Source organism: Streptomyces sp. 6N223 (genome assembly GCF_052246635.1).
Classification (GTDB): Bacteria; Actinomycetota; Actinomycetes; order Streptomycetales; family Streptomycetaceae; genus Streptomyces.
The window spans coordinates 1-85,326 of sequence record NZ_JBQQCA010000031.1 but is presented as its reverse complement, the minus strand read 5'-3'; the positions used below and the strand labels follow the sequence as shown (position 1 = coordinate 85,326).

General features: G+C 72.4%; 80 protein-coding genes and 8 pseudogenes. 50 read left to right on the top strand and 38 right to left on the bottom strand.

The window, feature by feature from the left end; all coding sequences use genetic code 11:
- Positions 1–45: 45 nt before the first annotated feature.
- Genes ACTWQH_RS19970 through ACTWQH_RS19945 form a run of 6 tightly spaced genes read left to right on the top strand, consistent with a single transcriptional unit; the run spans position 46 to position 6,417 of the window.
- The gene (locus ACTWQH_RS19970) at positions 46–1,113 is read left to right on the top strand and encodes a glycosyltransferase family 9 protein (RefSeq protein WP_443287993.1); all 1,068 of its coding nucleotides are present in this window, start codon (positions 46–48) and stop codon (positions 1,111–1,113) included.
- Positions 1,110–2,111 (top strand): glycosyltransferase, encoded by a 1,002-nt coding sequence (locus ACTWQH_RS19965; RefSeq protein WP_443287992.1) that lies wholly within the window; start codon positions 1,110–1,112, stop codon positions 2,109–2,111. Before ACTWQH_RS19970 ends, ACTWQH_RS19965 begins: the two co-directional genes overlap by 4 nt.
- Complete coding sequence (locus ACTWQH_RS19960; RefSeq protein WP_443287991.1) at positions 2,111–3,418, top strand: glycosyltransferase; 1,308 nt, start codon at positions 2,111–2,113, stop codon at positions 3,416–3,418. The genes ACTWQH_RS19965 and ACTWQH_RS19960 overlap by 1 nt, the downstream gene beginning before the upstream one ends.
- A complete protein-coding gene (locus tag ACTWQH_RS19955) occupies positions 3,411–4,073 on the top strand; it encodes a D-sedoheptulose-7-phosphate isomerase (protein ID WP_443287990.1) in 663 nt (220 codons plus the stop codon). The genes ACTWQH_RS19960 and ACTWQH_RS19955 overlap by 8 nt, the downstream gene beginning before the upstream one ends.
- Positions 4,070–5,500: a D-glycero-beta-D-manno-heptose 1-phosphate adenylyltransferase gene (gene rfaE2, locus ACTWQH_RS19950; RefSeq protein ID WP_443287989.1), complete on the top strand. Its 1,431-nt coding sequence runs from the start codon at positions 4,070–4,072 to the stop codon at positions 5,498–5,500. The genes ACTWQH_RS19955 and rfaE2 overlap by 4 nt, the downstream gene beginning before the upstream one ends.
- Positions 5,497–6,417 (top strand): glycosyltransferase family 9 protein, encoded by a 921-nt coding sequence (locus ACTWQH_RS19945; protein WP_443287988.1) that lies wholly within the window; start codon positions 5,497–5,499, stop codon positions 6,415–6,417. Before rfaE2 ends, ACTWQH_RS19945 begins: the two co-directional genes overlap by 4 nt.
- Here ACTWQH_RS19945 and ACTWQH_RS19940 read toward each other — a convergent pair.
- From ACTWQH_RS19940 to ACTWQH_RS19920, 5 genes are all read right to left on the bottom strand, one after another.
- The gene (locus ACTWQH_RS19940) at positions 6,374–7,681 is read right to left on the bottom strand and encodes a phthiocerol/phthiodiolone dimycocerosyl transferase family protein (RefSeq protein ID WP_443287987.1); all 1,308 of its coding nucleotides are present in this window, start codon (positions 7,679–7,681) and stop codon (positions 6,374–6,376) included. The genes ACTWQH_RS19945 and ACTWQH_RS19940 overlap by 44 nt on opposite strands.
- Positions 7,682–7,733: 52 nt before the next feature.
- Complete coding sequence (locus ACTWQH_RS19935; RefSeq protein ID WP_443287986.1) at positions 7,734–8,894, bottom strand: terpene synthase family protein; 1,161 nt, start codon at positions 8,892–8,894, stop codon at positions 7,734–7,736.
- An 18-nt stretch (positions 8,895–8,912) separates the two neighbouring features.
- On the bottom strand, positions 8,913–10,310 hold the full coding sequence (locus tag ACTWQH_RS19930) for a cytochrome P450 (RefSeq protein ID WP_443287985.1): 1,398 nt from the start codon (positions 10,308–10,310) through the stop codon (positions 8,913–8,915).
- 180 nt (positions 10,311–10,490) lie between these two features.
- Positions 10,491–11,372, bottom strand: a complete 882-nt coding sequence (locus ACTWQH_RS19925) for a glycosyltransferase family 2 protein (protein ID WP_443287984.1) — start codon at positions 11,370–11,372, stop codon at positions 10,491–10,493.
- Between the two features lie 4 nt (positions 11,373–11,376).
- A complete protein-coding gene (locus ACTWQH_RS19920; RefSeq protein ID WP_443287983.1) occupies positions 11,377–12,228 on the bottom strand; it encodes a glycosyltransferase family 2 protein in 852 nt (283 codons plus the stop codon).
- A 106-nt stretch (positions 12,229–12,334) separates the two neighbouring features.
- On the opposite strand from ACTWQH_RS19920, the gene ACTWQH_RS19915 reads away from it, so the two are divergent.
- Both ACTWQH_RS19915 and ACTWQH_RS19910 read left to right on the top strand, forming a co-directional pair.
- The gene (locus tag ACTWQH_RS19915) at positions 12,335–13,240 is read left to right on the top strand and encodes a polysaccharide pyruvyl transferase family protein (protein WP_443287982.1); all 906 of its coding nucleotides are present in this window, start codon (positions 12,335–12,337) and stop codon (positions 13,238–13,240) included.
- Positions 13,241–13,289: 49 nt separating this feature from the next.
- Positions 13,290–13,694 carry a ChaB family protein gene (locus ACTWQH_RS19910; RefSeq protein WP_443287981.1) on the top strand — a complete coding sequence of 135 codons (405 nt, stop codon included), beginning with the start codon at positions 13,290–13,292 and terminating at the stop codon, positions 13,692–13,694.
- 44 nt (positions 13,695–13,738) lie between these two features.
- On the opposite strand, the gene ACTWQH_RS19905 is transcribed toward ACTWQH_RS19910, so the two are convergent.
- The 4 genes from ACTWQH_RS19905 to ACTWQH_RS19890 are packed head-to-tail and all read right to left on the bottom strand — an operon-like array spanning position 13,739 to position 16,317.
- Positions 13,739–14,770: a YihY/virulence factor BrkB family protein gene (locus ACTWQH_RS19905; protein ID WP_443287980.1), complete on the bottom strand. Its 1,032-nt coding sequence runs from the start codon at positions 14,768–14,770 to the stop codon at positions 13,739–13,741.
- Positions 14,767–15,360 carry a DUF3618 domain-containing protein gene (locus ACTWQH_RS19900; protein ID WP_443287979.1) on the bottom strand — a complete coding sequence of 198 codons (594 nt, stop codon included), beginning with the start codon at positions 15,358–15,360 and terminating at the stop codon, positions 14,767–14,769. Before ACTWQH_RS19900 ends, ACTWQH_RS19905 begins: the two co-directional genes overlap by 4 nt.
- A complete protein-coding gene (locus ACTWQH_RS19895) occupies positions 15,333–15,791 on the bottom strand; it encodes a phage holin family protein (protein ID WP_443287978.1) in 459 nt (152 codons plus the stop codon). The genes ACTWQH_RS19900 and ACTWQH_RS19895 overlap by 28 nt, the downstream gene beginning before the upstream one ends.
- A 1-nt stretch (position 15,792) precedes the next feature.
- Positions 15,793–16,317: a hypothetical protein gene (locus ACTWQH_RS19890; protein ID WP_443287977.1), complete on the bottom strand. Its 525-nt coding sequence runs from the start codon at positions 16,315–16,317 to the stop codon at positions 15,793–15,795.
- Between the two features lie 161 nt (positions 16,318–16,478).
- Here ACTWQH_RS19890 and ACTWQH_RS19885 point away from each other — a divergent pair.
- The 4 genes and pseudogenes from ACTWQH_RS19885 (at position 16,479) to ACTWQH_RS19870 (ending at position 22,717) form a co-directional block, all read left to right on the top strand.
- Positions 16,479–18,618 (top strand): annotated as a pseudogene (locus ACTWQH_RS19885) (catalase).
- 212 nt (positions 18,619–18,830) lie between these two features.
- Positions 18,831–19,793 (top strand): SigB/SigF/SigG family RNA polymerase sigma factor, encoded by a 963-nt coding sequence (locus tag ACTWQH_RS19880; RefSeq protein WP_443287976.1) that lies wholly within the window; start codon positions 18,831–18,833, stop codon positions 19,791–19,793.
- Positions 19,790–20,290, top strand: coding sequence for a DUF6328 family protein (locus ACTWQH_RS19875; RefSeq protein WP_443287975.1), 501 nt, complete (start codon positions 19,790–19,792; stop codon positions 20,288–20,290). The genes ACTWQH_RS19880 and ACTWQH_RS19875 overlap by 4 nt, the downstream gene beginning before the upstream one ends.
- A gap of 36 nt (positions 20,291–20,326) precedes the next feature.
- The gene (locus tag ACTWQH_RS19870) at positions 20,327–22,717 is read left to right on the top strand and encodes a phosphoketolase family protein (RefSeq protein ID WP_443287974.1); all 2,391 of its coding nucleotides are present in this window, start codon (positions 20,327–20,329) and stop codon (positions 22,715–22,717) included.
- A gap of 219 nt (positions 22,718–22,936) precedes the next feature.
- Here ACTWQH_RS19870 and ACTWQH_RS19865 read toward each other — a convergent pair.
- Positions 22,937–23,116, bottom strand: a pseudogene (locus tag ACTWQH_RS19865) (hypothetical protein); the annotation flags it as partial.
- Between the two features lie 16 nt (positions 23,117–23,132).
- On the opposite strand from ACTWQH_RS19865, the gene ACTWQH_RS19860 reads away from it, so the two are divergent.
- Positions 23,133–23,615: a pyridoxamine 5'-phosphate oxidase family protein gene (locus ACTWQH_RS19860; protein WP_443287973.1), complete on the top strand. Its 483-nt coding sequence runs from the start codon at positions 23,133–23,135 to the stop codon at positions 23,613–23,615.
- Positions 23,616–23,720: 105 nt separating this feature from the next.
- Here the strand turns inward: ACTWQH_RS19860 and ACTWQH_RS19855 are convergent.
- Positions 23,721–24,056 (bottom strand): annotated as a pseudogene (locus ACTWQH_RS19855) (transposase); the annotation flags it as partial.
- Positions 24,057–24,494: 438 nt separating this feature from the next.
- Here ACTWQH_RS19855 and ACTWQH_RS19850 point away from each other — a divergent pair.
- Together ACTWQH_RS19850 and ACTWQH_RS19845 are read left to right on the top strand one after the other, a co-directional pair.
- A pseudogene (locus tag ACTWQH_RS19850) lies at positions 24,495–24,905 on the top strand (methyltransferase domain-containing protein); the annotation flags it as partial.
- 98 nt (positions 24,906–25,003) lie between these two features.
- Positions 25,004–25,372 carry a hypothetical protein gene (locus tag ACTWQH_RS19845; protein ID WP_443287995.1) on the top strand — a complete coding sequence of 123 codons (369 nt, stop codon included), beginning with the start codon at positions 25,004–25,006 and terminating at the stop codon, positions 25,370–25,372.
- A 96-nt stretch (positions 25,373–25,468) separates the two neighbouring features.
- Here the strand turns inward: ACTWQH_RS19845 and ACTWQH_RS19840 are convergent, their stop codons facing one another.
- The 3 genes from ACTWQH_RS19840 to ACTWQH_RS19830 form a co-directional block, all read right to left on the bottom strand.
- Entirely contained in the window at positions 25,469–26,032 is a 564-nt protein-coding gene (locus ACTWQH_RS19840) for a dihydrofolate reductase family protein (RefSeq protein WP_443287972.1), read from the bottom strand.
- 594 nt (positions 26,033–26,626) lie between these two features.
- Positions 26,627–27,286, bottom strand: coding sequence for a class I SAM-dependent methyltransferase (locus ACTWQH_RS19835; protein ID WP_443287971.1), 660 nt, complete (start codon positions 27,284–27,286; stop codon positions 26,627–26,629).
- 147 nt (positions 27,287–27,433) lie between these two features.
- Positions 27,434–27,895 (bottom strand): hypothetical protein, encoded by a 462-nt coding sequence (locus tag ACTWQH_RS19830; protein WP_443287970.1) that lies wholly within the window; start codon positions 27,893–27,895, stop codon positions 27,434–27,436.
- A 195-nt stretch (positions 27,896–28,090) separates the two neighbouring features.
- Here ACTWQH_RS19830 and ACTWQH_RS19825 point away from each other — a divergent pair.
- From ACTWQH_RS19825 to hemC, 9 genes and pseudogenes are all read left to right on the top strand, one after another.
- Positions 28,091–28,276 (top strand): annotated as a pseudogene (locus tag ACTWQH_RS19825) (helix-turn-helix domain-containing protein); the annotation flags it as partial.
- Between the two features lie 114 nt (positions 28,277–28,390).
- A complete protein-coding gene (locus ACTWQH_RS19820; protein ID WP_443287994.1) occupies positions 28,391–29,017 on the top strand; it encodes a hypothetical protein in 627 nt (208 codons plus the stop codon).
- Positions 29,017–29,382 carry a hypothetical protein gene (locus ACTWQH_RS19815; protein WP_443287969.1) on the top strand — a complete coding sequence of 122 codons (366 nt, stop codon included), beginning with the start codon at positions 29,017–29,019 and terminating at the stop codon, positions 29,380–29,382. The genes ACTWQH_RS19820 and ACTWQH_RS19815 overlap by 1 nt, the downstream gene beginning before the upstream one ends.
- Before the next feature lie 323 nt (positions 29,383–29,705).
- Positions 29,706–30,947 carry a helix-turn-helix domain-containing protein gene (locus ACTWQH_RS19810; protein ID WP_443287968.1) on the top strand — a complete coding sequence of 414 codons (1,242 nt, stop codon included), beginning with the start codon at positions 29,706–29,708 and terminating at the stop codon, positions 30,945–30,947.
- 95 nt (positions 30,948–31,042) lie between these two features.
- Positions 31,043–31,483, top strand: a complete 441-nt coding sequence (locus tag ACTWQH_RS19805) for a hypothetical protein (protein ID WP_443287967.1) — start codon at positions 31,043–31,045, stop codon at positions 31,481–31,483.
- 214 nt (positions 31,484–31,697) lie between these two features.
- Positions 31,698–31,994, top strand: a complete 297-nt coding sequence (locus ACTWQH_RS19800) for a hypothetical protein (RefSeq protein ID WP_443287966.1) — start codon at positions 31,698–31,700, stop codon at positions 31,992–31,994.
- A complete protein-coding gene (locus tag ACTWQH_RS19795; protein ID WP_443287965.1) occupies positions 31,988–32,209 on the top strand; it encodes a hypothetical protein in 222 nt (73 codons plus the stop codon). The genes ACTWQH_RS19800 and ACTWQH_RS19795 overlap by 7 nt, the downstream gene beginning before the upstream one ends.
- Positions 32,209–32,487, top strand: coding sequence for a hypothetical protein (locus tag ACTWQH_RS19790; protein WP_443287964.1), 279 nt, complete (start codon positions 32,209–32,211; stop codon positions 32,485–32,487). Before ACTWQH_RS19795 ends, ACTWQH_RS19790 begins: the two co-directional genes overlap by 1 nt.
- 328 nt (positions 32,488–32,815) lie before the next feature.
- A pseudogene (gene hemC / locus ACTWQH_RS19785) lies at positions 32,816–33,729 on the top strand (hydroxymethylbilane synthase).
- A 112-nt stretch (positions 33,730–33,841) separates the two neighbouring features.
- Here the strand turns inward: hemC and ACTWQH_RS19780 are convergent.
- Positions 33,842–34,111, bottom strand: coding sequence for a GntR family transcriptional regulator (locus tag ACTWQH_RS19780; protein WP_443287963.1), 270 nt, complete (start codon positions 34,109–34,111; stop codon positions 33,842–33,844).
- A 162-nt stretch (positions 34,112–34,273) separates the two neighbouring features.
- On the opposite strand from ACTWQH_RS19780, the gene ACTWQH_RS19775 reads away from it, so the two are divergent.
- From ACTWQH_RS19775 to ACTWQH_RS19750, 6 genes are all read left to right on the top strand, one after another.
- The gene (locus ACTWQH_RS19775) at positions 34,274–34,648 is read left to right on the top strand and encodes a hypothetical protein (protein ID WP_443287962.1); all 375 of its coding nucleotides are present in this window, start codon (positions 34,274–34,276) and stop codon (positions 34,646–34,648) included.
- Positions 34,649–34,826: 178 nt separating this feature from the next.
- The gene (locus tag ACTWQH_RS19770; protein WP_443287961.1) at positions 34,827–36,902 is read left to right on the top strand and encodes a glycoside hydrolase family 31 protein; all 2,076 of its coding nucleotides are present in this window, start codon (positions 34,827–34,829) and stop codon (positions 36,900–36,902) included.
- Between the two features lie 34 nt (positions 36,903–36,936).
- Positions 36,937–38,763: a thiamine pyrophosphate-requiring protein gene (locus tag ACTWQH_RS19765; RefSeq protein ID WP_443287960.1), complete on the top strand. Its 1,827-nt coding sequence runs from the start codon at positions 36,937–36,939 to the stop codon at positions 38,761–38,763.
- Positions 38,764–38,770: 7 nt separating this feature from the next.
- Positions 38,771–39,325: a type 1 glutamine amidotransferase domain-containing protein gene (locus ACTWQH_RS19760; protein ID WP_443287959.1), complete on the top strand. Its 555-nt coding sequence runs from the start codon at positions 38,771–38,773 to the stop codon at positions 39,323–39,325.
- On the top strand, positions 39,322–40,500 hold the full coding sequence (locus ACTWQH_RS19755; RefSeq protein WP_443287958.1) for a baeRF2 domain-containing protein: 1,179 nt from the start codon (positions 39,322–39,324) through the stop codon (positions 40,498–40,500). The genes ACTWQH_RS19760 and ACTWQH_RS19755 overlap by 4 nt, the downstream gene beginning before the upstream one ends.
- A gap of 51 nt (positions 40,501–40,551) precedes the next feature.
- Positions 40,552–40,764, top strand: coding sequence for a hypothetical protein (locus tag ACTWQH_RS19750; protein WP_443287957.1), 213 nt, complete (start codon positions 40,552–40,554; stop codon positions 40,762–40,764).
- Between the two features lie 428 nt (positions 40,765–41,192).
- On the opposite strand, the pseudogene ACTWQH_RS19745 reads toward ACTWQH_RS19750, so the two are convergent.
- Positions 41,193–42,022, bottom strand: a pseudogene (locus ACTWQH_RS19745) (IS982 family transposase); the annotation flags it as partial.
- A gap of 53 nt (positions 42,023–42,075) precedes the next feature.
- On the opposite strand from ACTWQH_RS19745, the gene ACTWQH_RS19740 reads away from it, so the two are divergent.
- The gene (locus ACTWQH_RS19740; RefSeq protein ID WP_443287956.1) at positions 42,076–42,618 is read left to right on the top strand and encodes a DapH/DapD/GlmU-related protein; all 543 of its coding nucleotides are present in this window, start codon (positions 42,076–42,078) and stop codon (positions 42,616–42,618) included.
- Positions 42,619–42,901: 283 nt separating this feature from the next.
- Here the strand turns inward: ACTWQH_RS19740 and ACTWQH_RS19735 are convergent, their stop codons facing one another.
- A complete protein-coding gene (locus ACTWQH_RS19735) occupies positions 42,902–43,282 on the bottom strand; it encodes a hypothetical protein (protein ID WP_443287955.1) in 381 nt (126 codons plus the stop codon).
- Between the two features lie 449 nt (positions 43,283–43,731).
- On the opposite strand from ACTWQH_RS19735, the gene ACTWQH_RS19730 reads away from it, so the two are divergent.
- Entirely contained in the window at positions 43,732–45,039 is a 1,308-nt protein-coding gene (locus ACTWQH_RS19730) for a serine hydrolase domain-containing protein (RefSeq protein WP_443287954.1), read from the top strand.
- 198 nt (positions 45,040–45,237) lie between these two features.
- Here ACTWQH_RS19730 and ACTWQH_RS19725 read toward each other — a convergent pair whose 3' ends face one another.
- From ACTWQH_RS19725 to ACTWQH_RS19680, 10 genes and pseudogenes are all read right to left on the bottom strand, one after another.
- On the bottom strand, positions 45,238–45,429 hold the full coding sequence (locus ACTWQH_RS19725; RefSeq protein WP_443287953.1) for a helix-turn-helix transcriptional regulator: 192 nt from the start codon (positions 45,427–45,429) through the stop codon (positions 45,238–45,240).
- The gene (locus ACTWQH_RS19720; protein WP_443287952.1) at positions 45,429–45,824 is read right to left on the bottom strand and encodes a hypothetical protein; all 396 of its coding nucleotides are present in this window, start codon (positions 45,822–45,824) and stop codon (positions 45,429–45,431) included. The genes ACTWQH_RS19725 and ACTWQH_RS19720 overlap by 1 nt, the downstream gene beginning before the upstream one ends.
- Positions 45,825–45,948: 124 nt before the next feature.
- Positions 45,949–46,287 carry a transposase gene (locus tag ACTWQH_RS19715; protein ID WP_443287951.1) on the bottom strand — a complete coding sequence of 113 codons (339 nt, stop codon included), beginning with the start codon at positions 46,285–46,287 and terminating at the stop codon, positions 45,949–45,951.
- A gap of 196 nt (positions 46,288–46,483) precedes the next feature.
- Positions 46,484–46,804: pseudogene (locus tag ACTWQH_RS19710) on the bottom strand (RICIN domain-containing protein); the annotation flags it as partial.
- A gap of 16 nt (positions 46,805–46,820) precedes the next feature.
- Positions 46,821–47,639, bottom strand: a complete 819-nt coding sequence (locus tag ACTWQH_RS19705; RefSeq protein ID WP_443287950.1) for a hypothetical protein — start codon at positions 47,637–47,639, stop codon at positions 46,821–46,823.
- Between the two features lie 763 nt (positions 47,640–48,402).
- Positions 48,403–49,086, bottom strand: a complete 684-nt coding sequence (locus ACTWQH_RS19700; protein ID WP_443287949.1) for a DUF6766 family protein — start codon at positions 49,084–49,086, stop codon at positions 48,403–48,405.
- Between the two features lie 9 nt (positions 49,087–49,095).
- A complete protein-coding gene (locus ACTWQH_RS19695; protein ID WP_443287948.1) occupies positions 49,096–49,536 on the bottom strand; it encodes a hypothetical protein in 441 nt (146 codons plus the stop codon).
- A gap of 66 nt (positions 49,537–49,602) precedes the next feature.
- The gene (locus tag ACTWQH_RS19690) at positions 49,603–50,148 is read right to left on the bottom strand and encodes a hemerythrin domain-containing protein (protein ID WP_443287947.1); all 546 of its coding nucleotides are present in this window, start codon (positions 50,146–50,148) and stop codon (positions 49,603–49,605) included.
- Positions 50,149–50,180: 32 nt separating this feature from the next.
- Complete coding sequence (locus ACTWQH_RS19685) at positions 50,181–50,351, bottom strand: hydrophobic protein (RefSeq protein WP_443287946.1); 171 nt, start codon at positions 50,349–50,351, stop codon at positions 50,181–50,183.
- The gene (locus ACTWQH_RS19680) at positions 50,351–50,941 is read right to left on the bottom strand and encodes a hemerythrin domain-containing protein (protein WP_443287945.1); all 591 of its coding nucleotides are present in this window, start codon (positions 50,939–50,941) and stop codon (positions 50,351–50,353) included. Before ACTWQH_RS19680 ends, ACTWQH_RS19685 begins: the two co-directional genes overlap by 1 nt.
- Before the next feature lie 298 nt (positions 50,942–51,239).
- Here ACTWQH_RS19680 and ACTWQH_RS19675 point away from each other — a divergent pair, with 298 nt between their 5' ends.
- Positions 51,240–51,431, top strand: coding sequence for a DUF2795 domain-containing protein (locus tag ACTWQH_RS19675; RefSeq protein ID WP_443287944.1), 192 nt, complete (start codon positions 51,240–51,242; stop codon positions 51,429–51,431).
- 57 nt (positions 51,432–51,488) lie between these two features.
- Here ACTWQH_RS19675 and ACTWQH_RS19670 read toward each other — a convergent pair whose 3' ends face one another.
- From ACTWQH_RS19670 to ACTWQH_RS19655, 4 genes are read right to left on the bottom strand one after another with little or no spacing between them, the layout of a single operon-like run.
- On the bottom strand, positions 51,489–52,664 hold the full coding sequence (locus ACTWQH_RS19670) for an alcohol dehydrogenase catalytic domain-containing protein (protein ID WP_443287943.1): 1,176 nt from the start codon (positions 52,662–52,664) through the stop codon (positions 51,489–51,491).
- Positions 52,661–53,275 (bottom strand): DUF3618 domain-containing protein, encoded by a 615-nt coding sequence (locus ACTWQH_RS19665; protein WP_443287942.1) that lies wholly within the window; start codon positions 53,273–53,275, stop codon positions 52,661–52,663. Before ACTWQH_RS19665 ends, ACTWQH_RS19670 begins: the two co-directional genes overlap by 4 nt.
- Entirely contained in the window at positions 53,248–53,733 is a 486-nt protein-coding gene (locus ACTWQH_RS19660; RefSeq protein ID WP_443287941.1) for a phage holin family protein, read from the bottom strand. Before ACTWQH_RS19660 ends, ACTWQH_RS19665 begins: the two co-directional genes overlap by 28 nt.
- 6 nt (positions 53,734–53,739) lie before the next feature.
- On the bottom strand, positions 53,740–53,976 hold the full coding sequence (locus ACTWQH_RS19655) for a hypothetical protein (protein WP_443287940.1): 237 nt from the start codon (positions 53,974–53,976) through the stop codon (positions 53,740–53,742).
- Positions 53,977–54,274: 298 nt separating this feature from the next.
- Between ACTWQH_RS19655 and ACTWQH_RS19650 the strand changes: the two genes are divergently transcribed.
- Positions 54,275–55,468, top strand: coding sequence for a damage-control phosphatase ARMT1 family protein (locus tag ACTWQH_RS19650; protein WP_443287939.1), 1,194 nt, complete (start codon positions 54,275–54,277; stop codon positions 55,466–55,468).
- 55 nt (positions 55,469–55,523) lie between these two features.
- Here the strand turns inward: ACTWQH_RS19650 and ACTWQH_RS19645 are convergent, their stop codons facing one another.
- A complete protein-coding gene (locus ACTWQH_RS19645) occupies positions 55,524–57,038 on the bottom strand; it encodes a beta-N-acetylhexosaminidase (RefSeq protein WP_443287938.1) in 1,515 nt (504 codons plus the stop codon).
- Between the two features lie 204 nt (positions 57,039–57,242).
- Between ACTWQH_RS19645 and ACTWQH_RS19640 the strand changes: the two genes are divergently transcribed.
- From ACTWQH_RS19640 to ACTWQH_RS19600, 9 genes are all read left to right on the top strand, one after another.
- Positions 57,243–59,030, top strand: coding sequence for an MBL fold metallo-hydrolase (locus ACTWQH_RS19640; protein ID WP_443287937.1), 1,788 nt, complete (start codon positions 57,243–57,245; stop codon positions 59,028–59,030).
- A complete protein-coding gene (locus tag ACTWQH_RS19635; protein WP_443287936.1) occupies positions 59,027–60,970 on the top strand; it encodes a hypothetical protein in 1,944 nt (647 codons plus the stop codon). Before ACTWQH_RS19640 ends, ACTWQH_RS19635 begins: the two co-directional genes overlap by 4 nt.
- Before the next feature lie 10 nt (positions 60,971–60,980).
- Entirely contained in the window at positions 60,981–62,114 is a 1,134-nt protein-coding gene (locus ACTWQH_RS19630) for a LacI family DNA-binding transcriptional regulator (RefSeq protein ID WP_443287935.1), read from the top strand.
- Positions 62,115–62,334: 220 nt separating this feature from the next.
- A complete protein-coding gene (locus ACTWQH_RS19625) occupies positions 62,335–63,366 on the top strand; it encodes an ROK family protein (RefSeq protein ID WP_443287934.1) in 1,032 nt (343 codons plus the stop codon).
- A 119-nt stretch (positions 63,367–63,485) separates the two neighbouring features.
- Positions 63,486–64,142, top strand: a complete 657-nt coding sequence (locus tag ACTWQH_RS19620) for a D-sedoheptulose-7-phosphate isomerase (RefSeq protein WP_443287933.1) — start codon at positions 63,486–63,488, stop codon at positions 64,140–64,142.
- Positions 64,139–66,706, top strand: a complete 2,568-nt coding sequence (locus tag ACTWQH_RS19615) for an alpha-mannosidase (RefSeq protein WP_443287932.1) — start codon at positions 64,139–64,141, stop codon at positions 66,704–66,706. Before ACTWQH_RS19620 ends, ACTWQH_RS19615 begins: the two co-directional genes overlap by 4 nt.
- Positions 66,687–68,810 (top strand): hypothetical protein, encoded by a 2,124-nt coding sequence (locus ACTWQH_RS19610; protein ID WP_443287931.1) that lies wholly within the window; start codon positions 66,687–66,689, stop codon positions 68,808–68,810. Before ACTWQH_RS19615 ends, ACTWQH_RS19610 begins: the two co-directional genes overlap by 20 nt.
- Positions 68,807–70,189, top strand: coding sequence for a GH1 family beta-glucosidase (locus ACTWQH_RS19605; protein WP_443287930.1), 1,383 nt, complete (start codon positions 68,807–68,809; stop codon positions 70,187–70,189). Before ACTWQH_RS19610 ends, ACTWQH_RS19605 begins: the two co-directional genes overlap by 4 nt.
- On the top strand, positions 70,126–73,419 hold the full coding sequence (locus ACTWQH_RS19600; RefSeq protein ID WP_443287929.1) for an FAD-dependent oxidoreductase: 3,294 nt from the start codon (positions 70,126–70,128) through the stop codon (positions 73,417–73,419). The genes ACTWQH_RS19605 and ACTWQH_RS19600 overlap by 64 nt, the downstream gene beginning before the upstream one ends.
- Here the strand turns inward: ACTWQH_RS19600 and ACTWQH_RS19595 are convergent.
- Complete coding sequence (locus ACTWQH_RS19595) at positions 73,398–75,104, bottom strand: hypothetical protein (protein WP_443287928.1); 1,707 nt, start codon at positions 75,102–75,104, stop codon at positions 73,398–73,400. The genes ACTWQH_RS19600 and ACTWQH_RS19595 overlap by 22 nt on opposite strands.
- Positions 75,105–75,331: 227 nt before the next feature.
- Between ACTWQH_RS19595 and ACTWQH_RS19590 the strand changes: the two genes are divergently transcribed.
- The 7 genes from ACTWQH_RS19590 to ACTWQH_RS19560 all read left to right on the top strand — a co-directional run bounded on the left by ACTWQH_RS19590 (position 75,332) and on the right by ACTWQH_RS19560 (position 82,181).
- Positions 75,332–76,018, top strand: coding sequence for an alpha/beta fold hydrolase (locus tag ACTWQH_RS19590; protein WP_443287927.1), 687 nt, complete (start codon positions 75,332–75,334; stop codon positions 76,016–76,018).
- 124 nt (positions 76,019–76,142) lie between these two features.
- Positions 76,143–77,087 (top strand): arginase family protein, encoded by a 945-nt coding sequence (locus ACTWQH_RS19585; RefSeq protein WP_443287926.1) that lies wholly within the window; start codon positions 76,143–76,145, stop codon positions 77,085–77,087.
- Positions 77,088–77,282: 195 nt separating this feature from the next.
- Positions 77,283–79,220 carry a S41 family peptidase gene (locus tag ACTWQH_RS19580; RefSeq protein ID WP_443287925.1) on the top strand — a complete coding sequence of 646 codons (1,938 nt, stop codon included), beginning with the start codon at positions 77,283–77,285 and terminating at the stop codon, positions 79,218–79,220.
- 274 nt (positions 79,221–79,494) lie between these two features.
- Positions 79,495–80,343, top strand: a complete 849-nt coding sequence (locus tag ACTWQH_RS19575) for a thermonuclease family protein (RefSeq protein WP_443287924.1) — start codon at positions 79,495–79,497, stop codon at positions 80,341–80,343.
- A 412-nt stretch (positions 80,344–80,755) separates the two neighbouring features.
- Positions 80,756–81,319, top strand: a complete 564-nt coding sequence (locus ACTWQH_RS19570; RefSeq protein ID WP_443287923.1) for a dihydrofolate reductase family protein — start codon at positions 80,756–80,758, stop codon at positions 81,317–81,319.
- A 149-nt stretch (positions 81,320–81,468) separates the two neighbouring features.
- Entirely contained in the window at positions 81,469–81,960 is a 492-nt protein-coding gene (locus tag ACTWQH_RS19565; protein ID WP_443287922.1) for a DUF2975 domain-containing protein, read from the top strand.
- Entirely contained in the window at positions 81,960–82,181 is a 222-nt protein-coding gene (locus ACTWQH_RS19560) for a helix-turn-helix domain-containing protein (RefSeq protein WP_443287921.1), read from the top strand. The genes ACTWQH_RS19565 and ACTWQH_RS19560 overlap by 1 nt, the downstream gene beginning before the upstream one ends.
- 18 nt (positions 82,182–82,199) lie before the next feature.
- Here ACTWQH_RS19560 and ACTWQH_RS19555 read toward each other — a convergent pair whose 3' ends face one another.
- The 5 genes from ACTWQH_RS19555 to ACTWQH_RS19535 all read right to left on the bottom strand — a co-directional run.
- The gene (locus tag ACTWQH_RS19555) at positions 82,200–82,427 is read right to left on the bottom strand and encodes a hypothetical protein (RefSeq protein ID WP_443287920.1); all 228 of its coding nucleotides are present in this window, start codon (positions 82,425–82,427) and stop codon (positions 82,200–82,202) included.
- Positions 82,428–82,740: 313 nt separating this feature from the next.
- A complete protein-coding gene (locus ACTWQH_RS19550) occupies positions 82,741–83,052 on the bottom strand; it encodes a hypothetical protein (protein WP_443287919.1) in 312 nt (103 codons plus the stop codon).
- Positions 83,053–83,333: 281 nt separating this feature from the next.
- On the bottom strand, positions 83,334–83,813 hold the full coding sequence (locus tag ACTWQH_RS19545; protein ID WP_443287918.1) for a hypothetical protein: 480 nt from the start codon (positions 83,811–83,813) through the stop codon (positions 83,334–83,336).
- A gap of 19 nt (positions 83,814–83,832) precedes the next feature.
- Positions 83,833–84,372, bottom strand: a complete 540-nt coding sequence (locus ACTWQH_RS19540; RefSeq protein WP_443287917.1) for a hypothetical protein — start codon at positions 84,370–84,372, stop codon at positions 83,833–83,835.
- 137 nt (positions 84,373–84,509) lie between these two features.
- The coding region (locus ACTWQH_RS19535) for an RHS repeat-associated core domain-containing protein (RefSeq protein ID WP_443287916.1) at positions 84,510–85,326 on the bottom strand (817 nt) is incomplete at its 5' end.

Genomic DNA, 85,326 nt, shown 5'->3' with positions numbered 1-85,326 from the left:
GGCCGAAACCCCCGACGCCGGACGAGTGAAAGGAGCGGGACGCCCATGAGCGACGCGCCCAACACCCTCGTCGTGCGCCTCGACAGCGCCGGAGACGTGCTGCTCGCCGGCCCCGCCATCCGCGCCGTCGCCGGCGGATCCGCCGGCACCACCCTGCTGTGCGGCCCGCGCGGCGAGGCCGCCGGCCGCCTGCTGCCCGGCGTCGACCGGATCCTGGTCTACGACGCGCCGTGGGTGAGCCTCTCCCCGCCCGCCGTCCAGCCCGAGGGCGTGCACGGCTTGATAGAACGCATCGCCGCCGCCCGTTTCGACCGGGCCCTGATCTTCGCCTCCCACCACCAGAGCCCCCTCCCGGCAGCCCTGCTGCTCAAGCTCGCCGGCGTTCCGTGGGTCGCCGCCGACAGCGAGCACTACCCCGGGTCGCTGCTCCAGCTGCGCCACCAGCGCGCGCCGTACCGTCACGAGGCCGCCGCCGCCCTGGAGCTGGCCGAGGCGGCCGGGTTCGCGCTCCCGCCCGGCGACGGCGGCGCGCTGCGCATCGCCTCCTACCCCGACACCACCCACCTCACCGGCGACGACCCCTACCTCGTCGTCCACCCCGGCGCCGCCGTGCCCGCCCGCATGTGGACCCCCGCCCGCGCCGCGCAGGCCGTCGCGGCGCTGGCGAACGCCGGCCACCGGATCGTCGTCACCGGCGGGCCGGGCGAGGAGGGCCTGACGCGCCGGGTCGCGGGCGGCCACGCGCTGGACCTGGGCGGGCGCACCGGGCTGCCCGAACTCGCCGGCGTGCTGGCCCGCGCACGCGTCGTCATCGCCGGGAACACCGGCCCCGCGCACCTCGCGGCGGCCGTCCGTACGCCGATCATCAGCCTGTTCTCGCCCGTCGTCAGCGCCGACCGCTGGCTGCCCTACCGCGTTCCCCACCTGCGGCTCGGCCGGCAGGACACCGCCTGCGCCGGCACCCGCGCCCGCCTGTGCCCGGTGGCGGGCCACCCCTGCCTGGACTCCATCACCGACGACGAGGTCCTCGACGCGGTCGCCGCCCTGACGCCCGAGGGCCGGCGCGAACCCGCCCGGACCCGGGCCGGGACCCCGAGGAGGTCGGCCGCGTGAACATCCTCCTGTGGCACGTCCACGGCTCCTGGACCACGGCGTTCGTCCAGGGCGGCCACACCTACCTCGTGCCCGTCCTGCCCGACCGGGGCCCGGACGGCCGCGGCCGGGCCCGCACCTACGACTGGCCCGACTCCGTCGTCGAACTCCCGCCCGCCGCCCTCCGCGACGCCCCCGTGGACCTCGTCCTGCTCCAGCGCCCCCACGAGGCCGCGCTCGCCGAGCGGTGGCTCGGCGGCCGCCGCCCCGGCCGCGACGTGCCCGCCGTCTACGTCGAGCACAACGCCCCCGACGGCGGGGCCCACGGCGCCGGCCCCGTGCCCGACACCCGCCACCCCTGCGCCGACCGCGACGACCTGAAGGACGTGCTCCTGGTGCACGTCACCCACTTCAACCGGCTGTTCTGGGACAGCGGCACCACGCCCACGGCCGTCGTCGAGCACGGCGTCGTCGACCCCGGCCACCGCTACACCGGCGAGCTGGCGCGGGCCGCCGTCGTCGTCAACGACCCGCTGCGGCGCGGCCGCACCACCGGCACCGACCTGCTGCCGGGTCTGGCGGGCGCCGTGCCGCTGGACGTCTTCGGCATGGGCACGGCGGACCTGGCCGCGCGCCTCGGCCTGCCCCCGGAACGCCGCGACCGCTGCCGCGACCACGAGCTGCCGCAGCGGGAGCTGCACGCCGAGATGGCGCGGCGCCGCGTCTACCTGCACCCGGTGCGCTGGACGTCCCTCGGGCTGTCGCTGATCGAGGCCATGCACCTGGGGATGCCCGTCGTCGGCCTGGCCAGCACCGAGGCGGTGGCCGCCGTGCCGCCTCAGGCCGGCGTACTCACCACGCGGCCCGAGGAGATGGCCCGCGCCGCGGCCCGCTTCGTGCGCGACCCCGGGGCGGCCGAGGCCGCCGGGCGGGCCGCGCGCCAGGCCGCGCTGGAGCGCTACGGGCTGAAGCGATTCCTGCACGACTGGGACCTGTTGACGGAGGAGGTGACCCGCTGATGACGCGAACCAGCCAGAGCCCCGGCCCGAGTCCCGGCCCGAGCCCCGGCCCGAGCACGGGCCTCGCCATCGCCCTGGTCTCCGAGCACGCCAGCCCGCTCGCGGCGCTGGGCGGCGAGGACGCCGGAGGCCAGAACGTTCACGTGGCGCAGCTCGCCGGCGCCCTCGCCGACCGGGGCCACGCCGTCACCGTCTACACCCGCCGCGACTCCGCCGCGCTGCCCGCCACCGTCCGGCTGCGGCCCGGCGTCACGGTGCGCCAGGTGCCCGCCGGGCCGCCCGAGCCGGTGCCCAAGGACCGGCTCCTGCCCTTCATGCCCGCCTTCGGCGCCTGGCTGGAGCGGGAGTGGGCCGCGGCTCCGCCCGACGTCGTGCACTCGCACTTCTGGATGTCCGGCGTTGCCACCCTCCGGGCCGCCATGCCGCTCGGCATCCCCTTCGCGCACACCTACCACGCGCTCGGCACCGTCAAGCGCCGCCACCAGGGCGCGGCCGACACCAGCCCGCCCGGCAGGATCGCGTGGGAGAGGTACGTGGGGCTGAGCTGCGACCGCACCGTGGCGACCTGCCGCGACGAGGTGGCCGAGCTGACCGCCATGGGCCTGGCCGCCGAGCGCGTCAGCGTCGTGCCCTGCGGCGTCGACCCGGACCTCTTCACGCCCGCCGGGCCCGCCGCCACCGGCGCGCGGAGCCACCGGCTGCTGCAACTGGGCCGCCTCGTGCCCCGCAAGGGCGCCGAGACCTCCATCGCGGCGCTGGCCCGGCTCCCCGACGCCTACGCCGACACCGAGCTGGTGGTGGCGGGCGGCCCGCCGGCGGACCGGCCGGACCTGCTGGCGGCCGACCCGGAGATCCGCCGGCTGCGGTCGGTCGCCCGGCAGCTGGGCGTGTCCGACCGCGTCCGCTTCACCGGCGGCGTTCCGCGCGAGGAGGTGCCGCCGCTGCTGCGCGGCGCCGACGTGGTGCTGTGCCCGGCGGAGTACGAGCCGTTCGGCATCGTGCCGCTGGAGGCCATGGCGTGCGGCGTTCCGGTGGTGGCCAGCGCGGTCGGCGGGCACCGGGACACCGTGGCCGACCCCGGCACCGGGCGGCTGGTGCCGCCCGGCGACCCGGCCGCGCTGGCCGAGGCCGCCGCCGGGCTGCTGGCCGACCCGGCCGCGCGGGCCGCGTGCGGCGCGGCCGGGCGGCGCCGGGTCCTCAGCCGCTACCGCTGGGCCTCGGTCGCCGCCGCCACCGAGCGCGTCTACCACGCGATCCGCGCGGGCGCGTACGCCCCCGACGGCAGGAAGGAGAACGCCCATGTCTGAGGTCATGCCTGACGACACGGCGGCAGCATGCGCTGCATCCATCGGCCGCGAGCACTGCCAGTCGCTGCTCGACGCGCTGCGCCGCCTGCGCGACGGCGACGGACCCGGCGGCAGCAGCATGGGGGAGGCCGTGGCCTGGGGCCGCCACCTCGCCCAGGTGCTTCCCGCCGGCGGCCGGCTGCTGGCCGCGGGCAACGGCGGCAGCGCCGCGCAGGCCCAGCACCTCACCGCCGAACTCGTCGGCCGGTACGCCACCGACCGGCGCCCGTTCTCCGCGATCTCCCTCCACGCGGAGACCTCCTCCGTCACCGCCATCGGCAACGACTACGGCTTCGACGAGGTCTTCGCCCGCCAGGTCGCCGCCCACGGCCGCCCGGGCGACGTGCTCGTGCTGCTCTCCACCTCCGGCCGCAGCGACAACCTCCTCGGCGCCGCGACCGCCGGCCGCGCCGCGGGCGCGCGCGTGTGGGCGATGACCGGCCCGGCGCCGAACCCGCTGGCCGCGCAGGCGGACCGGGTCCTCAGCGTCCACGCCGACACCCCGGCCACCGTGCAGGAGGCCCACCTGGTCGCGCTCCACGTGGTGTGCGAGGCGTTCGACGCGGCGCTGGCCGCCGCCACCGTGAACCCCTACGCGCGGGCGGAGGCGACATGAGCCGCATGACGCGCCGTCAGAACGGGCCGATCGTGGTCGTCGGCGACGTGCTGCTCGACCAGGACGTGGAGGGGGACGCCACGCGCCTGGCCCCGGACGCGCCCGTCCCCGTCGTCGAGGTGAACGCCGAGCGCTGCCGCCCCGGCGGCGCCGGGCTCGCCGCCGCCCTCGCGGCCCGCGACGGCCGCGAGGTGGTGCTGGTCGCCGCGCTCGGCGGGGACCGGGCCAGCGAGATGGTGCGCGCGCTGCTGCCGTCCGGGGTGCGGCTGGCCGAGGTGCCGTGGGAGGGAACGCTGCCGGTCAAGTCGCGGGTGATGGTCGACGGCCGGCCCCTGCTGCGTTTCGACCGGGGCGGCGGCACCCCCGGGCCGGCGGGCGCGGGCGTACGCGAGGCGCTGGCCGAGGCGGGCGCGGTCCTCGTCGCCGACTACGGGCAGGGCACGGCGGCGGCGGTGCGGGCCCCGCTCGGCGAGGCGGCCCGGCGCGTCCCGATGGTGTGGGACCCGCACCCGCGCGGCGGCCGGCCGGTCGCCGGGGCGCGGCTGGTGACGCCCAACGAGCGGGAGGCGCGCGGCTTCGTGGGCCGCGCCGTGCCGGAGGGCGACGACACGCTGCGCGCCCACAGCCGCCGCGGTGCCCTGCTGGCGGAACGCTGGCAGGCGGCCTCGGTCGCCGTCACGCTCGGCGAGCGCGGCGCGGTGCTCACCCCCGCCCACTGCGACGACCCGCTCTACGTCCCGGTCACCACGCACAGCGACGGCGACCCATGCGGCGCGGGCGACTGCTTCGCCGCCACGGCGATGGCGGTGCTGGCCGACGGCGGCCTGCCGTCGGAGGCGGTGGGGCGGGCGACGGAGGCGGCGTCGGCGTTCGTCGCCGCGGGCGGCATCGCGGGCGCGGCCTGGCGCTCTCCGGAGGCCGTCGGCCCTCCGGAGCCGTGGCACGACCCCGCCGACTCCGGGGTGCCGCGCGGCCTCACCGAGATCCACGCCCTGATCGACCGGGTGCGGTCGCGCGGCGGCACGGTGGTGGCGGCCGGCGGCTGCTTCGACCTGCTGCACGCCGGGCACGTGCAGTTCCTGGAGAACGCCCGCCGGACGGGCGACTGCCTCATCGTCTGCCTCAACTCCGACGCCTCGGTACGCCGCCTGAAGGGCGCCGGCCGCCCGCTGAACCCGGCCGCCGACCGGATCCGCGTGCTGGCCGGGCTCGGCTGCGTGGACGCGGTGGCCGAGTTCGACGAGGACACGCCGGAGCGGCTGCTGCGCGAGCTGCGGCCGGAGGTGTGGGTCAAGGGCGGCGACTACAGCGTCCGCGACCTGCCGGAGGCGGCGGCGCTGCGGGAGTGGGGCGGCCAGACGCTGGTCCTGCCCTACCTCGACGGCCGCTCCACGACCGAGCTGGCGCGCCGCGCGGCGGGGCTGTGACCGTCGTCGTCCTGCGGGCCCTCGGGCTTGGCGACCTGCTGACGGGCGTCCCGGCCCTCCGCGCGCTGCGGCGCGCGCACCCCGGCGAACGCCTGCTGCTGGCCGCCCCCTCCTGGCTCGCCCCGGCGGCCGCGCTGACCGGCGCGGTCGACGGCGTACTCCCCGCCTCGGCCCCGGGCCGCGCCGTCCCCTCCCGCATCCCGTGGACCGACCCGCCCCCAGCCCTCGCCGTCGACCTCCACGGCCGCGGGCCCGAGAGCGTCGCCCCCCTCCGGGCCCTGACGCCTCGTCAGCTCTACGCCTACGCGCTCGAATCCGGGCCGCGCTGGGACCCGGAGGAGCACGAACGCCTCCGCTGGTGCCGCCTGCTGTCCCACCACGGCACCCCCGCCGACCCCTCCGACTTCCGGGTCGTGGCACCTCCCCTCGCCTCCCCCGCCCCCGGCGCGACCGTCCTCCACCCGGGCGCGGACGCGGGCGCCCGCCGCTGGCCCGCCGAACGCTTCGCCGCCGTGGCCCGCGCCCTCCACCGCTCGGGCCACCAGGTCATCGTCACCGCCAGCCCGTCCGAGGCGCCGCTCGCCCACCGCGTCACCACCCTCGCGGGCCTGCCGCCCGAGGCGGCCCTCGTGGCCCTTCCCTTCCCGCGCCTGGCCGCCCTGATCGCCGCCGCGAAGGCGGTGGTGGTCGGCGACACCGGCGTCTCCCACCTCGCCACGGCCCTCGGCACCCCCTCCGTCACCCTCTTCGGCCCCGTCCCCCCGACCCGGTGGGGCCCGCCCCCTTCCCCCCACCACCGCGTCCTCCACCACCCGTCCCCTCACCCGCATCCCGACCCCCACGCCTCCGACCCGGACCCCCGCCTCCTCCGCATCACCCCGGCCGAGGTGCTGCGCGCCCTCGCTGCCCTCCCGTAGGCCGGGAACGCGACCGCGGGCGTGCTCCCTCCTCGCCCATGGCCGCGGTGAGGTGGCGCGTCAGGGACCGGGCGAGACCGGTGGCTTGTTCCACGTGGAACCACGCCCGGGGAGTGGCCAGGTGCAGGCCGAGGGCCTGACGGGTGCGGGTGACGAAGACGGTGGGGACCGGGCCGGGCGGTGGGGCGTAGGCGAACAGCTCCGTGGCGCTCGTTCCCGGTGGCAGGGTCAGGCGGAGCGGGAACGCCGCGAGGTTGCTGAGCATCGCGGTGAACGGCAGAGCGACCGGCCCGTCGGGCAGCCGGCTCATGGCCACCACCTGCCGCTCGGCGTAGGCGTCGGCCCTCGCGGAGGCGAGTTGCCTGTCCACCGCGCGTCCGAGCGCGGCCGGGTCGTCGGCGGCGCTGACCTGGGCCGTGACGGGCACGAATGAGGACGCCTGCACCACGCGGTGCGCGGGGATGGGCGGGGCCGTCCGGGAACGCAGGTCGACCATCGAGCCCAGGGCCAGGGGCAGCGGCCCTTGGACCGGGCGGAGCTGGGTGCGGGCCGCCAGCAGGACGAGTGCGGAGAGCATGCCGGCCGGCGTGGTTCCCTTCCGCCGGGCGGCCCGGTAGAGGCGGACGACCTGCGCGCCGGGCAGCTCGACGGTGTGCAGGTGCGCCCCGTGGCCGGCTGCGGGTGCGCGGGCGGGCAGCAGCCGGGCGGGCGGTGGCTGACCGGCCGCCGCGGCGGCCTGGTCGGCGAGCCAGGCGGCGATGTCCTCGGGAGGGTGGCGTTCGGCCAGCAGCTCCTCGGCGGGGCGCGGCAGTCGCGGCTCGACCGGCGGGGCGGGCGGGCGTTTCCCGGCGACGAGCGCGGTGTACGTCTGCCACAGGCGGGACAGCAGCGCCAGGCCGGATACGCCGTCGGCGACGGCGTGGTGGACGGCGAGGGCCACCCGGTGGCAGGCGTCGGCCGGACGGCGGATCACGGCGGCGCGGAGCAGCGGCTCGCCGGGCGCGAAAGGGGAGTCGATGTCCTCGCACCGCTCCGTCTCGCGCAGGCGCGGCGGCGGCTCGTGGGGTGCCGCGGCCAGCCGGTAGCCGTCCGCCTCCGCGGTGATGCGGCATCTGAGGACCGGATGCCAGGCGCAGACCTGGTCCGCGGCCCGTGCCAGGGCATCGACGTCCAGCGGGCCGTGGACGGTGACTCCGCTGACCGCGGGGGTGCCCGTGCGGGCCATGGCCGCCTCGCCGGCGACGAGAGGGCGGCTCGATTCCATCGGCTTGCCTCTTTCCTATGTCCTTCTCAGATGTCCTTCTCGGATGTCCTTCTCAGAGATCGAGTGGGTCCCACCACCAGGCGATGGAGGAGACCGGCAGCGGTGAGGCGTCGGTGGGCGGGGTCGTCGTCCAGGAGGCCAGGGTGGTGACGGCGCCGGGGCTGCGGCCGTCGGGGTTGCGGTAGCGGTCGGCGCTCAGACCCCATTCGAGGTTGCCGCGCAGCAGGTGGGCGAGGTGGTCGAGGTAGGCGCGCAGGGGTCCGCTGGCGCGGGGTGAGACCCGCTCGCGCAGTTCGACGAAGCGGTGGGTGAGCCGGTTGCACAGCTCCACCGCCCGGTGCAGAGCCTCCTTCCGGGTGCACCGGTGCTCGCGGCGGAGGATCTCCACGAGGCTGAGGCCCGACGGCGGGGTCCCTTCGTGGCGGGCGACCCACAGCTCCTTGCCGTAGGAGAAGAGGTCGTCGTCGAAGGCGGCGGTGGTGAGGGCCAGTTCGGTCAGGGCACGCACGGCCGGCGAGGACAGTTCCCGGTCGGGGATCTCCTCACCGTCGATGATTTCCGCCCAGGCCAGGGTGGCGCCGCCCGCCGCGGTGTGCTGGCGCATGTGGGCGTAGTCGTTGAGCGTCGGCGTCGTGCGCGCGGTGCGGTGGCCGAACTCCCACAGCACGGCGAGGAACCACGCGCGGTGCGCCTCGGCGCAGCGCCGCACCTGGGTGGCGGCGGCCCACCGCCGCGCCCGCTGCGCCAGGTCCCGCACCGGCGGCAGCAGGCGCTCCCCGGGTGCGTCCAGCCGTGCGTCCGGCGCCTCAAGAACCCGCACGATCCTCGCGGCCAGGCTCGCGAACCGGCCGGCGCGCCTGGCGGCCGGGCCTTCGTCGCAGTACACGTCGTCGAAGTGGAACATCAGGGTGCACCAGTCCACCGCGAGCTGCACTCGGTCGGCGGGCGCGCGGGGCATGATCCTGCCGTAGAAGTGAGGGCAGTCGTTGCCGCGCATGCGGGCTCGCTGTTGTGCTGACAACGCCAGGTCGAAGCGGTCGATCCAGTCGGCGGTGCGCGTGGCCAGTACGGCCTCGTCGGGGTGCCGGGCGGTGGGCAGCGGGCAGTAGCGGGGCGGGAGTTCCACCGAGACCTCGCCGGTGACCTCGCCGGTGACCTCGCCGGTGACCTCGTCAGGGGTCTGCATGATCGTCTCGCGTCTGGGCGGCCTCACCTCGACTTCACCTCGGCCTCACCCGTTGGCGGCCGCGCCGGGCCCGTCGCGGGTGGACAGCTCGACCAGCAGGCGGCGCGGGCGCAGGGCGGTCGACAGGGCCACCGGGCGGAGGTCGCTGCCGGGGGCGCGGCGCAGCCGCCAGCGGCTGGTCATGGTGGCCAGCAGCAGGATGCTCTCGGTCAGCCCGTAGACGTCGCCCGCGCACTTGCGGGCGCCGCCGCCGAACGGCGCGAAGGCCCCCCGCGGCAGGGAGCGGGCGCGCTCCGGCAGCCACCGGTCGGGGTCGAACGCACGCGGGCGGTCGTACACCCCGGGCCGCCGGTGCACCGCGGGGGCGCAGAAGGCGACGGTGGTGCCGGGCGGCAGCCGGTGCCCGCCCAACTCGGTCTCCTCGGTGGTGACCCGGGTGAACAGCCAGCCCGGCGGGTAGAGGCGCAGCGCCTCGGCGAGCACGCGGCCGGTGTACGGCAGGCCCGGCAGGTCGGTGCCGCGGGCGGGCCTGCCGCCGAGCGCCGCGTCGACCTCCCGGTGCAGCGTCGCCAGCGCCTCGGGGTGGGCGTCCAGCAGGTGCAGCGCCCAGGACACCGTCGCGGCGACGCTGTCGGAACCGGCGGCCAGCAGGGTCAGGACCTGGTCGTGGATCTCCGTGTCGTCCAGGCCGTCCAGGTGCCCTCGCGCGCCGCCGACCGCGCTCTCGTCGTGCACGGCGCTCTCGTCGTGCGCGGCGATGAGGGAGGACAGCAGGTCCCCGCGGTCCGCACCGCCACGGCGGTAGTCGGCGACCAGGGCGTCGATGCGGCGCCGCAGGTCGGCGACGGCCCGTTCGAAGCAGCGGTTGACCGGCAGGGGCAGGCGCCGCAGCGGCCGGGGCAGGAACATCCGGGCGGTGAGCTGGTTGAGCACCGTCTCCACCGACTCCCCGAACCGGGCCACCGCCTCGTCACCGACCCGGGTGGCGAAGAGGCTGCGCAGCACCGTGCGCAGCGCGGCCCCGTACAGTGCGCGGTAGGCGTCGATCACCTGCCCGGCCTCCCAGCGCTCCGTCAGCGCCGCGGCTTCCTCCTCCATGACCGGCGCGTACCGCTCCAGCCGCGCGGGATGGAAGGCGGGCTGGATGAGCCGGCGCTGCCGGCGGTGCTCGGCGTGGGGGCAGCTGCCGACTCCGTTGCCGATCGTGGCCCGCACGCGGTCGTAGAAGGGGCCGCCCTTGTCGAAGACCCGGTCGTCGGTCAGCACCTGCCACAGCAGCTCGGGATGGCAGGGCACCAGGGCCCGCACCGGGCCGAGGCGCACCTCCACCAGATCGCCATGGGCGGACAGCGACTCGGCGAACCGCAGCGGGCGGCGCATCATCGGCCAGGCATGGCCGATCAACGGGAACGCCCCTGGTGCCGCCGCTGCCGTGTAGGTCACACCGGGCCTCCCCTCACGCGCCGCACGCCGCAGGAGACCGCGTCCACGGCCATCCCCACGGCCATCCCCACGGCCATCCCGTCGCTCTCCAGAGCTTGGCGAGAATCGTGGCATCCAAGTCAAAGATGGCAATTGACCCCGCGTGTGGGTGAACGCATTCATCCCTGTGGGGGACGCCGGTCAGCCGACGTAGCGGCGGGCCCGGGAGGCGCGTTGGGTGGCGTCCAGCAGGCGCAGGCGCTGCTCGACCTCCGGGGGGACCACGCGGCGTTCGCGGAGGATCCGGGGGAGGGCGGCCGTCGCGCGCAGCACCGCCCGCGCGGAGGCGGCGTCGCGGGGGACCGAGGCCAGGAGCGACGCCGTGCGGCGGGCCGCCGCGCCCGCCGGGCGGCGCAGCCAGGTGGTCCACAGGGTGTTGCGGATGCCGTCCGCGCGGCGGCGGGTCGGGTCGCGGGCGGCGGACGGGGCGTGGTGGACGGTCAGGCGGTCGTCGAAGACCAGCCACCAGCCCGCCGCCATCAGGTCGGCGGCCAGCAGCTCCTCCTCGCCGCCCAGCCACAGGCGGGGGGAGAAGCCGCCCGCGCCGCGGAAGGCGTCGGTGCGGAGCACGGTGGCCCCGGCCAGGAAGGAGCCGAGGGCCGGGCCGGGCAGTCCCGCGGGGCGGGGGAGGGGTGAGGCGCGCAGCTCGGCGACGATGGGGTCCTCGGTGCCGCCGGGCTCGACCACGATGCGGGCGGTGACGGTGGCCACGGCCGGCTGGTCGTCCAGCAGGTCGGCGGCGCGCGACAGGCTGCCCGGCTCCCACCAGGTGTCGTCGTCGCAGAACGCCGTGTAGGGCGTGGTGACGTGACGGACGGCGAGGTTGCGGCCGATGGCGCCGAGGTTGGTGCCCGGGCGCAGTACGCGGACCTCCGGATGGCCCCGCGCGACGGCCTCGGGCGTGCCGTCGGTGCTGGCGTTGTCCGTGACGATCACGGGCGGGCGCTCGGGCAACGCCGCCAGCCGGCCGAGGGTGCGGAGCAGCTCCTCGCGGCGGTTGTGGGTGATGATCACGACCGACACCCGGCTATCCACCGCTCGCCTCCAGCAGGCGGGCGGCGCGCTCCACCGCCGCGGGCAGGGGCCGACGGTGGCGCAGCGCCCCGGGCAGGCGGGACGCCACCTCGCCGAGGGCGCGCAGCGCGGCCGGGTCCGAGGGGGCGCGGCGCGCCAGGCGCCAGGTGTCGCGCAGCGCGACGGGCAGCGGGCGGCGCAGCCAGGCGGTGAGGAGCTGGTTGCGGCGCAGCAGCGCCGCGCGGCCTGGGCGGGAGCCGGGGGCGGGGTGGTGGACGGCCGTGACCTGCGGCGCGTAGCAGGCGAGCCAGCCGGCGGCGGTGAGGTCGTAGGCGAGGAGGGTTTCCTCGGCGCCGAAGAAGAGGAGGGGGTGATAGCCGCCGGCCGCGAGGAACGCGGAGCGGCGCGCGATGGCGGCGCAGCCGAGGAAGCCGAGGACCGGCGGCCCCGGCAGGCCCGGGAGGCGGGGGAGCGGCGAGCCGGCCAGCGCGGCGTTGACGGGGTCGGGGGTCCCGTCGGGGGCCACCAGCGTCCGGGCGGCCAGGAGGCCGAGGCGCGGGTCGGCGTCCAGCAGGCCGGCGGCGCGGGCCAGCGAGCCCGGTTGCCACCAGGAGTCGTCGTCGCTGAAGGCGACGTAGCGGACGCCCAGCGCCCGGACGCCGTCGTTGCGGGCCAGGGCGCCCCGGTTGGCGGGCAGGCGCAGGAGGCCGACGCCGGGGAAGCGGTCGGCGACCATGCGGGCGGTACCGTCGGCCGAGGCGTTGTCGACGACCAGGATCGGCGGGCGTTCGGGCAGCGCCGTCAGCCGCTCCAGCGTGACGGCCAGGCGGTCGGCGCGGTCGCGGGTGGCGATGACCACCCCCACGGATCCCGCGGACCCTGCGGCAGAGGGGTCGGACACGCCGCCGCGAGTGCCCCGGGTGGGGCGGGAGGAAACGTTTGGTGCCCCGGTGCCGGGTAACCCGCATGAGATGACGGCAGCGTCGCAAGGGCGGGCCCTGGTGTCCGGCTGGTTCAGCTTCCTGGAAGGGGAGGCCACGGCCGGGGACGTGCTGGCGCTGCGGCGGGTCGAGCAGGTGCTGAGCGAGCTGGGCGTCGCATACGACGTGGCGTTCAGTCCGCGTTTCCTCCCCGGCGGGCTGACGCTCGACGAGGCCGAGCCGGGTGATTACGCGCTGTTGCTCTTCGTCTGCGGCCCGCTTCACGGCGCGCAGCTGGCCCGCCTCCACCGGCGTTTCGCGCGCTGCCGCCGCATCGCCGTGGGAACCTCGGTGATCGACCCGGCCGACCCGGCGGTCACCGGCTTCCACGCGGTGCTGGCCCGCGACGGGCCGGACGGGCGCCCGCCGGGCAGGGACCTGGCGCTGCGCGGGCCCGGCGCGGGCCGCCGCCCGGTGGTCGGGTTGCTCCTCACCCACGGACAGCGGGAGTACGGCGAACGCCGCCTGCACGAGGCGGTCGCCGAGACCGTCACGGCGTGGCTGGCACGCGCCCCCTGCGCGCCGGTGGTGCTGGAGACGCGGCTGGACGAGCGGGACGGGCGGCTGTGCCGCACCGCCGACGAGCTGCTGTCGGCGCTGTCGCGGCTGGACGCGGTCGTCACCGACCGGCTGCACGGGCTGGTGCTGGCGCTGCGGGTCGGAGTGCCGCCGATCGCGGTGGATCCGGTGCGCGGCGGCGCCAAGGTCACGGCGCAGGCGCGCGCCTGCGGCTGGCCCGCGCTGGTGCCGGGCGAGCGGGCGGACGGGCGGGTGCTCGACGACTGGCTGGCGTGGTGCCTGGCGCACGGCCGCGGGGCGGCGCGGGAGCGGCTCGCCGCGCTGGCCGGGGCGCCGGACGCGGCCGACGGGCTGCCCGCGGCACTACGCGGAGAATAGGCGAAATAGGCTGTATGTTCCTACGCTGGACCACAGGAGGTGATTGAGGATGCCAGGACGCAAGGAACTGCCCTCAACACTGGAGCGCTCGCCCGCCGAGGCGCAGCGCACCTGGATCAAGGCGCACGACTCCGCCGTGAAGCAGTACGGCGAGGGCGAGCGGGCCCACCGGGTGGCGTACGGCGCGCTCAAGCACACCTACGAGAAGGTGGGCGACCGCTGGGAGCGCAAGGAGAAGGGCCGCAAGGCGCCCTCCGACCCGCAGTCCGCGCGGCCCCGCCAGCAGGGCGGGCGCAGCGGGCAGGGCGTTGACGAGAAGGCGTCCAAGCAGCACCTGTACGCGGTCGCCAAGGAGCTGGACATCGGAGGCCGTTCGCAGATGGACAAGGGCCAGCTGCTGGAGGCCATCCGAAAGGAGAACCGCGCACGGACGCGCAAGGCCCGGAGCCGCTGACGGGCCGTTGACGCCGCAGCCTCGGGACGCCCGTCGGCTACTGACTACAGCTTGCGGGTGTCCCGGGGCTCGGCGTAGGGCTCCTCGCCCGGCGGGTGGCCCGTCTCCAGCGCCCGGGAGCGCTCCAGTTCGGCGTCGAACTCCAGGCCCAGCAGGGCGGCGATGTTGGAGATCCACAGCCAGATCAGGAAGACGATGATCGCGGCGAAGCTGCCGTAGGTCTTGTTGTAGCTGCCGAAGTTGGCCACGTAGAACCCGAACGCCGCCGAGGCCGCCAGCCAGATGAGTACGGCCAGCAGGCTGCCGGGCGTCACCCAGCGGAAGGGGTGCCGGATGTTCGGGGCGCCCCAGTAGAGCACGGCGATGACCAGGCTGACCAGGATGATCAGCACCGGCCACTTGGCCCAGTTCCAGACGGTGACGGCGGTGTCGCTCAGCCCCAGCACCTCGCCCGCCCGGCGCGCGAGGGTGCCGGTGAAGACCACGCCGACGGCGACGGCCGCCGTCAGGATCAACACGGCGGCGGTGATCGCCAGCCGGGTCGGCAGCGTCTTCCACGCCGGGCGGCCCTCGCCGATGTCGTAGACGGCGTTGGACGCCCGCATGAAGGCGGCCACGTAGCCGGAGGCGGACCACAGGGCGAGGGCGACGCCGACGACCAGCGCGATCCCGGCCTGGCTCCGCTTGCCCTTCAGCTCCTCCAGCATGGTCGTGAGGATGTCCTGGGCCGCGCCGGGAGCCAGGGTCGCGACGTTGTCGATCAGCGAGTCGATGGCGGAGCCGCCGATCAGGCCGGCGATCGACACCAGCGCCAGCAGCCCGGGGAAGACCGCCAGGACGCCGTAGTAGGTCAGCGCCGCCGCCCAGTCGGAGAGGCCGTCGGCCTTGTACTCCTTGGGCGTGCGCTTGAGCACGGCCCACCAGGAGGCCGCGGGCAGATCGGTCGGCCCCTTGGCGGGCGGCTTCGCCTCGGCCCTCGGCTCCTCGGACGTCGGCTCCTCGGAGGTCGGCTCGCCGCCGCTCGGCCCGCCGGGCGGCCGCTCCTCGGGCGGCCGCCCCTCGGCGTTCTCACTCATTCCGTCGACCCGCCCTCCTGGCCGGGGCCCTGCTGGCCGGAACCCTGCCGCCTGGTCCGCTCCCGGACCTCGCGGGCGGCCTCCTTGGCGGTCTTCTTGGCGTCCTCGCCGAGCCGCTGCGCGGACTCGCGGGCCGTCTCCTTCACCGGCCCCGCGAACTCCCCGGCCCGGTCCGCCAGCCGGCCGGCGGCCCGCTCCTCGGCCGTGGACTTCGGGATCATCGAGGCGGCCAGCATGCCGGCGCCGAACGCCACCAGCCCGGCCGCCAGCGGATTGCCCTCGGCCCGCCGCGCGACCTGCTCCGGCGCCTGCCTGGCCATCTCGCCCGCCGATTCGGCGGACTCCCGCATCGACTCGCGCGCCGACTCGGCGGCCTGCTGGGTGCGTTCCCTGGCCTGCCCGGTGCCCTCGGCGGCGCTGCCCATCACCCGCTCGCGCACCCCCGTCGCGGCGCCGCGCACGCGCCGGCCCTGGCGGCCGGCCGCCCGGCGCGGGCTGACGTGGTCGGCCAGGCGGTCCAGATCGGCGGTCAACCTGGCGCGGGTGTCCTCGATCTCGGCCCTCAGCTTCTCCGGGGATGCCGTGCCCATTGTGCGTTCTCCTTCAGCGATGTCATGGTCTGGTCGGGTGTGGCCGACACGCTCCGCATCCGGGAGCGGGCCAGCAGGAAGAGGACGGCGCCGATCAGCGCCCACGCGCCGGTGACGATCAGCCCGGCCCAGGCGGCGTCCATCACGTTGGCCAGGGCGAGGAGGGCCGTCAGCGAGCCGAAGACGATCACCAGGACGCCGGCGAACCCGGCGCCGCCGAACATGCCGGCGGCTTTGCCCGCCTTCGTCGCCTCCTGACGCACCTCGGCCTTGGCCAGCTCCACCTCCTGGCGGAAGAGGGTCTGGGCGTCCGAGGTCACCGCCGACAGCAGCTCGCCCACCGAGCCGTCGGCGTCGGAGGGTTCGTGGGCCCGCGCCTCGGCGAGCCGCTCGGCCCGCCGCTCGGTGCCCTGCCGTTCGGTCGTCGTCATCTCACTCCTCCCCTCGCTGTCCTCGCTGTCCTCGCTGCCCTTCCTGTCCTCCCTGGCCAGGGCTCGGCTCCCCCGCCCGCGCCTGGAGGCGGCCGGCCTGGGAGCTGCCCGCCCTGGCCAGCCGTCCGACGGCGAAGCCGGCCAGCGCCGCTCCGCCGAGGAACGCCGCCGGCCGCTGGCGGGCGAATCCCTGCACGTCGTCGACGACCCCGCGGGGGCCGCGATCCTCCAGGTAGTCGGCGGCACGGCGTCCGCCGTCGGCGGCGCGGGCCACGATCTCGCGCGTCGGCGAGTCGTCCGGCGCCCGCTCCGCCATACGGGCCAGGTCGTCCGCCCACTGGCGCACGGTGCCGGCGGTCCGCTGCGTCTGGCGTTCGGCCTGCTGCTGCGCCTGCCGCTGCGCCTGATCCTTGGCCTGTACGGCCCGGCCCTGGATCTCGTCCGGGACCTTCTCCTGGACTTTCTCCTGGGCCGCGCGCCCGGCCTCGGTGGCGGCCGGTGTCCGCCGCTCGGGGTTCTCGGTCATGGGATGTGTGCCCCTCTGTCGACTTCCTCTGCTCGTCTGCTCGGGCTCGCGAGGGCGAGTAGCCACCGTTAGCCGGGAGCAAAACGGCATAGCGGATGTTTGTGTCGCATGCTTCGGGAAAACCGAACAATCCGTGCACTGTGCCAGCGGAAGGACCCGCCATGCCCGACCCCCACGACCCCCATCACCCCCACGACGCGAACGCAAAGCACGAGCAACTCGAACCGCTCCGCGACCGGGCCGAGGGCACCCGCCTGACGACGAACTCCGGCACCCGCCTGCACGACACCGGCAACTCCCTCAGCGCGGGCGAGCGCGGGCCGACCCTCCTGGAGGACTTCCACTTCCGCGAGAAGCTCACCCACTTCGACCACGAACGCATTCCCGAGCGCGTCGTCCACGCCCGGGGCGCGGGCGCGTACGGGCACTTCCGCCCCTACGCCTCGCTCGCCGAGTTCACGAAGGCCGACTTCCTCCAGGCCCCCGAGCGCAGCACGCCCGTCTTCGTCCGCTTCTCCACGGTCGCGGGCTCGCGCGGCTCCGCCGACACCGTGTGCGACGTGCGCGGCTTCGCGACGAAGTTCTACACCCGCGAGGGCAACTACGACCTCGTCGGCAACAACTTCCCGGTCTTCTTCATCCAGGACGCCATCAAGTTCCCCGACTTCGTGCACGCCGTGAAGCCCGAGCCGCCCAGCGAGATCCCGCAGGCCGCCTCCGCCCACGACACCTTCTGGGACTTCGTCTCCCTCCAGCCGGAGTCGATGCACATGGTGATGTGGCTGATGTCCGACCGGGCGCTGCCGCGCAGCTACCGCATGATGCAGGGCTTCGGCGTCCACACCTTCCGCTTCGTCAACGCCCACGGGCAGGGCACGTTCGTGAAGTTCCACTGGAAGCCGCTGCTGGGCACCCACTCCCTGGTGTGGGACGAGGCCCAGGCCATCGCCGGGAAGAACCCGGACTTCACCCGCCGCGACCTGTGGGAGGCGATCGAGCGCGGCGACTGCCCGGAGTACGAGCTGGGCGTCCAACTCGTGCCGCAGGAGGACGAGTTCCGCTTCGACTTCGACCTGCTGGACCCGACGAAGATCATCCCCGAGGAGGTCGTGCCGGTCCGCCCGGTCGGGCGGATGGTGCTGGACCGCAACCCGGACAACTTCTTCGCCGAGACCGAGCAGGTCGCCTTCCACACCGCCCACATCGTGCCCGGCATCGACTTCACCAACGACCCCTCCTCCAGGGCCGCAACTTCTCCTATCTCGACACCCAGCTCATACGCCTGGGCGGCCCCAACGTCGAGCAGCTGCCCGTCAACCGTCCCGTCGCCGAGGTCCGCAACAACCAGCGCGACGCCACGGCCAGCACCGCATCCAGCCCGGCCAGGCCTCCTATGCCCCCAACTCCCTCGGCGCGGGCTGCCCCATGATGGCCGACCCCGACGCCGCGGACGGCCCGGCGTACCGGCACTTCACCGAGCGGGTGGACGGCGCGAAGATCCGCAAGCGCAGCGCGAGCTTCGCCGACCACCACAGCCAGGCCACGCTGTTCTGGAACAGCATGGCCGACTGGGAGCGGCGGCACATCGTCGCGGCGTTCCGCTTCGAGCTGGGCAAGGTCGCCAGCCACCAGGTGCGCCGCCGCACCGCCGAGCAGCTGGGCCACGTCGACCACGAGCTGGCCACCGCCGTCGCCGAGGGCATCGGCGTGCCCCGGCCCGAGGGCGCGGCCGTCAGCAACCACGGCCGCAGCTCCCCGGCGTTGAGCCTCTCGCGCAGCCGCACCGACACCATCGCCACGCGGCGCGTCGCGCTGCTGGCGGCCGACGGCGTGTCGGAGGAGGACCTCATCGCGCTGCGGGCCGCGCTCGCCGAGGGCGACGCGACCGCCGAGGTGCTGGCGCCGCGCGACGGGGAGCTGATTTGCGACACCGGCAGGCGGCTGCGGGCGGACCGGGCCCTGAACACCATGGCGTCCGTCCTCTACGACGCGGTGATGGTGCCGGGCGGCGCGGAGGGCGTGAACGCCCTGATGGCGGACGGCCTGGCGCTGCACTACGTGGCGGAGGCGTTCAAGCATGGCAAGTGCGTGGCCGCGCTCGGCAGCGGCGTCGCCCTGCTGCGCGACGTGCGCCTGGCCGGGGTGCGGCTGGCGGAGCCGGGCGACGGCGTGGTCTCCGACCGGGGCGTGGTCACCAGCGCGGAGGTCGCCATCGCCTCCACGGGCTTCGTCACGGCCCTCACCGACGCCATCGCCGCCCACCGTCACTGGGGCCGCGACAGCGACCGCGTGCCGGCCTGAGGGAAGGGAACGGAGAAGAAGGCGGAGAAAGCGGTGACGGAGCGCAGGGTTTGGGCCACTTCTTCCGGGGCACCCGGGGCGAGTGCCTCTCGCCACGGGCGAAGGCACGGCAGCGGGAGCGCGGCCTCAACCGCCCCTCGCAGGCGGGGAGTCCGGCTCCTGTTGGTTCTCGCATGTTCGCTCATGGACACCGAGAAGGGAGCTTCAGTCCCATGCCCACCTCGACCGCACAGGTCACGACGCACGGCCGGCAGCGTCGCCGGCACCGCCACCACGACAGGCCCGACACCGCCGCCGCCTTCGAGCGAGCCGCCCGGCTTCCCGACGGGCCTGAGCGGGAGGAACTGCGCCAGGAGATCATCTGTGCCTGGATGCCCATGGCCGGACGCCTGGCCCGGCAGTTCCGCAACCGGGGCGAGAGCCTTGAGGACCTGGAGCAGGTGGCGCGGCTCGGCCTGGTGAAGGCGGTCAAGCGCTACGACCCGACCAAGAGCACGGCGTTCGAGAGCTACGCGGTGCCCACCATCGTCGGCGAGGTCAAGCGGCACTTCCGCGACCACCTGTGGGGGGTGCATGTGCCCCGGCACGTCCAGGAGTTGCGCAACCGGGTGCGGACAGCCCAGCACGAGCTGTCCCACGGACTCGACGAACCCCCCACCGACATCGAGAAGCTCGCCGAGCGGAGCAGCCTGACGCCCGACGAGGTGCGTACCGGGATGTCGGCCCTGGAGTGCTTCTCCGTGCTGTCGCTCGACGCCGAGCTGACCGGCACCGGCGGTGGTGGCGGCGGCGACGGCGGCCCCTCGCTCGCGGACACCCTCGGCAACAACGAGCCCGGCTTCGAGCGGGTCGTGGAGCGCGAGTCCGTCAAGGACCGGCTGCGCGAGCTGCCCGAGCGCGAGAAGCGCATCCTGTACCTGCGCTTCTTCCAGAATATGACGCAACGTCAGATAGCCGAACGCATAGGCATCTCCCAGATGCACGTCTCCCGGCTGCTGACCCGCACCTGCTCCCACCTGCGCCAGGAGATCGAGAAGCAGGTGGAGCACCCCCCGCGCCCCGAGCGGGCCGCTGAGACCCAGCAGACGGAGCAGACGGAGCAGACGGGGCAGACCGGGCACGCCAGGCACGCCGGTCAGGCCGGGCGGGCGGAACGCGCGGAGCCCGGTCCGTGACGGTTCCCCCCCGAGACGGGCCGCTGCGCGGGGAGCCCCTGCGCAGGGAGACGCCGCGTGAGCGCGACGACCGCAACTTCCAGGAGCTGCTCCAGGAGTTGCGGGTGACGCAGACCGGCGTGCAGATCCTGTTCGCCTTCCTGCTCACCCTCGCCTTCACGCCGCGGTTCGAGTCGCTCGACACGGTGCAGCGCGGCACGTACCTGGTGACGCTGCTGCTCGCGGTGACCTCCACCGTGTTGTTCACCGCCCCGGCCGCGCTGCACCGCGCACTCTTCCGGCGCGGCGCCAAGCGGGAGATCGTCAACGCCTCCTCCCGGCTGGCGAGCCTGGGTCTCGGCGTGCTCGCCCTGGCGTTCGCCGGCTCGCTGCTGCTCGTCGTCGACGTTGTCGTGGGCCGCGCGGCCGGGATCGCCGCCGCCGGCGGCGCGCTGCTGCTGTGCGGCGGGCTGTGGGGCGTACTGCCCCGCATCCTTCGCCGCCGCATCACCCCCTGAACCCGAGGGTCGCACGAGACCGATTGGAGGACCGGCATGCTCGACGCCCCGCCCCGCCCCCATCACGCGCTCGCCGACGAGGAGCTCGCCGCACTGGACGCCCACTGGCGGGCCGCCAACTACCTGGCCGCCGGCCAGATCTACCTCATGGGCAACCCGCTGCTGGCCGAGCCGCTGCGGCCCGAGCACGTCAAGCCCCGGCTGCTGGGCCACTGGGGCACCTCGCCGGGCCTCAACCTCGTCCACACCCACCTCAACCGGGTCATCGCCGAGCGCGACCTGGACTGCCTGTGCGTGTGGGGGCCGGGCCACGGCGCCCCGGCCGTGCTGGCCAACTCCTGGCTGGAGGGCACCTACACCGAGATCTACCCCGACGTCACGCGCGACGCCGACGGCATGGACCGGCTGTTCCGGCGGTTCTCCTTCCCCGGCGGCGTCCCCAGCCACGTCGCGCCCGAGACGCCCGGCTCCATCCACGAGGGCGGCGAGCTCGGCTACAGCCTCGCCCACGCCTACGGCGCGGCGTTCGACAACCCCGGCCTGCTGGTGGCCTGCGTCGTCGGCGACGGCGAGGCCGAGACCGGGCCGCTGGCCACGGCCTGGCACTCTGCGGCGTTCCTCGACCCGGTGCGCGACGGCGCCGTGCTGCCCATCCTCCACCTCAACGGCTACAAGATCTCCAACCCCACGCTGCTGGCCCGCCTCCCCCGGCAGGACCTCGACGACCTGCTGCGCGGCCACGGCCACCAGCCCATCCACGTCACCGGCCGCGACCCCATGGCGATGCACCGCGCCATGGCGGAGGCCCTGGACACCGCGCTCGACACGATCGCGGGCATCCGCCGCGCCCGCGCCGAGGGCGTCAACGGCAAACGCCCCCGCTGGCCGGTGATCGTGCTGCGCACCCCCAAGGGCTGGACCGGCCCGCGCGAGGTCGACGGCCTGCCGGTCGAGGACACCTGGCGCTCCCACCAGATCCCCATCCCCAACGCCCGCACCAACGCCGAGCACCTGCGCCTGCTGGAGGCGTGGCTGCGCTCCTACCGGCCCGAGGAACTCTTCGACGCCGCCGGCCGCCCCCGCCCCCGGGTGCTGGCCCACGTCCCGCCCGGGGCCAGGCGCCTGGGCGCCAGCCCGCACGCCAACGGCGGCCTGCGGCTGCGCGAGCTGCCGCTGCCGCCGCTGGAGCGCTACGCCGTGCCCGTGAACGCCGACACCCGCGGCGCCGCGCGGCACGAGCCCACCGCCGTCCTCGGGCACCTGCTGGCGAAGGTGATGGCCGACACCGCCGAACGCCGCGACTTCCGCGTCGTCGGCCCCGACGAGACCGAGTCCAACCGCCTCCACGCCATCTACGCCGCCACGGACAAGGCGTGGGAGGCGAAGCTGCTGCCGACGGACGAGCACCTGGCGCGCGGCGGCCGGGTGATGGAGATCCTCTCCGAACACACCTGCCAGGGCTGGCTGGAGGGCTACCTCCTCACCGGCCGTCACGGGCTGTTCTCCTGCTACGAGGCGTTCGTCCACATCGTCAGCTCCATGGCCAACCAGCACATCAAGTGGCTGCACACCGCCCGCCGCCTGCCCTGGCGCGCGCCGGTCGCCTCGCTGAACTACTTGCTGACCTCGCACGTGTGGCGCCAGGACCACAACGGCTTCTCCCACCAGGACCCCGGGTTCGTCGACCACGTCCTGAACAAGTCGCCCGAGGTCGTCCGCGTCTACCTGCCGCCCGACACCAACACGCTGCTGGCCGTCACCGATCACGTGCTGCGCACCCGCGACCTGGTGAACGTCGTGGTCGCGGGCAAGCACCCCTGCTTCGACTGGCTGGACATCGACGAGGCGCGGGCGCACTGCGCGCGCGGCGCCGGGATCTGGCGGTGGGCGGGCACGGAGGACGGCAGCCGCGAGCCCGATGTGGTGCTGGCGTGCGCCGGGGACGTGCCGACGCAGGAGGCGCTGGCGGCGGCGGGTCTGCTGCGGCGGCACCTGCCGGAGCTGGCGGTCAGGGTCGTGAACGTCGTCGACCTCGCGCGGCTGCTGCCGCGCGGGGAGCACCCGCACGGGATGACCGACCGCGACTTCGACTCCCTCTTCACCCGGGACCGGCCGGTGATCTTCGCCTACCACGGCTACCCGTGGCTCCTCCACCGGCTCGCCTACCGGCGGGCGGTCCATCCGCACCTGCACGTGCGGGGCTACAAGGAGCAGGGCACCACCACCACGCCGTTCGACATGGTCGTCCGCAACGACCTCGACCGCTACCGCCTGGTGATGGACGTCATCGACCGCGTGCCGGGACTGGCGGTGCCGGCCGCGCCGCTGCGTCAGGCGATGGCGGACGTGCGGCAGCGGCATCGGACGTGGATCCGCGAGCACGGGACGGATCTCCCGGAGGTGGCGGAGTGGACCTGGCTGGGCTGAGGGGCGCCTGCCCCGCCGCGTCAACCTCCTGGGCGCAGTCCCTCGACCCGGATGCGTGAGGCGACCGAGGTCGAGCGAGCGCACCCGGGCGCAGAAGGTGTGCGAGTCAGAGCGCCCGCGAGCCCACGAGGAGGCACTCAACCCCCGTGACGCTGGCGCGCGGTGGTGTTCATCCGCATGCTGCGCGAGCTGAGCCTATGGTCGGATGAGCCTGAATGATCACGGGCCTTCCCCCGTGAAGGTGGACATGGGTTCGCCGTGTCGTGCGGCCAGCGTTAGCTTGGTTGATCTCTGGTGGTGCTGGTGTTCGTAGGCGAGGGGGCTGGGCTGCCCGTTCGCTGAGTGTCGTCGTCGGGTGTTGTAGCGGGCCAGCCACCGGAAGATGGTGCGGCACGTCAGATGTACGGTCTACGCCATGGACACCGGGGAGCTTGAAGTCGAGGGCCGGTCAATTATCGACGGCAACCGTTTCATGACGCTGGCGACCGCGAACACGGACGGCGAGCCCTGGGCGTCGCCAGTCTTCTATGTGGCCGACGGGTACTCGACGTTCTACTGGATCTCCTCACCCGAGGCGACGCAGGTCCGCAACATCGCGGTGCGGCCCCGGATCGGCATCGTGGTGTTCAACTCGCAGCAGGAGCCGGGCTCGGACGAAGCGGTGTACATGGCCGCCACAGCGTGCGAGCTGACCGGAGCCGAACTGGACCAGGGCCTGGAGATCTACCTGGGCGCGGCGCCGTTCAGCCAGGGACCGGAGGCTTTCCGGCCTCCCGGCCGATACCGGGCGTACCGGGCAACGGTGACCGAGCACTTCATGCTCTGTCCGCAAGCGTCCAGTCAGCCGTGCCCCGTGCACGGCCGCACATCCGACCACCGCGTGGCAGTGCCCCTCTAACACAGCCGTTCAACCAGCGCCGCGATCAGCTGGGAGTGGGTCGTGGCGTCCCTTCGACGCCGGGGAGTCTTCCCTCGTGAAGGTGGACATGCGTTCGTTGTGTCGTGCGGCCAGTGTCAGCTTGGTTGATCTCTGGTGGTGCTGGTGTTCGTAGGCGAGGGGGCTGAGCTGCCCGTTCGCTGAGTGTCGTCGTCGGGTGTTGTAGCGGGTCAGCCTCCGGAAGACGGTGCGGCGGCAGGTGGCGGCGTCGACGTTGTAGCGGGTGCCGCGCAGGGTCTCGCGCTTGAGCGAGGCGTGGAAGCTTTCGCAGGCGGCGTTGCCGGCGGAGGTGCCCACGGCCCCGCGGGAGCGGGTCACGCCCAGCTCGTGGCACAGCTCGGCGAAGTCCTTCGAGCAGTACTGGGCCCCGTTGTCGGTGTGGAAGATCGCGCCGGTAAGGCCGCCGTGCACCCGTGGCGGTCTACCAGCGACGGTGGTCGCGCCGTTACGGCCAGCTCTGACGAGGGGGAGCGACATGGCAGGCCAGCATGGTGACGAAAGCGGCGGCAAGGGAGAGGATGGGCTGCCTGGCCAGCCGTGGCAGCCGCAGGCCCCGGGACCGGACAGCCCCTCACCCCCTGGAGATGGGGATCACCGTAAGGACGACAAGAAGTGACGGTTCCCGTCACCGCGACACCTGAGTGGGAGGCCGCGTTTCGTGGCCTCCCCCGTTCGCTGTTCCTGCCCGACCTGATCTGGCCGCACGATGTGCGCTCGGGTGTCTCGACCCCCGTGCACCGCGGAGACGACCCGGCGGCGTGGCAGCAGGCGGCGGAGTCGGACGCCCCGATCGTCACCCAGTGGGACGACGGGCGGCACACCGGCCGGGAGCCGGGCCGTATGGCCACCAGCTCCGGGTCAGCGCCCTCGCTGGTCGCCTCCATGCTCGCCGCGCTGGACGTCGAGCCGGGGAAGCGCGTGCTGGAGATCGGCACGGGCACCGGGTGGAACGCCGCGCTCCTCGCACACCGCCTCGGGGACGAGGCCGTGGTGACGGTGGAGGTGGACCCCTATGTCGCCGAGCAGGCGCGGACAGCGCTGAAGCGGGCCGGGCGCAGCCCAAGGGTCGTGACGGCGGATGGCGCCGGTGGCTGGCCCGAGGGCGCGCCGTATGACCGGATCATCGCCACGTGCGGGCTGCGCCGCATCCCCGTCGCGTGGCTGAAGCAGGCGCAGCTCGGCGGCGTCATCCTGGCCCCGTGGGGCACGAACTTCACGACCCGGGATGCCGTGGCACGGCTGGACGTTCATGGCGACGGCACCGCCTCCGGCTCGTTCATGCAGTTCGTCGAGTTCATGAAGCTGCGCTCGCAACGCTTCCAGACCCCACCTACCCCCCGGGCCTCCCGGTGGAGGACACCACGACAACGGAGTGGCCCTCCTGCGGCGATGGTGGCGACTGGCACCCGTTCCCCTTCCTGGCCGGGCTGCGGATGCGGCAGGCGTCCCACGCCCTTCAGGAGCACGACGACGGCCACACGCAGTGGCTCTACAGCCTGTCCGACGACTCATGGACGGCCGCTGTGCGGCGGGAGCGCACGGGCCCCGACATCGTGGTGCGGCGCGTCGGCCATCGGCGCCTGTGGGACGAGTACATGGCCGCCCACGCCTGGTGGCGCGCTCACGGAGAGCCCGGCGTGGACCGGTTCGGCCTGACCGTCACCCCGGAGGGCGAGCAGGTGTGGCTCGACCACCCGGGGCAGCCGGTCGGCGCCTGATGCAGGGTCTCGCGGCTGATGTCGTCATCTCACGGGCCGTGTCGTACCGATGTCGTACACGACATCACCGTGAGACTGGCGCGTGGGTGCTGCTGCTCAGTGCCTCGTCTCGTACCTGGTGAGGACCACGCCGCCGGGAAACGTCCGTGTCTCCACCAGGTTCAGGTTCACCCAGCTGTCCAGCGCGGTGAAGAACGGTGTGCCGCTACCCACCAGGACCGGATGGGTGACGATCGTGTACTCGTCGATCAGCCCCGCCCGCATCGCCGCCCCGGCGAGCGCTGCGCCACCGACCCTCATCGGCCCACCGTCCTCGGCCTTGAGCCGAGTGATCTCCGCGACCGCGTCGCCGGTGACCAGGCGAGTGTTCCAGTCGACCTTGTCGAGCGTCGAGGAGAACACCACCTTCGGCGTGTCCCGCCAGTTCCGCGCGAACTCGATCTGCGCTGGGGTGGCGCCCGGCTGCTGGTCGCCGGTCGGCCAGTAGGCGCTCATGGTCTCCCACAGCTTGCGCCCATACAGCAACAGGCTGATCGCCCGCTCCTCGTCGAGCCACCACTGGAACAGCTCGTCGCTCGGCCCGCTCCAGCTGAGGTCGTCGCCGGGCGCGGCGATATAGCCGTCCAGGGACAGGTTCATGCCGTAGATCAGTTTCCGCATGGCTCAGCCTTCCGTCCGTGGGTGTCCGGCGTGTAGACCAGCGCGGCGCGGGAAACTCATCGGTGCGCGATCTGGGCTCGCCGGTAGCCCTCGTGCTCGGGGCTCGGCGTGGCGTACTCGGCCGACTCGGACCAGCCGCCTGATCTCGCCCTCGCCCTCGCGAGGAAAGGCCACGGAGTTGAGACTGATCATGGGTGACAAGGCCGTGAGACAGCCAAGAACGCCCAGGTCACGCAAGATCGACATGTCACGAGCGGCGAGACCCTGCATCCTGACGAACTCCTGCGCGGCGGGCGCTCCCGGGCGCGTGCGGCGGTACGGTCGGGTCACCCCCACCGGCCCTCGTCCGCGCCAACCCCTCCCTCTTGCGGGCGGGGGCCGTCGGCTCGGATGGAGCTAGTCGCGTCGCGCTGCTCCATCAGGCCAGATGACATCCACCGGCAGACCGGCCTCGCGAGCCTCGATAACGACGTCGGCCGTACCGCCCCGAGGCAGGGGACGGATCTCCCCGAGGTGGCCGACTGGGCCTGGCCCGCCCGAGGGCGTGCGGCGTCCTCGGCCGCCCGTTGCTCGACCGTCGAGCAGCGGCAGGGGTCACGGCCGGGCCGATGCGATGAGCGTGCCGACGTTCCGAGGGTCGGGAGCGGGCTCGGTCCACACGCGAACGTCCCGGAATCCGTGACGGTTCAGGATCTCCGTCCAGCCTGCCGGCTCGAATGCCCATCGGTACACCCACACCGCCCGTCCGGCGAAGCCGTTGCCGTACATCCCCTGGCGGCCGTAGCTGCCTGGGACCGCGGCTGCGTGGGAGAACACCAGCCGGCCGCCGGGCGTCAGCCTGTCATGGACGAGGGGCAGGAGAACGTCGGGGTCGGTGAACCAGGCAGCCCCCCAGATGGAGTAGACGGCCTGCCACCGCTGCGGGCGGGACGCGAGCCAGTCCACGGTGTCCGCCTGGACGAAGCGCGCGTTCGGTAGGTGGCCCCACCGCTCGCGGGCGCGGGCGCACTGTTCGCCCGAGAGGTCGATCCCGGTCGCCTCGATGCCCTTGGATGCGAGCGCCGCGACCGCCGCGCCGGTGCCGCTGCCGAGTTCCAGCGCCGTGCTGGGATCGCCGAGCAGTTCCTCGCCGGGGCCGTGCCCGTCGTACTGCGTCCAGCCGAACGCCCGCTTGAGCGCGTCCTGCGCAGGCTGCAGGGTGACGCCGCAGGCGTAGTGGTCCCAGTATTCGGCCTCGTTCTCGATGATGTGCACGGCAACCCCGGTGAGTGGCGTGGGACGAGTGGCGCGCCACGCTACCGAGACTCACGGGTGATCGCTGCCGTTCTCGCGATTCCCCCCTCAGGTGCGCAAGGGGAACGGCCGTGCGGGGGTCCCACACGGCCGTTCAGTAGGGCCGATTCAGTGGCAGTTGCTGCCCGGGTGACACGGGGTGCACTTGGCGAAATCGTGCTCCCACAGGGACCAATCCACGGGGAAACCGTTCTCGGCGATCACCGTTGCAGTGCGTTCTACGGACCCGTCGTACTTGAATCCGATCTCGGGCACGTGCTCCAGGAACTTGCCACGGAAATGCATGTGGCAGAACTCCCGGTAGTTCACGGTGTCGAGAATGAACGCGTGGACGGCCATATCCACGAGGCGGCCACAGCCGATCTCCAGGCCCTGGCCCCACTTCTCCATGGCGGTGATCAGGTAGGTGACGGCCTGCCCGAACAGCCGCTCGGCCATCACGGTGTCGAACGGGTGGTCCCGGGTGAGCAGCTTGATCTGCCGCTCCCACACATCGGGGGTCACATACTCCCGGGGGTCCCGCCAGGGCGTTACCTCCCTGGGGGCGTGGATCTCTGGTGCTGTCGCCATGATGTCTCCCTTCAGGCCGGGGATGGGTGCCCTCCCATGGCACCGCCGATCCGGGATGGAGAGAAGCGCCAAGGGGGCGCACGCACACGCTATGCCGACTACGCACACCGTGTGCCAGTACGCCTTTCACGACCTACCAAAAGCGCTAGCGCCCTGTATACCGTCGAAAGGTTCCGCATGTGAGGAGGGGTCACAGTGCGATGCCACACTGATGACGTGGGAACCGTTTTACGGCTGGCGCGCCTCGCCGCTCGCCTGACGCAGGCCGAGGTGGGCGCCCACGTTGGCTATTCCGCCTCCGCGATAAGCCGACTGGAGACCGGGGCGCGTGCTCCGGATTGGCGAACAGTTCGGCGCCTCATGCACGTATTGGGTATCCCGCCTGACGCGCTCGGGATCGAATGGGTGGGTTCTGGCCACGGTCAGCCGCGCGGTGGAGGACTCGCCACTAGAGTGCCGGGGCATACGCCCGACGAGGCCACGGAGGACGCTGCTATGCGACGCAGGCACCTACTGACGCTGACCGGACAGGCAGCCACCGGACTCGCCCTCGCGCCCATGGCGGGCGCGGACCGAGGACTCCTCACGGAGTCGGACACCAGCCGGCTGGGCGACGCCCTCGTTCACGGGCTGCCAGTTGCCCGCGGCGACGTGGACCGTCCCACGCTGGGCCGGGCCGTGGCCGCCGCTCGCAGCGAGCTTGCCGCCGGGCGGTACTCCGAACTGGTGGACACGTTGCCCCATCGGCTCGCGCTCGCGGACCCCATCGGGGGGAAGGCCTCTCATCGGGCCCTCGCGGTGCTCTACGGCGTCGCCGCCCGCACAACCACCAAGCTCGGCGAGGACACGCTCGTGATGGTCACGGCCGACCGGGCACTGACGCACGCCCGTCAGGCAGGGGACGCCCTGACCATCGCCGACGCCCAGCGAATGGCTGCGCTGGCGTACCGCCGCAACGGGCAGCCGGGGCGGGCGCTGTCCATCGCCGTCCGGGCCGCCGACGAACTAGAGGCGACTCGCGGCGCCCCTGCTCAGCCACGCCTGTCAGCCCTGGAATCCTCTACGCGACCGCGGCCTACACCGCGGCCAAGGCCGGAGACGCGCAGGCGGCGCAGGAGCTGATGGCAGCGGCCCGCTCCCACGCCGCACAGGTCCGGGACCAGGATGGGTTCACCACGCGCCACGCCGCGCTGTACGAGGTGTCAGTGCATCAGCGGCTCGGCGATCCGGCCGCCGCCGTTGGCGCCGCGCGGGGGATCGATACCAAGGGGCTGGGCGGCGAGCGGACCGCGCGCCTGTACATCGACGTGGCTCGGTCGTATGCCGACTGGGGTCGTCCCCGGCAGTGCTACGCGGCGCTGCTCGCGGCGGAGCAGGCCGCGCCGCAGGAGGTGCAGCGCGGTGTTGTTCGTGAGCTCAAGCGGGACCTAGTCGGCCACCGCATCGCGGGAGTGACGGAGTTCGCCCGGCGTACAAGAGCCATCTAGTTCGACCTGACCTTCACTCCGGAGGGGGAGCAGGTGTGGCTCGACGACCCGGGGCAGCCGGTCGGCACCTGACGCACTCCTGCGCGGCGGGCGCTCGCGGGCATGTTCGGCGGTACGGTCGGGTCACCCCCACCGGCCCTCGTCCGCGCCAACCCCTCCCTCTTGCGGGCGGGGGCCGTCGCGCAACCGGCCAGCCTGCCACGACAGCGCGGAGCAGTAGGGGGCAAGTTCACCATTTTGAGCAGGGGTTGCCGGGCGCCTCACGGGAAAGGGCCCTGCCCCATACCCTGACAGTGTCCAGCTGTACAGGAAGGGGCAAGGCCATGTCCTCTGATGCGACCCCGGGGCCCGTCGCCTTCGGTCAGCGAGTCCAGATTCTCCGCAACCGGCGAGGCATGTCCCGCCCTGTGCTGGCTGGTCTGGTGGGGATGTCGGTGAGTTGGCTGAAGCAAGTCGAAACCGGCAAGATCCAGACGCCCAAGCTGTCGATTATCCTGCGCTTCGCCGAGGCCCTGCGCGTCCGGGACCTCTCCGAACTAACAGGCCAGGAGTCCATGCCTGTCGACCTCTTCATCGGCCCGGGGCACGCGCGGCTGCCCGCCGTGGCGGCCGTCATCAATGCCTTCCCGCTCTCTGCGACGTCGCGCCAGGCGCCGCCCGCCGCTCATCTTCGCGCGCGGCTCGCTCGAGCGTGGTCCGCTCGGCACTCGTCGCCGGACCACCGCGAGGTCATCGGGGCGCTTCTGCCGGACCTGATCCGGGACGCGCAGCTTGTGGTGCGACAGGCCGAGGGTGCGGCAGAGCGCCGCGCCGCGCAGGCCGCGCTCGCCGAGGTGTACAGCCTCAGCCAGTTCTTCCTTGCCTACCAGCCGGATTCGGCGCTGCTGTGGCGGGTGGCTGAGCGGGGCATGGTCGCCGCGCAGGAGTCCGAAGACCCGCACGCGATCGGCGTCGCGGCGTGGCTGCTGGCCAACGCTCACAGGGACGGCGGGCCGCCTCATCTGGACGCGGCCGACGCTGTGACGCGGGAGACGCTGAGCTATCTGGAACCGCTGTTGCCTGACGCCATTGACGATGTACGGGCCATCGCAGGCGCGTTGCAGTTCGAAGCCGGGTATACGGCCGCGCGTCGTGGCGATACCGGTGTTGCGTGGTGGCACTGGGATAAGGCCCGGAAGATCGCCAGGAAGCTCCGCGGCGACTACTACCATCCGATCACCTCGTTCTCGCAGGCGATCATGGGAGCCCACGCGGTCACCGTGGCGGTGGAGTTGCGGGCAGGCGGTGAGTCGGTGAGGCAGGCGGCGGCGGCGGATGCCATGACGATTCCGTCCCGGCCACGCCGGGCAAGGCACCGCATCGAGGAAGCGCGCGGCTACCAACTCGACGGGCAGGCGGATACCGCCCTGGCGATGTTGGACCGGGCGCACGAGGCGGCGCCGGAGACGATCCGCTACAACGGCTACGCGCGCAGGATCGTGCTCGAGGAGACCGAATCGAAGTCGCCGGAGCGGCGGCGGCGTGCGTCCGAACTGGCGGTCAAGATCGGCATCTTGGCGGCCTGAACGCTTGTGCGGGGGCAGGATTCCTGCCCCTTCTCCCGTCTGGCCAGTCCTACGGTCGGTCATCACCTGATCACGATGACCGTGAGGGCCGACCGATGGACCAGATCGCGAGAGAGGCGGACACCCCGCCACAGCCCGCCCCCGACCTGCCTGCGTGGCTGCCACCCGCTGACGTTGGCGTGCGCAGCACGCGGTGTGGCGAGGCGTTCGACGCGGTGCGCGTCGCGCAGTGGATCGGGGCCTACGCGCTGGAGTTACTGGCCGGGCGCTCCCGGGGCGTGATCGCCGACCGCCGCGACGGCGTTCTGTACTGGCTCATCCCGCCGGGCTCGGCCGTGGATTGGGAGCTGCCGGTCACGGTCTACGGGTCCGCGTGCTACGTGCCGGTGCCCTCCCTCGTCCCGCGCGGCGCTCGCGGCGTGCAGTGGCTCGTGCCCTTGGAGGGCGACGGCCTCACCGACCCCGCCGAACTGCACGACGCACTCGCGGCGGCGGTCGCCGCCCTGTGCGGCCCGCGTCCGGGGGCTGCGCGGTGAACGCCGTGGCGACGTGCTGTGGGTGGTGCGAGCGCGCCACGACCGAGCTGCCGCACGGTGTGGTCCCGGTCCTCGTCGGCGTCATCGAGGTGGCGTCGGGTCCAGGGTGGTCGGTGTACGCCTGCGGGCTGTGTGTGGACCGTCACGGAATCGTGCCGGCCGTCGAGCAACCGGACACCTGGCGCGGTGAGGTCACGTACCGGTCGGCGGCGGCATGATGACCGAGCCCGAGCCCCGGCACGACTACGCCACCCTCACAGCCAGTCAGGTTGCCCGGATCGCCGCCGAGATACGGCCGACCGTGGAGGCGCTGCTGAGGGTCCACGGCTACCTGCGCCGTGACGAGCCACTGTGCATCGTCGACGGGCGACTCGCCATGCCCGAGGGAACCCCGGAGGACCTCCTCGCGTGGCCGGTCGACTACCTCATCAAGGCCGCCGCCGACCGCCTGCTCGCCGAGAACGCATGCGAGGACCAGACCGCCGCCGACGCGGGAGGGGCCCGATGCTGACCCCGGCCGGGTACGACTCGCTGATGGTCACGCCGGCGACCGTGCGCGTCGGCGACGTGCTCACCATTGACGGCCAGCAGATCGCCGTCGTGGACATGCGGGCCGTGGGCGGTACTCGGGATGCGGTGGTGCTGGGCCTCGCCTCGGGCGCGCGGATGGTCATGCGGCAGGGCATGAGCTGCAACGCCCTCCGGGCCAGAGGACGGGCGCGGTGATGGCGATGGCGGTCGAGCAGGCCGACGACATCGAGGAGTCCGCACCTCCGCCGGCGTGGGACGACGAACTGCGCGGCCTGGTGTGCGCGTTGTGCCGCCGTCCCCTGCTGCCGACCTGGCGCGCCGTCCAGCTGCTCGATGTCGTCGAGCACAACGGCCGTGCCTACGGCCTGTACGCCTGCGCCCCGGAGTGCTCGACCTTCGACGACAGACCGGAGGTGATGAAGCGCATCCTCACCGCCCTCCGCGCCCCGGCCGACCCCCAGCCGCCGCCGTGACGGCCCCAAGCTGCCTGCCGCCCGGCGCCCGGCTCTCCCCAACTCCCCGCTCCGGCCCCGCGCGGGCCATGGGCGCGGCCCGCACCGGTGTGTCGGGGCCGGAGCGGTGGACGACGCCCGCCTGCGGCGTTCACCGGGCGGGCAAGGACCCCGGCCGCCAAGGGGGCGGCGGCCGGGGCACCGACGCCCGCGGCCGCCCGCGTCGCGCCCGCGCTCTGCGGCGCCGGTCGCCCCTCTACCGTGAGACCCGTATTCCTGGAAGGAAACTGACGACGTGACCAACTTCCCCGCCGGCCGCACGCTGCGGATCGGCAGCCGCAGCTCACCCATGGCTCTCGCCCAGGTCGATCAGGTCTCCGCGTTGCTGCGCAAGCACGTTCCCGACCTGGCCATCGAGGTCGTGCCGGTGACCACGGAGGCCGACCGGTGGCAGGGGGATCTCGCCCGCCTGGGCGGAAGGGCCTGTTCACCCGGCAGATCGACCAGATGCTTCAGCGCGGCGAGGTGGACGCGGCCGTGCACTGCGTCAAGGATGTGCCGGGCGATGTGCCCCTGCCCGAAGGGCTGATCTTCGCCGCGTACCTCGAACGCGACGACGTGCGGGACGTCCTCGTCTTCCCCGAAGGCTCCACAGCCCAGAGGCTCGATGACCTTCCGCCGGGGGCGACGGTCGCCACCTCCGCCGTGCGGCGTAAGGCCCAGATCCTGCGCGTGAGGCCCGACCTCAACGTGGTCAGGGTGCGTGGCCTGGTCGGCACCCGCCTGGCCAAGCTCGACGGCACGAAGGGGAACCTCGCGGCCGACGCCATGGTGCTGGCCGCCTCCGGCTTGGGCCGCCTCGACCTCGTCCACCGCGCTCGGCAGTGGTTCACCCCCCACGAGATGCTGCCCGCCGTCGGCGCCGGAGTCATCGGCGTCGAGTGCCGCCGCGACGACACTGACGTGGCCATGCTGCTGGACCGCATCAACCACGAGCAGACCATGACGGAGGTGACGGCCGAGCGCGTGATGCTGCACGGCCTGCGCGGCCACTGCAACAGCCCGATCGCCGGGCACTGCGTCACCGAACCGGACGGGCAGCTCTCCCTGCGCGGGATGGTGTTCTCACGCGACGGCAGCAAGTTCGTCCACGCCCACCTCTGGGGCGAGGAGTCCAACGACCCGGCCGTGCTCGGCGCCCGCGTCGCCGCCGAGCTGCTGCGCCAGGGCGCCCGCGACATCATCGACGGCATCCCGCACTGACGCGGCTCCATCAGCAGATCGGGGTCGAACAGGCCAGCGACATTGGTCCGTTCGACCCCACACTCACGTCACGGCGGGGGCACCGACTTGCGCGTCCGCAGATCCGGGCCCCTCACTCGTCCGGGGCGGTCTCATCTGGCCTCTGCTCGGCCACGTATGTTCCGCGCTGCGGCACCGTGAAGACGTAGCCCTGCTCGCGCAGGTACCGCACGGCGTTCCGCGCGGTATCACGGGCCACGCCGAAACGCTTCACGAGATCTGATTCCGAAGGAATCTTGCGATTCACCTCAAGGGCGCCGCGCTCGATGTCGGCGATGAGCAGCGCCGCGATCTGCCGGTAGACCGGCGTCGGCGACTCGTGATCGATCTCTCCCGCAGCCATGGCACAAACGTAGACGTGCGCAGGCGTAGGCCACCTGAGCCGTATGTAGGTAGACGAGGGCAGACAAGTTCGTTTATGGTCGAGCCAACAGGAAAGCCCCGACGACGGCGGGCAGGCCGTCGGCCGGGGCATAGCCCATCAGCCAACAGGGAGCTGACGAACGTGCCCGACCTTATCGCGCGCGCCCTCATGTGGCTGTTCTCGCTGCTGCCCGCAGGCCGCGGGACGCACCGCCGGGAGCGTCCCCTGCCGACCGGGGAGAGCCCCGTCATTCCCGCCTCGGAGCCTGAACCGACGGACGAGGCGGAGCACTCCGGCGTGATCCTGATGGACGACGAGTCGCTTCTCGTCCCCTGGTATGTCGTGCTGGCCGAGTCCGCCGTGTGGCTCGAACGACGGCAGGCTGAGCTGCGAGAACGCGACGACAAGCGCCGCGCGCAGCGTGCGCGGCGAGTTCAGGCGCTCATCGACGGGGCCGGGATCGAGGTTCATGGGCGCGTGTACCGCTGGCCGGAAGCGCTGGCGGCTGCCGGGTAGCCACCTGACCCGCCGCCGTGGCTGGGGTCCGCCGCCCACACCCCGGCACCCCACCCGGGGTTGAGCGGGGCGGGGGTGGGCGGGCAAGCGCGGGTGGTTGAGCGCCCACCGCAACCACCGACGGCCTGGGTGGGGTGCCGGGGTGTGGGCGGCGTCAGATGCGGGGTACTCGCCGCGCGTGGACGGACGCATCGACCCGTACGTCGCGGCGGAGCCCGACCCGGACGGGGACGGTCGGCTGCTGGTCACCCTCGCCTCCGGCCGCACCGTGCGCGTCAGATGCGAGGTGCCGGCGGAGGGCGTGCTGCGGCTGAGCGCCACCGGCCCGCCGGAGGTTCCCGCGCCGGAACGGCGCTCGCGCCTGCCGGACCCCATCCTCCTCGACCTGCCGCACCGCCCGGCGCGGCTGACCCGCGTCCCCGGCGGCACCCTCATCAGCGGGCCGGGCGTCGAGGCGGTCTGGGAGACCGGCGGCCACGACCAGCTCGACCACGCCGAGGGCGCGCCGCAGGACCTGTGCTTCGGCGCCTTCCAGCGCTTCTCCGAGCCGGAGGGCGACACCGTCCCCTTCCACGCCGGCTACCGCCCCGCCACCTCCGGCACCCCGGCCGGGTGGGTCGAGACGATCCACCTCGCCCCCGAGGCGGCGGTCTACGGCGGCGGCGAGAGCTACCAGGGCATCAACCTGCGGGGCCGCCGCCGCAGGCTCCGCAACGTCGAGGAGCACCGCGCGGCCGGGCGCGACTCGGCGTACCTCAACGTGCCGCTGCTGTGGTCCGACGCCGGCTGGGGCCTGTTCGTGCACGGCGGCGGCCCGGTGGACGCCGACCTCGGGGCCACCCACTCCGAGGCCGCCCTCGTCGAGTCCACCGGCGAGGAGATGGACCTCTTCCTCATCGCGGGCGACGCCCCCACCATCCTCCGCCGCTACCTCGCCCTCACCGGCCGCCCGCGCGAGCTGCCGGAGTGGGCGTTCGGCGTGTGGATGAGCCGCTGCTCGTACTTCACCGCCGAGGAGGTGCTGCGGACCGTCGACACCCTCAACGGCGCCGGCTGCCCGGTGGACGTCGTGCACGTCGACGAGTGGCTGGAGGAGAGCGTGCTGGAGGACGCCTCCTGGAGCGCGGGACCCGACCGCGCCCGCTTCCCCGCCGGCTGGGCCCGCCCGCTCGCCGAGACCGGCGTGCGGACCAGCCTGTGGATCAACCCCTACGTCAAGCGCGGCACCCCGCTCGCCGACGCGCTCGCCGCCCGCGGCTTCCTGCTGAAGGACGCCGACGGTGACCCGGCCGCCACCTCCGACAACCCCGACACCTACCTGGTGGACTTCCTCAACGCCCCGGCCCGCGAGTGGTGGTGCGAGCGGCTGGCCGCAACCCTCCGCGAGGAGGGCAATGCCGCCGTCATGTCGGACTTCGGCGAGGAGATCCCCGGCCACGCCGTCTTCGCCGACGGCAGCACGGGCGTCGATCGCCGCAACAGCTACGGCCTCTTCTACCAGGAGACGGTCCGCGAGGCGGGCGAGCGGGCCCGCGGCGAGGACGGCGAGGACTTCGTGCCGCTGTCCCGCTCCGGCACCGCCGGCTCGCAGCGCGACCCCGCCCACTGGGCCGGCGACCTGCCCTCCACCTGGAGCGGCCTGGTCTCCACGCTGCGCGCCGTGCTGTCGATGTCGCTCAGCGGCTTCTCCGTCGTCACCTTCGACGCCGGCGGCTACTGGACGCCCGCCTCCTACCGCCAGGCCGCCAAGCTGCGCGCCACCATGACGCCGGACGCCGTCACCGCCGACGTGGAGCCGGAGCTGTACGGGCGATGGGCCCAGTGGGCGGCGTTCTCGCCGATCACCCGCTTCCACGGCACCGGGCGGCGCGAGCCGACGGCGTACCCCGAGCCGGCCCGGAGCGCCGCCGTCGCCGCCTGCCGGCTGCGGCGCCGCCTCCGCCGTCACATCGCGGAGGCCGCCGCCGGGCCGCTGCCGCTGATGCGGGCGATGCCGCTGGCGTACCCCGGGGACCGGCAGGCCCGCGACGCCGAGCTGCAGTACCTCCTCGGGCCCGACATCCTCGTCGCGCCGATCCTCCAGCCCGGCGGCCACCGCGCCTTCTACGCTCCGCCCGGGGAGTGGACGCCGCTGCTGGGCTGCCCGCCCGTGACCGGGCCGGGCTGGCGGGAGGTGCGGTGCGCCCCCGACCAGTTCCCGGCGTACGTGCGCGCCGAGCGCGGTGTAGCGGGCGTACTGGACGAAGAGGAATGATTAGCCACCCGCGGGGGCGGTTACTCGTGGCGCCATGACGCAGACCCAGAACATCGCAGACTTCGTTCTCTCCCGGCTGCGCGAGTGGGGCGTGGAGCACGTCTTCGGGTACCCGGGCGACGGCATCAACGGGCTGCTCGCCGCCTGGGAGCGCGCCGGGAACCGGCCGCGCTTCGTGCAGGCGCGGCACGAGGAGATGTCCGCGTTCGCGGCGGTCGGGTACGCGAAGTTCTCCGGCCGGGTCGGGGTGTGCGCGGCCACCTCGGGGCCCGGCGCGATCCACCTGCTCAACGGCCTGTACGACGCGAAGCTCGACCACGTGCCCGTCGTGGCGCTGGTCGGGCAGACGGCGCGCAGCGCCATGGGCGGCTCCTACCAGCAGGAGGTGGACCTGCACGGCCTGTTCAAGGACGTGGCCTCCGACTTCCTGGAGACCGTCACCGTGCCGCAGCAGCTGCCCAACGTCCTGGACCGGGCGCTGCGCACCGCCTACGCCCGCCGCTGCCCCACCGCCGTGATCATCCCGGCCGACGTGCAGGAGCTGGACTACGAGCCGCCCGGCCACGAGTTCAAGATGGTGCCCTCCAGCCTCGACCGCAGCGACTACTCCGAGGTGCCCACGGACGACGCGCTGCGCCGCGCCGCCGAGGTCCTCAACGCCGGCGAGCGCGTCGCCATGCTGGTCGGCCAGGGCGCGGCCGGCGCGCGGGCGGAGGTGGAGCAGACCGCCGAGATGCTGGGCGCCGGCGTCGCCAAGGCGCTGCTGGGCCTGGACGTGCTGCCCGACGAGCTGCCGTACGTCACCGGCGCGATCGGGCTGCTGGGCACCCGCCCCTCCTACGAGATGATGCGGGACTGCGACACGCTGCTGACGATCGGCTCCAACTTCCCCTACAGCCAGTACCTGCCGGACTTCGACCACGCGCGCGGCGTGCAGATCGACATCGACCCGCACATGGTGGGGCTGCGCTACCCCTACGAGGTCAACCTCGTCGGGGACGCCGCCGAGACGCTGCGCCGGCTGATGCCGCTGCTCAGCCGCAAGGTGCGGCGGGATTGGCAGGAGGACATCACCGCGTCGATGCGGCACTGGCGCGAGGTGCTGGAGCGCCGCGCGGAGGTGGACGCCGACCCGGTCAATCCGGAGTACGTGGCGCGGGCGCTGGACCCGCTGCTGCCCGGCGACGCGATGCTGACCGCCGACTCGGGGTCGGTCGCCAACTGGTACGCCCGCCACCTGCGGATGCGCGGCTCCATGCGCGCCTCGATCTCCGGCACCCTGGCGACGATGGGCTGCGGCGTGCCGTACGCCATCGGCGCGAAGTTCGCCCACCCCGACCGGCCGGCGATCGCCCTCGTCGGCGACGGTGCCATGCAGATGAACGGCCTGGCCGAGCTGATCACGGTCGCCAAGTACGCCGGCGAGTGGTCCGATCCCCGGTTCGTGGTCGCGGTGTGGAACAACCAGGACCTGAACCAGGTGACCTGGGAGATGCGGGCCATGAGCGGCTCCCCGCAGTTCCTGCCCTCGCAGCGCATCCCCGACGTGCGGTACGCCGACTTCGCCCGCACGCTGGGCATGACCGGCATCCGGGTGGAGAAGCCCGAGCAGGTGGAGCCGGCCTGGCGGGAGGCGATGGCGGCCGAGGAGCCGGTGGTGGTGGAGTTCCTCACCGACCCGTCGGTGCCGCCGATTCCGCCGCACGCGACCTGGCAGCAGATGGAGTCCACGGCCGCCGCGATCCTCAAGGGCGACGCCGAGGCGGGCGCGGTGGTGAAGCAGGGGTTCAGGGCCAAGGTGCAGGACATCCTGCCCGGCCGGAAGCACAAGCCGACGAGGCATGAGAAGGATGAGAGGTGACATCGCGATGCGCGTCGCGTTTCTCGTCGCGCCCGAGGGCGTCGAGCAGATCGAGATGACCGACCCCTGGGAGGCCCTGACCGCCACCGGGGAGACCCCGCAGCTCATCAGCACCCGCCCCGGGAGCGTCCAGGCGTTCCACCACCTGGACAAGGCCGACACCTTCCCGGTCGACCAGACCGTCGCCGAGGCGTCCGTGGACGAGTTCGACGCCCTCGTGCTGCCCGGCGGCGTCGCCAACCCCGACTTCCTGCGCCTGAACCGCGACGCCGTCGCCTTCGCCAGGGCGTTCTTCGACGCGGGCAAGCCGGTCGCGGCCATCTGCCACGCGCTGTGGACCCTGGTCGAGGCCGACGTCGTGCGCGGCAGGCGGCTGACGTCGTGGCCCAGCCTGCGCACGGACATCCGCAACGCCGGCGGGGAGTGGGTCGACGAGCCGGTCGTGGTCGACCAGGGCCGGGACCGGCCCAACAGCCTCGTCACCAGCCGCAAGCCGGACGACCTGAAGTTCTTCGACGAGGCGATGCTTGAGGCGTTCGCCGGGGCACCGGGGACGTCATGATCGAGCTGGCGTTTCTCAGTCCGCTGTTCAGCCGTCCGGGCCCGTGGGCCTCGGCGTACTTCGACACCACGCGCGCCACGGAGGACGCCGCCCGCCAGCAGGAGCTGCGGGCGCGCGGCATCCGCGACCGGCTGGCGGCGCAGGGCGCTGACGAGGCGACCTGCGACGCGCTGTACCTGGCGCTGGCCGCGCTGCCGCCCGAGCCGGGGCATCCGGGGCGGGCGCTGTTCGCGACGGAGGGCGAGGTCGTGCTCGACGTGCCGCTGGCCGCGCCCCCGCCGCCGTCGCCGTCGCTGAGCTGCTGGGCCGCCCTGCCGCGCATCGCCCCGATGGTCGAGTTCGGCAGGCAGGAGCCGACGTGCCTCGTGGCGTACGTCGACCGCAAGGGCGCCGACCTCCAGCTCCGCCGCGAACGCGCCACGACCGCCGCCGGGCAGGTGACGGGCCGGGACTGGCCGACGCACCGCACCGCCTCGTCCGACTGGTCGGAACGCCACTTCCAGCTCGCCGTCGAGAACACCTGGGAGGAGAACGCCGCCCGCATCGCCGACACGCTCGCCAGCGACATGGCGCGCACCGGCGCCGAGGTGCTGGTGCTGGCGGGCGACGCGCGGGAGCGGCGTTCGGTGCACGACCGGCTGCCCTCGCCGCTGCGGGAGGCCGCGACCGAGACCGGGCACGGCGGGCGGGCGGAGGGCGCGAAGAGCCAGCCGCTGGAGGAGGACATCGCCGCGGCGCGGGAGGAGTACCTGCACTCGCGGGAGTCCGAGACGCTCGACCGCTTCCGCGCCGGGCTGGCCCCGGCGGGCGGGGCGATCGAGTCGGTGCAGGGGCTGCCGGCGCTGGTGGGCGCGGCGCAGGAGCACCGCATCGCCGAGCTGCTGTTCCGGCCCGGCGGCGAGGGCCTGGAGCGCGAGGTGTGGGTGGGGCGGGAGCCGGACCAGCTCGCCCTGCGGCGTGCGGACGCCGAGGCCCTGGGCGGCCGGGACGCCGAGCCCGAGCCCGTCAAGGCGCGGGCGGACGACGCGCTGCTGCGCGCGGCGGTCGCCACCGGCGCCGAGGTGGTGCCGGTGCCGCCCGGCGAGGACATCCCGGCGGGGGGTCTGGGCGCGCTGCTGCGCTGGGGATACGAGCCGCGGGAGCGGGAGCGGAACGAGGGATCGGGCGGTGGCTGATGACGGCATGGCCGACGACGTGACCGCGGACGAGGAGGACACCGACGCGCTGTGGCGGAGTTCCACGACGCGGTGAACATGTCGAGTCCGGAGCTGTCGGAGTGGCTGGCGATGGAGGGCGTCGTTCGTGGGGCGAAACCTGAAGGTTCTTCCACCGCCGACAACGCCAACCCCACGTCATCCGCTACACCCTCGACGAGTGAACTCAAGACGCTTCTGATCAGTATGACCGACCAGACGGCGCTCGATGTCAAGCAAACTTGACATCGAGGCGCGGCGCCTCGTAGCGTGTCAAGTGTCCTTGACGCCGCACCGGAGGATGGCACCCGTGCAACCGCATAACGAGATCAAGGCGAGCGCTCGGCTCGTGCGAGGTCGGTGACGGCTCGGCCCTTCCCGCCGTCGATCACCTGGCCGCCTACGCCGGTCTGGCACCCACCACCCGGACCTGCGGCTCCTCCTTCCTCCATCCGCGGTGAACACCGCCATGCTCCACGACGGCGCCCTCTGCCAGCCCTCCAAACCAGCAGCTTGACGAAGAACATGGAGCGCTTTTAGCGCTCGGATGTGGGAGTCGTCTACCGCCGCGGTGATGGAGCGGGTACCAGGAGGCGTTACTTCGAAAGGGGCGGTGATGCCTGCTTCGCCGGAGGAAGGGCGAGCCGACGCCGGTCTTCCGCCGGTCGACCGGCGGCGATCACGCCGCCTGGCGTGCGGCCTCGGTGCTGTTCGAGGTTGAGTTGGTCCTTAAATGTCTCGTTGACCGACTCGATGACCTGCCGCAATGGTTTGAACAGCGGGGCGCCGGGCCGTTCCGGCTCGCCCTTGCGGGCTGGCCGCAGCAGCCGGATGTCCCGTTCGGCAAGCTGGTCTTCGAAGGTGCGGCCGAAGTAGTTGTTGTCGCCGATCAGCGTCTGTCCAGGGCGGGCGGAGGTCAGGCCCGGTTCGGCGGCGAGCAGGTCCAGCAGGGTTTCGCGTTCGTCGGCCTTGGCTCCGGTCAGGGCAAACGCGACGGGTAGGCCCTGGAGGGTACACACCAGGTGCAGGCGCATGCCCCAAAAGAAGCGGTTGTGACTGGCGCAGTACCCGTACTCGGCCATCCGGCCAGGTCCGAGGGTTTGACGGTCTCGCGGGAGCGGCCGCATTAAAACGGGGTGGAGTCCACGATCCACACGTCGTCGCTCCACACCGAGGTGTCGGCGGCCAGCAGCCGGGTGACCCGCCGCAGCAGCGCGGCGGCCTTGCGCGGGCGCTTGTTGTAGCCGGGCTGTTGGGGCAGGTACGGGAAGAGGTGCCGCAGGTGAACGCGGGCGTGGCGCAGCCACCTGGCCTCGGAGGTGAAGCCGGGCATGGCCTGCATCATCGCCAGCGTGACGAGTTCGGCGTCGGTGAGCTGTGGTGTGATCCCCACGGTCGGACGCCACGGCGCCAGATGCGGAGCCGCCTTCAGCAGGCTGTCGGTCTTCACATAGAGTGCCGTCGCGAGGTGTCCTGGTTGTTTGTCACAAAACGATCTTGAAATTGATCATCCGGTGAGTCTTATCCAGTCACCGATGCACCAGAAAGGATCGTGGCATGTCCAGCGGCCGTCTCATGCGCATCCACAGCGCCGCATTCCAGGCCATGGCCGAGAGGGTCCTGAGGGTCACCGAGCTCACCTCCCGCCTGAACGTCCTGCCTTTTGAGGATGAAGCGGGCAAGGCGGAACTGTTCGAACAGATCCTCGGCAAGCCGCTGCCGCCGAAAGTCACGGTCTATCCGCCCTTCTACACGGACCACGGCCTGAACCTCGACCTCGCCGAGCGTGTCTTCATCAACCAGAACTGCACGTTCCTGGACTATGCCGGCATCCGGCTCGGCGAGCGCGTGATGATCGGACCGAAGGTCACGTTCATCACCAGCGGCCACCCGGTTGATCCCGAGGAGCGGCGGCTGTACCTCACCGGCGCACCCATCGACGTGGCGGAGAATGTGTGGATCGGTGCCGGTGCCACGATCCTGCCCGGCGTCAGCATCGGCCGAGACGCCGTGGTCGCCGCTGGCGCGGTCGTGGCCGATGACGTTCCGCCGGCAAGCCTGGTGACCGGTAGTAAGGCAACCGTGCACCGAAAGTGGTGACGACCTCTTCGGAGCCACGGCGAGCCCCGGCTACGGGCAGTCATAACCACATCGGAAGCCTGGCGCCTCTCCCCGAAGCAAGCTGGCTCCAGTCCAGGGGGCAAGAGACCCTGCGCTCGCTCACCGACCCTTGGAATTGATCGTCTAGCAGCAAAACACCACCTGATCTGCGACGGGCGCGGCACCCCCCGTCGCCGGGCGTCTCTGCCGGCCACGCCGCCGTCCCGAGGCCCTGCTCGGCGACAAGGGCCACGACTCCAACCCCACGATGAGAAGGCGGTCTTCAGACGGCGAGTGGCAGTATGGCGCTATTTCTCACCTTGCTGGGTTCGTTGGCGTTTCGACGAAAGTGAACCTGCGCGTAGATCTCCTCACCACCCAACTCTGTATCGAGTTTGCTTCGCTCGACCTTGAAGATGAAGGTGCGAGTCTGGATGGCTGCCGATGGCCTGTAGGTTCTGATCGGCTGATTGATGATGTGGTCGTCGGAGAAACCGCCGCCGACGCTGCCCTTATCCGATTCAAACAGGGCCACACTCTCCGCGAAACCATCCTGAAAGGCCAAATCATCTGGGGTGAAACTTGCCGTATATTTGACGGTGAACACAAAGTCATTTCCTTCTGGTTCGACGCTGATCGTCGGAGCGTCTGTATAATCCGCCATCTCTATTCTCCTCTCGCGGCCGGGCTTACTGCCCTTTGATCGGCAGTACGAACCTCGCCTTCTCACGATCACGCGCGACTACCATCACTGCAACCCCAAAACCGTGTCGTTGGCGATGCCGGTTTCACGAGGACAGTCTCTGGCTCCCACAGCGGCTGCAAGCACCCCCAGCGCGATCTGGGCCGAGGGACACCACGGAGGGGCAGGAGTTACCGTCAGGGGCATGACGGAGCAGGCCGACGACCCGCCGACCCCGACACGGCCATCGACGTTGTGGGCGGCCTGCCTCATCGGTGGCGGTCTGGTGGTCGATATCGGCGCACGTGAGGCCCCGGGGGAGATGGTGCCGCTGCCGCGAGAGGAAGTGGCGGTGGTTGGACAGCCAAGGCCTAATCCAGCCCCGGTTGCCACAACAGGCAGGCATGAACCAGCCGTGCCACGCTTGATCCGTGACCCTGTTCGACAAGTGGGGTGGCGCGACGCCCCAGAACGTGGTCTGCTGGTGGAACAAGGGCCAGCAGGCCGCCGCCATGCTCGGAGAGAAAGAGATCGGCATCGATCTCCGCGTCATGGACTACATGAAGCGCTACGACATCCCGGGGCTGTCCCTGGGCATAACGCGGGACGAGCGCCTCATTCTGGCCAAGGGGTACGGTTGCAAGGAAGAACAGCTGCTTCCCGGCCGCCCGAATCCAAGCTTTTTCCGCCTGCCGGTGCAGCCCGAGACCCCGTTCCGCATCGCCAGCATCTCCAAACCCATCACCGCCGTAGCCGTCATGACCCTGATTGCAGCGGGCCGGCTGGGACTGAACGACAGGGTATTCGGCCCCGGCCGGGTGCTTAACCGGTTCCATACCCCCGACCCGCCTGCGCCACCGCCACCGCCCCACGTGCGGGACATCACCGTCCGCCACTTGCTTGAGCACACCAGCGGCTTGGGCTTCATCGGCAATGACGACGTCATGTTCCTCGACTCTGGCGGTCCCCAGCTCAGTATGACCCGGGACCAGCTGATCCAATGGGTGGTGAGCAACACGGAACCTGCGACCCAGCCTGGCAGCACGTACAGGTACTCCAACTTCGGGTATTGCGTGCTGGGAAGAATCATCGAAGAGGTTAACCAGGACAGGCAGTCCTACGAGGAGTACGTCCTGAACAACGTGCTCCGTCCCTGCGGAATTACCGATATGCGCATCGGATCCAGCACCCCGGCCGGACGGGTACCCGGCGAGGCGAAATACTTCCCCACCGAGACTGGCACGCAACAGCCATGCACCCCGCTCATGCTGAACGATCCTTATCGCCTGAACATGCTCCGCATGGACGCACACGGCGGCTGGGTGGCTTCCGTCATCGATCTGCTGCGCTTCGCCGTCAAAACCGACGGTCTGACCGCGGTCGCCGATCTGCTCACTCGCACTGACCTGGACACCATGACTACCCCATCGAGCACCGCTCCGGACTACGGTCTCGGCTGGGCAATTCGGCGGGAGTACGAGGTCGGGTTGAAGCCATTCCTGAAAATGCGCATCCGGTGGTCCTGGGGACACCTCGGGACGCTCCCCGGTACCATCGGCTACCTTCTGATCCAGGATGACGGCGTCTCCGTAGCCGCATTGGCGAACAAACGCCCGGGAAGCAATGTGTCCGATCTCGAGTGCTACGGCGGGGAATTCGCCTCCATGCTGCGAGGGATCGCCCAAGCCGTATCGAAATGGAAGAAGTGGCCGGCCTACGACTTGTTCGCCTGCTACTGACGAGCACCGGGATGGCAAGGGTTGCCAGGCGAGGTACGGCGTTTTCGGGCAGGGCCCCGTGCAGGCATCGGACCCCGACCGCCGCGACCGGAATCTGCGGTGTCGGTCGGGGAGCGGAATCTCCTTAGATCCCGCCTTGAGATCCTGCCGATCTGGTCTGCCGCGATCTCGACGATATTGATCAGAAACGCATTGGGTTCATTCGTAGAGGAAGAGCTCTTCGATCCTCAGGTCGAAGAGCTTGGCGAGACGGAAGGCGAGGGGAAGGCTTGGGTCGAACTTCCCTGTCTCGATGGCGTTGATCGTCTGCCTGGACACGCCCGTACGCTGAGCCAGTTCGGCCTGCGTCCAGCCCCGTTCGGCGCGAAGGTCCGTGATGCGGTTCCTCATCAGTATCGGATCTTGCCGACGACGAAGGCGACCATAAAGACGACTCCCATGAGCGCGGGGAGGACGGCGATATCGACGTCGGGGGCGACGAGGCTGGCGGCGTCGGCAACGACATAGGAGAATCCGAGGATCCATCCCACGCCGAGGGTGACCGCCAGCGCATCCTGCATGATTTTCCGTTGCAGCTCATCGAGCGCGCGGAGAAAACCCGTGAAGGCGACGATCCAGCCGATGCCGACGGCGAGATTGACGGCAACGGCGGCCCAGCTCGCCGCCCGCTGTGGCGTATCCCATAGAAGTTGCGGGCCGAACTTGGCCAGGGCAAGGGTCGCCGCCCAGCCGAGTGTCCAGAGCACGAGCCGAGCGCTCGCCTTGATCTCGTTATGCGGTTGCACGGGCGCCATCCATCGATGCGGTGTCAAGGACACTTGACACGCTACGAGGCGCCACGCCTCGATGTCAAGTTTGCTTGACATCAGCGCCGTCTCGTCAGTCACACTGATCAGAAGCGTCCTGAGTTCACTCGTCGAGGGTGTAGCGGACGTGCAGGGCTTTGAAGTAGCCGGTGATGACGTGGGGTTGGCGTTGTCGGCGGTGGAAGAACCTTCGGGTTTCGGCGGCGAGTTCGGCCTGGTTTCTGGCCCGGTGAGCGTGGGGCAGGCTCCGCTTGAGGTCGGAGTTGACCAGCTCGTCCGGGTTCAGTTCGGGCGAGTACGAAGGCAGGAAGTGCAGCTCGATCTCGTCCTCGTGGTCGGCAAGCAGGCCCGGACGGTCTTGGAGCGGTGGGCCGAGTGCCGGTCGACGATCAGGTGGACCTTCCGGTCGACGTGCCCGACGAGCCGGGCGAGGAACCGGCACACGACCTTCGCGTCGAACGACTCGGTGAAGACCATGAAGTGCATCCGGCCGCGCGTGCTGATCGCGGACATCGCGTTCACCCAGAACCGGTTCCCGCTGCGACGGACGACCGGAGACTTTCCCTGCTCACCCCAGGTGCGGCCGGTGACCTGGTCCGAGCCGACCCCGACCTGGTCGGCGAACAGGACTTCGCCGTTCAACGAGCCTGAACCCAAAGCGTTTGGGGATCAATAGCTCTGGCAGTTGCCCCACCGGTCCCTGGGCGATGTCTCGCTGGATTCGGTTGCGGTCGAAAGAGTTCCGGAATAGCTGCCTGGCACCAGATCGGTGCCGACCGGTTCGAAGAACTCGGCCGACCGGATGAGGCGGCGATGGGGGGCCCGGCGATCCGGGCCCCCCATGAAAGCGGATCAGGATAGGTGGGCTGTCTGAGCGTCCATTGCTGGTTGGCGCCGCCGTGGCGGTCCCACAGCTGCACCTGCGTGCCCGCCGTCGTGGAGGCGTTCGGACCCTCGGGACACCGGCCCGAGCAGCTAGCCGATGCTCGACCCGCCGCCGGACGTGTTGCTCCACTCGGCGCTGTAGTTGTTCAACGAGTACCGCTTCCACTCATTGCTGGTCGAGGTGATCTCGATGCCGAACTGCATCGTGTCGAAGTCGGTGTTGCGCAGGAGGCCCTGCTCCGCGGCCCATCGCCAGACCGCCAGGGCATCCACGGTGCCGGTATCGCTTTCCGTGGCAGGGATGAACTGCAAGACGTTCCAGCCCGGGTCGGCCTGCCAGACACTCTCGTAGAGGATGCCGCCGATCGTCACGTTGGACGCGATCTGCGTTCCCCAGCCGCCTGCCGGTCCCGGGTGCCAGCTGGTGAAGATCATGACCTCGTCCTGGCTGTCGGTGGACCAGAGGTCGGCCGTCCAGTTCCACCAGTCTTCGCCGGAGGCAGGGGCCGACGAAGTCTCGTACGTGAACGTCGCCGATTGCATCTGGTCCAAGGGGGTCTGCGGCCTGACCCCGATATTCGGGTAAGACTTGATGCCGCCGCCGGACTGGATCGAATCGACGTACCACGAGTTCATGCTGTTGACGGTGATGCACTGCGTGTCGGTAGCCTCGTTGCCCCAGACGTTGTTGTAGATCGTCCAGTCGCCTTCGGTGTACTCCCCCCACCTATCGCACGAGGTGTAGACCTGGGCTTGCGCCGGAGACGCGAGAACACCCAGGAGCCCGGCGATCGCGAGGACGATCAGGGCCAGCCGGCGGAGAACAGCCGACTTGCCGCTGACGGAATTCGTCTGACCTTGCCTTCCTGCGCGGGGGGCGATCAGAAGTTTGTGCTTACGAGGTTTCACAAGCCGTCCCTTTCGTGGGGGGTGGGGGTGGCTCCCGCGGGCGGAGCCGATCGGGCTGCTCTCACCGTGGTTGGCTGGGTCAGCGCGAAGCGGCATCAGGAAGCGCGGACCGCGAGGGTGGGGGCGGAGTCGCCGTCCACCATCACGTGTGTCTCACGACGGAACTGGCGGACGATCCGGTCCGAGAAGGCGGCTCATCGTTTGGTGGTGAACTGTCCGGTGAACCCCATGAATTCCGTGCGCTTTTTATGATGTGTGACCCGATACGTGATCGGGCCCGGCGAGCTGACCCGGCCCGCGCTGTTGCGATGGTCGCGCGCGGTACGGAGGTCCGCGAATCCTGCTCCGTGACATGGAGCGCTCCTTGCTGTCCGTGACAGCTCCGGTTCGGGCGGGGGAAGGGCGGCCCGGACGGAGCGCCGCGTGTGGGGGTGGGGGAGTGCGGCGGGGCAGGCGGCGTTCGGGTTGTCCTCGGCGGCCAACAACCCTTCTCTTCCGCCCGCCTTGTTCCTTTGCGTCATACGTAAGACGAGTGGTCGAAGCGCTTCGATGTTCGGTGAGGCTAGGACCCAACAGCGGGTCGCACAAGCCCTGCGGCAGAAGTTCGATGAACGAGTCTGAGTGCTCCTTGGGCAGGGGATGCAAGGCATTCCCGGTTGTTGACGCACAGTCTCACGGAAGAAGCGGGTTTCAAGCCAGTGTCGAAGCGCTTCGAATAGTGGTGATCAACTAGTGGGTCGCCACCTCTTCCTACTCGTAGCGCTCAGCCTTCGACGCCGGTCGCGGTGTGCGCGGCGCCCACCGGCTTGGACTCGGGTGAGCCGCGCTGGCGCAGGTAGACGGAGAGGATGGCCATGGAGGCCATCGCCAGCAGCTCGGACTGCCAGTTCTGGAGCGTGCGGCTCCAGAAGTCGGCCGTGGTCAGGTAGTCGCCCCAGCCGATGGGGTCCTGGTAGTCCCGCAGGCGCCGCTCGTTGAACGCCGCCACGCCGCTGACCGACTGCGCGAGCCACGTCAGCACGAACAGCCCGCCCATGACCAGGCCGAGGGAGTTGGAGTACAGCGTCCGGCGCCAGCCGGAGGCGCGGGCCCAGGCGGGGGAGCTCCGCCGCGCGTGGGGCCCGATCATCTGGTACTCCTCGGACTCGCGGCCCGGCCGGTCCAGCGGCTTGGACTCCGGCGAGCCGCGTTGCAGCAGCCAGACGGTGCCCATGACGTAGAGGAAGAACTGCAGGTACTCCGACTGCCAGTTCTCGGTGACGTCCACGGCGAAGTCCGAGGAGGTCAGGTACGCGCCGAAGGAGAGGGACGCCAGCCCGTCGGCCTCGAGTTCGTTGTTCATTTCGGCGTGTCCGGCCACGCCCTGGGCGAAGAGCGTCAGCAGGAAGGCCCCGCCGAACGCCAGGGTCAGCCCGTTGTCACGCACCCAGCGCACCCAGCGCTTCATGCCCGCTCCTCACCCCTGGATCTCGCAGTCGTAGGGCTGCCCCTCGCCGGGCCGTGGCCGGCAGAGCGCGGCGGTCACCCGCCATCCGGCCGCGAAGTGGGCCAGGAAGAGCGTGTCGCCCGGGAACGCCACGCGGGCCTGCTGGCCGTACACGTCCGTGTGCCGCTCGTCCGGCGTTCCGCCCGTCGGAGGGAGCGGCAGCCCGGCCACGGCCTCGGGACAGGGCGCTTTGGCGGAGCTCGTCAGCTCCTGGCGCGCACGCGGCGCCAGCAGCTCGCAGGCGCGCGCGCCGTCCCCGGCGTGGAGGGCGCGCAGGAACGCCGTGCCCGCCCGCGAGGCGTCCGAGGCGCGCGCACCCGGCGTCGCGCACCCGGCCGTCACCAGCGCCGCCAGGGCCGCGAGGACGGTCACCGCCGCCAGCGCGGCGCGGGGGCATCGTTGCCTGCTCACGGCCACCACATTACGGATCTAAGGGGTGAAAAGGGTGAAAGGGTGAAGGGGCGTATGACTGCGCGGTCAGGGCATGGTGTCCCACCGGGAGGCGGTGAACCGGACCCGGTCCACCATGCCCTTGCCGGGGCTGAGCTGGCGCCGGTCGTGGGGATACGGGTGCGCGGGCGCCAGCGTCTTCACCCGCCGGGCCTTGGCGCCCAGCTCCGTCAGGGTCCGCTTCGGCACGCCCTCCCGGACGCGGAAGAACAGGTCGTCGTTCTCCCGCTTGATGAGCGTGCGAACTCTGCGCAGCAGCCGCCCGGTGAGCCGGTCGAAACGGGCGCTGCCGGGCTCGGCCTCCTCCAGCTTCCGCAGCAGGTGCTCGGTGCGCGCGTGGTCCCGGGCCGACTGATCGGCCAGATCGTGCCCGTCGTCCATGCACTTACGCATCGCCGGGTGGAGGAGCTCCTCCTTCGTGACGAAGTGGCGCACCAGCTCGATCGTGGCCTGGTTGGCGTGGATCTTCCGCTGCCCGTCCCCCGTGGGCAGCATCTCCAGCTCGTCGAGGATCTCCTCGACCTCCCACTGATCCTCGATCAGCTCCACGATGATGTCGTCCCCGTATCCCATCGCGATATCCCCTCACACATGCCGCCCCGTGCCTACCAGCGATACCAGCGGGACCTCGTTCCTGCGGCGGTCGTGCTGCGCACGAGGAAGCCGAGCAGCCAGATGATCAGTACGGCGACGGCGAACACCCACAGGATCTTCAGCGCGAAGCCCGCGCCGAACAGGATCAGGGCGAGCAGCAGCACGAGCAGGACGGCGGCCATCACCGGCCTCCGCCGGCCCTGTTGATCGCGTCCCTCGTGCGGTCCACCAGGGAGACGAAGGGCCCCACGGTCCACTGGGCGGCCGGCTTGCCCGCCGCCGTGGGATGCGGGTGGGTGGGCGCGATCTTCTCGGCGGCGCGCAGCCTGGTGCCCATGCGCCGGAGCTGGTCCTCGCTGCGCCCGGCGCGCACGTACGGGAACTCCTCCCGCTCCTCGCGCTCGGCGTGGGCGATCACGGCCGCCTCGAACTCCACGAACCGCGCGTCGAACTCGGCGCTCTCGGTGGTCAGCTTCTCCAGCTCCAGCAGGACCTCGTTGGCCCGCTGCTCCTCGTGGTTGCGGGCGTCGGCCTCCTCGCCGCCGGCGGTGTCCTTCGCCACCGGGCGCAGGATCATCTCCTCGGCGGTCTCGTGCACCGCGAGGAGCGCGCGGAGTTCGTCGAACGCCTGCTTCTTGTGTTCGCCCTCCGCGCTACGCACGTCCGCGAAGAGCTCCCGTATGCGGGCGTGCTGCTCCATGAGGATGCGGATGACGTCCCCTTCGGGAAGCTGCGCCGCTCGCCGCCGCTCATCGTTGGCCTCGTCGCTCATCGGGTGATCCCTTCCGCTCGGCTCGATCGAACCTGAGCCCCGAGTCCCCCGGACCAATCCCCCGAAACACGAACATCTCCCCACCCAACCCCGCCCCCTCAATCCGGGCGAGGGCGTGGCGCCGGCGTCGAGCTCCGTCAGGCTCACCCGCCGGACCGCCGCCACGACCGGCGCCTCGCCGGCGTGCGCCCCACCTGCGCGCATTGGTCTGCTCTGTTCTGATTTCTCCGGGGTGTCGTCGGGTACGCGGCACGAGACGGGAGAGACAGACGAGAGATGCGAGATCAAGGGAGGCATCATGGCTCACACCAACCCCATCGAGGTCCAGAAGGCGCTCAAGGGCGCTGACTATCCGGCGAGCAAGGACGACCTGATCAAGCTGGCGCAGCGGAACCACGCCAAGAAGGACGTCGTGGAGGACCTCTCCCACATGCGGCGGGACCGCTTCGACGGACCGAACGAGGTCGAGAAGGAGATGTTCGGCTCCTGACCGTCCTGACCGTCCTGACCGTTCGCCCAGGCCCTGAGGCCCTCATTCAGGGGGCCCTCAGGGCCGCATGACGACCTTCGCCGCCTCCTTGTGCTGGAACATCCGGTACGCCTCCGGCGCCTCGGCCAACGGCACATGGTGGGTGGCGAAGTCGTCCACGCCAAGGGGATCGTCCGCCGACAGCAGCGGCAGGATCTCCGGGATCCAGCGCTTCACGTTGGCCTGCCCCATCCGCACCTGGATCTGCTTGTCGAAGAGCGTGACCATCGGCAACGGGTCCGCCGCGCCGCCGTAGACGCCGCTCAGCGAGAGCGTGCCGCCCCGCCGCACCATGTCGATGGCCAGGTAGAGGGCGGCCAGCCGGTCCACCCCGGCCTTCGAGGCGATCTTCTCTCCCACCCGGCCCGGCAGCCTCCCGCCCAGGCTCTGCATCAGCTTGCCAGCCGCGCTGCCGTGCGCCTCCATGCCGACCGAGTCGATCACGGCGTCCGGCCCGCGCCCCCCGGTGCGCTCGCGCACCTCCCCGACGATGTCCTTGTACGCCGTGAGGTCCAGCGCCGTCACCCCGCGCTCACGGGCCCGCTCCAGCCGCTCCGGGACCAGGTCGATCCCGAAGACCTGCCCGACGCCCCGGTGCAGCGCGATGCGGCAGGCCATGTCGCCGATCGGCCCCAGGCCCAGCACCGCGAGGCTGCCGCCCTCCGGCACGTCGGCGTACACCACCGCCTGCCAGGCCGTGGGCAGCACGTCCGAGAGGTACAGGTAGCGGTCGTCGGGCACGTCAGGCGGCACCGGCACCGGGCCGTACTGCGCCTGCGGCACCCGCAGGTACTCGGCCTGCGCGCCCGGCACCCGCCCGTACAGCTTGGTGTAGCCGAACAGCGCCGCGCCCGTGCCCTGCCCGCGCACCTGCGTCGTCTCGCACTGGGTCTGCAGGCCCTGCTCGCACATGAAGCAGTTGCCGCAGGCGATCTGGAAGGGCACGACCACGCGGTCGCCGGGCTTCAGCGTCGTGACCTCGGCGCCGACCTCCTCCACCACGCCCATCGGCTCGTGGCCCAGGATGTCGCCGGGGGTCATGAACGGCGTCAGCACCTCGTACAGGTGCAGGTCGGAGCCGCACAGCCCGCTGGAGGTGATCCGCACCACCGCGTCGGTGGGCTCCTGGATCGTGGGTTCTGGCACCTCGTCGATGCGCACATCGCGCTTGCCGTGCCACACGGCGGCCTTCATGCGCCCCACCCGCCCATCCGGCGGCGGTACCCGGCCCGGTGGGCCGCGTGCCGGGCGAGCCGTCGGGCGTCGCGCCGCAGGCGCCTGAGCCGACTCGGCCGGCGCAGCGGGCGAAGGCCGTGCATGCCGTGCGCCCTGTGCATTCCGTGCATGCCGTTCGCCCTGTGCATGCCGGGCACGCCATGCATGCCGCGTATGCCGTGCCGCCCGCCCAGCCCAGGCCGCCGGCGCATCCGGCGCATCCGGCGCATCGCGCGTACGCCGCGCATCCCGCGCATCCCGCGCAGGACACGCAGGCCGCGCATCCCAGGCATCGCGTACGCGGACACGCGCATCGCGCGCCCCATCGGCCCGGCGTGCCGCCTGCCGGCGTAGTGCCCGGCCTGGCCCGCGAGGCGGGCGGCGGCCCGCTGCTCGGTCGGGGACTCCGGGATCATCGAGGCCGCCAGCAGGCCCGCGCCGAAGGCGACCAGGCCGACGGCCTTCGGGCCGTTCTCCTCCGCCACCCGGCGCGGGCTGACCCGCTCGGCCAGGCGGTCGAGGTCCTCAGTGAGTTGCTCTCGCGTCTTCTCGATCTCGGCCCTCAGCTGCCGCGGTGACGTGCCGCCCATCGTGTGTCCTCCTTCAGCGACTGCAGCGACTGCATGGTCTGGTTCGGCCTCGGCGACACGCTCTGCATCCGGTAGCGGGCCAGCGGAAACAGGATGAGGCCGATGAACGCCCACCCGCCGGTGACGATCAGCGCGGCCCAGGCGGCGTTCATCACGTTGGCCAGGCCGAAGACACCGGCCAGGGAGCCGAAGACGGCGACCATGTACCCGGCGAACCCGGCCGCGCCGAACATGCCGGCCGCCTGGCCCGCCTTCGCCGCCTCCTGCCGGATCTCCACCTTGGCCAGCTCCACCTCCTGGCGGAACAGCGTCTGCGCGTCCGCGGTGACCGCCGACACCAGCTCGCCGACCGAGCCGTCCCGGTGCCGCTGCTCGGCCCGCCGCTCGGTACGGGGCTCGGTACGGGGCTCGGCCCGCTGCGCGGGCCGCCGTGCGACCCGATGTTCGGTCGAGGTCATCTCACCTCACCGCCTCTCCGCCCACTGCCTCCGGCCCGCCTTGGCGAGCCGCCCGACGGCGAAGCCCGCCAGCGCCGCCCCGCCGACGAGCGCCACCGGCCGCTGCCGCATCGCTCTCGCCGGGCCCGGCGTGCGCCGCTCCGCCCCTTCTCGCTGTTCGAGCTGTTCGAGCTGTTCTCGCTCTTCGAGCTGTTCTCGCTCTTCGAGCTGTTCTCGCTCTTCTCTTTCGAGGGTTTCGCTCATGCCCCTCCGAGTAACCCACGCCGCGCGGTCAAAACAGACAAAGCGCTCGGGTTGCCTCGGTGTGGCGCTCGCGCGGCGTCAGCTCCACCGTCACCACCTCCGTGAGCCTGCGCGCCGGATACAACACATGCGGCTGGCCAAGGGCGCGCCCTCTTTCCAGGGAGCGACCGGCCAGGTGGAGCTGTGCCGCATCGAGCTAACCTGACGCCTCATGAGAGGGGCAAGGTCGTCCGGCGACTCGCGGCGACGGCGAACGCGCGCACGCGCGCACGGCCCGGAGAGCAGCGAAGGAGTCAACGTGACGGACGCCGCCGCCCCGGTGATCGTGAGCAGTGATCCGGGCAGCTTCGCGTGGAGCGTCCTGGCCAAGCGCCACCCGGCCCTGATCGAGCGGGTCCGCGACGCCCACCCGTACGCCCCCGCGCAGCGCCGCGCGCTCGACGCGCTGCTGGCGGAGACCGGCGACGGCACGATCCGGCCGCTGTCGCCGGACGCGGACGCCCGCGACCGGGCCGCCTGGGCGCGGTGGGGCCTGGCCGACCACGTCGGCCGCTCCTGGTTCGACGTGCCCTTCCTGTGGGCGGAGAGCTACTTCTACCGCCGCCTCCTGGACGCCGTGGACTTCTTCACGCCCGGCAGCCCCTGGCAGGGCATCGACCCCTTCGGCCCCGCCAAGGGGGCCGAGCTCGACGGCCCGGCGGTCGACGACGAGCTCCGCGCCCTCGACGCCCTGGCCGCCCGCCCCGCCCACGACCAGGCGGCGGCGCTGCTGCACGCCGCCCTGTGGGGCAACCGCGCCGACCTCGGCTTCCGCACCACCCACCCCGAGGCGGCCGACCCCGCCCACGACCTGGTCGCCGACGACACCGCCACGCTCTGGTCCCTCCTGTCGGCCGGCACCCCCGGCACCCCCGGCGTCCCCGGCACCGTCGCCCTGATCGCCGACAACGCCGGGCCCGAGCTGATTCCCGACCTGCTCCTCGTCGACCACCTGCTGCGCCACGGCCACGCCCGCGCGGTCGACCTCCACCTCAAGCCCCACCCGTACTACGTCTCCGACGCCACCATGGCCGACCTCATCGCGGCGCTGGACCGCCTCACCCGCGCCCGGGGCCGCGCGGCCGGGGCCGGCGCCCGCCTGCGCGATGCCCTGCGCACCGGCCGCCTCCGGGTCCGCGCCCACCCCTTCTTCTGCGCGCCGCTGCCCTACGCCGACATGCCCGCCGACCTGCGCCGCGACCTCGGCGCGGCCACGCTGACCGTGCTGAAGGGCGACCTGAACTACCGCCGCCTCGTCGGCGACCGGCTGTGGCCGCCCACCACCCCCTTCGCGGAGCGGACGGCGTACTTCCCCACGCCCGTGGTGGCCCTGCGCACTCTCAAGTCCGACGTCATCACCGGCCTGACCCCGGACCGCGCCGCCGCGCTCGACGCCACCGGCGAGCCCTGGCGTACCAGCGGCACCCACGCCCTCGTCCAGGCCCGGCCGTAAAGGGCTTCGCAGAGGCGGAGCCCGCCCGCGTCCACGGACGGCCCGGGCGAGGGCGTCAGGGGTGCGGGAGGGGCAGCGGGTCGAGGGGGCGGTAGGCGACGTCGAGGGCGTCGAGGTGGGGGAGGTGGCCGGTGAGGCGGCCGTGGAAGCCGGGGAAGTCGCGCTCCTCGGAGGACCAGCCGACCTCGGCCAGGGCAGCCAGGCGGGGGAACGCCCGCCGCTCGACCAGGCGGGTCGTGGGCAGGTACTCGCTCCACAGCTGCCCCTGGACGCCGAGGGCGGTGACCGGCGGCCGGTAGCCGTAGACCTGGGACAGCGGCAGCAGGCCGCGGATGGCGAGCGGCTCGTCGGGGGCCTCGCTCTCCGCCCAGTCCAGGTAGGTGTACTCCTGCGGCGCCGCGACCGTGTCGAGACCGGCGCGCACGGCGCGTTGGACGTGGTGCTCGGCGCGCCAGGCGAAGACCGCGGCGCCGTCCGGCACGCCCGCGTCGATCAGCTCGTCCCAGACCGCGGCCCGCCGTCCCAGCCCGGCCAGGTGGTCGGTCAGCTGCCGGGCCCACCAGCCCAGCAGGCCCGTCGGGCCCGGCAGGCCCTCGTCGGCGACCCGCCGCAGCGCGTCGGGGCTGGCCGCCCACTCGTGCGCCGGCACCTCGTCGCCGCCGATGTGCACGTAGTCGGACGGAAAGACGTCGGCCACCTCGTCCAGCACGTCGCGGACGAACGCCACCGCCCGGTCCGAGGTGTTGAGCACGTGCCGGGAGATGCCCCAGGCGACGCGGACCGGCAGCTGCCGGGTCGGGTCGTTGCCGAGCCAGGGGTAGGCCGCGATCGCCGCCTGCATGTGCCCCGGCGCGTCGATCTCCGGCATGATCCTCACGCCCCGGCGGGCGGCGTAGGCGACCAGGTCGCGCAGCTCGCGCTGGGTGTAGAAGCCGCCGTGCGCCACGGTGTCGGTCCGGTTGTCGTCGAGGTGGCCGACGCTGGAGCCGGTGCGGTGGGCGCCGACCTCGGTGAGCCGCGGGTACCGGCTCACCTCGAACCGCCAGCCCTGGTCGTCGGTGAGGTGCAGGTGCAGCGTGTTCAGCTTGTACAGGGCCAGCAGGTCGACGTACCGGTAGAGGAACGGCAGCGGGTGGCACCAGCGGGCGACGTCGAGCAGGGAGCCGCGCCAGCCGTACCGCGGCCGGTCGGTGATCTCCACGCACGGCACCCGGCCGTCCGGGCCGCGCAGCTGCCTGAGGGTCTGCACCGCCCACCGCAGGCCGGCGGTGGTGGCGGCGGTGCCGCGTATCCCGTCCTCGGTGACCAGCAGCCGGTAGCCCTCGTCGCCCAGGGCCGGGTCGTCGACGACGGACAGCCACAGCGTCCGCGCCTCCCCCTCCGCCTCCGCCACCGGGCCGGTGGGGCCCAGCGTGCCCAGCACTTCTCGGGCCAACTCCGCGACGTCGGGCGGGGCCTGCACCCCGGTGCCGGGGCCGAGGCTGACGTGGCCCTCCCGGACCCGCATCGTGTGCGGCCGGGGTATGAGGGGCGGCACGGAGGCGGAGGGCCGGCTCGGGTGGTCGTGCATGGCGGTGCGTACTCCGGGATCGGGCGGCGCGGTGAGGTGGGCGAACGCAAGGCATCCTAGGCACGAGGATCGGCCGCGTACCCCTTGTTGACGCGTTCCGGAAGGGATGACATCGTTCCCAGCTGGGATCGATCCCATACATCTTGGAGGGGGGCGGCCGTGCGCTTCGGTGACGATGTCTTCCTGTTCCGTGACACATGTCACGTGTACGTCATCAGGTACGGCCGCCAGGCGGTGCTCGTCGACTTCGGCAGCGGCGACGTGCTGGACCACCTCGCGGACTTCGACGTGGACGAGGTCACCGACGTGCTGGTCACCCACCACCACCGCGACCAGGTGCAGGGCCTGGCACGCGCCGGGGCGGCCGGGATACGCATCTGGGTGCCGCCCGTCGAACGCGATCTGATCGACCGGGTGGACGAGCACTGGCGCACCCGGCCGCTGGACAACGACTACTCCGTGCGCGAGGACCGGTTCTCGCTGCTGCGCCAGGTGGCGGTGACCGGGACGGTCGCCGAGTACCGCACCGCCCGGTACGGCCCGGCCCTGGTCCACACCCTGCCGCTGCCCGGGCACACCACCGGCTCGGTCGGGTACCTGGTGGAGTCCGGCGGCCGGCGCCTGGCGTTCACCGGCGACCTGATCCACGGCGAGGGCCGGGTCTGGTCGATGGCCGCCACGCAGTGGGCGTACACCGGCCACCACGAGCACGCCGGTCTCGAGGGCGCCGCGGCCACGGTGCTGTCGTGCATGCAGCTCCTCGACCACCGCCCCGACGTGCTGCTGCCCTCGCACGGCGAGCCGGTCACCGACCCGCCCCGGGCGGTGGCGCGGCTGAGCGCCCGCCTGAAGGAGCTGATGGACAGCCGGAGCCGCACGCCGTGGGACCCGGAGTCGATGCTGCGCCGGCCCTGGCGGGAGGTCACCCCGCACCTGCTGCGCAACACCACCAGCATGGCGTACTCCTACGCCCTGCTGTCCGACCACGGCACCGCGCTGCTGCTCGACTTCGGCTACGACCTGTGCACCGGGCTGGCCAGCGGGCAGGACCGCGCCTCCCGCCGGCCGCTGCTCGCCTCCATCGAGGCGTTGCGCCGCGACCACGGCATCGAACGGGTCGAGGTCGCGGTCCCGACCCACTACCACGACGACCACGTCGCGGGCTTCAACCTGCTCCGCGAGGTGCACGGCACGGATGTCTGGGCGCCGTCCCACATCGCTCCGGTGCTGCGCGAGCCGGAGCGCTGGGACCTGCCGTGCCTGTGGTACGACCCGATCCCGGTGCAGCGGGAACTCCCTCTCAACGCGCCGGTGCGCTGGCGCGAGTACGAGATCGGGGTGCACGACCTGCCGGGCCACACCCTCTACGCCGCGGCGTACTCCTTCGTCGCCGACGGCCGCCGGGTGATCGCCACCGGCGACCAGCAGAGCACGGCGTGGGAGCCGGGGATCCAGCCCGACCTGCTGAACTTCCAGTACCGCAACCGCTTCCGCATCGACGACTTCACCCGCAGCGCGGAGCTGTACCGGGAGCTGCGGCCTGAGCTGATGATCAGCGGGCACTGGCGGCCGCGCGAGGTCACCGACGCCTACCTCGACATGCTGCTGGAGGAGGGGCAGCGGCTGGCCCGGCTGCACCGCGAACTGCTGCCGCGCGACGTCGACTTCGGAGCGGAGGGCGTGGGCGCGCGGATCGCGCCCTACCGGGCCGTGGTCGCGGCCGGCGGCAAGCTGCGCCTGGAGGTCGAGATACGCAACCCGTTCCCCCGGAGGGAGGCCGCCGAGGTGCGGCTGGCGCTGCCGGAGGGCTGGATCGCCGAGCCGGACGTCGTCCGCACGGAGGTGGGCGGGCACCGGGAGGCGGTGGTCGGGTTCGTGGTGCGGGTGCCCGGCGGGGTGGCGCGGGCGGAGCGGCAGCGGGTGGCGGCCGATCTGACGGTGGGGCCGATGCGGTTCGGGCAGCAGGCCGAGGCGCTGGTCAGCGTGCGATGACGCGGCGCCACGGCCCGGAGACGCCGACGGCGGGAAGCGGGGCGTTCGAGGGCGCCGACCGCGCCGCCTCCGGCGCCGTCCGCGCCGTCCGCGCCGTCCGGGCCGTCCGGGCCGTCCGGGCCGTCCGCACCGCCTCCGGCGCCGTCGAGGTCACGGCCGACGCGTACCGGATGACCGTGGCGGCGGACGGCACCACCGCCCGGATCACCGCCCGGATCCCCGCCGGCGGCCACCCCGTTCTCCTCCAGCTGCCCGGAGCCCTGGACCGGGTCGGCGCCCGCGACGAGACGCTGGCCGCGTCGCCCCCCGAACTGGACGCCGGCGGACCGCACCCGGTCGTGACGGTGGCGCGCCGCAGCACGGCGTGGCGCCGGGCCGGCACCCGGCTGCGGTGCACCCCGCAGGGCCCCGAGATCAGCTGGTGGGTCGAGGGCGACGGACGGCTCGACGAGGTCACGCTGCTGGGCACCCGGGCGGCGTTCGGCGGCCGGGGCGGCGGCACCCGGCCCAGCGGCCACGCCTGGCGCACCCTGTTCTCGCCCAACCCCGGGGCCCCGCGACGGCTGCTGCGGGGCGCGGGCGAGAGCGCCGTCGTCGGGGTCTGCGGGGACGCCGGTCCCGGCCGGGGGCACTGGTTCTTCACCCCCGCCCCGCTGTGCCTCGCGCTGACCGAGGCGGCGCTCGCGGACGACACCGACCCCGGGGACGCCGCGGTGCCCGCCGGGTGGTGGACGCTGGGCGTCGGCGGGCCCGTGGACGAACTGACGTTCACGCAGGTCGAGTACGTGCCGGGCGACCACGGCTGCCAGCTGCGGCTGGCCTACGAGGGGCACACCCGCGTCGCGGGCCGTTTCCGCACCCCTGCGGTGCTGCTCTCCCCGGGCCACCGCGACCCCTACCGAGGGCTCGCCGCCCACCGCGCGTGGCTCGCGGACCGGGGCTGGGCCGCCCCCGCGCGCACCCGACGCGCCGCCCCCGCGTGGTGGTCGGAGCCGATGTTCTGCGGCTGGGGGGCGCAGATGGCCCGCGCCCGTGACCTCGGCCGGCCCGCCCCCGACCTCTGCACCCGCGAGGAGTACGACGCGCACCTGGCCCACCTGGAGCGCCACGGCCTGGTGCCGGGCACGGTCGTCATCGACGACAAGTGGCAGCGCTCCTACGGCTCCTGGGAACCCGACCCGGCCAAGTGGCCCGACCTGCGCGGCTGGATCGCCGAGCGGCATGCCCGGGGCCAGCGCGTCCTGCTGTGGTGGCGCGCGTGGGCCACCGAGTCGGTGCCGCCGGAGCTGTGCGTGCGCACCCCCGACGGCACCCCCGTCGCCCTGGACCCCAGCCATCCGGCGGCGCGCGCGCTGCTGACCCGCACCGTCCACCGGATGCTCTCCCGCGAGGGGTTGAACGCGGACGGCCTCAAGATCGACTTCACGGCCGACACCCCGTCCGGCCACTCCCTCACCTGGCACGGCCCGGGCTGGGGAATCGCGCTGCTGTACCATCAGCTCGCCGCGATCTACCAGGCGGCGAAGGGGGCGAACCGGGAGGCGCTGGTGGTCACGCACACGCCGCATCCGGCGTTCGCCGACGTGACCGACATGATCCGGCTCAACGACATGCTCCGTCTCGACGACCCCGAGCCCGACGCTCCCGTCGTGCCGCAGATGCGCTACCGCGCCGCCGTGGTCCGGACCGCCTGCCCGGGGCTGCCCGTCGACACCGACGACTGGTGCGCCCCGGACCTCCGGCAGTGGCGCGCCTACGCCGCCGCCAAGGCCGCGTTGGGCGTCCCGGCCCTCTACGTCTCCTCGCACCTGGACCGCACCGGCGAGCCCCTGCTGGAGCGCGACTACGCCGCGCTGCGCGCCCAGTGGGCCGCGTGGCGGGCGGTACGCCGGCCGGCCACCGGTCCGGACCGGGACGCCGGCGGTGGCGTCAGCACGTGAGGACGTCCCGATGAGCAGCGACGCCGCGAGGGAACGTGGCAAGGGCAAGGGCAAGGGCAACGGCCGGGGCAACGGCAACGGCAACGGCAACGGCAACGGCCGGGGCAATGGCAACGGCAACGGGCGCGGGAAGCGGCCCCGCGTCACGCTGCGGGAGGTCGCGGAGGCGGCCGGCACCTCGCAGTCCACGGCCTCGCGGGCCCTGGCGGAACGCGGATACGTCGCCGAGGAGATCAAGGCCAAGGTCAGAGCCGCGGCGGACCGCCTGGGATACGTCCCCGACATCACCGCCCGCACGCTGAAGGGGCGCTCAAGCGGCCTGGTGGGCCTGCTGGTGTCCGATCTGCGCAACCAGTTCTACGCCCAGCTCGCCGCCGGCGTGGGACAGACCCTCACCGCGGCGGGCCACCAGGTGGTCCTCGTGGACGACCACGGCGACGAGGAGCGGGCCGCGAACGGGGCCCGCGCGTTCCTGTCGATGCGCGCGGACGGGGTGCTGCTCGCCCCCGTCGGCCGGGCGGCCACCGCGCTGCTGGTGGAGCACGGCACGCCGGTGGTGGAGGTGGACCGCCGGTCGGGGGTGCGCGGCTGCGACGCGGTGATCATAGACAGCGAGCGCGGCGCCCATGACGCCGTGGCCCACCTGCTCGCCCTGGGCCACCGCCGGATCGCCGTGGTGGTCGACGAGACGATGTGGGACACCGGCCGGGGACGGCTCAAGGGGTACCGGGCCGCCCACCGCGCCGCCGGCGTTCCGCTCAGCCGGCGGCTCGTGCTGGACCTGGGGCTGCGGCTCGCCGACCCGCAGCGCGAGGTGGGAGAGTTCCTGGCGGCCCACCCGGACGCCACGGCGGTCTTCGCCGCGAACAACGTGGTCGCCGAGGCGGTGTGGCAGGAGCTCAAGCGGCTCGGGAGGGCCGTGCCGGGGGACTGCTCCGTGGTGTCGTTCGACGACCTGACCTGGATGCGGATGGTCGAGCCCGGCCTGACGGCCGTGCGCCAGCCGGTGTACGAGATGGGGGCGCGGGCGGCGTCGCTGCTGCTGGAGCGGGCCGGCGGCGGCCAGGGCCGCAGCCGCACGCACACCCTCGACCCCGAACTCCTCGCGCGCGGGTCCACCGCCGCGCCCCCGCCGGGGTCCTGAGGCCCCGGGTCCTGATTCCGGTCGCCAGCGCGTATTGACCGCCCTTCACCGATGTGACTACGTTGCCATGTGGCAACGATGTCACATGAGAGAGTGACCATGACCCTCCCACCCCGTCGCCGGCCACGCCGCCGCGCGACCCCGGCCCCTTCGCCGTGCCCCGCTGCCTGAGGGCCGTGCTCACGACAGGCACGACAGGCACGACAGGACGGAAGGGCTGATGACGCACCACGACCAGCACGGCCACCGCCACCGCGACCGCACGGAGCCGGCACCGGTGCTCGCCCTGGACATCGGCGGCACGAAGCTGGCCGCCGGAGTGGTCCGGGCGGACGGCGAGGCGCTGGCCTTCGCGGTCGCCCCCACCCTCGTCCAGGACGGCCCGGACGCCGCGCTGAAGCGGCTCCTCGACCTCGGCCGGGTGGTGCTGTCCCGGACCGGGACCGCGCCCGGGGAGCTGCTCGGCGTCGGCGTCGGCTGCGGCGGGCCGCTGAACGCCCAGTCCGGCGTGCTCATCGCCCCGCCGCACCTTCCGGGCTGGGTGAACGTGCCCATCGTCGAGCTGGTCCGGGACACCTTCGGCCGCCCCGCCGTGCTGGACAACGACGGCACCGCGGGCGCGGCCGGGGAGTGGCGTTTCGGCGCGGGCCACGGCAGCCGCTCCCTGCTGTACCTGACGGTCTCCACCGGCATCGGCGGCGGCGCCGTGCTGGACGGCCGCACCTTCCGGGGCGCGGCCGGCAACGGCGGCGAGCCGGGGCACGTCCTGGTCCGCTCCGGCGGCCGGCCGTGCGTCAGCTGCGGGCGGCGCGGCTGCCTGGAGGCGTACGCCTCGGGCACCTCGATCGCCGAACGCGCCCGGGAGGCGGTCGCGGACGCCCGGGCCGCGGGCAGGGACACCGTGCTGGGCGGATGCGACCCGCTGACCGCCGCCGACGTGTCGGCCGCCGCGCGGCGCGGCGACCCGGTCGCGGTGGCCGTGTGGGAGGAGACGGTGGCGGCCCTCGGCAGCGGCCTGACCACGCTCGTCAACGTCTTCGAGCCCGAGGTGGTGGTCCTCGGCGGCGGCGTCACCCGGGCCGGCGAGCAGCTGCTCGGGCCGGTCCGCCGGATGGTTGCCGAGCAGGCCATGGGCCCGGCCGCCGCCGCGGCGCGGCTGACCCTGGCCTCCGGCGGGGACCGGGCCGGGGTGCTGGGCGCCGCGGCCGTGGCCTTCGAACGCCTGGGTCCGACCACCGGGCTCGCCCCATGACCCGCCCCATGACCCGCCCGATGCCCCGTCCGATGCCCCGTCCGATCACCCGGCCCATGTCCCGCCCGACGCCCGACCACGCGGACCGACCAGCGCCACCTGACCCGTACTGGAGCACCATGCCTGTCCCGCCCCCCGCCGCCGGCCAGCTCGCCGACCACCTCCGGATCGCCGAGCGCACCCGGGAGCTGCTGCCCGAGCTGGAGCGGGTCGCCCGCCGGCTCATCGACGTCTACCGGGGCGACGGGCGGCTGTACACCTTCGGCAACGGCGGCAGCGCCGCGGACGCCCAGCATCTGGCCGCCGAGCTCATCGGCCGCTACCTCCGCGAACGCCGGCCGCTGGCGGCCGTCGCGCTGACCTGCGACCCGTCCGTCAGCAGCTGCATCGGGAACGACTACTCCTTCGACGAGCTGTTCGCCCGCCAGGTGCGGGCGCTGGCCCGCCCCGGCGACATGGTCATCGGCTTCAGCACCTCCGGCCGCTCGCCCAACGTCGTCCGCGGCCTGGCCGCCGCCCGCGAGGCCGGGGCCGTGACCGTGCTGTTCGGCGGCGGCCACCACGGGGGCCCCGGGGGCATACCGGCCGCCGAGCACGCCGACCACGTGCTGGCCGTGCCGGCCACGGCCACCGCCCGGGTGCAGGAGATGCACCTGACGCTGCTCCACCTGCTCAGCGAGCAGGTCGACGCCTGGGCCGCCGATACCGAGCCACCCGCCCGGCACACCCCTGAGGCTCCCGACCCCGCCTACGCCAAGCTGGAGACCCGCGCATGACCACCCCCCACCCCGCCAGCCGCCCCCCCAGCCGACGGCGCACCGTTCACCTGGTGGGCAACGCGCACATCGACCCCGTCTGGCTGTGGCGCTGGCCCGAGGGCCTCCAGGAGATACGCGCCACCTTCCGGTCCGCCGCCGACCGCATGGAGGAGTACCCCGACTTCGTCTTCACCTGCGACTCCGTCATGTACCTGGAGTGGATCGAACGCCACGACCCCGAGCTGTTCGGCACCATTCGCAAGCGCGTCGCCGAGGGCCGCTGGCAGGTGATCGGCGGCTGGTGGGTCGAGCCGGACTGCAACATACCCTGCGGCGAGTCCTTCGTCCGCCAGGCGCTGTACGGGCAGCGCTACCTGCTGGAGAAGTTCGGCGTGGCCGCCACCACCGGCGCCAACCTCGACCCGTTCGGGCACAACGCCATGCTGCCGCAGCTGCTGCGCAAGTCCGGCATGGACGGCTACGTCTTCCTGCGCCCGGGACCGCACGAGCAGGCGCTGCCCGGCCAGTTCTTCCACTGGGAGGCCCCGGACGGCTCCCGCGTGCTGGCCTACCGGCTGCCCAACGAGTACGGCTCGCCGGGCATGGACATCGGCGGCCACCTCGACAAGGCGCTGTCCATGGCGCCCGCCGACCTGCCCGAGCTGATGGTCTTCTACGGCGTCGGCAACCACGGCGGCGGCCCGACCCGGGCCAACCTCGACAGCATCCAGCGCCTGGACGCCCTCGGCGGCCTGCCCCGGCTGAGGCTCAGCCACCCCGAGGCGTACCTGCGGCGCGTCCGCGACCAGGCCGAGGCCGAGGCCGGGGCCGGGGCCGGCATCCCGGTGCACGCCGGCGAGCTGCAACACCACGGCCCCGGCTGCTACTCGGCCCACTCCGGCGTGAAGTCCTGGAACCGCCGCGCCGAGCACGACCTGATGCGCGCCGAGAAGTGGGCCGCGGTGGCCCGGGCCCTCGCGGGCGAGGAGTACCCGATCGGACAGCTTACCGAGGCGTGGAAGCTGGTGCTGTTCAACCAGTTCCACGACATCCTGGCCGGCACCTCCATCCGGTCCGCCTACGAGGACGCCCGCGACGACTACGGGCGGGCGCGTTCGCTGGCCGCGGAGGTCTTCAACCGGGCCGTGCAGGCGGTGGCCCGCCGCATCGACATCCCGCTGACCGAGGAGCGCGCCGACACCGTTCCGCTGGTCGTCTTCAACCCGCACCCCTGGGAGCTGCACGCCGACGTCGAGGCCGAGTACGGCAAGGCCGCCACCACCGGCCTGGAGGACGAGACCGGCGCGCCGGTGCCGGTGCAGCTCACCCGATCCGAGACCACCCTGAACGGCCCCCGCGGCCGGATCGCGTTCCGGGCCTGCGTGCCGCCGCTCGGCCACCGCGTCTACCACCTGCGCCCGGACCGCCCGGACCGCCCGGACCGCCCCGCGCCCTCCGGCGACGGGCCCGTCACGGCGACCGGCACCACGCTGGAGAACGAGCACCTGCGGCTGACCGTTGACCCGCGCACCGGCTGGCTCAGCTCCCTGGTCCACAAGGCGAGCGGCGCGGAGCTGGCGCCCGAGCGCCCCGGCCCGCACGCCGTGGTGGTCGACGACCCGTCCGACACCTGGGGCCACCGGGTGCGCGCCTACGACCGCGCCACCGGCGCGTTCCGCTGCACCCGCGTGCGTCTGGTGGAGCACGGGCCGGTGCGCGCGGTGCTGCGCGTCGAGAGCCGGTACGCCGACTCCCGGCTGGTCGAGGAACTGGTGCTGTCCGCCGGCTCGGCCCACGTCGAGGTGCGCACCACGGTCGAGTGGCACGAGCGGCTCCGGCTGCTCAAGCTGCGCTTCCCCACCGCGCTGTCGGACGTCACCGCCACCCACGAGATCCCCTACGGCCACATCGAGCGCGTGCCCGACGGCACCGAGGAGCCCACCCAGGCGTGGGTGGACGTCACCGGCACCCTGCCCGGCGGGCTGCGCGCCGGGCTCGTCGTGGTCAACGACAGCAAGCACGGCCACGACGTGACGGGCGGCGAGATCGGCATGACCGCGCTGCGCAGCCCGGTCTACGCCTGGCACGAGCCGAAGCAGCTCGATCCGGACGGCATCTACGACCACCTCGACCAGGGGCGGCAGGAGTTCCGCAGCCTCCTCGTCCCGCACGCCGGCGACTGGCGGACCGTCGACCCGCCGCGCCGCGCGGCCGAGCTCAACCAGCCGGCGTTCGCGCTGCTGGAGACGTTCCACGCCGGGCCGCTGCCGCAGCGCGCGGCGCACCTGGACGACGGCGCGGGCCCGGTGCTGGTCAGCGTCGTCAAGGCCGACGAGGACGGCGACGGCGATCTGGTGGTGCGCGCCCGCGAGTCGACCGGCCTGGCCGCCACGGCGCGGATCGCGGTGCCGATGCTCGGCGGGCGGGTGATCGAGGCGGACTTCGGGGCGTTCGAGATCAAGACCTTCCGGGTGCCGAGAGACCCCGGGCAGCCCGTCGTGGAGACCGACCTGCTGGAGCGGCCGGAACGGCGGGAACGGCGGGAACGAGGGGAGGCGCCCCGTGACCGGGACGATCGCTGACCCGCCGCGCCTCCCGGCCGCGCGGCAAGCCCTCGCGGCCGGGCCCGTGCCGCTGCGGGCGGCGGCCGACGGCGAGGCCGCGCTGCCCTACCTGGTCGGGCTGCTCACCGAGGACGGCGTCTGCCTGCCCGTGCCCGCCCACCGGATCGACCGCCACCCGGACGGCTCCCTGGAGGCGGAGGGCGCGGCGCACGGCTTCGCGGCCCGGCTGCGCCTCGGCCCGCCTTCCCCCGGGGGCGGCGGGCGCGCCGCGCGGCTCACGGTACGCCGCGAGGCGGCGGGCCCGGCCCGCGCGGGGCTGCGCGTCGAACTCCGCCTCGGCGCGGGCGTCGACGACCCCGGCTGGCTGATCCCCGGCGTGTTCTACGGGCCCAACCGGCTGCCCGAGTGCACCCGCCCCTACCCGCGCTACGCCCCCGATGCCGCCACTGATCCCGCGGGGATGACCGCCGACGCCTGGTCGTTCCGCGCCGACCGCTGCGCCACCCCGGCCGTCTTCGCCCGCGACGGCCGCGGCGGCGCCGCCCTCGCCCTCGCCGAGGAGGGCGAACTCGGCCAGCAGGGCGTCGGCTTCGCGCTCCTGGACGGCGCCCGGCCGGCCCTGCGGCTGCACGCCCCCTACCGCGAGGAACCCCTCACCTACTACGGGTCCGGCACCCCGCTGCCGCCGCAGACGCCCACGCACGACTGGGCGCCCGGCCAGGAGCACACCCTCCACTTCTCGCTGCACCTCCTCGACGCCGACCCGCACGCCTACGCCCCCGTGCTGCGCGCCCTGCACCGCGCCACGCCCGCCCCGCCCACCGCCGCCGCCTGGGTCACCATCCCGCACGCCGCCGAGCTCACCGCGTACGGGCTGCACCGCTGGCACTTCCGCCCCGACCCGCCGGTGCTGCTGGAGACCGCGGCGTTCGACCGCGAGGCGCTGGGCCCGGCCGGCGACCGGCAGGCCATGCACGTGTCCTGGGTCAGCGGCACCCCGTACGCGCACGCCCTGCTGCTGCACGCCCGGCGCACCGGCGACGCGGTCATGGCCCGGGACGCGATCGCCGTCCTCGACCACATCGCGGGCAACCTCACCCCGGCCGGCACGTTCTGGGGCCAGTGGAGCGCCGGCGCCGGCTGGAACGCCGGCTGGACGCCCGACCCGCACCGGCTGCACGCCCGCACCCTCGGCGACGCCACCCTCTTCCTGCTGCGCGCGCTGCGCGTCGAGCGCGCCCGCGGCCACGACCACCCGTCCTGGGAGCGGGCCGTGCGCGCCAACCTGGCCGTCGCCCGCTCCGGCCAGGACCCGGCGACGGGCCGGCTCGCCGCCGCCCACCACAGCGACACCGGCGCCCCGCTGTCGTACGCCGGCACCGCCGGGCTCGCCTGGATCGCGCCGCTCGCCGAGGCCGCCGCCGCGTTCGACGACCCCGGCGCGCTGGCCGCCGCCCGCCGCGCCGGCGCGCACTACGCGGCGGACGTGCGCCGCGAGTTCCTGTGCGGCGCGCCCGAGGACGTGTCCCTGGCGCCGTCCTCGGAGGACGGCTACAACGCCGTCATCGCCTACACCCTCCTCCACGAGGCCGACCTCGACCCCGACCCCGACCCCGACCCCGACGCCGACTCGCCTTGGCTCGACCTGGCCCGCCGCGCCGCCGACTGGACGCTCACCTTCCGCTACACCTACGACGTGGCGTTCGGCCCGCGGACCCTGCTCGGCCGCTACGGCTTCCGCACCCGCGGCGGCGACCAGGCGTCCCCCTCCAACCAGCACCTGCACGCGTTCGGCCTCATCGCGCTCCCCGAGACGGTGCGGCTGGCCCGGCACCTCGGCGACCCGCACTACCGGCACTCGGCGCGGGAGAACCTCGACTGCTTCCGGCAGTTCGTGGCCCGCGCGGACGGCGACTTCAACGCCTACCGCGGCATGGTCAGCGAGCGCTTCTACCAGACCGACTGCTTCCAGGCGAAGGGCATGCTGCTCACCCTCTCGCACGCCTGGTCCGCCGGCGTGCTGCTGTACGCCTGCGAGGCCGCGCGCGACCTGCCCGAGTACGAGCTGCTGGAAACCCGCCAGGAGCCGGAGCAGGAGCGGGATCCGGAGCCGGGGCCGTGACCGCAGAGCTGCGCTTCCCGCCCCGCTTCCGGTGGGGCACCGCCACCTCCGCGTACCAGGTCGAAGGCGCCACCCGGGCCGACGGGCGCGGCGAGAGCGTCTGGGACCGGTTCTGCCGGGTGCCGGGGGCGATCGAGAACGGCGACACCGGCGACGACGCCTGCGACCACTACGCCCGCGCCGGCGAGGACGTCGCGCTGATGGCGTCGCTCGGCCTGACCGCGTACCGCCTCTCGCTGGCCTGGCCCCGCCTCTTCCCCGCCGGCGACGGCCGGATCGAGCCGCGCGGCCTTGCCCACTACGACCGGCTCATCGACCGGCTCCTCGCGCACGGCATCACCCCGCTCGTCACGCTCTACCACTGGGACCTGCCGCAGGCCCTCCAGGACCGCGGCGGCTGGCGCGACCGCGCCACCGCGCGGCGCTTCGCCGACTACGCCGCCGCCTGCTTCGACGCCTTCGGCGACCGGGTGCGGGACTGGGTGACCGTCAACGAGCCGTGGATCGTCGGCGTCCTCGGGCACCAGCTCGGCCTGCACGCCCCCGGCGAGCGGGACCTCGCCGGCAGCGTCCGCGCCATGCACCACCTGCTGCTCGGGCACGGACTCGCCGCCAGCGCGCTCCGCGCCACCGGCCGCCCCGGGGCGCGCGCGGGCGTGGCGTACAGCCTCTACCCGCACACCCCCGCCGGCGACACCGCGGCCGACCGGGCCGCCGCCCACGCCTCGGACGGCTACGTCAACCGCTGGTTCCTGGACCCCGTGCACGGCCGCGGCTACCCCGCCGACATGCGGGAGCACTGGGAACGCGCCGTCGGGCCGCTGGACTTCGTGGCCGACGGCGACGAGCGCGCCATCGCGGCGGGCAGCGACTTCATCGGCGTGAACTACTACACGCGGCGCATCGTCGCCGCCGGCCGCGGCGACGGGCCGTGGCCCTGGCGGGTCGAACGGGGCCGCCCCGGCGTGCCGCGCACCGACCTGAACTGGGAGATCGTCCCCGACGACCTCACCGCCCTGCTGCTGCGGCTGCACCGCGCCCACCCGGGCGTGCCGCTGCTGGTCACCGAGAACGGCGCGGCGTTCGACGACGCCCCGGGCCCGGACGGCGGAGTGCGCGACGCGCGGCGGGTGGCGTTCCTGCACGGACACCTGGCCGCCGTGCACCGCGCCATCGCGGCGGGCGCGCCCGTCGAGGGCTACTACCACTGGTCGTTCCTGGACAACTTCGAGTGGGCCATGGGCTACCGCCCCCGCTTCGGCCTGGTCCACGTCGACCGGGACACCCGGCGCCGCACCGTGAAGGAGAGCGGGCGGTGGTACGGGGCGGTGGCGCGGGCCGGGGCGATCCCGGCACGGCCGCCGGGCGGGGCGGGATGAGCGCCGCCGGCGGGCGGGTGCGGTTTCCGGCGGGCGAGCTGCCCGTGCTGTACGAGGTGGACGCGGCGGTGATCGGCGGCACGCTCGCCGGCACCGCCGCCGCGGCGGCGCTGGCGCGGGCCGGCCGGCGGGTGCTGCTGGTGGAGCCCGGCATGGCCCTGGGCACCGAGCTGACCGCCGCCAACCGCCCCTGGCTGACGAGCGCCTCGCTGGGCGGCCCCGATGTGCTGGCGCCGCTGATCCCGCCCGGCACCGCGCCGGGCGCCCGGGTGCCGCTGCGCCCGGCGGCGCTCAAGCTGCGCCTGGAGGACGCCGTGCTGGCGGCGGGCGGGCAGCTGCTGTACGGCGTCCGGCCGCTCGCCGCGCACGCCGCGAACGCCGCGCACGGCGAGTCGGCCGTGCGCGGGCTGGTCCTGGCGGGCAAGTCGGGGCGGCGGGTGGTCCGTTGCCCGCTGCTGCTGGACACGGCCGCGGCCGTCTCGCCGACGGGCTGGGGCGCGGCGGGGGACCACCACCGTCTCCCGGCGCCGCTCGCAGGGGAAGGCGGCTCGGCGGGAGGCGCGTGCACCGTGTGGAGCGTGGAGTTCGACGGCGTGGCGGAGAGGGCCGAGGCGGCCGGCGCCCATCCCGCCGCGGCGGGGGTCCCGCTGATCGACGGATACCGCGACACCGGGCACCTGTACGCCCTGCTCGCGGTGCCCGCCGACGGGAGCCGGCGCGACGCGGTGCGGGCCGCCTGCCGACTGCTGCGCGCCCACCCGGCGTTCAGCCGGGCCGAGCTGGGCGCGGTGGGCACCGCGCCGCTGGCCGGCCCGGCGGCGTTCGCGCTCCGCGCCGACCCGGAGACCGCCGGCCTCTGGCACCTGGACCCCCCGCCACCGGCGGCGGGCCCGTACGCGCCGCTGCTCGATCCGGCCGACGCCCTCCGCGCCGGCACCGACGCGGCCACGGCCCTGGCCACCCGCCCACCACCGCCGCCGCCCGCCGCGATCCCCGTCTCCACAACCGCCGCCCCTGGCACGGCCGGCCACTGTCCGTTTGGCCATGGCCTGACCGGCGACGGATCGTCCGGCCACGGCCAGGCCGACCACGCCCGGTCCGACCACGCCCCGATCGCCCGGCGGGCCGCGCCGGTCGACGACGTCGCGCCGCGGAGCGACGCCGTGCGTCCGGCGCCGGACGGTCCCCCGCGTACCGGGCCCCGACCGGCGGAGCCGGGCGTCGCGCCGCACCGCGACTGGCGGGGGCCCGCCGGTCGCGAGTTCGTGGCCGCCATGGACGTCGCGTGCCTGCCGCCCGTGGACGTGCTGGTCGTCGGCGGCGGCACCAGCGGCGCCTCCGCCGCCATCGCGGCCGCGAGTGCGGGGGCCCGCACCCCCCTTGTCCAGGCCGGCCCCGGCCCCGGCGGCACGGGAACGTACGGCGGGGTGCACAGCTACTGGTTCGGCCGGCGCGCCGGCCACGCCGCCGAGATCCAGCGCGCCACCCGCCTGACGCACCGCGAACTGGGCCTGCGCGGCGGCGTCGGCGCCTGGAACATCGAGGCCAAGGCGCTGGCCCTGCACCGGGAGCTGAGCCGTGCAGGCGCCGACGTGTGCTACGGCGCGTGCGCCTTCGCCGCCCTGCGGGACGGCGACCGCGTGACCGGGGCGGTGTTCGCGGGCCCCCGAGGGGCGTTCGCCGCCACCGCCTCCGTCGTCGTCGACGCCACCGGCGACGCCGACCTGGCCGCCTGGTGCGGCGCGCCCTGCACCTACGGCGCCGCGGGCGTGCACACGGTGATGTGGTACTCGCTCGCCCAGTTCGACACGCCCGCCGCCACCCGCAACACCTTCGGCGGCCTGTGCGACGTCACCGACGTCGTCGACGTCACCCGCGCCGTGCTCGCCGCCCGCCGGCGCGGCGCGGAACGCCACGACCACGGCATCCAGCCCGCCGCCCGCGAGACCCGCCACCTCCTGGGCGAGACGGTGCTGACCCTCACCGACCAGCTCACCGGGCGACGCTGGCCGGACACGGTCGCCGTGCACTTCTCCAACCACGACCTGAAGGGCAAGGGCGAGGCCCTGTGGCCCCAGGTGGGGCTCATCCCGCCCAACCTGGAGATCGAGCTGCCCTACCGGGCGCTGCTGCCCCGAGGGCTCGACGGCCTGCTGGTCACCGGCAAGGCGATCTCCGCCACCCACGACGCGCTCCCCGCCCTGCGCATGCAGGCCGACATGGAGAACCTCGGCGAGGTCACCGGCATCGCCGCCGCCCGCTGCGCCGCCACCGGGACCGCCCCCAGGGACCTGGACGTCGCCGCGCTCCAGGACCTGCTGGTCCGGCGCGGCCGGCTGCCGGCGTACGCGCGGCACGCCACCGCGCCCGAACGCCCGCCCCCACCACCCCCGTTGGAAGACCTGCTCGAAGGCCTCGCGGCGCACCTGCCGCTGCACGGCTACTCCGACATGGGCCGGCGCGAGGTGTTCCGGGGGACCATCCCCTTCGTCCACCTCGCCCTCGACCGGCGCCCGGAGACCACCCCCGCCCTGCTGCGGGCGCTGCCCGCCGCCACCGGACAGCACCGGCTCGTCCTGGCCCAGCTCCTGGTGCTGCGCGGCCACCCCGAGGGCGTCGCGGTCCTGCTGGAGCACCTCACCGAGCGTCTCTCCGGCGCCCGCCTGCCGCCCCGCGACTCCTCGATCCGGGAGGCGCAGCTGCCGCCCGACCAGTCCGCGATGCCCGACGAGGCGTACCTCCTGCACACCCTCGCCGTCGCCCGCGACCCCCGCACGATCCCCCTCTGGGAACGGGTCGCGCTCCTCGCCGACGCCCGCGAGGACGCCTTCCGGGACCCGTACGCCTCCCCGTTCTCCTGGATCGACGCGGTGTGCTCCGGCGCCGAACGCCTCGGGGACCCGGCCGCCGTCCCGGCCCTGGAACGGCTCCACGACCGGCCCGCGCTACGCCACCAGTGGCGCACCGCCGGCATCGAACCCGACGACGTGCAGGAGCGGCGCGCCCTGCTCGAACTCGCCCTCGGCAGGGCCCTGGCGGCCTGCGGCAGCCCGCGCGGCTACCGCGTCCTCGCCCACTACCTCGCCGACAACCGGTCGCTGCTCGCCGCCCAGGCCCACAGCCGGCTGACCGCCCTGACCGCCCTGACCGCCCTCCCCGCCCACGACGACCCTCACACCGCGGACCTTCCCGGCCTCCGGGTCGGCCGTCAGTCGAGGCCGATGACGTAGTAGCAGTCCTCGTCGTAGTCACCGGGTTCGAGCTCGGTGGTGAAGGTGTAGGGGTTGCCGCCGTAGTCGATCATCACGATGTACTCGCCCGGCGGCACGGTCAGGGTCGCGCTGGGCCGGTCGCTGGTGTAGCAGGCGCTGTGCTCGGAGGAAGAGGCGTCGCTGGGGCAGCCGGCGCAGGCGTCCACCGTGGCGCGGCCGGTCTCCGGGCCGGTGTAGAGGACGTCCATCGACGTCGGTGAGTCGTTGAGGAACACCATGGTCGCCGGGCCGCCGGGCGGGCCGCCGGTGCCCGGCGGCTCCGGGACGTACTCCTCGCCGTCGCTGTCCCCGTAGTCGTAGTTGGCCCGGGCGATCTCCGTGATGACCAGCATGTCGGCGGCGCGCCCGGCCACGGCGGTGCCGGGGTAGTCCTCCTCGATCGCCTGGAACTGCACCGTGGCCTCGTAGAAGTCGCGGTCCTCGTAGTGCTCGATCCCGCACCGGTACCGGGTGTCCGGCAGGGCGCTGTCCGCCTGCCGCACCGTCTCGGCCGGGGCGTCGTCCGTCCGCAGCACGCGGTTGAACAACCTGACCGCCATGCAGTGCTCGCCGCTGTCCTGGTTCGCCTGGCCGCAGCCGAACCACGCCTGAGCGAGGGCGTTCTCCGCACGCGCCACGGTCCGGGCCGGGGCGCCCTCCACCTCCAGCACCTCCTCGAACGTCTCGGCCGCCGAGCAGTCCCGGTCGCCCTCCACGCGTGCCTGGCCGCAGCCGAACAGCGCCCGGGTCAGGGAGCCCTCGGCCCGGTCGGCCAGGTCGCGTGCCTCGGGCTCGTCGAAGGACGACGGAAGCCGCGTGAGATGCCGCAGGTCGGTGATCGCCTGACAGTCCAGGCCCTCGTCGAGCGGAGCGGTCACCGCCTCGTAGACCTCCTCCACGCGCCCGGGCACCGCATCGGCCCCCGCCGATCCGGGATAGTCCTCGCGCACGGCGAAGTACGCCCCGAACACGTCGAGATAGCCGCCGCTCTCCGACCAGCCGGTGTCGCCGGCCCGGTCGGCCAGGGCGTCCGCCGCCGCCAGCCGGAGGCCGATCAGCCGGTCCTCGCCGCCGCCCCAGGGCGGGTGACCGCCGTAGCGGTGCAGGTACCTCTCGTAGTCGGCGATCGCGTCCTCGAAGTCACCGCGGGCGGCGTCCCCTTCGGCGTCCACCACCAGGCCGCAGGACTCCTCGCCCCGCCGGGCCTCGTCCCCCTCCGGGCTGAGGAGGACGTCCCAGGCGCGCTCGCCGGCCCGCTCGTAGTGGGCCAGCGCTTCGCCGCACTCGCCCGCGCGGTGCGCCTCCTCGGCCGCCGCCAATTCGTCGCGGGGCACCGAGCGCAGGTACACGATCCCGGCCGCCACGAGGCAGACGGCCACCAGCCCGGCCACGACCGCCCGCCGCGAGCCGGACGCCTCCGCTCCCGCGGCGCGGCCCAGCCGCCAGCCGTCGAAGGCGGCGGCGGCCAGCCACACCCCGTACACCGCGCTCCACGGGCCGGGGTTGTCGCTGGCGTCCAGCACGGTGGCGGCGATGACCAGCAGGAGCGTGGCCGCCCCGTACCACCTCGCCCGCCGCCACCGCCGCAGGTACACCCACCCGGCCCCCAGCCCACTGGCGTTGAGCAACGCGGCGGCCCACGCCCTCTCGCCGGTCCCTGCCATACCCGTCTCCCTCCGGTTCCCGCCAGGCAGCCACCTGGATACCCCGGCGCGACGGGGAGGGTTCCCGGGGGTTGCCGGGGGTTCCCGCTAGGGTGACGTCGGTGGCCGGTTCCGCGTCACGAGCGGCTCGTCGCATCCCCACGCACCGCGCTTCGGCACCGCACCGGCGCATCCGGCAAGCGGGTGGGGACGCGCAACTGACGGCGGTGGAGACAAGGGAGTTGACCATGGACATCCTGCTCATCGGCGGCCTGTGGCTCGCCGGACCGGTCTGGGACGACGTCGCGTCGGCGCTCCGGGCGTTCGGCCACCGCCCCGTGCCGCTCACGCTCCCGGGGCAGGGGGACGGCTCCGCGTCCGCGACGCTCGATGACCAGCTGGAGGCGGTGCTCGCAGCGGTGGACGCAGCGCCGGAGAAACCCCTGGTGGTGGGGCATTCCGCGGCCTGCACCCTGGCCTGGCTGGCGGCTGACCGCCGGCCGGAGCGCCTTGCCGGGGTCGCCCTCGTCGGCGGCTTCCCGTCCGCCGACGGGGAGACGTATGCCGACTTCTTCGAGCTGGTGGACGGCGTCATGCCGTTCCCGGGCTGGGGCCCCTTCGAGGGACCGGACTCCGCCGACCTCGACGCGGAGGCCAGGCGGATGTTCGAGGCTGCCGCGGTCCCCGTTCCCGCAGGCGTGGCCAAGGGCGTAGTGCGGCTGGCGGACGTGCGCCGGTTCGACGTCCCGGTCCTGCTCGTGTGCCCCGAGTACACGCCCGCCCAGGCCAGGGAGTGGATCGACGCCGGTGACGTGCCGGAGCTCGCCCAGGCCAAGCACGTGGAATACGCCGACATCCCCTCGGGCCACTGGCCCATGGTGACCCAGCCCGACGAGCTCGCCCGGCTCCTTGCGGCAGCGGCTGCCGGGGCGTGACGGGCAAGCCGCACACGATCCGGCCCGCGGGCCGGCCGGCTCGGTCGTCCTCGGGAGCGCCACGGCGGCCCCAAAGCCGGGCCGGATCACCGGGCGGGCCCGCTCAGCCCGTTACCGTGTGACGGTGCTTACGGAATCCGGTTCGGACCGGGGGCCGGTCCCTCCTCGGTACGCCATCGTCGAAGCACCATCGCCGCTCGGCCTGCAGACCGACGGCGTCGCGTACCTTCCCGAGGCCCTGCTCGCCGCCGGGCTTGCCGAGCGGCTCTCGGCCCGGCATGCCGGCCGCGTCGAACCGCCGCCGCGTGAGACGCGCATCGATCCCCGAACGGGCGTACGCAATGCCCGCGGCATCGCCGCGTACACGCCTCAGCTGGCGCACGCGGTCGGCGGCGTGCTGGATCGCGGCGAGTTCCCCGTGCTCCTGGGCGGAGACTGCTCGATCCTGCTGGGAAGCATGCTGGCTCTGCGTGACCGCGGACGGTATGGCCTGCTGTTCATCGACGGCCACGCCGACTTCTACCAGCCGCAGGCCGACCCGGAAGCCGAGGCGGCGTCGATGGAGCTCGCGTTCGCCACTGGCCGTGGCCCCCGGCTCCTGACCGACATCAACGGCGGCGGTCCGCTGGTCCGGGACGAGGACGTGGCGCTGGTCGGCTTTCGGGACGGCCGGCAACAGGCCGAGGACGGCTCCCAGCCGATTCCGCCCCGGCTGCGGGCGTGGGACCTGGCCGAGCTGCGGCGCCTGGGCATCGACTCCGCCGCCCGCCAGGCCACCGATCATCTCGTCCGGCCCGAGCTGGACGGCTTCTGGATCCATCTCGACGCCGATGTTCTCGACGACGCCGTGATGCCGGCCGTTGACTACCGGCTGCCCGGCGGCCTGGCCTGGAATGAGCTGGCCACGGTGCTGACCACCGCGATGGGGTCGGGCCGGGCCGTCGGCTTCGAGGTCACCATCTACAACCCCCTGCTCGACCCGGACGGCATCGCGGGGCGCGAGCTCGCCCGCGTGATCGGGCAGGCGCTCCAGCCGGCGTCCGGGGACAGGCATCCGCCCCCGGGATGATCCCGCGCGGTCCCTCGGGTCCCTCGCGTCCCTAGGGCGGGGCCGGGCTCCTCCCCGCCGCGCGTGTGCTCCATCCAGATGAGATGGCCACGGGCGGCGCGAGTCCGCGCGCGGTACGGCCGCGTCGCGTGCGCTACTACGCGGGATTCAACGCAGGACTCAATCGCCTGCCGCCGCGCGAGGAGACACGCATCCATGGGCCATCCGGTTGACGAGATCGCACCCGAGTTCATCCAGAATGCGGCCGAACCGGTCCGTGACCAGCTGATCGGATCGACTCCGTTGAACGTTTTCCTTCAGGGGGCCGGCACGCTGACCCTGAAGGACCGCCGCACCATCGTGGACCAGGCTCTGGTCCTGCTGGAGCAGAACTACGTCCACCTGCCGCTGAAGACCGCGATGCACGCCGCCAACCCGGTCCAGCGGCTGCGGTTGCTGCGCCGGCGCCTGGAACGGCAGACGGAGCAGACCATGCCCCGGGAGTGGCTCTTCCACGCCGAGCTGTCGGAGATCTTCCACTCGGTGCGGGACCTGCACACCAACTACCTGCTGCCCGCCCCCTTCGCCGGCAAGATCGCGTTCCTGCCATTCCTGGTCGAGCCCTGCACGGAGCAGGAGAGGACCCGCTTCCTGGTCACCCATGTCGCGCAGGGCTTCTCCGCTCCCGGATTCAAGCCGGGCGTCGAGATCACCCACTGGAGCGGCATCCCCATCGTGGACGCCGTTCACCTGAACGCGGCCCGGTTCGCCGGAAGCAACCCGTCAGCCCGCCGCAGCCGCGGCGTGCAGTCGCTGACCGTGCGGCCGCTCGTCATCCACCTGCCCCCGCTTGAGGAGTGGGTCACCGTCAGCTACATCGACGACACCGGCAGGCCACGGGAGCTGCGCGAGAGCTGGCGGATCGTGCAGAACCTGCCGCCGTTCGTCGCCGCTGACCCCGCCACCGCCGCGTTCCAGGGGCTGGACCTCGACGGGGACGAGACCAACAGGGCCAAGGTGCTGCTCTTCGCGCCCCAGGTGGTGGCCCAGCGCAACGCCGCCGAGGCGGACGAGCCCATTCCGCACCTGGGCGAGGGCGAGATCGCCACCACGATGCCCGAGGTGTTCAGGGCCCGGTCCATCCACACGTCGTCCGGCAGGTTCGGCCACATCCGCATCTTCACGTTCTCCGTGAGGAACCCCCGGCAGTTCGTCGCGGAGTTCGTCAGCCTCATCCGCCAGCTGCCGCAGGACGGGCTCATCGTGGACGTCCGCGACAACGGCGGCGGGCACATCCACGCGGCAGAGTTCGCGCTGCAGACGCTGACTCCGCGCCGGATCACTCCCGAACCGGTGCAGTTCGTCAACACCCCGCTGAACCTGCGGATCTGCAGCAGGCACCAGGACGATCCCTCGCTGGATCTGGGAGCCTGGCTCCCCTCCATGGAGCAGGCTCTCGAAACCGGCGCGGCCTTCTCCGGTGCCTTCCCGATCACCCCGGAAGACGGCGCCAACGCGCTCGGGCAGCAGTACTCCGGGCCCGTCGTGCTCATCACCAACGCCCGCTGCTACTCGGCCACCGACATCTTCGCGGCCGGCTTCCAGGACCACCGGATCGGACCCGTGCTCGGCACCGACGAGAACACCGGCGCGGGAGGCGCCAACGTCTGGACGCACGAGTTGCTGTCCGAACTGCTGCAGGACGACAGGGCCACGCCGTACACGCCGCTGCCGAAGGGAGCCGGGATGCGGGTGTCGATCCGCCGCACACTGCGCGTGGGCCCTCAGTCCGGCACGCCGGTGGAGGACCTCGGCGTCGTTCCGGACAAGCTGCACCGCATGACCCGCCGCGATCTGCTGGAGGGCAACATCGACCTCCTCGACCACGCCGGCCGACTGTTGAAGGGCCTGTCCCCGCACGCCGTGTCCCTCGCGGAGGCCATGGCTGCCGACGGCGCGCTGCACCTGAAGGTCAAGGTGAAGAACGTTGATCGGGTCGACGTCTATCTCGACCAGCGCCCCCGCGCTTCGGTCGACATGACCGACGGCCAGGCCGACGTCACGGTGACGGGTGCCGCCTCCGCGCGCTCCGCGCGGCTCGAGGGATTCGCGGGTGGCCAGCTCGTCGCCAGCACGACAGAGCGGCTCCCCTAGCCACCGTGGGTGCCGTCCGCGTGTCGGCGGTATACCGCCCCGCACGCTGGGGTGGGCCGATCGGCGGCCTGGAAGGGTTCCCTCCGCGCGCCGTGAGACGAAATCATCACCGGATCGCTAATTTGAACCCTAAGGGACATTAGTCGCATATTCGAATTCTGTCTGCACTTGTCTGCACTTGCCTGCACATGGAGATGTACACGTGCCTGTACATGAACATGAACAGGCAGGAGGCTCCCATCCCCCTCGCCACCCATCCAATGTAGGAGTCGCCATGCCCATGCTGCTGATTCAGGGCTCATTCCACCTGAAGGACACTCAGCCCGACGGAGACACGGTCCACTTCGCCGCGGACAACCCGGACGACTGGAAGCTCGTCGCGGGCAAGACGCCGCTGGATCTCACCGCCACAGGCCGCGCAAAGCTGCGACTGGAGGGCATCGACGCCCTGGAAACCCACTACCACGGAAAGCACCAGCCAATGCAGCACGCCCGTGCCGCCGCGGCGGAACTCCTCAAGTGGCTCGGCTTCACCAACGTCCAGCGCAAGCCCAACGAGACCGTCACCGCCTCGACACCCGAGAGCACGCCGGGCTACATCCTCAGCAAGGGAACCGACATCCACGGTCGCATCGTCGCCCTCGTCGGCCGCGGCAGCCCTCCCGCGGCAAGCGGCTCGGACATCAGCGTCGGCGTACCCATCTTGCGGCAGACGGCCAACCACCACCTGGCCTCCGCAGGGCTGGCCTACCCCACGTTCTACCGAAGCCTGTTCAAGGACCTGCGGGAGGAACTCGCCGCCGTCGCACAACAGGCTCAGGCAGCCGGCAAAGGACTGTGGCCCCAGGATGTGACGATGTCCGGGGTGAAGATCACCGGCATGTCCTCCATCACCGAGGAGGCGGTGATCCTGCCCAAGCTGTTCCGGCGGCTGGTGGACTACCTCAGGCTCGGTATGCCGGTCACATGGTTCCCGGCATACCTCGCCGGTAAGGCGGATCTCTTTACGGTCCTGTCCACCAATGAGCGCTTCGTGGGCCTGAACAACGTCGTCCAGGTCAGCAACGGCAACACGCTCCGCATGACGCACCCGGCCAACGACCTGCTCTTCGACGACGCGTGAGACGTCGCCGACGGGGGTGCGGAGCCTCAAGGCAACGACGAAGTTGAAGTTGTCCCAGCGGCCGTCCCGCTCCCGAGCAGGCGATCGAGAAAGGACAGTGCCCGACCCGCGCCCGCCCCGCCCCGGCGCCCGAAGCGCTTCGGGTTCGGCCGCGCGTACGCCGACGGACGGTACCGGCACGATGAACCGCATGCCGTCGACCGAGGCCGCCAGGCAGGGCGAGTCGCGCCACGATGTCGTGTCCTACGTGTGCGAGTCCGACGGTGGCTCAGCGCCGCCGCGACCAGGAGAGAGGTTTTCCCAACGAAATGTTCTCGTGAGGTGACTCGGCCCAGGAGATCCCGCGAGCCGCGATGAGTCCTGCGGCGTCCGGCGGTCGTACTGTCGAACCCGTTACCGAGGAGGTCTTCGGATGCGCAGTGTGACCTATTCGATGAGTGTCTCACTTGACGGCTACATCGTCGGGCCGGACGGCCGCTTCGACTGGACGGCGCCCGACGAGGAGGTCTTTCGCTTCGCCACCGACGAGATCCGAGAGGTCGGCGTCCACCTGATGGGACGACGGCTGTACGAGACGATGCTGTACTGGGAGACCGTCGACCAGGTTCCATCCCTCGACTTCTCAACGCTCGAGTTTGCCGCGATCTGGAGGCGGCTCCCGAAGGTGGTGTTCTCCACCACGCTTCCGGCGGTGCAGGGTAACGCCCGCCTGGCCTCCGGCGGCCTGGCGGAGGAGATCGAGCGGTTGCGGGCCGAGCCGGGGGCGGGCAACATCGCGATCGGCGGCGCGACTCTCGCCGCCGAGGCGGCCGCGTTGGGCCTGATCGACGAGTACCGGGCCAGGGCCTACCCGGTGCTGGTTGGCGGTGGCATTCCCTTCTTTCCCCAGCGCGAGCGCCGAGTGGATCTCGAGCTCGTCGAGACCCGGACCTTCAACTCGCGAGTCGTCTACCTCCGCTACCGCGTGGCGCGCTAGGCGGCACAGGGCCGGCCAGTGACGTCTCCTCAGCGGTGATCACTTCCAGATTCCGTCGAGGACGGCGCCGCCCCACCCTCCGTTCCCGCTCTTGTTTCATCTATCGATATTCGATAGATTTCCATCGCAACTCGATGGAAGGAAGAGTCATGGGAAAGCTGACCGTGGGTGCGCTGCGCGCCGTGCTCGTGGTGGTGCTCGTCGGCACCGTGTTCGTACAGGCAGGGATGGTGTGGGCGTTGGTCAGCGGGAGCGACCCGGAGGACGGGTCGCTCCCGCTGACCCCGCTGCGCGTGATCACGATCCTGGGCATGGTGTCGGTCCAGGTCGCCCTGGTCTGCGTATGGCGACTGGTGGCGATGGCGCGACGCGGAACCGTCTTCTCCCACGCCGCCTTCCGCTACGTGGACGGCGTGATTGGCGCGATCGTGGCGGCTGCCCTCGCGTGGTTCGCGGTCACGGCCATCAATGCGCCAGGCCAGCGGGACGACCCGGGCGTCACCGTCATCATGGGCGGGGTTGGCGTGGGGATCCTGGGGGTCGCGCTCATCGTGCTCGTGCTGCGGACGCTGCTCGCCCAGGCCGTCACACGCGACGTCGAAGCGGCGCAGATGCAGGCCGAGTTGGACGAGGTGATCTGATGCCGATCGCCGTCGACATCGACGTGATGCTGGCCAGGCGGAAGATGTCCGTGGGTGACCTCGCGGACCGCGTAGGGATCACGCCCGCAAACCTGGCAGTACTCAAGAACGGCCGCGCCAAGGCGGTGCGCTTCGCGACGCTCGCCGCGCTCTGTGAGGTGCTCAACTGCCAGCCCGGCGACCTGCTGCGCTGGGAGCCCGAGGACACCGCGGGTGAATGAACCGAGCCTGCCGACGCGTCATCGCCGATCCCGCTTGCTTTTGGCCAACTCCGCGAGGTAGTCCCACAGGAACTGGGCCAGAAGCGGGTTCTCGTCGGTCCGGTGAAGAGACTCCCAGCCTTCTACGAGGAACCTCTCCGGGGACTCCAGCATCCAGCCGGCCAAGCCCCTCCCGAGGAAGAGCAGGTCGAAGCCTTCCGCGACGTGCAGCCGGATAAGAGGTCCGTCCGCATTGTCCTGGTTCACTTCGTTCCAGCACACCAGGTACCCCAGGGAAGCGCCCAGCGTGTCACCGTCTGAGGCAGGGAGAAATCCTGCGGCGGACCCATCGCCAATCCTCCAACTAACGGAGGAACATGAGCCGACTCTCGTGAGATCCCGCATCCTGTGGAACTTGTTCCGCCACGGGGAGGTAGACGCTCGATAGCGCTCCAGCGCTTTCCCGGAATCGGAACTCGTCGATGCCAGACCACAGCTGGTTCAACTTCTACATACTTCCATGCATCGGGCCGACATAATTTCCTTGGCTGGGAACCGGCACCCTCCTGATCGACGCTGATCATCGCGGCTCCGGTCCCTCTATCAACAGAGCACGCGCCGACGCCAGTGACTCTGCCATCTCGGCTTCGTCCATATATGGCATGCCAGCACCAGGCTGATACAGAGAAACCGCGTCAGCGAGGACCTCAAAGATCTCTGTTTCCAAGAAGTCCGTCGTGAGGACATGTTCAATATCGTTGACGACTTGCAGGGATCGATCGCGATCCGACAGGCATTTATCAATCATTTCTCGAAGTCTCTGTCGGGAATTCGCGGCAGATTCACCTCCCTGGGAATCCGTGACGAGATGATTCGGATTGCTGCCACTCACTACCACAATGGATTTTCTACGCGGGTCCATGTATCGGTCCGAAGCGGGATGGGGTCCTATAGTCGCCTTCGTCCTCATGCAACACACACTTGGCGGCGCAGACGTAGTCCTCGCCATCGTTGATGAGATAAAGTGAGCGTCGGGTTTTTGGGGTCGTGGAGAATCGCAGTGGAGTCGCAGGTTGCGATGAAGCCATTAGCATGACCTTGATCACAATAATCTCATCTGCAGATGAGATTCCCTTGCTGCATCGATGGGCGACGATGTCAGGTGAATTCTTCCTAATCTTGCCAAGAGATCTCCATCAACGCCTCATGCTCATAGTCGTTCAGGCTTGTGATGTACGGCGAGGAGTCACTGCGATTGCCGCAAAAGGTAACACTTGCCGTGAAGGATTCGTCTCCTCCGAGAGAGTTAGACATCGTGATGTAAGAAAGGACCTCGCGGGTATCAAGCAGGCTCAGTGAGCTATGGATTCCCAAGCGGGCGTAAGCAATGCATCGGCGCAGAAGCTTCGCCTCTCTCTGGCCTCCATCCGTTGGCAGGTCATAGTCAATCATTCCCCTGTTATTGACAGCGGCTTCTTTGTGACATGTTTCATACGACTCCACATTTCCACTGTAGCCATACCTCAGAGACCGGAGGAAAATCGCTCCGGATTGATCAATGATCCACCCCTCTTCGATGATGTGTCTGAAGGGCTCTGGCACCTCTTCGCGGCCGATCGCTTCGAGATCGACACGATTCACCAGTTCCGACATCGCCCCGTTCATCCTCATGTTATTCCCCAAAAAATCTCAGACCCTTGAGAATTCCCGCTTGAAACCCCCCGTCCCCGGCGAGCTCTCGTTCGATACTCGGCGGCATTCCTTCGAACCGTCCCGTCTCAAAATTGAAATGAGATTTGACGGATGGATTGTTCTGATCTTGGAAATACATGTCTCCAAGGCGCACTCCGGGATTGGAGTTTTCCACGTCAATCCGGTAGGGCCCACGGTTCCACATGGTCTGACTGGTAACCTTCGTGCGCAACATGGAATCAAGCCCTGGATGATTATTCCCTGATTCAGTCAGGTCGTGTTGATGGGCGTGCGAAGCCGCTAGGATCTTCCGTTTCTCAGACGCGTAGCTCGCAACAGCCCATGGTTCCCGGTCGTAGAAAGCCTCCCAGAATCCAGGGACATTCCAAGATTCTGGACGGAGCGAGAAAGATCCGTCCTCCATCTGGAAAAATCTCCATGAAGACGGCATCCTTGCCGAGGTGACGGTGAATAGTCGGCTGTCAAACAGTGCAGAATCTTCGCGTGGAGAGAACTCCATGCGAAGCAACGTATCCTTGCCCTGTTGAGAGATTACTTCGAGGACGACATATTCTCTTCCGAGCCTCAGTGCACTTGTTCCAAGCGGTCCACGAGCCCCAGGGATCGTACTTCGAGTAAATTTTACTTTCAATCCTCTTACCTTCTGTTCATGACCACTTTGTAGTCATAATCATACGCCACTTGCCCAGTTTCTGGATTGTAGTAAAAATGAACCCGGAAGTCCCCGTAAGGGCTCTGATGCGTTGTTGTCGAGTATTTACCCCAGTCGGCAATGCTGCTGCCATCAGCGGTGAGATGCGCCCGGAGGTGCGCGTTGCCGAGGTTATTGCCGTCGATTATCCGCACTGATTCGGCAATGGCCTGTGGGGTCATCCTTCCGTCTGGGGTGAAAATAGATTCGGCTGACTCACGGCGCAGCTGCTCGGCAAATCTTTGCCCGTCCATGGAGCCGGAAATGAGGTTATGATTTCCGTCCTTCCCGTCCCTTCCGAGCTCATTGAGGCACGGCGCCAGCCCAAGCGGGTCGGTCCAGGTGTGGGGGTTGTGGACGTAGGTGTGGGGGTTGGGGGCTGGTGCGAGGCCGAGGGGGTCGGGGGTGGTGTAGCGGGCGGTTTCGGGGTCGTAGTGGCGGTGGTGGTTGTAGTGGAGGGCGGTTTCGGGGTCGTAGTACTGGCCGGGGAAGCGGAGGGGGGTGTAGGCAGTGCTGTCGGTGTGCCAGGCGGTGGTGCCCCAGAGGGTGGTGCGGGTGTGCCAGGCGGTGGTGCCGGTTTCGTCGATGAGGTCGGTGGGGGTGCCGACGAGGTCGGTGATGACGGCGAAGAAGCGGGAGTTGATTTCTTCCTGGGTGGCGTGGTTGATGATGCGTTCGGTCTGGGCGATGGGGTGGAGGCCGTCGTGGTCCCAGGTGAGGGTGCCTGGGTGGGGGAGGGTGGGGGCGGTGGTGGTCTGTTCT

Excerpts from the sequence above, each read along its gene's own strand:
- ACTWQH_RS19970 (WP_443287993.1), top strand. The coding sequence starts at position 46 with ATGAGCGACGCGCCCAACACCCTCGTCGTGCGCCTCGACAGCGCCGGA.
- ACTWQH_RS19960 (WP_443287991.1), top strand. The coding sequence starts at position 2,111 with ATGACGCGAACCAGCCAGAGCCCCGGCCCGAGTCCCGGCCCGAGCCCC.
- ACTWQH_RS19955 (WP_443287990.1), top strand. The coding sequence starts at position 3,411 with ATGTCTGAGGTCATGCCTGACGACACGGCGGCAGCATGCGCTGCATCC.
- rfaE2 (WP_443287989.1), top strand. The coding sequence starts at position 4,070 with ATGAGCCGCATGACGCGCCGTCAGAACGGGCCGATCGTGGTCGTCGGC.
- ACTWQH_RS19940 (WP_443287987.1), bottom strand. The coding sequence starts at position 7,681 with ATGGAATCGAGCCGCCCTCTCGTCGCCGGCGAGGCGGCCATGGCCCGC.
- ACTWQH_RS19915 (WP_443287982.1), top strand. The coding sequence starts at position 12,335 with ATGACGGCAGCGTCGCAAGGGCGGGCCCTGGTGTCCGGCTGGTTCAGC.
- ACTWQH_RS19910 (WP_443287981.1), top strand. The coding sequence starts at position 13,290 with ATGCCAGGACGCAAGGAACTGCCCTCAACACTGGAGCGCTCGCCCGCC.
- ACTWQH_RS19905 (WP_443287980.1), bottom strand. The coding sequence starts at position 14,770 with ATGAGTGAGAACGCCGAGGGGCGGCCGCCCGAGGAGCGGCCGCCCGGC.
- ACTWQH_RS19900 (WP_443287979.1), bottom strand. The coding sequence starts at position 15,360 with ATGGGCACGGCATCCCCGGAGAAGCTGAGGGCCGAGATCGAGGACACC.
- ACTWQH_RS19895 (WP_443287978.1), bottom strand. The coding sequence starts at position 15,791 with ATGACGACGACCGAACGGCAGGGCACCGAGCGGCGGGCCGAGCGGCTC.
- ACTWQH_RS19890 (WP_443287977.1), bottom strand. The coding sequence starts at position 16,317 with ATGACCGAGAACCCCGAGCGGCGGACACCGGCCGCCACCGAGGCCGGG.
- ACTWQH_RS19880 (WP_443287976.1), top strand. The coding sequence starts at position 18,831 with ATGCCCACCTCGACCGCACAGGTCACGACGCACGGCCGGCAGCGTCGC.
- ACTWQH_RS19870 (WP_443287974.1), top strand. The coding sequence starts at position 20,327 with ATGCTCGACGCCCCGCCCCGCCCCCATCACGCGCTCGCCGACGAGGAG.
- ACTWQH_RS19860 (WP_443287973.1), top strand. The coding sequence starts at position 23,133 with ATGGACACCGGGGAGCTTGAAGTCGAGGGCCGGTCAATTATCGACGGC.
- ACTWQH_RS19840 (WP_443287972.1), bottom strand. The coding sequence starts at position 26,032 with ATGCGGAAACTGATCTACGGCATGAACCTGTCCCTGGACGGCTATATC.
- ACTWQH_RS19830 (WP_443287970.1), bottom strand. The coding sequence starts at position 27,895 with ATGGCGACAGCACCAGAGATCCACGCCCCCAGGGAGGTAACGCCCTGG.
- ACTWQH_RS19820 (WP_443287994.1), top strand. The coding sequence starts at position 28,391 with ATGCGACGCAGGCACCTACTGACGCTGACCGGACAGGCAGCCACCGGA.
- ACTWQH_RS19815 (WP_443287969.1), top strand. The coding sequence starts at position 29,017 with ATGGCAGCGGCCCGCTCCCACGCCGCACAGGTCCGGGACCAGGATGGG.
- ACTWQH_RS19810 (WP_443287968.1), top strand. The coding sequence starts at position 29,706 with ATGTCCTCTGATGCGACCCCGGGGCCCGTCGCCTTCGGTCAGCGAGTC.
- ACTWQH_RS19805 (WP_443287967.1), top strand. The coding sequence starts at position 31,043 with ATGGACCAGATCGCGAGAGAGGCGGACACCCCGCCACAGCCCGCCCCC.
- ACTWQH_RS19800 (WP_443287966.1), top strand. The coding sequence starts at position 31,698 with ATGATGACCGAGCCCGAGCCCCGGCACGACTACGCCACCCTCACAGCC.
- ACTWQH_RS19795 (WP_443287965.1), top strand. The coding sequence starts at position 31,988 with ATGCTGACCCCGGCCGGGTACGACTCGCTGATGGTCACGCCGGCGACC.
- ACTWQH_RS19790 (WP_443287964.1), top strand. The coding sequence starts at position 32,209 with ATGGCGATGGCGGTCGAGCAGGCCGACGACATCGAGGAGTCCGCACCT.
- ACTWQH_RS19780 (WP_443287963.1), bottom strand. The coding sequence starts at position 34,111 with ATGGCTGCGGGAGAGATCGATCACGAGTCGCCGACGCCGGTCTACCGG.
- ACTWQH_RS19765 (WP_443287960.1), top strand. The coding sequence starts at position 36,937 with ATGACGCAGACCCAGAACATCGCAGACTTCGTTCTCTCCCGGCTGCGC.
- ACTWQH_RS19760 (WP_443287959.1), top strand. The coding sequence starts at position 38,771 with ATGCGCGTCGCGTTTCTCGTCGCGCCCGAGGGCGTCGAGCAGATCGAG.
- ACTWQH_RS19755 (WP_443287958.1), top strand. The coding sequence starts at position 39,322 with ATGATCGAGCTGGCGTTTCTCAGTCCGCTGTTCAGCCGTCCGGGCCCG.
- ACTWQH_RS19740 (WP_443287956.1), top strand. The coding sequence starts at position 42,076 with ATGTCCAGCGGCCGTCTCATGCGCATCCACAGCGCCGCATTCCAGGCC.
- ACTWQH_RS19735 (WP_443287955.1), bottom strand. The coding sequence starts at position 43,282 with ATGGCGGATTATACAGACGCTCCGACGATCAGCGTCGAACCAGAAGGA.
- ACTWQH_RS19725 (WP_443287953.1), bottom strand. The coding sequence starts at position 45,429 with ATGAGGAACCGCATCACGGACCTTCGCGCCGAACGGGGCTGGACGCAG.
- ACTWQH_RS19700 (WP_443287949.1), bottom strand. The coding sequence starts at position 49,086 with ATGAAGCGCTGGGTGCGCTGGGTGCGTGACAACGGGCTGACCCTGGCG.
- ACTWQH_RS19690 (WP_443287947.1), bottom strand. The coding sequence starts at position 50,148 with ATGGGATACGGGGACGACATCATCGTGGAGCTGATCGAGGATCAGTGG.
- ACTWQH_RS19685 (WP_443287946.1), bottom strand. The coding sequence starts at position 50,351 with ATGGCCGCCGTCCTGCTCGTGCTGCTGCTCGCCCTGATCCTGTTCGGC.
- ACTWQH_RS19680 (WP_443287945.1), bottom strand. The coding sequence starts at position 50,941 with ATGAGCGACGAGGCCAACGATGAGCGGCGGCGAGCGGCGCAGCTTCCC.
- ACTWQH_RS19675 (WP_443287944.1), top strand. The coding sequence starts at position 51,240 with ATGGCTCACACCAACCCCATCGAGGTCCAGAAGGCGCTCAAGGGCGCT.
- ACTWQH_RS19670 (WP_443287943.1), bottom strand. The coding sequence starts at position 52,664 with ATGAAGGCCGCCGTGTGGCACGGCAAGCGCGATGTGCGCATCGACGAG.
- ACTWQH_RS19665 (WP_443287942.1), bottom strand. The coding sequence starts at position 53,275 with ATGGGCGGCACGTCACCGCGGCAGCTGAGGGCCGAGATCGAGAAGACG.
- ACTWQH_RS19660 (WP_443287941.1), bottom strand. The coding sequence starts at position 53,733 with ATGACCTCGACCGAACATCGGGTCGCACGGCGGCCCGCGCAGCGGGCC.
- ACTWQH_RS19655 (WP_443287940.1), bottom strand. The coding sequence starts at position 53,976 with ATGAGCGAAACCCTCGAAAGAGAAGAGCGAGAACAGCTCGAAGAGCGA.
- ACTWQH_RS19645 (WP_443287938.1), bottom strand. The coding sequence starts at position 57,038 with ATGCACGACCACCCGAGCCGGCCCTCCGCCTCCGTGCCGCCCCTCATA.
- ACTWQH_RS19635 (WP_443287936.1), top strand. The coding sequence starts at position 59,027 with ATGACGCGGCGCCACGGCCCGGAGACGCCGACGGCGGGAAGCGGGGCG.
- ACTWQH_RS19630 (WP_443287935.1), top strand. The coding sequence starts at position 60,981 with ATGAGCAGCGACGCCGCGAGGGAACGTGGCAAGGGCAAGGGCAAGGGC.
- ACTWQH_RS19625 (WP_443287934.1), top strand. The coding sequence starts at position 62,335 with ATGACGCACCACGACCAGCACGGCCACCGCCACCGCGACCGCACGGAG.
- ACTWQH_RS19620 (WP_443287933.1), top strand. The coding sequence starts at position 63,486 with ATGCCTGTCCCGCCCCCCGCCGCCGGCCAGCTCGCCGACCACCTCCGG.
- ACTWQH_RS19615 (WP_443287932.1), top strand. The coding sequence starts at position 64,139 with ATGACCACCCCCCACCCCGCCAGCCGCCCCCCCAGCCGACGGCGCACC.
- ACTWQH_RS19595 (WP_443287928.1), bottom strand. The coding sequence starts at position 75,104 with ATGGCAGGGACCGGCGAGAGGGCGTGGGCCGCCGCGTTGCTCAACGCC.
- ACTWQH_RS19590 (WP_443287927.1), top strand. The coding sequence starts at position 75,332 with ATGGACATCCTGCTCATCGGCGGCCTGTGGCTCGCCGGACCGGTCTGG.
- ACTWQH_RS19580 (WP_443287925.1), top strand. The coding sequence starts at position 77,283 with ATGGGCCATCCGGTTGACGAGATCGCACCCGAGTTCATCCAGAATGCG.
- ACTWQH_RS19575 (WP_443287924.1), top strand. The coding sequence starts at position 79,495 with ATGCCCATGCTGCTGATTCAGGGCTCATTCCACCTGAAGGACACTCAG.
- ACTWQH_RS19570 (WP_443287923.1), top strand. The coding sequence starts at position 80,756 with ATGCGCAGTGTGACCTATTCGATGAGTGTCTCACTTGACGGCTACATC.
- ACTWQH_RS19565 (WP_443287922.1), top strand. The coding sequence starts at position 81,469 with ATGGGAAAGCTGACCGTGGGTGCGCTGCGCGCCGTGCTCGTGGTGGTG.
- ACTWQH_RS19560 (WP_443287921.1), top strand. The coding sequence starts at position 81,960 with ATGCCGATCGCCGTCGACATCGACGTGATGCTGGCCAGGCGGAAGATG.
- ACTWQH_RS19545 (WP_443287918.1), bottom strand. The coding sequence starts at position 83,813 with ATGTCGGAACTGGTGAATCGTGTCGATCTCGAAGCGATCGGCCGCGAA.
- ACTWQH_RS19540 (WP_443287917.1), bottom strand. The coding sequence starts at position 84,372 with ATGGAGTTCTCTCCACGCGAAGATTCTGCACTGTTTGACAGCCGACTA.